We start from the raw sequence: 115,343 nt of genomic DNA, 5'->3' as shown, positions 1-115,343 counted from the left end.
TCGTGTTCCGAACCGATCTGAATCCGGTATATACCCGCAACGTGGAAGCGGCAATGGCATTTTATGATCCCCGCTTTGTAAACAGTGAGGAGGATATGCTTAAATATCTGGTGGCTCACAAGAAAATCCGTATTGATATGGAAAACGGTCCTGTTCCCTATGCAAGATTGTGCAGGGAGCTTCCCGATATAAAGGCCAGATACCGGATGGCTCTGCGGGATGGGAATACCGGACAAATCCGACTGGAGGGATATTATGCTGAAGGAAATTAAAATTGGCGACAGAATTGTCCTGTTTGGAAAACTTTACCGTATTCTGATCAAACACAGGGGACTTATTCTGATGATAGAAATGAACGTGGATAAGATGATTTTCAAATGGGAGCATGAGACGGTCCTTTCCGCTTTTCTCAATAGGGATGAAGCTGTAATTGATACAAGTGAGGAAGCACGATATCCCATTGAACACCTTACCGACGATGAAAAAGCGAGTATTCGGATGAAGCGGGACTATATTGAAGATATGTTGGATAAATTGTACCCGAACTGGGATGACCTGGCAAAGAAAAGGACAAAACCGGAACTGTTAAAACTGATTGATCAATTTATCTGTACTCCTAAGTATGTCCGAAAAAAAGTAAGGGAATATCTTCAGTCAGGAAGAAATGAATACTCCTTGATGGATCGAAGGAAAATGATTGACCATAGCGGTTGTTCAATGGTTAAGCTTCGCGGCGCAAAACCAAAATACTATGATCCCAATCGTATAGAGAACGATGAAAAATTAAAATCAATTTATGATGAGTATTTTGCCCAGTTCCTGAACAGCAGCGAAAAGCTGACGATACAGGCCGTATATGATGAAATGGTAGCGGAGCATTTTGAAAATACGGCACTGGCACCTCCTACATATCGCCGTTTTAATTACTACGTCAATCGGAGACTGGAGGAAAATAACATGACCTTGAAGCAGGCAAAGATGAATGCCAGGGAAAGACGCAATAATCATCGGCTGCTCAAAGGAAACGCTCAGTCCGGAGTCTATTATCCGGGACAGATGCTGGAGATCGATGCAGTGGAGCTGGACAATTACAACGTATCCCTTCGGAACCGCAGCCAGCTTGTTGGGAAGGGCGTTATGTACTGCGCGGTGGATGTGTACAGCTGCTGTTTGGTGGCCTGCTGGATCGGATTTGAAAATAACAGCATTACGGGGATAACGGATCTTCTGTACACCCTGCTGGACGATCACACGGAAGAAGCGGCAAGATATGGAGTGGAGCTGACGCCGGAACTTTTCCCGTCCCGCTTTATCCCGACCTCCATCCGGACGGACCATGGCGCGGAGTATGAATCAAAGGAGTTTTCCCGTATGTGCAAGGAGATGGGAATTAACCATCATTTTGTTGCACCGGCTACCGGAAGCCTTAAAGGTACGGTGGAGCAGTTTTTCCATCAGTTCCAGACCCTGATGAAATCGCAGCTTGTGGATGCGGGAGAGACCTACAGACGGTACAATTCCAATCACAAGCAAAAGGCAGTCCTTACCATTGAGGAAAGCCGCAGCATGATGTACCAGTTCGTGAAATATTTTAACCGCCAGATCCGCCCGAATTATCCCTATACCAGGGAGATGATCGAAAGCGGAATTGTTCAATGCCCCATGGCAATCTGGGAATACGGCATTCGGAATATCCAATCGCCGAGGCAGGTGACGGATAAAAACAGGGACATGCTGTATTTCGCCCTGTTAAGAAATGATATTCCGTTCCGTGCTTCGGGGAAAGGCATTTCCTACAAGGGATTGTATTACTGGGATGAGAGCAGCTGGTTTCTGGAACTGAGCATGAAGATGAACCGGGAAGAAAAGAAGTCGATAAAGATTTCCGGAATCCGCTACGATCCGCGTCTGGTGGACCGGATTTACCGGATGGAAAACGGCAGGCTGATCACGATCCCGCTGAGTTTTCTAAGAGATGAGCAGAAGAGCTTCCTGGGAATGTCGTGGAAAGAATATCTGGAACTGTATGAGATGAAGAAGGAGAATGAGGCGGCCTACCGTCCGATCAATGACCAGTACAGGCGGGAAGCGAAAAAGGAAACCCGGAAAATCGTGGATGCGGCAAAAGCGGCGAAGGCCTTGGGCAGTCCGGAATCCAAAGGGAAAAACAAGACCACGGAGATTCGGGCGGCGCGGAAAGAGGATGGCAGGGAGCTCGTAAGGCGGGATGCGGATGCCAAAGGCAAGCTGCTGCTTCCGGAAACGGAAGTTCCGGAGCCGGCTGCCGTTGAAATCAGGCAGGAGGCACCCATGCAGCCCGCTTCCATGGAAGAATTCCTCAAAATGACGGAAGAACTCTCAAAATTCAATTAACGGAGGTGATATGGATGAAGAAAATCCGGAATTTTAATCTTTCGTATGTTTCGCGTGACGCCGCTCAGTATGATGCAAGGCTCCTGGATGAAAACGATGTTGTGGCGGCACGGTACCGCATGTATGATGGGTATGAAAATAATCCCAATATATGCGCTCTTCCGGAAGAAGAGGATATGCAGGGACTGTACAGAAGCCATGCCGTTCCCCTTCCGGGATATGACAGCCGACTGGTTCCCCAAATGGGGACGGAAGAAAGGCAGAGGATCCTGTTTGGGATCAAGGATGTGAGGCTTCCCCTCCCGTTTCATGCAAGTGTTGAGTCCACGCTCCATAACTGCCTGATCCGCAGCTATGCCAACCGTGAATACAGGCTTGCGGAGACCGGGAAGACTGCAGAGATCGTCCTGGACGGGCATACGGTATCGACGGCCATGTGCTCCCGCCGGAATGACCTGATGAGCACCCCTCCCGCCTTTTCCGTCATCGGGACGGCTGGCTCTGGAAAAACGTCGGCCATCCGGCTGACGCTGCGGAAGTTCCCGAAGGTTATCATTCATGAACTGGATGAGGTTTCCTATATCCAGATTCCAATCGTGCTTCTTACCGCTCCGGCTAACAGCAACCTGAAGGCGCTGTTCATACAGTTCGGCCAGCAGATGGATGACCTCCTGGGCCAGGATTCATATTACAGCGAAATGTTTTCGAAGCAGACAAGCAATGTCGGACGGGCAAGTAATATGATGACGCAGATCATAAAGAAATTTTCCATAGGCATGATTATCATTGACGAGATCCAGCAGATGGACTTCAAGGCAAATTCCGCAAAATCCTTTGAGAACTTTCTGGCCATAACCTCGAACAGCGGGGTTGCCCTGTGCTGTATCGGCACGCCGGACGCCATGGACAAGATCGCCGGGGATCTGAGAATATACCGGCGCATCGCGGGGATCACGGTAAAGGCGGATGAGTACTGCATGGAGAGGGAATATGTGAAGCAGCTGGTGTCCGTACTGTGGCAGTATCAGTTTACGGAGATTCCCGTTCCGTTCTCTGATGGAACGGCGGAGCTGATTGCGGATCTGTCCGGAGGCTCCATTGACGCGATCACCACCATCTGCTTTACCATCCAGAGACACGCCATACTCCGAAACTGCCCGGAAAAGATGGACTGCGAGTATCTGAGGGGGCTGCTTACCACCAGGGAACTGGAAAAGATGGGCGCCATGATCCGTGTGTCCAGGGACAAAAACCTGAAAGGACGTCTGGATTACCGCACTTCCATCCGGGGAGAGGGAGAAAACAGCGAATATCAAAAGAAGGAAGCGGAGTTAAAGGGCATGCTGAATGCAAAATCCTATGGCCGGGTTGCGGACATGGCGGCAGTTCGAAGCAGCATTATGAACGTATTTGACATTTACAGTGAGGCGATGATCAGCGCGGCATACGAAGAGGCGGAAAAAGAAGAGGGCTTTGCGGAGCTGCCGGTATCGGATAAAACAAAGGCCGTGATGGGTGTTTTGAAAAAAATGAGGATCCCAGGCCGGAAGAAGAGGGCCGGAAAGAAAGAGGAAAAGAGTCCCGGACCGGTCTTAAGCGATGAGGAACTGATGGAAGACATGAAGAAAGCGGCGGGAGGAATCTAAATGCTGTCTTATTGTGAAAAGCCATATGAAGGGGAACTGCTTTACGGGTTTGCGCTGCGCATGTACCGGCATAATGAGGAACCGGAATCTTTTCGGCGGTTTGCTTTCCGCAACTTTGGCATCGGGTACGGCACGGGAAGGGGCACCAAAATCCCATACGATTATGTCACGGACGCGGAACGGGCAGCGGCCGAAAACATAAGGCTCCGTTCCTTTCCGGATATACGCCGTCTGGTGTTTGAAATGCTGCCGACGGGGACCATCCTTCCGTTCATGCGTTTTTCCCATCAGGCCAGGTATATGGAAGCCGTCCTGCACGGCGCCCATAATTTCATCCGGCCCGTGAGGACGACAAGAAGCCTTCCCTATCTCAAGCTCTGTCCGGACTGCATGAGGGAGGATATAAAACGGTATGGGGAAGCTTATTACCATGCGGAACACCATATACCCGGAATGAAGATCTGCCCGAAACATTTATGTCCCCTGAAAATGGTTCGCACGGAGAGGGCGGCGGATTTATGGGAACAGGCAGATGTTTTCCGCACCGACGGGGAGGAGGCCGTGGAGGAGATGAGGACGGAAATTCTCCGCAGCGGATTCCTGGCGGGGCTTTACCGGGAACCGGCCTATACCGATTTCACGGAGATTATCCGAAGCGTCCAGAATAAAATCCAAAAAGAAGGCCTTGCGGTGTCGGAGGCATATGAACGGATCAGGGAACGGTACGGCATGCAGTGTGCTTTTAACGGCATGGATCGGTTTGAATTGTTTCTCCAGAGGCAGGTAAAGGATGGGGAGTGTCTGCTCCAGGCCGCCGAAACATATCTTACGGTCCGGGAAATGGGCGCGGACACTGCGGGACAGGAGCGGGCGCTGCGGACGGAGCTGCAGGGGAGATTTGAACTCCTTTCCGATTTTGGGGTGATCGTAAAGCTGAAATGCGGCTGCGGCCGTGAATTTTACACGCATCCCTACGCTTTGCTCATGGGACTTGGCTGTCCGAGCTGCGATGAAAAGCTGTCTCCGGAAGAACTTGCCAACCGTATGCTCTCCAGACTGGGAGACGGAAAATACCATACGGATTATGTCCCCGAAAAGATCAAGGCGTGCAGGGTTATCCATGATACCTGCGGAGCTTACAGGGATGATTTTTATGACATCGTGTTTGGGGAGAAACGCTGCAAATGTGAAGTGGTGCTCAGTCTGGACGAATATCAGGACCTGATTGATAAGAAACGCCGGGAGTTTTTGGCGGAATCCTTCGTGGAAGATCCTTCCGGGAGAAAGATACGGATCAGGCATAAAAAATGCGGCGGGGTTTTTGACGTAAAGCCGGTGTACTTCCTTCCCAATCTCACCTGCCGTATCTGCAGCCCGCGATACGTGCCGTCCTTATCCGTTGACCAGGCCATGGAGGCGCTTACCGGGAAGGAGTACATCAGGATATCGCCCTACGGGGGATACCGGGACAAGATGCTGGTACGCCATGCGTCCTGCGGCACCTGGTTTGCGATAACGCCGGACGGTTTCCGGGAGGGATACCGCTGTCCGCTCTGTACTCCGGTGAATTGGCCGAGGGAATATGTGGAGCAGGCGGTACGTGACTGCACGGACGGCCTGTACAATGTGGAGGAAATCCAAAGAGACCGGGTAACGGTCCGGTGTGCGGACGGTACCGTATTCCATAAATCCAGAAGCTTTATTATCCAGGAATTGATCCGGCCCACACCGTCCGCCGTATTCCGCTTTCGGTCATCCAGGCCGGAAACGCTGATCAACGACCGGTTTGCGGTGTTTGACCGGGCCAGGGAGACATGTGAAAGGGAAGGGCACTGGATCGCGGAGGATCTTCCCGGAATCAGTCATGGAGCAAGAAGGAGTATCTGCCGGTGGCTCAATGACAACGGTTATCTGAAAAGAGTGGAAAAGGGGGTATATGCCCTGGGAGAAAGGGCGTATCCCCCGGAGAACAATAAAAAGTAACATCTGCTTCCGGGTCTCCTGAGAGGGAGGCCCCTTTTTGTGCGGTAATTGCAGGCAGACGGACCATAATATAGGAAACAAAATTTATGGGAGGGAAGCCTATGCTGCTGCCGCGTGTATTAAAAATCCAGGATGATGAACTGCTCTACGGATGGTATGAGCGCATCCTGCAGGAAAACCGGATCGAGGGAAATAAAGGCGAGGAAACACGCTTTTTCCGGACGTTTTTCAACCCCAGGGAGGATGCGGAAATCAGGGGAACGATTCGATACGACTATATACTGAATCTGGAGCGGCTCTGCAGCCTGCACGCTCTTCACAGGAAGTTCCCAAGCGTGGAGGAGTTTCTTCGGTTCCATACGGATTATTACGCCATGCTGCCGCTGCGGACGTTTGGGGAGCAGGTAAAACTGGCGGAGTTCATTTTGCGGCCCCGCACGGACAGGAAGACCTGTATTCCCGCATGTCAGACAGAGATTATAGACCTGCACGCAAGGGAGGGAAGCTGGTACCTTCGTGTGGAGGATCAGCTGCCGGGGGTCCGTGTCCATAACGGAAAGCCGTTGGTTCGGTGTCGGGTAATGGAAGGCAGGATCGTCGGGGAAGAGCCGTTAAGGCTGAAGGCCGGTATGGAGGCTGAGGAACGTCTCAGCCGCTTTGTGAAGGAAATGTATCGGAAGCCGGCGGCAGGAATCAGCCTTGCTCAGACCAAGGAAGCCGTCCGCAGGCAGCTTGTAAAGAAAGGCTTCCGCCCGGAATATCCTTATGGAGGCCTGATATCCGGGCTGGCGGATGCGGGCTTTGCCCCGTTCTTTCGGTCGGATGACATTGCCGTCCGGATTCGGAAGCTGATGGGGCAGGACAGTATTGTAATGGAAGAAATGCTGGCATTGCTGGCTTTTCTGTTTGAGGAGTATGAGGAATTTTATGAAGCGGTTCTTAAATTTCGGGATTCCGGCCTTCCCCTCCTGGAGCCCTATGGGGTGTTGGAAAATTTTGATCCGATTTTGAAGGTGCGCTGTCCGAAATGCGGGAACAAGTTCTACATACACAAATACGGCCCGGAGATCGGCGTGGGCTGCCCGGAATGTGACCAGAGCCTGACGGATGACGCCATTGCAGAGCGCTATCTGTCACATCTGGGAGACGGAAATTATGAAATGCTGGAGCCATTCCAGGGCTTTGGAAAGCAGACCAAAATTCTCCATAAGACCTGCGGCAGTGTCAGGAACATCAATTTTTCCGACATGATCTGGGGAAGACGGGCATGCACCTGCGAGGCCGGCGTGGACTTGGAGGAAATACAGCGGCGGATCGATCCGACAAAAACAAGGTTCCGACTGCTGGAATATAACGGGGCAAAAGGTGAGGGCCAGCTCATCCGGGTTCAGTGCCTGTCGTGCGGTGGGGAATTTATGATTCACTTGAAAGGTTTCCTGGACCATCCTTTCTGCCGTATCTGTAACAGCGACAACCGTTACCGGGATACATTTGAGGAAAAAATAAGGATCCTGGGAAATGGGGAATATGACCTGATTGTTCCTTATGTGAACGAGAAAACAAAGGTAAAGATTCGGCATCACCGCTGCGGAACCGATACGGAGCTTTATCCGCCTAATTTTCTTGCCGGTCAGAGATGTATCCTTTGCACGCCCGCGATCCGAAGTCGGAGTGAGTACAGCGTCCGCTCCAATGTTTACGTGGCCGTAAAAAGGGCCTGCGAGATCAACGGAGGAATCTGCTTCATTGAAGACATTCGAGAGGGTCTGGACATGAAATCAGATAATTTAAACTCGGTCATGAATGGGCTGATAAAAAACGGGTATCTCAGAAAGCTGTCCTGGAATACCTATTCCCTGGAGGAATATACAGCGGACGAGATTGCGTACCGAAAATATATCAAGAGAAATGGGAATGTGGAGGGCGTGTATGCTTACGAGTCGGCGGCTTATCATGCAGGGATCATTGAAGAACAGCCGGAGATGGAATATATATTTACAAACATGGTGCAGTCGGAGGATTCGGTCAGGGTAAAGATTGCAGATCGGACTTTCCGGGTCAGAAAATCTAAGTTCCCAGTGACTCAGGAGAATCAGAAGATACATACCGCATTGAACCTGCTGATGTATGCGGCGGAAAACCCGGAGAAGGTGGAGGCCGTGCAGGAGTGGATGGAAGAGAATGGGATGACGAGGCAGAGCCTTCAGTTGTTTGTGAAGGCGTATCCTTTGGGGGCAGCGAAGGGGATGGAGATGGTGTTTGGGTAGAGAAGGTGTGAGGGGCAGCAGGGAGGCTGCCTCTATATATTTGCAAATTGTCATTGTAATTGTTGAGAAATATAAAGTATAATACAGTCAGAGTAATATTACTGGATAGCGAGGATTTGTGAATATGGATATAGATTTGGATTTAGAGCAACAAAAAAAGAAATGGATGTCACGTTTTGCTATTTTGAATAACCGTGGACTTGTTTTTAACGCACTTAAAGGTAAGTCTATTGATAATCTCCTAGATCCATATAAAAAACTATTTAAGCTGTTGCCGGTCTTTGAGACTGAGAATATTGAATATTATCGTGCGAGAACGGTGAACTTTGAGAAAGATGTGAATACAGGAAAAGGTATTATAGAGATAAATGGACATTTAGTGGGAGCATTTAATGAAAAAGAATCTGGAAAGGCTCCTGCTGCCATTTGTAAAGCTGGGCGTTTGAATGATGCTGGAGAATCCGTGTTTTATATAGCCGAAGATTTGAAAACTGTAATTGCGGAAATGAAACCTATAAGTGGAAGTTATATTTCCGTAGGAAAATTTAGTCAAAAGAAAGAGTTTAAAATATTTGATTTTGCAACATGGCTAAGAACAAATATAAATGATGATTTCATCATAGAACAATTCAAACGATATAATGAGGATGAGGAATTAGATGCGGAGACGCTTTTTCGTGGCGCAGAATTATATTTGACTATGCCTGACTATACAGAACAAGATTATAAAGTATCTCATGTTATAGCAAAAGCGTTAAAAGAACTGCCAATAGACGGTGTGAAATATATGTCATATTTTACACATAAAAACAATATAGCTATTTGGAAGTGCGATGATATAGATTATGAATTCGAAGGAAGTAGATTATTTTATATTGATGAGCAATATAATATCGTGGGAAATGATGACAAGATAACATATGAAAAACTAAAATAAAACGAGGTGATAAAATGAGTAAGCAATGTAAATGTCCTATGTGTAATTCGAATGCTTTGAAAGATACAGATATGTCGGTTCCATCGACATTCTATACATGCCCTGTCTGTGGAAGAATAGAACTGCAGTTGCCTCTGGACATTAATATTGATGAGATTCCGTTTAATAGGAATCATTTGGCAGCATTTCTTGTTTATAATGGTTATAAAAATGAACTGGCATTTTATACAAACAGATCAAAAGAATGGGTTGATAAAGTAAAAGAGGAATTTCACAAGGGAAATAGAGAACACGGATTACCAATATATCTTGATAATGAAACTGTAGAAAATTGGTATCCAAAGACATTTGCTGAAAAGATAGATCGGATCCTTCTTTATTTTGGTAATCATATTAAACATATAGGAGAATGTCTTACATTAAAGAAAGAAGAACTTTACAGTGTTCTTTTTGTGGACAGATTTGATTATGATCAATTTGGTAGGCCTATAGAAAGAAGCAATGATGCATTAAAAAATCAAGTAGGCTTTATGTTAAACTACCTTAAGGATCAATCATATATAAAAAGTCTGACATCTACAAATTGGTGGAATGATTCGGGTGACAAAATAAATTTGCAGATTTTACCTGAATGCTATGCAAGAATTGATATACTACAAAAGAACAATACTCATGGAAAAGATGTTTTAGTAGCTATGAAATTTGGCGATGACACCAAAGTGTTAAGAGAAGCTATTAGGAAAGGTGTAAAAAATGCAGGGTATCATGCTGTATTGATCGATGAGGTTGAACATAATGAGTTTATTACACCTGAATTGTTAAAATATATTAAGGACAGTAAATTTGTAGTAGTGGATCTTACCCATCAAAATAATGGGGCATATTTTGAAGAAGGATATGCCATGGGACTTGGAAAACCAGTCATTCAACTCTGCAAATCGACTACAAAACTGCATTTTGATATTGCTCAGAAGAATACTATTATGTGGGAAACTGAAGAAGATATTCCTGAAAGACTTGAAAAACGTATAAAGGCCACTATAGATTAAAAATTTCTAAAAGTCGATGCACAGCAGAATGACATTGCGAATATGATTCGGGCTTTAAAGATCAGAGGTTGGACAAGGCCCCATTAACTATACTTGGAGAGGGATTATGAATCAATTGATTGACTTAGAGTTTTACAACCACATCAAAGAAATCCTGGCGACCGCTCGCAATAGGGTATATCATACAGCCAATTCTGCGATGGTCAAGGCGTACTGGGAGATTGGAAAAAGTATTATTGAGAAGCAGGGCGGTGAAACAAAGGCAGAATATGGAACAAAGTTATTAAGAGAATTATCGAAACAGATGACGGCCGACTTTGGAAGAGGGTTTACGGTAACCAATCTTAGTTATATGAGGCAGTTTTATTTGACCTTTCCAAATTATCACGCACTGCGTGATGAATTGAGTTGGACACATTATCGCTTGCTTATAAAAGTAGAAAATGAAAAAGCTCGACAATTTTATCTGGAAGAATGTGTAAAATCAGCTTGGAGTACAAGGCAGCTGGAGCGTCAGATCAACAGCTTTTTCTATGAACGCCTGCTGTCCAGTCAGGATAAAAAAGGGGTAGCTGCAGAAATCAATAAGCTGGAGCCGGGTAAAAAGCCGGAAGATATTATCCGCGACCCTTATGTCCTGGAGTTTCTGGGACTGGAACAGAATGCCAGTTTCTATGAAAGTGAATTGGAACAGGCGCTTATTGATCATTTGCAGAAATTCCTTCTGGAATTGGGAAGAGGTTTTTCCTTTGTGGCCAGACAAAAGCGATTTACCTTCGATGGAGAGCATTTTTTCATTGACCTCGTGTTTTACAATTACATTTTAAAATGCTTTGTCTTGATTGATCTTAAAACGGGAAAATTGACGCATCAGGATCTAGGACAAATGCAGATGTATGTAAACTATTATACGAGAGAGATGATGAATGAGGGGGATAATCTTCCCATTGGGATTGTCCTTTGTGCGGATAAAAGTGAATCGGTAGTGCGTTATACGCTGCCAGAAGACAATCATCAGGTTTTTACTTCCAAATATAAGCTTTACCTGCCGTCAGAGGAAGAACTGCGCCAGGAACTGCAGCGGGAATATCATGTGTTGGATGATGTTATGCAGAATGAAACAGGAGACAAGTGAAGCCAAGCGAAAGTAGCTCAGGATTCTATAATTCGGATAAATGTAAAAAATTTGCCCTTGCCAGTTTCCTATATTTCGGATATAAATGTAAAAAACAAAATGACAAATTGGAAAGCCATAATTCGTTTCTTAATGTAAAAAACAGTACTAAAACAGGGGTAATATGATTCTGATATAAATGTCAAAAAACAGGATGTTGATTGACATTTATAAGGGAATTTAAGACATTTAAAGGGAATGATGCGAGTCGGAAAGCTGAATTTTTTTACATTTATATTGGAACTACTGATTTTTGAAGGCCTTATAAAATAAGGATTCCCGGAGGAAAATGTACATTTGTAAAGAAATTATGAGAGTCTGGTTCTGACCGTATGTGCAGGCTGAGATGTTTTATATAGGACTATGGTCGGGAAAAGATACCGGATCTGGTGAATTACCGCAAGGAACGGGAACTGTCAGTTATAAGAGAAACAGGAACAGACGGTATACCCAGAAGCAGAAAGAAGTTCAGAGATATGCGAAAATCACCTAAAGACGGGGGATTATGAAACATCCGAAAAAACAAGTAGCAATGAGCACGCAGGTAAAGATAATATATGCATGGCTGCTTATTATGTTTGTGATATGTGGCATTGGCGTATGGATTTTTACTATTAATTTTCTTTTAGGATTTATTATAGTTGTATGTGTTGCTATTAGTTTACTTTTTTGGCTTATCTATGTTGTTAAAAACTGGAGATGCCCTTATTGTGGTCATGATATGCCAGGATTGCATTATTGTAAATACTGTGGTAAAAGCTTAAATGAAGAAAAAACGGAGTAATGGAAACACATTCCTTGATGTAGCTGGTTATATAGGGATATAATGGGCTATATTTATTTGACCTTTCCAAATTATCACGCACTGCGTGATGAATTGAGTTGGACACATTATCGCTTGCTTATAACGTCTGCTGTCCAGCCAGGATAAGAAAGGGGTAGCAGCAGAAATCCAAAGATTGTGTCAATAGTTTTTCGCAAAATTAAAATCTTGCCGTTTGGCAGCCGGTAGTCAGCCGGCTATGATATCAGACAGCTGATCCTCTTCTGGATTGAAAAGATGATCCATATTCATGTAACGTCTGGCTCCCCAGCTTGTTGCTGCTACATGACGCAGTCTGGCACATACGAGCATCAAGGCGCTCTGCCCGTCAGGAAAAGCGCCGATCGCTTTTGTACGGCGTTTAATCTCACGGTTGAGACGCTCAATCGCGTTATTGGTCCGGAGCCGGGTCCAATGCTGCGTAGGAAAATCCATATAGGTCAAGGTTTCCTCGATTCCGTCCTCCACCTTTTTGGCAGCTTTGGCAAGCTTCATAGACCGGAGTTTTTCCGATACCTGGAGCGCTTTTTCACGAGCAGCATCCTTGCTCTCCTGTGCATGGATCGCCTTGAGCATAAGCGCTACCGTTTTCATCTTGTTACGGGGCGTAACAGAAAATATATTTCTGTAAAAATGAACTGTACAACGCTGATATCTGGCATCCGGAAAGACTTCTGGAATCGTTTCAAGCATGCCGAGGTTCTTGTCGCCAATGATCAATCGAACACCAGTAAGCCCGCGTTCCTTCAGCCATACGAAGAAAGAACGCCAGCTTTCACGATCTTCCTTCATCCCTTCAGCGGCACCAAGGATCTCCCGGCAGCCATCCTGGCTGACGCCAATGGCAACAAGAACAGAAACATTCTGGATTTCGCCGCCCCAGCTGCGTTTCAGGTAAACGCCATCTACGTAAACATAAGGATAGCTTCCAGAAAGCGGACGGGTACGCCAGGTTTCGATATGTTCATAAGCCTTTTTGTTCAGGTTACTGATGGTTCCAGGAGATACTTTTGTTCCCCATAAAGCCTCGGTGATATCCTCAACGCGGCGTACAGAAACACCGGCCAGATACATCTCAATCAGAGCTTCTTCCACGGAAGATTCTCTGCGGCGATATCTTTCAATAATGGCCGTCTCGAAAGGAATGCCCTTGAGTTTTGGAACTTTCAGCTCCACTTCGCCTGCAGCTGTATGGAGATTCCGTTTATAATGGCCGGAACGATATCCCTGGCGATCAGAAGAACGCTCATACTTTTCAGCGTTAACTAATTCGTCGGCTTCCTTATCAAGCAGGGCATTTAAAGTCTCCTCAACACTGCTGCGGACAAGATCCTTTAAATCGTGCTTTATTAAATCCTCATTTAGCTGTATAATCTTATCAGACATGGTTTTATAGCCTCCTTTGATAGATTTGGTTGTGGTGACTTAATTTTACCAAACGGCTATAGACCATGTCTATTTTTATGAAATTAATTTTGCGAAATTAGTTATACGTCATCAATCCAAAAGCTGGAATCTGGTAAAAAGCCGGAAGATATTATCCGTGACCCTTATGTTCTGGAATTCCTGGGCCTGGAATAGAATGCCAGTTCCTATGAAAGCGAATTAGAACAGGCGCTTATTGATCATTTGCAGAAATTCCTTTTGGAATTGGGAAGAGGTTTTTCCTTTGTGTCCAGGCAAAAGCGATTTACATTTGATGGGGAGCACTTCTTCATTGAATTTGTATTTTACAATTACATTTTAAAATGCTTTGTCTTGATTGACCTTAAAACTGGAAAATTGACGCAGCAGGATTTGGCAGACGTATGTAAATTATTATCGAGAGAGATGATGAATGAGGGTGATAATCTTCCTATTGGAATTGTCCTTTGCGCAGATAAAAGTGAATCAATAGTGCGCTTTACACTGCCAGAGGATAATCGCCAGATTTTTACTTCCAAATATAAACTTTACCTGCCATCAGAGGAAGAACTGCAGCGGGAATATCATGTATTAGATGATGTTATCCAGAATAAAGCAGAAAACAAGCAAAGCTAAGCGAAAATAGCCTATGACTCTATAATTCGGATAAATGTAAAAAATTTACCTTTACCAGTTTCCTATATTTCGGATATAAATGTAAAAAAAATAAACTGGCAAATTGGAAAGCTATAATTTGTTTCTTAATGTAAAAAACAGCACCAAAACAGGGATAATATGATTCCGATATAAATGTCGAAAAAAAGGAGCGTTGATTGACATTTAATTCTGAAACATATTTTTGGATGGATGCCGGCTTGTTCCACGGAGACTTTTGTGGAATTAGTCGGCTTTTTGATGACGTATAATTAATTTCGCAAAATTAATTTCATAAAAATAGACATGGTCTATAGCCGTTTGGTAAAATTAAGTCACCACAACCAAATCTATCAAAGGAGGCTATAAAACCATGTCTGATAAGATTATACAGCTAAATGAGGATTTAATAAAGCACGATTTAAAGGATCTTGTCCGCAGCAGTGTTGAGGAGACTTTAAATGCCCTGCTTGATAAGGAAGCCGACGAATTAGTTAACGCTGAAAAGTATGAGCGTTCTTCTGATCGCCAGGGATATCGTTCCGGCCATTATAAACGGAATCTCCATACAGCTGCAGGCGAAGTGGAGCTGAAAGTTCCAAAACTCAAGGGCATTCCTTTCGAGACGGCCATTATTGAAAGATATCGCCGCAGAGAATCTTCCGTGGAAGAAGCTCTGATTGAGATGTATCTGGCCGGTGTTTCTGTACGCCGCGTTGAGGATATCACCGAGGCTTTATGGGGAACAAAAGTATCTCCTGGAACCATCAGTAACCTGAACAAAAAGGCTTATGAACATATCGAAACCTGGCGTACCCGTCCGCTTTCTGGAAGCTATCCTTATGTTTACGTAGATGGCGTTTACCTGAAACGCAGCTGGGGCGGCGAAATCCAGAATGTTTCTGTTCTTGTTGCCATTGGCGTCAGCCAGGATGGCTGCCGGGAGATCCTTGGTGCCGCTGAAGGGATGAAGGAAGATCGTGAAAGCTGGCGTTCTTTCTTCGTATGGCTGAAGGAACGCGGGCTTACTGGTGTTCGATTGATCATTGGCGACAAGAACCTCGGCATGCTTGAAACGATTCCAGAAGTCTTTCCGGATGCCAGATATCAGCGTTGTACAGTTCATTTTTACAGAAATATATTTTCTGTTACGCCCCGTAACAAGATGAAAACGGTAGCGCTTATGCTCAAGGCGATCCATGCACAGGAGAGCAAGGATGCTGCTCGTGAAAAAGCGCTCCAGGTATCGGAAAAACTCCGGTCTATGAAGCTTGCCAAAGCTGCCAAAAAGGTGGAGGACGGAATCGAGGAAACCTTGACCTATATGGATTTTCCTACGCAGCATTGGACCCGGCTCCGGACCAATAACGCGATTGAGCGTCTCAACCGTGAGATTAAACGCCGTACAAAAGCGATCGGCGCTTTTCCTGACGGGCAGAGCGCCTTGATGCTCGTATGTGCCAGACTGCGTCATGTAGCAGCAACAAGCTGGGGAGCCAGACGTTACATGAATATGGATCATCTTTTCAATCCAGAAGAGGATCAGCTGTCTGATATCATAGCCGGCTGACTACCGGCTGCCAAACGGCAAGATTTTAATTTTGCGAAAAACTATTGACACAATCGGCTTTTTATATGGGTATTTAGATGACAGTAATTAAACTGCTGATTCAATATAAATGTGGATTTGAGAGGTATAAAAGAAAAGATAAAAAAGACACCATGTCTATTTACCTGCGTACTGAAGCAGAGATACGGAGCTGTCGGGCTCCGCATCCCTTATCGGTTTTATCCAGTCCACAGCTGCTTCGAGGAACTTCCGTATGCTCGGATCGGAAAGCTGCCAAAGGGTTCCAAAAAGCAAACGCAGGATGACGGGATACTGGAAGTTTAAGTACCGTATCTTGGGATATCGCCATGCTATCGGAGATTTTAATAAAATGTAAGGCATAAGTAATACACGGAGCGCCGGAATATGATATAGTTTTATTAAAGAAACCAAATGTTGAAGATTGCATTACCGGGGGTGAGCATTATGGGCCATGGATTAAAAAAGGGATTCATCGGAATGATATGGATGGTTTACGCGGCAGTAATGTCAGCCTGCAGTCCATCTCCCGCATCGGAGCCTGCCGTGCTGCCGCCAGAGGAAAGTGTGCAGACCGTTTCCATTGAACGGGACGGGAAGACGACAGACTGTGGAAATAAAGAACAAATCGGTGAACTGCTTTTCATTCTGGCGGATATGGAACCCACGGGTCAGCAGTCCGTGCAGGATGTCCCACAGGAGGATGAATATACCTCCATTCATTTCAAAGATACAGAAGACCATGTTTACACGCTTTTTTATTACGAGAAGGACAGTACGGATTATGTAGAACAGCCTTATCAGGGAATCTATGAGCCTGCCCCTGCCCTTGGCGTGCTGCTGGATGAACTTCTGGAATCTGGGGAACCAGTGTTGAATGACCGGATCCCCATGGTTATGGCAGACGGGGCAATGTATTATGATACCGGAAGGGAAAGCACGGTTACAGGCCGCTGCGGTGTCATGGACGGCGAGATCACGGCCGCGGTGGAGCGGACGGAAGTACCGTCTGAAAACAATCAGTCTAATTTCGGCGCCGGGTATGGATATCAGTGGGGGACGGAGGAAGGAACCCTGGAAGTATGCATTGACGGAAAATGGATGGTATTTAAGCGGCGATACGTGGATGAAAGCCAGGTTTATTTTGCAGGAAGATGGTGGGATAAAAGCGGACTGTCGGAGGATACCCTTCGGTGGCTTGCGTGGTACAACGGATTAACCGGGGAAGAGCAGGCAAGTATCAGTTCTGTCCCGGCGGATTTACTGGATGAAAGTGGGATTTCCAGGACAGAGGAAACGGACGCGCAGGAGAATTGATTGTTTTTATCTGCACGAATACCATGATGGGGAAAGTAAAAACGGGGCGTACATGATGAATGGAAAAATAGCGGTGCGACATGCCGCGGCAGCCAGTTATGAGACAGAGACGTTCTATGCGGCTATTACTGACATTTCTGACAGTTCCATAACGGTTCAGGGCATGGAGATCAATGATATTAATTTCAGGGGCAGATTTACATTTCCCGTAATGGAAGAGACCTCTTATCTGTGGCGAGGGACGAGGATCAGCCCCAAAGACCTGGAGAAGGGGATAATATTTCGATTACCTTTACGGGACTGGTACGGGAATCATCTCCCGCCGGGATCCAGGAAGTCTTGAAGGTGCAGCTGCTGGATGATGACTTTGAGGGCTGATGTTTGTTTAAAGGAGCGGGACTTTATGTGGAATAAACTCAATACATTTTTAAACTGTCTGATCGGGGCTTTTATCGGAGTGTTTTTAGCAAGAAGCGTTTATACATACTGGGACTATAAGACTCATCCAGAGATTTATGAGGTGTCATCAGCGCCATGGTACACGGTTATTTTGCTGTTTGGCATCGTATCAGGCGCGATTATTTTAGCGGCGCTTATTGTGAAAGCAATAATCAGGAAAAAAGTGAAAAAGGACGAATTAGAAGACGATAAATCGGAAGTTGGATAAAGAGAAGGGATTTGTGTGTTAAATAAGAAAAATGTTGTGATTCATTTACTGTCTTTGGGTGTGCTTTGTATTGGTTTTGTTTTGTGCAGATATGTATTTTTTGATATTCATGGAATGAAGCAATGGCCTGTTATATTGTTTGCTATCGGGATAATTGCTGTGACAATATCGTTTATCCTTGAAGGAAAAACAATGCCTATATGTACTGCCTTTTCATACATTGCCGGATTTGTTGTCGGAGTTATTTTTCAAACCGATGGTACAGATGCGGGAGGCGCAACAACAAATAATCTTTGGATCATTTGGACCGTGGTGTTTATTTGCCTTACATTATCCGGTACTATTTACGATAAGTTTCTTAGTCCCTCTAAAAAGACAATCCGTTAATCGGATTCCAATCTGATCAGCTAAAAAGGATTATAAAAATTTATGAAAAAACGGAGGGAAGCAGGGATAAAAAGAATTGTGGCAATGATGGCAGGTCTTGCCGGAGCGGTGCTTTTGGCTGCGGGGATTATGATGAAAGTTAAGAGCCAGAGGGAGTTTTCTGTAGTCGGCGAGACTATGGTGATCGGAGGGGCGGACGGGCCCATGTCAGTCTTTATTGCTGCTAAGGTAAACCATGACGCTCTTGCTCTGCTGCTGATTGCAGGAGCATTGCTGCTGATTTTGCTTGGCATATGGCTTACAAGATTGCCGTGTAAATTAGAATTGGATTTCTGCCTATAAAAAACAGGAGGTGGATAAGGTGTTTTCAGCAATCTGCATCGCAGTGTTTGTGCTTTTAATGGCGATTGTTTATTTGGGGGCTAAAAGTGGGAAACTTCAGTATCTTTTTGAAGTTTCCCCTCTGATCCCCAAAATTCTGGTATGGGGGTATATCATCTTCGCCGGATGATTTGTGTTTCCGATTCGCAGTGAACCATTTCCACTGGACTTTCAGGGGGTGTATATGCTGGCGGCAAGCTATGGAGTGATTGCCTTAGCTTTTGCTGGGATTTGGGGACCGAACAGGGAACGGATGGTTTACATGGTGACGTTTGTACTTACTTCAATCGGAATGGTCTGCCGGTATTTGCTGGAGTTTGGTGAGGTATCAAATACTTACAATTTTACGCTGTTTAATATTATCAGTTACCTGTTAATTATTCCAATAGGGACAACAATTGCATATCGGCTAATGGCAGGGAAATTAAAGCGGCGATAACCTTCTATCTACTTTTGGGGGAAAGAAGCCGGAAATCAGACTTGAAGGGCGTAGGAGTGTATGAACAGAGAAAAGATTAGAAAACTGAATTTATTCCTATATGGCATTGCAATTCCCATAAGTATTTTTGCGTTATGATGAAAAAGCTACGAAAGAATGGTACGACGCAGCTTCCGAATGGGGCTGCAGTTGCGGATTCTGCCGCAATTTCATGACACTGGCGCATAAACGGGAACTTCCCGCACCTGTTTTGGCAATCCTGGACAACCTGCATATCCCGCCGGAAAAGGTGACCTATGAGAAATAAGGAGCCGGTAATTTCGGAAAAGAACCACAGAACATATAATGAAGCGTGTGCGGACGGTACCGTATTTCATAAATCCAGAAGCTTTGTTGTCCAGGAATTGATTCGATGTCCCACGCAGTCATATTTTGACACATAAAATAAAAAAGCCGCCTAATTTTAACAAAACTGAAACAATCCTATGTTATGATACTTTCGGAAAAGCTGCAGGAGGATGAGATAAATGGGAAACAATCCGCTCAGGACGGGGATTCACAGCCTGAAAGCCGGCAGCAGAAAAATGCGGAAGGATTACAATGCCTCTGTAAGCCGTGCACTTCATCTGGCCGGGGTATTCATGCGCTGGCGGATCAGACGTATTGAGGCAGAAAACAACAGGAAAGAGGAGGAAGAAACGAGTGATTCAAATTCTTGTAGTGGATGATGATATAAAATTAACCCAGAGTGTATGTACCTGCTTAAATGACAGCGGATACGAAGCAAAGGGCTGTCTCAGCGCTGAGGCAGCTTATGAGGCAATGTACAGCAAGATGTATAATCTGATTATTTCTGATATTATGATGCCCGGGACAGATGGATTTGAGTTTGCAGAAACGGTGCGCGGGCTGAATAAGACGATCCCGATCCTGTTTATATCAGCAAGAGATGATTTGCCGTCAAAAAAGAAGGGCTTTGACCTGGGAATTGACGACTATATGGTTAAACCCATTGATTTCAGCGAGCTTCTGATGCGTGTCCGCGCATTGCTCCGCCTTGCCAATATCGAGGAGAGCAGGAAAATTGTGATTTGTGATACAGCTTTAGATGCCGATGCCCGGACTATTATCGTCGGTGGAGATGAGATTCCGGTGACAACACGGGAGTTCAATATTCTGCATAAACTGCTGTCCTATCCGAACCATACATTTTCCCGCTCTCAGCTTATGGATGAATTCTGGGGAGTGGAGAGCGATACAGGGCTGAGGGCGGTGGATGTCTATATTACGAAACTGCGCGATAAATTCTCAGCCTGCCATGATTTTGAGATCAAGACGGTCAGAGGTCTGGGATACAAGGCGGTGTTAAAATGACAAGACGAGAAAAGAAACGGTTGGAAAATCGGTTTCCGCCGTCACTGTTTGCCGCTTATCTGGGCACCCTGCTGCTGATGTCAGGAATCCATATCGGACTGGTAACTCTGGTCAATGAGTGTCAATGGAATACGCTTATTCAAATCATGATTCCCGTGGTTTACTGGACTCTCGTGGCTGTAGGGCTGACTGTATTTACACGGAATAAAATCATAAAAACGTATGATCAGCCTATGAAGGAGCTGGCGAAGGCTGCTGACAAATTCGCCCACGGGGACTTTTCTGTCTATATTCCGCCTCTCCATACCACCAACAGGCATGACTATCTGGATCTGATGTTTCTGGATTTTAATAAAATGGTGGCAGAGCTGGGAAGCATTGAAACCATGCGGACTGATTTTATTGCCAATGTGTCCCATGAGATAAAAACACTCATTGCAGCGATTCAGAACTACGCCCAGCTTCTGGGAAAGCCCAATTTGACAAAGGAGGAGCAGGAAAATTATACCGCTGCCATTTTGAGCAGTACCTACCGTCTGTCCGCCTGATCACCAATATTCTGCGGTTAAATAAATTGGAGAGCCAGCAGATTACGCCGAAGTACGAGGCCTATGATCTGTGCCGCCAGTTATGTGACTGTGCTTTGGGATTCGAGACCATATGGGAAGAAAAAGAAATTGATTTTGAAGCGGACCTGGAGGACAGGGCGGTGATTTATGCGGACGAAAGCCTCATGGAATTAGTCTGGAACAATCTGCTCTCCAACGCGTTTAAATTTACGGAGCCGGGCGGCAGCGTCCTGCTAAGACAGACATCGGATTTAGACGGTGTTACGGTAAAGGTATCGGACACAGGCTGCGGAATCTCAAAAGAAACGAAAAAGCACATCTTTGAAAAATTTTATCAGGGAGATACCTCCCATGCCACAGAAGGGAATGGCCTTGGCCTTGCCCTGGCGCTGCGGGTCCTTCAAATGATGGGAGCCGCCATTGAGGTTGAGAGTGAAGAAGGGAAAGGAACTTCATTTACTGTACAGATTCCTGTGAAAGAGATTAGGGAGGATAAAGTGCATTCATGACTGGAGAAGCAAAGAAGAATGACTCAGGATATATGGGGTTTGAGTATCGGGAGATTACAGTCTCGAAAAAATATATTTCTTTATATATGGACAGTTATCCGTGTTTCGGGTGGGAGCCGGATCCAAATAGGAGGACAGCGCCAGGGGACAGCCCATCAGCCCCTTTAAAAGGAACCAGGGCAGAAAATGGGGACAGAAAAACCCTGTATTTTCGCCGGAAACGAAGTATTTCTAATAAAGTTGAGCTTACCAGGCTGCAGCGAAATTTTGACAGCTGCATTAAGGAGATCGAAGAATTGAACCGCTCCAAAACAGCGGCGGCGCTTATGATTTCTCTGCTTGTGGGGATAGTGGGAACGGTATTTATGGCAGGCTCTGTATTTGCCGTGACTGCAGAACCGCCTGTCCTCTGGCTGACAATTCTGTTGGCCGTGCCTGGATTTGCCGGCTGGATTCTTCCGTATTTTCTGTACCGCTGGGTGACCAGAAAAAAGGAAGCAGAGATAAATCCGCTGCAGGGTTCGGCAGGATATTCGCAGATGGCTCCTCTGTTTTTGAAGTTCTCAGTTGTAGTCTGAGGACGGAATGATTATAATAAAAGAAAAAGGAGAAATCAGCTGTCTCAATTATCAGTATATCAGATGGAGGCAGCAAAAACCTGGAAATACAACAGGCGATGAAAAATTTGAGGGATACTGAAAGTCCTGTTTTAAGAATCACAGGTCCCGAACGCCTGCAGAAATCCAGGATGAGCCATGCACATATTTTAATATGAAGCGAAAATCGTGTTACAGGAGGCGAAGGGATTTTATGAGAAAACATTTCAGCGGCAGAAAGACAGAGAGGGTATTGCTCACAGTGATGTTATTACTTTCAATGACACTCACAGCCTGCGGGACAGGAGATAATAAGGACTCTGCGCAAATACAGACGGCTCAGGCCGGATCGGAGGCAGGGACTTCTGATGGGGCGTCAGAGGGAGAGGCTCAGGCAGTACAGGCTTCGGAGAAAGATGATTATTACGAGGCGATCAACAGAGAACTCATCGACAGCTGGGAGATAGAGCCTGATGAGAGTGCGAAGAACTGGTTTGGCATTCTGCAGGACCGTGTGGATGAGCGCATGACGGAGATTATAAGGAAGACCTCTGAGGAGCCTGCCCTTGAAAAGGGCAGTGATGAGAGCAATATACGCGCTATGTATCTGACAGGAATGGATAAGGATGCACGAAATGAGGGCGGATTTGGAAAAACAGTTTCTGCGTTTTTTGACGAGGTGGATGCCGCAGGCAGCGTTGATGAACTTATGCGTGCGTGCATGCAGTTTAACAGAGACTATGGTTTATACTCAGTTTTCGGGCTCTACGTCGGTACCGATTTTGAGGATTCATCTGCAAAGATCCTCAGCGTCGATGCGGGAGACTGCGGGCTTAATAAGGAAATCTGGTTTTCCGACGATGAATCCAACCAAAAAATGGCTTCCGCCTTTGAAAAGCTGCTGGAAAAACTCTGTGTGATCGAAGGATATTCCGAGGAGGAGTCAGGAGAGGTCTCAAAAAACACAGCCGAACTTATGAAAACTCTTGCCAAAAAGGCTCTCGCACAGTCAGAGCTCTATGATCCTGAAAAGACTTATAATGTCTGCACGGTGTCGGAGCTTGAGAACCTCTTCTCGGGCAATATTTCCGCGGAAATGATAGAGGAGATATACGGAGTCAATGGAGATGACAGGGTAATTGTGTCGGAGCTTGAGAAGACGAAGCTGATGGGCTCCCTTCTCACAGAGGATAATCTTCCTCTGCTGAAGGAATACGTCAAACTCTGTGCCCAAAAGGATCTCTGCTCTTATATGGATATGGACAGCTGGAATGCTGCTGCAGAGTATGATCTGGCAGCCTCCGGCATGGAGGAGAGCCGTCCGTTTGAGGAGATGCTTATCACAGATATTCAGGGACTGCTGGGATTTGAGTGCGGAAGGATATACTGCGAGAACTACTATTCTGAGGAGACCACAGAGGATGTGGGCAGGATAATTGAACAGGTCATCGAAACCTTTAACAGGCGCATCGATGCGCTTGACTGGATGAGTGATGCCACAAAAAAAGAGGCAAAGAACAAGCTTGCAGAGCTTGACGTGCGCGTCGGACATCCTGACAGCTGGCCGCAGGACAGATATGAATTAATCCTGGAAGCTCCCGAGGATGGAGGTCTTTATATAGATAATTATCTGAGGGCTGCAAAGGCTGCATCAGACTACAGCTTTGAAACGAAGGATGAACCTGCGGATCGGTCCTTGTGGCCTGATACTCCCCAGACTGTGAATGCATACTATGACTCGCAGAATAACAGCATAAATATACTCGCTGGCATCCTGCAGGCACCGTTCTATGATCCAGATGCCTCCGCTGAGGAAAATCTGGGAGGAATTGGAACCGTGATCGGTCATGAAATCACGCACGCCTTTGACACAAGCGGAGCGCAATTTGATGAAAACGGAAACCTGCGGGACTGGTGGACAGCTGAGGATAAGGAGAAATTCCGGGCACTGGCAGACGAGGTTATTTCCTACTATGACGGCATGGAGGTGGACGGAAAGAGCGTAAGCGGCGAACAGACAGTGACGGAAAACATAGCTGACCTTGGAGGAGTTTCCTGCATAACGGAGATAGCAGAGTCGGAGGGCTATGATCTGAAAAAGATCTATGAGGCTTATGCAAACATCTGGGCCTCGAAGGAGCGGGAGGAATATTTAGCCATGCTGATGGCAGTGGACGTACATTCTCCTTCAAAGATACGTGTAAATGCGGTGCTCTCAGCGCAGCAGGAGTTCCGGGATCTCTATGATATTGAGGAGGGAGACGGGATGTATCAGGAGAAAATGCCTGAAATATGGTAAATATTTGCCGGAGATAGATAGAGCCAGCTCCTTTGGCCAGGTGTAATTGAACAGTCAGTAAGGAGACGGTGACCGTCAGAAATAAGCGCACAGAAGAATGGGAGGTATACATGAAAAAGATAAAAGTAAGACCTGGGAAGGCCCAGTCGGCGGCTGGTTTTTTCGCCGGGCTCGTGTTTTGCCTGATCGGAATTTTTATCGTGATACCGACGGCAGGACTGTTTGGTATATTCTGGACGGCTATGGCAGGTGTCATTACAGTGATGAACGGAATGAATGCATTTACGGATAAGGGAGTTGCATCTCATGAGATTGTGATAGATGATACAGTGCAAAATTCAGAGGGGAGCAGCAGCCAAGCGGAGGACTGCAGCCAGACTGCTGAGTGTAAGACCTCAGTATCAGAGCTGAAAGACAGTATAGAACTGAGACTGAAGGCAGCCAGAGAGCTTTATGAAGCCGGGATGATTACAGAAGAAGAATACGAGGATAAGAGAAGGGAAATACTGCGGGAACTCTGATCCGGGGATAAATAGAAGCGGGAAGCGAATTAGCAATTGCACAGACGGCCCAATTCGGATATAATGTACAGCGGGACAGCGTTTCAGTCCCGAGAAGAGAGACAGCAGAAGCGCTCTGCAGGCCTGATTTAAACAGGCCTGTATTATAAATATCCGGTGGAGGATGGCAGTGCAGGAACAGTCGGAAACCGGGAATCAGGAGGAATCAAAATGCCGATCAATATAGCGATTGACGGTCCGGCAGGGGCTGGAAAAAGCACAGTGGCGAAGGCTCTTGCAAAGGAAATGGGATATATTTACGTAGATACAGGAGCTATGTACAGAGCCATGGCGCTCTCTGTGCTCCGTGCAGGGATAGACCCTCAGGATGAGGCAGCCGTCACAGAGGCCTGCGGACAGGTTTCTGTTTCACTGGAATACAGGGACGGGGTGCAGCAGATCCTGCTAAACGGAGAAAATGTCACAGGGCTGATCCGCACGGAGGAAGTGGGGAATATGGCCTCTGCTATTTCTGGGTATAAGACTGTGCGGGAAAAGCTGGTGGAGCTTCAGCGGGAGCTGGCGGCCAGAAAGGATGTTGTCATGGACGGGCGTGACATAGGAACCTGTGTGCTGCCCTACGCGGATCTCAAGGTTTATCTGACGGCTTCCAGCCGCGTGAGAGCAAAGAGACGCTACAGGGAGCTTGTGGAGAAGGGTGAGGAGTGCAGCCTGGATGCCATCGAAAAGGATATTATTGACCGCGACAACAGGGATATGACGAGGGAGGTTTCCCCTCTGAGACAGGCAGAGGATGCGGTGCTTTTAGACTCTTCAAACATGACCCTTAAAGAGGTTCTGGACGAGCTTTTAAGTCTTGCGGAGGATGCGGGCACCAGGGGCTGCTGCGGCTGCTGACAGAGGCAGGACAAGGAGCCGAAAAAAGAGTGCTCTCTTGCTTTTGCCGGAGTGAAGTGAGAGCTGATGACATCGGAAAAAGCACAGATTGAGACAGCAGACTGTCCTGGGCGGGCCAGCGTTAAAATACAGGCGTTTCGGAATTTCGGAAGGGAAAGCCCTCCGGGGAGGAGGAATGCCGGAAATGCGAGAAGAGAGATGGAAGAGAAAGAAGAGATGAAAGACAGCCTGAATGGAGGCGGGGCAGCAGGCGAAAGCCAGACTTCCCCTATAGAGGTTCGGGTGGCGAAAACGGCCGGCTTCTGCTTTGGCGTGAAGCGGGCGGTGGAGCAGGTCTACGAGCAGATAGAAAAGGGAAACGGCCCGATCTACACCTATGGTCCAATTATCCACAACGAGGAGGTTGTGAGAGATCTGGAGGAAAAAGGCGTCCGCGTGATTGACACAAAGGAGGAGCTTTCCGCTCTCAGTAAGGGAGTCGTCATCATCCGTTCCCACGGCGTCGGAAGGGAGATTTATGAGATTCTCGAACATAATGGAATCACCGTTGTGGATGCAACCTGCCCCTTTGTGAAGAAAATTCACAGGATTGTGAAGGAGCAGGGAGAGGAGGGACGGCGCGTGATCATCGTAGGCGACGAGTCCCATCCGGAGGTTCAGGGAATAAAAGGCTGGGGAAATGACGATACTCTAGTCATAAAGACAGCCGAGGAGCTGGAGAGACTCCCTCTTAGGGACGGAGAGCGGCTGTGCGTGGTAGCTCAGACGACATTTAATTACAATAAATTTAAAGATATAGTTGAAAAAATTTCTAAAACGCGTTATGATATACTTGTTTTAAATACGATTTGCAATGCAACACAGGAAAGACAGGTGGAAGCAAAACAGATAGCTTCAGAGGTTGACGCCATGATTGTCATTGGCGGAAAGAACAGTTCCAATACCCAGAAGCTGTTTGAGATTTGCCGGCGGGAGTGTAAGAATACTTACTATATCCAGACACTGAGTGATTTAAAACCTGAAAAGGCAGGTTCTGTGCGCAGCGTAGGTATTACAGCAGGGGCCTCAACCCCAAATAATATTATCGAGGAGGTTCATACTAATGTCAGAATTAAGTTTTGAACAGATGTTTGAAGAATCATCAATTAAACGATTACGTGCAGGAGAGACAGTTACCGGTCAGGTTATCAGCGTTAATGATGATGAGATCATTCTCAGCATCGCTGGAAGCAAGTCTGAAGGCATTATCCCGAAGAACGAGTACTCCAATGATCCGTCTGTTGTACTGACACAGAAGGTTCAGGTAGGCGACGAGATGGAAGCGAAGGTTCTCAAAGTAAACGACGGCGAGGGAATGGCTGCATTATCCTACAAGAAGCTGGCCGCTGACAAGGGCGTTAAGCGCTTAAAGGAGGCATTTGAGAACAAGGAAGTATTAAAGGAGAAGGTAACACAGGTCGTTGACAAGGGACTTGTTGTTGAGGTTGAGGGAACCAGAGTGTTCATTCCAGCGAGCATGGTTTCCGACACATACGATAAAGACTTATCCAAGTATGCCGGACAGGAGATTGAGTTCGTTATTACAGAGTTCAATCCAAGCGGCAGAAGAAGCAGAATTATCGGTGACCGCAGACAGCTTCTCATGGAGAAGAAGGCTGCGATGCAGAAAGAGCTCTTCGAGAGAATCGAAGTTGGCCAGACAGTAGAGGGCGTTGTCAAGAACGTGACAGATTTCGGTGCATTCATCGATCTGGGCGGCGCAGACGGACTCCTTCACATTTCCGAGATGTCCTGGGGACGCGTTGAAAACCCGAAGAAGGTATTCAAGGTAGGCGAGACAGTAAAGGCTCTGATCAAGGACATCAACGGTGAGAAGATTGCCCTGAGCCTCAAGTTCCCGGAGACCAATCCGTGGGCTAACGCTGCTGAGAAGTATGCAGTAGGAAGCGTTGTAGAGGGAAAGGTTGCCCGTATGACAGATTTCGGTGCGTTTGTTGAGTTAGAGCCGGGAGTAGACGCTCTGCTTCACGTATCCCAGATCTCCAGAGAGCATGTTGAGAAGCCATCCGACGTATTAAGCGTAGGACAGGTAATCAAGGCTAAGGTTGTTGACTTTAACGAGGCAGACAGAAAGATCAGCTTAAGCATCAAGGCTCTTGAGAACGCAGCTCCGGCAAATGAGGACGTTGCCGATGTTGATATCGAGGCTGTTGCAGCTGAGGAGAACTAAATCAAATACAGAGAAAAGCAGCAGAAGGCTGTGCGGAATGAGAGTTTCGCACAGCCTTTTTATGTACCAGGAAGCTTTGGTCCTTGCTGCATAAAAACGCTCCGCGGGGATCGCACTGCGGCGGAAACGAAACTGTCGCTTTTGCGGCCCGACCCAGACGGAGAATTCCGCGAAGCAGGATTCTTTTTTACAGAAAATATGTCTGGATTTCTGTAAAAAAGCTCTGCGGGACAGGAATGCCTGCTGAAAAGCAGGAATTCAGAAATCTGTAAACAAAAAGAAAAACAGCTTTAAAAAAAATATGGTATATTTTATAATAAGAAACGGAGAGAGATAAAAAACAGAGGAGACCCGGTTGTTTGAAGGGAAAAAGATAGAAAAGAGCCGGGGATAAACCATAGAGATAAAGGTGAAAACTGAGAGCAGGAAATAACAGTAAAAGGAGAGGAATGCTATGAAGAAAAAAATTTTTGCACTGTTTTGTGCGGCGGTTCTGGCAGCGGCCGGTTCCGTGAACGCATTTGCGGCGGAGGATTCAGGGACAGAGCAGAGACAGCAGGTTTCAAAGACGATTAAATATTATGGAACACTGCAGAAAACAGGAGAAGCGGGAAGTGGGAAGTTCCTTTTAAACGGGCAGCCTGCAGGAGCTGCAGAGAAGCAGGATGTAATTTTAAACCTTTCTGATGAAACTCTGATTCTGAATGCAGTGGATGGGCTTCCGGTGGCTGCGGAAGATATTCAGGACGGAGAGATGGCCTATGTGTATGTGAGTCCTGCCATGGCTCTGAGCTATCCGCCCCAGTTTTCCGCATATGTGATCCTGACAAAGATTCCGGCTGACTACCGGGTTCCATCGCTGGAGGAGGTTAAGAACCTGACTATGAATGAGGACGGGAGCGCAGTGGTAGAGACAGTTTCAGGCGTCACATACCAGGTTCCCGCTGACTGCACCATGGTTCCGTATCTGACCAGGAATATGGTCTATGTAAGCAGCCTGACGGAGGGGACGAATTTCCTCGTCTGGTCTGAACCGTCCCAGGATGGCCAGACAGAGAGGGCCTCTAAAATTACCGTCTTTTTGAAGGGGCAGCTGGGATTTGACGAGCCGTCGGGTCCTGCCGAGGAGGCAGAAATGCAGGCCGGCCTGATTAGTCTGAACTAGGGACAGAGCTTGGGACAAAATACAGGTGAGAGCAGAGAAGAAAACACAGGAAAGCAGACTGCGCAGACAGAATAGAACCGGCGCTGTGGCCTTAGAGCCCCAGCGCCGGTTCTGTTTTGAAGGATTATTCTGAGTGATTATATCTGATTGACATATAATATTATATGCCGTATAATATTGATATACTATACAGCATATAATATATGCTGTTCTGTAATAGGAACTGCCCATAAGGATACCGGATAGAAAAGCAGAAAATGAAGTGTTTTCTGCTCCTGAACCGTTTTAGATTAGGGAGGGATTTCAGGGGCAGGCAGAAGGGATGGTGATGATGAATGGTATTTAATACAGGCGCGGCTCTTCTTGACGCAGTGGTGCTGGCGGTTGTGTCCAGAGAACCGGGAGGAACCTATGGCTATAAAATTACACAGGACGTCAGGAGGGCGATTGACATATCAGAGTCCACACTTTACCCGGTTCTGCGCAGGCTCCAGAAAGAGGACTGCCTGGAAGTGTATGATATGGCGATAGATGGAAGAAACAGGAGATACTACAGGATTACGGAGTCCGGAAGGGCGCAGCTGAATCTGTACAGAGGAGAGTGGAGCGTGTATTCCGGGAGGATTTCGGAAATTCTGATGGAGGCATAGAGTATGGACAGAAAAGAATTTTTAGAGAGGCTGGAGGCTTTGCTGACAGACCTTCCAGAGGATGACAGACGGGATGCCCTGGACTATTATCAGGGGTATCTGGACGAGGCAGGCGAGAATACGGCGAAGGTGCTTGAGGAGCTGGGAAGCCCGGAAGAGCTGGCAGATTTTATCCGCTCCGGTCTGGGAGACGGGCCGGCGGCTGGCGGAGCTTTTACCGACAGCGGATATATGGAGCACGGTCCTGTGAAAAAAAGATATGAGCTGGCAGAGAAAAGTGACGGTTTGAAAGGTAAGGAAGATGCCGGCAGCAGAGGGCAGGAGTCAGACAGCCGCGGCGAAAGAGCAGCTTCCCGGGTCAGTTATCAGGCGTATTCTGAAAGAGGGAAGGCTATGAAGAAGGACACCGGGGAAGAGAAGAGAACCAGAGACAGCCAGGGCCGGGAAGAGTACGTGAAGGGAAGCTATGCAAGAGAGAGGGAAAAGAAGGGGCGAATGGCCGGGTGGCAGATAGCCCTCTGCATTGTGGGGGTGATCCTTCTGTGGCCTTTAGTCCTGGCTCTCTTCGGTCTTGGGATAGCCGGTGTGGGGGTCGTTGCCGGAGGCATCTTTTCCGTCATTGTGACGCTTGCAGGACTTCTTCTGACTGTGGGAGTGATTGCGGGGGGCCTTTTGATAGGCGGAGTTGTGATCTCTGTTTTGGCTCTGATTGGGACTGCCGCACAGCCTGCTGCAGGATTTCTGTTTTTCGGAATCGGATTAATCATGACAGGCTGCGGCCTTGTGGCCCTGGTTCTTGCAATTTTGTTTTACGGAACCTTTCTGCCGTGGGTGTTCAGGAACCTTGGAAGCTGTTTCAGAGGCCGGCGTAAGGAAGAAAACGGGAACAGCAGTAAAAGAGGGGAGGCGGACAGATGAAGCGCTGGATGAGAAACCTGCTGCTGGCCGGTGGGATTTTGATTGTGATTGGAATCGTGACAGCGGGAGCTGCCGGAGTGGCCGGAGGCATGAGACTGTCCCACAGAACGATCGATCACTTCCTTGACAGGGTGGAAGATGCGGTGGAGGACGAACTTTTCCATGACGAGGATGAATGGTGGGATTTTGACCACGGAGGTCACAGAGAAGGCGGCTGCGCGGTATTTCTGGATTAGCCGGGCCATTGACAGTCAGAGAGAAAATGTGCGGCGGTCTTTGTGAATTTACAGGGATCGAACCGACTGCCATCGGGTTCCTTCGGGCAATCTGGTGTGCGACCGGGATCGGGGGGAGGATTGCCTGCCCTGCGGCATGCATGATAATCCCCCGGGAAAATGAGAGAGCTGAGAGACAGCCGAAACAGAGCAGGCCGTTTCTGCCGTTTGCAGTGAGTGCGTCGGGCAGGAACGGTCTTTTATTATAAGAAATTCCTCCGAATTTCCTATAATACAGAAAGTCCTGACGGGCGGGATGCGCACGCTGCGCAGAGGAAAAGGCTGCTTAAGGCAGCCCCGCGGCGGCGCAAAAAAGCAGGCAAACCCCTCATGATTAGGGGGGAGCTGAGGCGGGCCTGCCCGCTTTTTTTGCAGGAGATGGGATGTCTGCAGAAGAAAAACAGGGATGCAAAAATCAGCCTCTGGTGTATAGGCGCCCCGGGAAGGGGTATACTCCTATTGAATCTTGAAGAACAGAAGGAGGCATGACCTGTGACACAGAAAAAAAAGGACAAGAAAAATGAAATATTTGATCCGGCTAACCTGAGCCCGGAGGAGAAGCTGAAGTTTGAAATTGCAGAAGAACTGGGGCTTGGAGATAAGGTGATAAACGGAGGCTGGAAATGTCTGACCTCAAAAGAAAGCGGCCGGATCGGAGGGCTGATCACAAAACGCAAGCGGGAAATGAAAAAGGAACTATTGAAAGAAAACATTTGATCGAATATAATGATAAAGCATTTAAACGGTGAAGTACGTAAAAATGGAACATACTGCTTATGAAACGGAGAAAAAACGGGAAAGCTGCGCCGGAAGGCTGGAAAAGTCCCGATGGAGGAAAAAGGATGAAAGCGGTTCTTGCAGTCAGCTTCGGAACGACTGTGGATGAGACGAGAGAAAAGACGATAGGAGCCGTTGAGCGGGAGCTGGCAGAGGCCTTTCCGGAGCATCAGCTCTTTCGGGCCTTTACCAGCCAGAAAATTGTGAAAGCGCTGAAAAAGACGGGGAAAGGTTCTTTCTGCACGGTGTGGGAAGCCCTTGATGAGATCGCAGAGAGAGGGGCAGATGAGCTGACAGTTCAGCCCACTTTTCTGACGGCAGGCGGGGAGTATGGACGGCTGAGAAGCACGCTGTCTGAGTGGCTTCTGGCCCATCCGTCTGTCTGCAAAAAGGCATATCTGGGAAAACCTCTGCTGGATACAGCAGAGGACAGAATACAGGCAGTCCGCGCTGTGCGGGAAGAGCTGCCTGCACTACATAATGGGGAAATTTGTCTTCTGGCAGGGCATGGAACGGTCGGTGCATCCAATGATGAGAGAGAGGGCAGTGGGAGTGGGAGAGAAGATCCTGCTTCCGGGGCAGAGAAAAAAATGGAAAATCTCTCTGACGCAATGGAAGCTTTGGCCTGTGAGATGAGCAGGGGAGCGATGCATTTTGCGACTCTCGAGGAGGCAGAGAGGGATTTTGAAACGGTCATCCGGCGGTTAAAAGTCTCCCCCGGGGCTCATATCCTTCTGGTTCCGTTTATGCTCTCAGCCGGCCTTCATATCCTCCGTGATATAGGAGGAGAGGGGGAGAATACCTGGAAAAGCCGCCTGAAGGAGAGGGGCTTTCAGGTTTCCCTGCTGGAGAGGGGCCTTGGGGAATACCGGGGAATCCGGGAAATCTATGTAAGCCATGCCCGGAGGGCAGAGTCCTTTAAAGCAGAAGCGCTCCGGTGAAGGTGGTGCGCAGGCAGAGCCGGGAAAATGACGGGACAAATGGTGAGAGCGTGCCGGGAAGCATCAGGCGGCGATTAACGTAGGATGCAGGACCAGGTGAGAGGGCAGGAACAGAGCAGGGAGACGTGATGCCGAAAAACGATGAGCAGAAGAAAGACACAGGAAAAAGGCCAGAGAAAAAAGAGCTGAGGAAGGGATTCACCACAGGGACCTGCGCCGCAGCTGCAGCCAAGGCAGCAGTCCGGTCGCTTTTAGGCGGAGCTAGAGAAAAAGCGGTTTCTCTGATGACTCCTGGAGGGCTTGAAGCCGTATTTGAGGTATGGTGGCCCGGGGAAGAGCCGGGAGAGACAGCAAAGCAGAGCGTGAGCGGAAACGGGCTGACAGGAGGACCCGGCCGGGAAAGACCGGGGCACAGAAGGGAGAGACCGGGGCGCAGAAGGGAAATCTGCGCAGTGAGAAAGGATGCCGGGGACGATCCCGATGTGACCGACGGGGCTCTGGTATATGCAGCCGTCTGGATGCCAGGAGAAAAATCTGTGCTTAGGAAAAACGGGACGGATGTATCGGAGGAGACAGAGTCCGGAGAACACCCCGGGATATACTGTGACTGCCGGGAGCCGGTGACCGTGTACATAGGCGGCGGAAGAGGAATCGGCAGGGTGACAAAGAGAGGACTCAAGTGCCCGCCGGGGTATCCGGCCATAAACCCGGTGCCCCGCAGAATGATTGCCGACGCTGTGAGAGAAGTTCTGAGGGAATACGCCGAGAGCCGGCCCATCTGTGTGGAGATCTCCATCCCCGACGGGGAGAGGCTGGCGGAAAAGACCTTCAACCCCCATTTGGGCATTATGGGGGGGATTTCCGTGCTGGGAACTACGGGGATTGTCAATCCCATGAGCGAGGAAGCGCTGCTGGAAACGATTAGACTCGATATACAGGTGCATGCGGCGGAGGGCAGAAGGCTCCTGGCTGTGGCGCCCGGAAATTACGGGGCGGCGTTTCTTCTGGAGAGTCTGGGCCTCTCCATGGAATCCTTCGTCAAATGCAGCAACTTTGTGGGGGAGACCTTCCAGATGCTTAAGGAGGCAGGAATCAGAGAGGTGCTGTTTGCCGGACATCTGGGAAAGCTGGTGAAGGTAGCAGGGGGAGTGATGAACACCCACTCAAAGTACGGCGACAGGAGAATGGAAATTCTGGCAGACTGCGTGGAGGAGGCCGCGCGGCAGGCGCAGGAAAAAGGAAAAGGATTTGAAAGCTTTGAGCGGGAAGGAAAAGTGGAGTACAAAGCCCTGGCAGAGACGGTGCTCTCCATGAATACCACCGATGAGGCAGCAGAGCTTCTCAAGGCCAGAGGGTTCCTTGCCCCGGTAATGGAGATCGTCACGGGGCGGATAAAAAAGGTTTTAGAGGAGCGGTTTGGACTCAGGACAGAGGTGATCGTGTTTTCCGGAGCCTCGGGAATTCTGGGGATGACAGGCGGCGCAGAGGATATGGCTGAAAGGCTCAGGGAGCTATCAGGAGATCCGGATGCCGGGAACCGGTAAGCCGATGAAACATGATATAAATTTGACAGAAGAACGCAGACAGAAGAATGCAGATTTGAGAAAAAGACAGGAAGGACAGGATACAGATGAAACAGGGACGTTTATACGGTGTGGGAGTCGGGCCGGGAGATCCGGAGCTTATGACTCTGAAAGCCGTGCGGATAATAAGGGAATGCCAGGTGATTGCGATTCCTCACAGGGAAAAGGAAAAGTGCACAGCATACCAGATAGCCAGACAGGCAGTTCCGGAAATAGAGGAAAAGCCCTGCCTGTTTCTGCCGATGCCGATGACAAAGGACAGGGAAATCCTGGAGAAAAGTCACCGGGAGGCCGCAGATAAACTGGCAGAGCGGCTGAAGGCGGGAGAACAGGTGGCATTTCTTACCCTCGGCGATGCGACCATTTACTCCACCTATCTCTATGTTCACGAGAGAATCAGAAAGATGGGCTTTGAGGCAGAGATTGTCAATGGAGTTCCCTCCTTTTGTGCAGCGGCTGCAAGACTCGGGGAGCCCCTGGTCAATGGAGCCGAAGAGCTCCATGTGATCCCGGCTTCCTATCAGATTGAGGAGGCGCTGGCCCTGCCGGGAGTGAAGGTGTTAATGAAGGCCGGGCGGCAGATGGGAAGCGTAAAGGAGCTTCTCGTGAAGCGTGGTCTCGAGGCCAGAATGGTAGAAAACTGCGGAATGGCCGGGGAGAGAGTATTCGGCTCGCTGGAAGAGATTCCGGAGCAGGCAGGCTACTATTCCCTGATCCTTGCTGCAGACAGGGCAGAGGAAGGAAAGAGATAAAAGGCGGCGGCGAGAAAGCCGGCGCAAGATGCTGGAAGGAGAGCAGAATGGTATACTTTGTCGGAGCAGGTTCCGGTGCTGTGGACCTGATTACAGTGAGGGGAGCCAGACTTCTGGAGCAGGCAGATGTGATCATCTATGCCGGTTCCCTGGTGAACCCGGAGCTTCTGAACTATGGAAGAAAAGACTGCAGGATTTTAAACAGCGCAGAAATGACCCTTGAGGAGGTCATGGAGGCGGTGATGCAGGCAGAGAGGGAAGGAAAAATGACCGTCCGCCTGCATACAGGCGATCCCTGCCTTTACGGCGCCGTCAGAGAGCAGATGGACTGGATGGACCGGGAGGGGATCTCCTATGAGGTGTGCCCGGGAGTCAGCTCCTTCTGCGGAGCAGCTGCTGCCCTGAATCTGGAATACACCCTCCCGGGTGTCTCTCAGAGCGTTGTGATCACGAGAATGGAGGGCAGGACGCCTGTCCCTGAAAAGGAAAAGATCGCGTCATTTGCAGCCCATCAGTCTACCATGGTTATTTTCCTGAGTACAGGGTTATTAAAGGAGCTCTCCGCAGAGCTTATCAGAGGGGGCTACAGGCAGGACACGCCTGCCGCCATTGTGTACAAGGCCACATGGCCCGATGAGAAGGCGGTAACCTGCACCGTGGGGACCCTCTGGGAGACGGCCAGAAAAGAGAAGATAACAAAGACAGCCCTGATTCTCGTGGGAGAGGCGGTGGCTCACCGAAGCTTTGAGCGCTCAAAGCTCTATGATCCGGGATTTACCACAGAGTTTCGCAGGGGAACGAAAGAAAGCGGGGCCTCATTGCCCGGCCGTGGAGAGGAAGACAGATGAAGACGGCAGGAATCGCCTTTACAGGGCGGGGAGCCAGACTCCTGTCCGAGCTTATAAGAAAACTGAGGGCAGAGGGAGAGGAAGCCGAAGGGGCAGTCCTGTCTTCCGCCTTTCAGAACATGTCTGAAAAGCGCAGGCAGGAGGAATTGCCGGAAGGTCTGTCGGTTCTCACAGAGTCCCTGGGGAGCTGGACGAAAAGACAGTTTCAAAAGGCAGATGGAATCTTTTTCATAGGAGCCGCCGGGATCGCCGTCCGCGCCTGCGCCCCCTTTCTGAGAGGAAAGACAGAAGATCCGGCGGTGGTTGTCATCGATGAGACAGGAAAGTTTTCCATCTCCCTCCTGTCCGGCCATCTGGGCGGAGCCAACGAGCTGGCAGAGCGGGCCGCCGTTCTTCTCGGGGCTTTGCCGGTCATCACCACGGCCACAGACAGGAATGGCCTGTTTGCTCCTGATGTGTTTGCCCGGAAAAATGATCTGCGCGTTGAGGACATGGGGCTGGCCAGGGAGGCTGCCGCCGCCCTTCTCGCAGGCGAGAGACTGGGATTTTTCTGCGAATTTCCCACGGAAGGGACCTGCTGCCCTGAACTTCATCCGGGGACCCTTCACCGGCTCAATCTCTGGGTGGGGGAAGCGGGGAGAAGGAGGGATTCTTCTCTTTCCCTGAAGATGCCGGAGCATACAGAAGGAGACTGCCGTTTCCTGCGGCTTACGGGACAGGATGCAGTTCTTGGCATCGGGTGCAGGAAAGGCGCCGGAAAAGAGGAGATAGAGGCCCTGGCCAGACGGATTCTTGAAATGGCCGGGCTGGGGATGGAGAGCGTGTTTCGGATTGCCACCATTGATTTAAAAAAAGAGGAGCAGGGGCTTCTTGATTTTGCGTCGGAGCATGGAAAGGAGATCTGCTTTTTTTCTGCTGAGGAGTTAGGCAAGGTGTCTGGCAGCTTCCGGGAGTCGGACTTTGTCAGACGCACCACAGGAGTCGGGAATGTCTGTGAGCGGGCGGCAGTTCTGGCTGCCGGCCCTTACGAGGCTTTTCTTGCCGTGGAAAAGCAGGCGGAGGGAGGCGTGACTGGGGCTCTCGCCCTCAGGAAGCGGATTATCCGGATGGAATGGGGGCAGGAAGCTGAAACCGGCAGGAACCTGGATAGGTACAGTGCGGAAGGATAATAGAATGGAAGGATAACAGAATGGAAAAGAAAATTTACGTGGTCGGAATCGGCCCGGGAGCCCTGGAGAATATGACAATCCGGGCAAAAAAAACACTGGAGTCGTGCCAGGTCATCGCAGGTTATACGGTATATGTGGATCTGATTCAGGAGGCGTTTCCGGGGAAGGAATATCTCACAACCCCTATGAGACAGGAAACGGCGCGCTGCCGGATGGCCCTTGCGGAGGCCGCCGGGGGGAAGAAAACTGCCATGATCTGCAGCGGGGATGCCGGCGTCTATGGGATGGCAGGACTCATACTGGAGCTTCTGCCGGAATTCCCGGGAGTGGAAGCAGAGATTGTGCCGGGAGTGACGGCGGCCCTGAGCGGCGCAGCCCTCTTAGGAGCTCCTCTCGGCCATGATTTTGCCGTAATCAGCTTAAGCGATCTTCTGACACCTGCAAAGGTGATTGAAAAGCGGCTGCGTGCTGCGGCCCAGGGTGATTTTTCCATCTGCATCTATAACCCGTCCAGCAAAAAGCGTGCAGGATATCTGAAATGGGCCTGCCGGATCCTGATGGAATATAAAAGGCCGGAAACGGTCTGCGGCCTTGTGAGAAACATCGGCCGGGAGGGGGAGGCGGTGGAGCTGATGACACTGTCACAGCTGATGGACGCCGGCGCAGACATGTTTACCACGGTGTTTGTGGGAAATGAGGCAACCAGGGAGATTCTGGGGCGCATGGTGACGCCGAGAGGGTACCGGAATGTGTAGGCTGCTGATTTTTGGGGGAACCACGGAGGGCAGACTTCTGGCAGAATTTTGTGCCGAACACAGAATCCCCGCCTTTATCAGCGTGGTGTCAGACTATGGAAGCAGGCTGCTCCCGCAGGCCTCCTGCCTCCATATTATGAAACGGCCCATGGATCAGGAAGAGATGGCGGACTTTATCCGGGAAAAGAAAATTGAGCTGGTGGTGGATGCGACCCATCCCTATGCGCTCCTGGCGACGGAGAATATCAAAAAGGCCTGCCGGAAGGAAAATGCCGTCCTCCTTCGCTGCCTGAGGAGAGAAGAGGAGGAAGGCCGCCGGAGGCCGACAGACGGAAAAGGGCAGCCGGCAGACGGAAAAGAGCAGCCAGTAAATGAAAAAGAGCAGCCTGAATCCGATGAGAATTCTGTGGTTTATGTGTCCGATGTGGAGGAGGCCGTCCGCTTCCTTCAGGGGACGGAGGGAAATATTTTCGTGACCACAGGGAGTAAGGAGCTTTCCACCTTCAGGAAACTTCCCGACTTTGAAAGCCGTGTATTTGCCAGAGTCCTTCCCTCGATAGAGTCAGTACAGCAGTGCAGTCTTCTCGGTATTTCCGGCAAACACCTGATCTGTATGCAGGGTCCCTTCTCGGAGGAGCTGAATGCGGCCATGATGGCGCAGACGGATGCCAGGTGGATGGTGACAAAGGAAACTGGAAAAAACGGAGGCTTTGAGGAGAAGCTGGCGGCGGCCGGGAGGGTTGGAGCCTCTGCAGTGGTGATCAGACGAAGGCACGAGCCGGACGGCATGGGAGTCGGGGAGGTTAAGGAGGAAATCCTTCGCTGGTATTCAGGCAGAAGAGACGATCCGGGACAGAAAAGAGAAGAACGAGCAGAAAGAGTAGAAAGAGAAGAAAGAGAAGAAAGAGAAGAAAGAGAGAACCGGCAGCCTCTTCGGGCAGCACTTGTGGGAATCGGGCCCGGAGGGCTGGAACAGATGACCGTAAACTGCGTCAGAACCATTCTGGAAAGCAGCGTCTTGCTGGGAGCCCCCAGAATGCTGGAGGCTGCGAAGATGGTGTGGGAGAGGCTGGGAGATAAATCTTCTGAGAACAGCCGGAAAATGACGGGAAGGGCAGAAGAAAGAGAGAGAGTAAAACCCAGGATGGAGCCCCTCTATCTTCCGGAGGATGTGATCCGATTTTTAGACGACTATGAAGGCGGAGGGACAGTGACAGTTCTGTTTTCAGGAGATACAGGCTTTTACAGCGGCACAAAAAAGCTGGCGCTGGCCCTCTCAGAGAGAAATATTCCATTCGAGACAGAGCCAGGTGTCTCCTCAGCGGCCTATCTGGCCTCCAGGCTGGGCATCTCATGGGAGAATGCTCTGTTTTTGACTGCGCACGGAAGAACGCTTGATCTGGAGAATGCGCTCTCCCGTCTGGAGCAGGACAGAAGCTCAGGAGGAAAACAGGCAGAAGGCCGGTGGATGTTCATTCTGCTGTCCGGAAGCGAGACGGCGGGAAAGCTGTGCAGGCAGCTTTCAGAAGCTGGATATTCCCGCTGCCGGGCCGCCGTCGGGGAACGGCTCTCCTATCCGGAAGAGAGGATACGAAGGGGAACTGTCGGGGAATTTACCCTTATTTCCACCGATTCCCTGGCGGTTCTGGCAGTGAAAACGGCAGGGGGATGATGAGAGGCTTCAGGCAGCCGGATAAGCGAAAGAGAGAAAGAGAGAAAGGGAGGAATGACATGAGAGATGAATGGTTTATCAGAGGAGAGGTTCCCATGACAAAAAGCGAGGTAAGAGCCGTTTCCCTCTCGAAGCTGGAGCTTGACTCCCATTCCGTTCTTCTGGACATCGGGGCAGGGACAGGGTCTGTTTCTGTGGAGGCCGCCCTTGTCTGGGGCGTAAAGCGTGTCTTTGCCTTTGAGAAAAAAGCGGAGGCTGCCAGGCTGTTTGAGGAAAACAGAAAAAAGGCGGGAACTGAGAAAATTGTGCTGAAAGAAGGGGAAGCTCTCTCCCTCTTAAGAGATCCGGCCGTCCGCAGGGAGCTGGAAGCAGGACAGGAGGGAAGAGCAACTCACGCTTTTATCGGGGGAAGCTCCGGGAATATGAAGGAGATCGTAGAGGAACTGCTGTCGCTGAACCCCTGCATGCGGGTGGTGATTAATGTCATTGCGCTGGAGACTCTGGCCTCTGTCATTTCCATGCTGGATGAGCTTTCCATCGATGGGGAGATCGTTTCCGTGCAGGTTTCCAGAGCCAGAAAGGCGGGAGGCTACCACCTGATGCAGGGGCAGAATCCTGTTTATGTGATCAGCTTTGGAGGGGAGGAGAAGGAAGCATGAGAGGGATTCTTTTTGCCGCGCCCAAAAGCGGAAGCGGAAAAACTCTGATCACCTGCGGCTTTCTGGAAGCTCTGAAGCGGCGGGGACTTCATCCTGCAGCCTTTAAATGCGGACCCGACTATATTGACCCCATGTTCCATCAGTATGTGCTGGGAATTCCCGGCGGAAACCTGGACAGCTTTTTTCTCGGCAAAGAAGGGGTCAGACAGATGTTTGCCGGAAGAATGAGGGAAACAGGGGCTGATTTTGCCGTGATAGAGGGAGTGATGGGCTACTATGACGGAATCGGTGCGGTCTCGTCAGAGGGCAGCGCCTGGGATATCTCCACCATCACCGGCACCCCCACCGTTCTGGTGGTAGACTGTCGGGGAGCAAGCGTTTCTCTGGCAGCCCTTATCAGGGGCTTTGTCTCATTTGCGGAGGACAGCGGGATAGAGGGAGTGATTTTAAACAGAATCTCTCCTATGCTTTACGGCAGGCTGAGGCCTGTACTTGAGAAGGCAGGTGTTCCTGTTTACGGGTATCTTCCCGAAATGAGGGACTGTGTGATTGAAAGCCGCCATCTGGGCCTGATGCTTCCGGGAGAGATTGAGGGACTCAGGGAACGGATCGGGAGGTTAGCTGAGCAGATGGAGGAGAGCCTCGATATGGAGGGGTTAATTGCCCTGGCCCGGAGGGGGAGAAGAGACAGAAAGCCAGCCGGGACGCCGTCCGTTCTCAGGGCTGTTTCCAGTGCTGTCTGCAGGGTTCGTATCGGAGTGGCAAGAGATCAGGCATTCTGCTTTTACTACCAGGAAAATCTGAGACTCATGGAAGAGCTGGGGGCAGAGCTTGTATTTTTCAGCCCTCTTTCGGATCGGGAGCTTCCCGAGGCCGACGGTTACCTGTTCGGGGGCGGATATCCGGAAAATTTTGCAAAGGAGCTCTCGGAAAACAGGCAGATGTTAAACTCCGTCAGGCAGGCCTACAGGAGAGGAAAACAGATTCTTGCAGAGTGCGGAGGATTTCTTTATCTCCACCGTCTTTTAGAGGGGGCAGACGGAAAGGAGTATGAGCTGGCAGGGCTTGTGGATGCCAGTGCATACCGGACGAATCGGCTTTCACGGTTCGGATACATCGAACTGGAAGGGCCGGATGGAGAGACGATAAAGGGACACGAATTTCATTACTGGGAAACACAGCTGGAGGGCGGCGACTGGATTGCCAGAAAGCCCCTGTCCGACAGGAGCTGGCGCTGTATGGTGCAGACGGACACGCTGCTGTGCGGATTTCCCCACCTGTATTACCCGTCCAATGAAGGATGGCTGAAAAAATGGCTGCTTCAGGCAGCAGAGAGGAAGATTTTGCGGTGACAGAGGAACAGGAGAAGCTGGAAGAGAGAGAACTGACGAATTGGCTTCTGGGCCGGCTTGCAAAAATCAGTGAGCCGGACAGGGAGGCAGGGCTTAAGGCCCAAAAACGCTTTGACAGCGTGGCAAAGCCCCTGAGAAGCCTGGGAGTCCTGGAGGATGACATTGTCCGCATAGCGGAGATTACGGGGACGCCGCAGGTGGACTTTGGGAAAAGGGCGTTAATCATCATGTGCGCAGACAACGGGATTGTGGAGGAAGGAATCAGCCAGACCGGAAAAGAGGTGACAGCTGTGGTGACCGCCAACTTCACCAGAGGGGAGAGCTGTGCCTGTCTGATGGCACAGCAGGCAGGAGCAGATGTGTTTCCGGTGGACATCGGCGTGGAGATGGATTTGGGCCCTCTGGGAGAATGTTTCCCCCTCCTTGACAGAAAAATCAGGAGAGGGACCAGGAATTTCCTGAAGGAGCCGGCTCTGACCAGGCGCGAGGTGCTCCTGGCCCTCAAAACGGGAATTGAGCTTACAGAGGAGCTGAAAAAAAGAGGCTACGGGCTGATTGCCACCGGAGAGATGGGAATCGGGAATACAACTACCAGCAGTGCGGCAGTGGCTGCTGCCCTGGAAGTGGATCCCTTCCTGGTAACGGGGAGAGGGGCAGGGCTTGACAGCAACGGCCTTCTGAAAAAGATATCTGTAATCCGAAGAGGAATTATGCTCCGCCGCCCTGACCCAAAGGACGGGATTGATATTCTTTCAAAGGTGGGAGGCCTTGATCTGGCAGGACTTGCCGGCGTTTTCCTGGGCGGCGCTCTGTGCCGCGTGCCGGTGCTGATTGACGGCTTTATTTCCGGAGCGGCCGCCCTGATGGCCCAGAGGATCTGCAGCTTATCTTCCGGCTATATGCTGGCCTCCCATGTCTCCTCGGAGCCGGCCGGTGAGCTGATTTTGAGGGAGCTTGGCTGCCGCCCGGCTATCGCTGCCGGCATGTGCCTGGGAGAAGGGACGGGAGCGGTAGCAGTGATGCCCCTTCTCGACATGGCTCTTCGCATTTACCGGGAAATGAGTACCTTCCATGAGATTGAAATTGAGGAGTATAGGCCCCTCTCCTAGGAGGAGCTTCTGAGACTTAAAAGCCCCGGGCAGATGGATGGCCGGCAGAAAAAGAGAAGGCGTACGCAGAAGAGAAAGATGTACACAGAAGAGAAATCCGGAGAGACAGCGGTTTCTTAGAGAGGAGAGAGGGCTGTGCTTGCAGTTGTAACGGGAGGAAGCGGAAGCGGAAAGTCGGAATATGCGGAAGGGCTGGCCCTTCAGGCGGAGCCGGGGAGAAAGCTGTACCTGGCCACTATGATGGTCTGGGATGAGGAGGGAAGAGAGAGAGTCAGACGCCACCGCCGGATGCGGGAGGGAAAGCAGTTCAGAACGGAAGAGGTATTCTCGGATCTGGAACAGTTTGAGCTTCCTGACGGATGGGAGAAGGGGGAGGCGACGATTCTTTTAGAGTGCATGTCCAACCTGGTCTGCAACGAGTTTTACAGGCAGGAGGAGGGGGCTTTTGTGAGGATCACAAGAGGGCTCGAACATCTGCTGGATCTTTCCCGGAATCTCATTGTGGTGACAAATGAAATCTGCTCGGACGGGCGTTTTTACGGAGAGGAGACGGAGCGGTACAGGCGGCTTCTGGGAGAGGTGAACTGCTTTCTGGCCGGGCAGGCGCAGACAGTGACAGAGGTGGTGTACGGACTCCCCATTCTGTGGAAGCAGGAAAATGGCGGCAGGAAAGGGCAGAGCGAAGGACAGAGGACAGGGCAGAAGGGAGGTGCGCCGGAATGAAAAATGAGAGGGGCAGAAGGCCGGCAGGAGGGCTTAAAGACCTGCTGGGAAGTTTCATAATTGCCTGGTCCATGTATTCGAGGGTTCCCATGCCTCAGATTCAGTGGACAAAGGAGCGGATGCGGTATACCATGTGCTTTTTTCCCCTGATCGGCGTTCTGATCGGAGGCTTAATCGGGGCGTTTTTTTATCTGTCAGAGGGGCTGGGAGCGGGAACCTTGTGGACAGCCCTGACCGGTACGGCGCTGCCGCTTTTTATGACAGGGGGAATCCATATGGATGGATTTCTGGATACGACGGATGCCAGAAGATCCTTTCTGCCGAAGGAAAAAAAGCTGGAAATTTTAAAGGATCCCAGGGCAGGAGCCTTCGCCGTTATCGGCTGCGGCACCTACCTGCTCTTTTACGCGGCCCTGTTTTCAGAGCTGGATCAGAGAAGCGTTCTCTTATTTTCCGGTGCATTTCTGACGGAGCGGGCGCTGAGCGGAATGTCAGTTGTGTCCTTTCCCATGGCGAAGAAGGACGGGCTGGCGGCCTCCTTTTCCCAGGTGGCTCTGAAACGGACGGTCAGGCTGCTGATGGCACTTTACCTGATGGCGGGGGCCGCCTATTTTCTCGCCATGGGAAAAGTGCTCTTTGGAAGCATTCTGCCGGGCTGGCTGTGTATTCTGGCAGCAGGGGCCGTGTTCGCCTGGTATTACAGGATGGCCTGCAGGGAATTTGGCGGAATCACCGGGGATCTGGCGGGATATTTCCTGCAGGTCTGCGAGCTTTTTCTGCTGGCCGTGTGCGTCCTGTGCGGGTGGCTTTATCCTGCGTAGGACAGATGGAAAGGAAGGAGAGGAGGATGAGCAGTGATTTTGATTGTCGGCGGAAGCCATCAGGGAAAAAGCAGGGCGGCCCTCAGACATTTTAACCGGGTAAACGGGATGGAGAGCAGTTCTGTGCTGGATGGAAGGATGATGGAGGAGAGAGGCTTCGGCGGCGTGGAGGAGCTTTATGAGGCCCTCCTCTCTGCCGATGTGATTCTGCATTTGGAAAAGCTGTTTGAGTATCTCATGAGAGAAACTGAAAATCCGGAGGATTTCGGCAGCGCCTTTCTTTTGCAGATGGAAGCGCGGGAGAAGGCAGAGGGAAGGGATAGGGTTCTGACGGCTGATGAAATTGGCTGCGGGATTGTGCCTCTGGACCCGTTTGAGAGGGATTACAGAGAGCGGGAGGGGCGCTTCTGCCAGAGGGCTGCGGCCCAGGCCAGGGAGGTTTACCGGATTCTCTGCGGGCTGGAGATGCGGCTGAAATAAGTAAGGGAAGCACCAGCCGGGAAGATGACAGACGGGAGGACAAAAGAATTGACACAAGAAATGACAAGTTACGCTGCGGCCGCTTTGGCTGGTTTTCTGCTGGATTTTCTCTTCGGAGATCCCCATTCGATGCCTCATCCGGTCAGGGCGCTGGGCTCTCTCATCGGATGGATGGAGGGATGGCTTCGCAGAATCTTTCCGGAGGGAAAGAGAGGAGAGCTCATAGGCGGAAGTATTCTTGCCGGAGGGGTTGTCCTGGTGACCGGGGGAGTGAGTCTGACCCTTCTTCGGGCGGCCCGCTTTCTTTTTGGGCCGGGGGGAGAGTTCCTCTGCGGGGCCGTCATGTGCTACTACCTTCTCGCTGCCAGATCCCTGCGTGACGAGAGTATGAAGGTCTGCGATTCTCTGAGGAAGGGAGATATACAGGAGGCCCGGCGGAATGTGTCCATGATCGTCGGGCGTGATACAGCCGGCCTTGACGGGGAGGGAATTGCGAAGGCGGCAGTGGAAACTGTGGCTGAGAATACCTCGGACGGGGTAATCGCGCCTCTGTTCTATCTGTTTCTGGGAGGCCCGGTCCTTGGATGGATGTACAAGGCCGTCAATACCATGGATTCTATGGTGGGATACAGAAATGAGAGGTATCTGTATTTCGGCAGGGCTGCGGCAAGGCTCGACGATCTGGCAAACCTGATCCCGGCGAGACTTTCGGCGCTTCTGATGATTGGCGCCTCCTTTCTTCTCGGGATGGACGGGAAGGGGGCGGCGAGGATCTGGCTCCGTGATCGGAGAAACCACAAAAGCCCCAATTCCGCCCAGACAGAGGCCGTCTGCGCCGGCGCCCTGGGGGTGCGTCTGGCAGGACCTGCCTGGTACTTTGGGAGACGTTTCGAAAAACCCTTTATCGGGGATGAGAAGAGGAAGGTAGAGTGGGAGGATATCAAAAGGGCAAACAGGCTGATGTATGGAACTGCAGTTATGATGGCAGCAGCAGGGGCTGCGGCCGCATTCTGGCTTGGGAGATAGGAAAAGAGGGGAAAGGCGCGAAGGGGCGAAACAGACAGAAAAAGACTGGAAGAAAAAGACTGATAGAAACAGGCTGAAAGAAACAGGAGGAATCATACATGGTTTATTCTCACGGCGGTGACATTTACGGCTCAGAGCACATCCGAATCGATTTTTCTGTAAACACCAATCCGCTGGGCACACCGCGGGAGGTCATAGAGGCGGTGGCGTCCAGCAGGGAGGAAATTCTTCTCTATCCGGACAGCCAGTGCAGAGGCCTCAGGAAAGCTCTGGCGGCCTTCCACGGCCTTCCCGAGGACTGGATTCTCTGCGGAAACGGGGCGGCCGATTTGATTTTCGGCCTTGCCGAGGCTCTAAGGCCCCGCCGGGCCGTTCTGTTTGCCCCCTGCTTTTCCGAGTATGAGGCTGCTCTTTCCCTGAAGGGCTGTGAGATCATCCAGATTCCCCTGCGGCCTGAGGAAAACTGGCTTCCTGATGCCCGCTGCCTTGAGAGGAAACTGGAGAGAGTCGGCGGCGCCGACCTGGTTTTTCTGGGAAATCCCAACAATCCTACGGGAATGGCCCTCTCGTCAGAGGAGCTGGAAGTCTTTGCCGGAATCTGCCGGAACCATCATGCTCTCCTTGCAGTGGATGAGTGCTTTAACGGCTTTCTGGAAAGGCCGGAAGGATTTACCATGGCGGGAAAGCTTGGCCGGTACAGAAACCTGTTTCTTCTGAACGCTTTTACAAAGACGTACGGGATGGCCGGGCTCAGGCTGGGCTATGCCATGTGCGCAGATACGGGATTGCTGGAACGCCTTGCAGCTGTCAGACAGCCCTGGAGCGTGTCGGGAATTGCCCAGAAAGCCGGAATTGCCGCCCTCTCCCGTAGGGACTTTCTGGAACAGGCCAGAGAGCTGATCGCTCGGGAGCGGAAATTTTTAAGTGACGGGCTTTCACGTCTCGGCTTTCGTGTCTGGCCTTCCATGGCCAACTATCTTCTGTTCTCTGTGGGGCAGAAGGGAAAGGAACTATCCGGCCAGGAGGATTTAAAGAAATTCCTCTCCGGGAGAGGCATCCTGATCCGCTCCTGCGCCAGCTACCGGGGGCTGGATGACTCCTTTTTCCGGGTGGCAGTGAAGCGCCGTGAGGAAAATAAGGAGCTTCTCAGTCAGATGGAAGAGTGGGCGAGAAAAAACTTCAGCTCCGGCAGCGAGGTTTAAGAGAGTGCCGGTGAAGGAGAGGATGAGACAGCAGCAAAAACCCGATCTGGCTGCATACTGTATACAGGAAAGGAGAACGAAATGGCAAAACCAATCATGATCCAGGGGACCATGTCAAACGCTGGAAAAAGCCTGATTGCCGCCGGCCTCTGCCGCATATTCCGGCAGGACGGCTACCGTGTGGCTCCCTTTAAATCCCAGAATATGGCTCTCAATTCTTTTATCACAGAGGAGGGTTTAGAGATCGGACGGGCCCAGGCAGTGCAGGCCCAGGCAGCGGGAATCTCCCCCCGCGCGGCCATGAACCCGATCCTCTTAAAACCCTCCAGCGACACCGGCTCCCAGGTGATCGTCATGGGGGAGCCGGTGGGAACCATGCCGGCCAGAGAGTATTTCAGATACAAAAAAACACTTCTTCCGGTGATCCGAAATGCCTATGAATCTCTCTCGAAGGACTACGATATTATTGTGATCGAGGGGGCCGGAAGTCCTGCGGAGATTAACCTGAAGCAGGATGACATCGTCAATATGGGGATTGCCAGGATGGCGAAGGCTCCTGTCCTTCTGGCCGGCGATATAGACAGGGGAGGCGTGTTCGCCCAGCTCTACGGCACCGTGATGCTCCTGGAAGAGGAGGAGAGAAGGTACATAAAGGGACTTCTGATCAATAAATTCCGCGGAGATCGGACGATCCTGGAGCCGGGGGCAGAGATGATTGAGAAACTCTGCGGGATTCCGGTGACAGGGATTATCCCTTATATTCAGGCAGATATTGAGGACGAGGACAGTCTGAGCGCCCGCCTGAATGCCCGGGAAAAGGATGAGGGAGCCGCCCTGGACATTGCCGTGATCCGGTTCCCCCGTCTTTCCAACTTCACGGATTTTCAGGCGTTTTCCTGCCTGCCCGGCGTATCTGTCCGGTACGTGGAGAAAATGTCAGAGCTGTCTGCTCCGGATCTGATTATCCTTCCGGGAACGAAAAATACCATAGAGGATCTGCTGTGGATGCGCCAGAACGGTCTGGAGGCCGCCGTGCTGAAAGCTGCCTCGTCAGGGGTTCCTGTGTTTGGGATCTGCGGAGGCTACCAGATGATGGGGCGCAGTCTGACAGATGAGAAGGGCACAGAGGCAGGGGCCCCGGGAGTGTCTGTGCGGGGAATGGGGCTCCTTGAGACAGCCACAGAATTTGAGAAGGAGAAGATGAGAACCCGGGTGACAGGCCGTTTCGGCGCCCTTCCCGGCATCTTTTCCGCCCTCTCGGGAAGAGAGTTTTCCGGCTATGAGATCCATATGGGAAGGACCAGGCTCCTTGAGGGAGGACGCCCCCTCTCTGTCCTCCGGGAAAACCAGGAGGGAGGAGAGACGGGAGAGAAGCCCGACGGCTGCGTCCTGACAGATGAAGGAGGTTCCCTGCAGGCCTGCGGCACATACGTCCACGGCATCTTCGACGAGCCCGGCACGGCCGCTGTTCTGGCAGAAGCCCTTCTTTCTGAAAAGGGAATAAGCCTTAAGGATGCAGCAGACTTTGATTACAGAGCCTACCGGGAAAAGCAGTTTGACCTGCTGGCCGACGGGCTGAGAAAAAGCCTTGATATGGACGAGATTTACAGGATTCTCAGACAGGGAATCTGAGAGGAGGATCTGAAAAAGAGTTTGGAAGAAGGATCTGAAAAAGGAATCTGGGAGAGAAATCTGAAAAGGAACCTGAGAGGAGAATCTAAAAAGGAATCTGAGCAGAAACTCCAGGCAGAAAGAGACGGAGTATAAGACAAAAACAGGAACGAAAACAAAGCAGGAAGAAAAACTAAATAGGAAGAAAAACTAAATCAGGAACAAAAAAACAGAGGGATGCGGTGAGAAGGATGGAAAGAAGGATACAGTTAGAGCAGGTGCTGCCTGAAAAGATAGAGGACAGGAGCTTTGAGATTATCTCCGAGGAGCTTATGGAACGGTTCCCGGGCAGGACGTTCAGGCCCGAGGAAGAGCCGGTGATCAAGCGGGTGATCCACACAACCGCAGATTTTGACTATGCGGACAATCTGGTATTTTCAGAAGGGGCGGTGAAAAAGGCTCTGGAGGCTTTGAGAGAGGGGGCTGTCATTGTGACAGACACCAATATGGGACGGGCCGGGATCAATAAAAGGAGCCTGGAGCGCCTTGGTTCTGAGGTACTCTGCTTTATGGCAGATGAGGACGTGGCAGAGACAGCGAAACAGCAGGGCACCACCCGGGCGGCAGCCAGTATGGATAAGGCGGCCTCTCTCGGAAGAGACTGCATCTTTGCAGTGGGAAATGCCCCCACAGCCCTGGTGCGCCTCTATGAGCTGATCCGGGAAGGGAGACTTGCGCCCAGACTCATCATCGGAGTACCGGTGGGCTTTGTCAATGTGGTTTCGTCCAAGGAGCTGATTTTATCCCTTCAGGATACCCCCTATATTGTGGCTAGGGGAAGAAAAGGCGGAAGCAACGTGGCAGCTGCCATCTGCAATGCGCTGATCTACCAGCTTGCGAGAGAGCGGTAGAAAGGCAGCTTCCGCAAATCTTCAAGGGGAAAGAACATAAGATCTGACAGAGGCTCCCGCCCCGGGACAGTCCGGGAAGCGGGAGCCTCTGTCTGCGCCAGGCGGCAGAAGAGCCGCCTGGCTGCCGCCCTGCAGGACGGCGTCAGAAAAACGGAAACTAGCAGCAGAAGCCGCCGCCGTTGTTTCCGCCGCCGCAGCAGCAGCACAGCAGGATGATCCAGATCAGCCATTCACATCCGCCGCCGCCAAATCCGCAGGAGCATCCGCCGCCGCAGCCATTATGTTCACAAAAGCCTCCGCCGAAGCCGCAGCCGCCGCAGCAAATCAGAATGAGAATCAGGAAAATGAGGTTGCTTCCTCCTCCTGTAGTCTCACATCCGCATCCGCAGTTAGTTGCTGATAAATCGCTCATATTTAAGTTCCTCCGACATTTTCTTTACACTCCATCTTATGCCGCCCTGCTTGCCACAGTTTCCATCAAAACGAAAAATTAATGGCAAATTGATTGAACCGCCGGAAAATCTGTGTATAATTATAATAATCGGAACCGCACAGGTTCATGGACAGGAGGAAGGACAGAAGAGATGGAGAAATTATTTTACGAGGAGCCGTACCGAAGGGAATTTACAGCCAGGGTGACGGCCTGCGTCTCCGGGAAAAAGGGATTTGAGGTAGAGCTTGACAGAACCTGCTTTTATCCGGAGGGAGGCGGGCAGCCGGCTGACACGGGAGTGCTGGGAACAGCCAGGGTTTTGGATGTCCACGAAAAGGACGGGACTGTGATTCACTATACAGACAGGGAGCTTTCGGTGGGGGAAGAGGTTACAGGGAGGATCGACTGGGAGGCGCGCTTTTCCAATATGCAGCAGCATTCCGGCGAGCATATCGTTTCCGGGCTGATTCACAGCGTCTATGGATATGACAATGTGGGCTTTCACATGGGCAGGGAGGAGATGACCATTGATCTGAACGGCCCCATGAGCTGGGAGGAGCTGATGGAAATTGAGGAGAAGGCCAACCGGGCAATCTGGGCCAATATTCCTCTCAAAATTACATATCCTTCCGAGGAGGAGCTTGAAAAGCTTGATTACAGGAGCAAGAAGGAGCTCTCAGGCCAGGTGCGCATTGTGGAGGTTCCCGGCGTGGACACCTGTGCCTGCTGCGGTACCCATGTGGCGTATACCGGGGAAATCGGAGTTATCAAGTTTCTCTCTCTGATGAACTATAAAGGAGGAGTCCGCATTTCCATGCTCTGCGGTCAGAAGGCGCTGAAGGCCTGCGACAGAAAAACGGAGCAGGTTTCCGCTGTTTCTGTCCTGCTTTCTGCAAAGCCGGAGGAAATTGTGGAGGCGGTGAAGCGGCAGAGGGACGAGCTCTCAGAGGAGAAGGCGAGAACGGTGGCCCTGACCAGACAGCTGATGGAGCTTAAGACTGCTTCCTATCCGGAGTCAGATGGGATTCTCCTGGTCTTTGAGAAGGATTATACACCTGTAGAAGTGAGACAGTTCTGCAACCTGCTCATGGAAGCGAAAAGGGGACAGGTGACAGCTGTGTTCGGAGGACAGAGTGGAAGCTTTTCCTACACTCTTGCAAGCCCTGTCCATGATATGAGAACCCTTGGCCGGGAACTGAATCAGTCCCTGAACGGCAGGGGAGGCGGAAGCGAGCGCATGGTTCAGGGCAGTGTGAGCGCTTCCGGAGAAGAAGTGAGAAACTGGTTTGCAGCCCTGAGGGAGAGAGGAATATAAGACAGATATGGAATTGAACAAAGATAACATGAAAAAGATCATGCTTCTGATTCTGTACACCATCGTGATTCTGGCTCTGGCCTTTCGCATGGAATATGTGTTCGGCTTTCTGCGGGGAGGCCTGAGGCTTATGTTTCCCTTCCTTCTGGGGGCGGCTATTGCGTTTATTCTCAATGTGCCCATGCGCTTTATCGAGAAAAATATTCTGGGCGGCTTGCTGAGAATGAAGGAGACAAGCAGGGCAAAAAGGCCGCTCAGCCTTCTGTTAGCCATCCTGTTTGTGCTGGTGATTGTGGCAGTTGTGAGCCTTGTGGTGATACCGGAGCTGACAGGGACGCTGCTTGGCTTAAAACGCCTGGTGCCGGCCTTCTTTGAGAATATGCAGATCCAGGCGGAGGCCATGTTTGCCAGATATCCGGAGATCGTGGAGTTTATCAACAGCATCGAGATTGACTGGAAAACTCTGATGGAGGAGACAGCCTCCTTCATCACTTCAGGAGCGGGGAACCTCCTATCGTCCACTGTGACGGCTGCCGTGTCCATCGCCAGCGGACTTACCACCTTCAGTATTTCCTTTATCTTTTCTCTGTACATTCTGCTTCAGAAGGAAACCCTGTCCCGCCAGTTTAAACAGCTGTGCTATGCCTACTTCCCCGAGTCTGCTGTGGATAAGGGACTTGGCGTCCTCAGAATGACGGAACGGATCTTTTCGAAATTTCTGACAGGTCAGTGTACAGAGGCGGTGATTCTGGGAACCATGTTTTTTGTGACGCTGACCATTCTGCGTCTGCCGTTTGCACTGCTTATTGGAGTTCTGATTGCCTTCACGGCCCTGATTCCGATTTTTGGAGCCTTTATCGGCTGCGCTGTGGGAATTTTCCTGATGCTGATGGTCAGCCCCGTGCAGGCAATCTGGTTTACGATTATCTTTCTGGTGCTTCAGCAGATTGAAGGCAACCTGATCTATCCCCATGTGGTGGGAAGCTCTGTGGGCCTTCCGTCCATCTGGGTGCTGGTAGCCGTTTCCCTGGGCGGAAGTATGATGGGAATTGTCGGAATGCTGATCTTTATTCCGCTCTGTTCCGTAGGCTATACACTGTTAAAGGAAGATGTGGGAATTCAGCTTGCCGGGCGGAATGTGAAGGCGGATAAATATTTGAAGCGTTTTTCAGAGCGCGAAGCGGGAGCGAAAATGAGCGGCTCCGGAAAAAAAGCAGAAAAGACGGAAAATAAGAAAGAAAAGGAAACGGAAAAAGACTGAGAAAGGTATGGAACAAAAAAAGCCACTGAAGAGGATATGACTTGGAATCCTCTTCAGTGGCTTTTCCCGCTGCAGCCGTCCTGTCAGCCTACTCTCCCTGATACATGAACTTGAGCAGCCGGTCGACGTCCTCCCTCTCATAGGCGATCAGATCCAGCTCCTTGATATAGCCGTTGGAGAACACGCTGGCCAGTGAGAGGTACTGTGCCAGCTTGGATTTCAGATTGATGCGGTCACCTTCCGGAGATACAAGCTCCACGCGGCCCCTGCATTCGTCGATAACACTGAAAAATTTCTCTACATTGTCAATATTCTGAAGCTTCATAAAAGAATCCTCCTGAAAAATCTGTCTGATTTGTCTGTTTCATTTTATCAGACAGTATTATACAGGAAAAAGCAGGGAACTGCAATTATGAGAACTGCCGAAAGAAGCGAAAAAAACGGCATGGTCTCTGTTCAGACTGCAGCGTGCTGGCTTCTACTGATCGAAATCTGCGTGAAAAACGCCGTCCCCGGCGGTGATGTGGACATAGGAGAGATTAAATTCCTCGTCCATCACATCCACCTTGTACTCAAAAATGTCTCCGTTGTCCTTTTTCGACAGAAAAAGATAGGAGCCATTTTCCTTATCCTCAATCTCATCGCAGATCTCATCGTAAAGCGCTTCTCCGTCCAGCGGGCCTTGGTATCCGGCGGCTCTGATTTTATCCTCGATCGCTTTGAAAAATTCTTCCATGGGATTCTCCCTTCTGTGTTTTGTAAATGCTGCCTTTGCGGCTGTATACCTGCGCCAGCCGTCTTTTTCAGTATAGCGTGACTTTCAGATGCCGTCAATCACAGGACGAATGTATTTGAAAGTTTTCCGGTTTTGTGTATAATAGGATAAATGTGCAGAGTCAGAAGGACAGGCTGGGAAGGAGAGAAATCGTGGCATATTTTCCGCTTTTTTTTGAACTGGAAGAAAAATGGGTACTTGTGGTTGGCGCAGGCTCTGTGGCATCCAGGAGAATTCGCGTGCTTCTGGAATTCGGAGCCAGGGTGGCGGCTGTGGCACCGGAGAGCAGCTTTCTGGAAGGGGCGGCCGGGGAGAAGGACAAAAGGCTGCTGGTACTGGATTCAGTGCCGGAGGAAGGGTTCCAGACGCCGCCGGGAGCTGATTCTGTCCGTCTGTACTGGCTTAGGGGAACGTATGAGATGTTTCGGGAAAGGCTGTTCTCTCCATCCTCCCCCTCATTTTTTCTGGTAATCGCCGCTTCGGGCGCAGAGAAAACGGATAGCCTGGCAGCCTGCGACGGGAGAACGAAAGGAGCATTTGTCAATGTGGCCTCTGACCGTCTCCAGTCAGACTTCTACTTCCCGGGAATAGCACAGGCAGGCTCGGTGACGGCAGGCATTACGGCCGGAGGAAGGGATCACCGCCTGGCCAGACAGGCCTCGGAGGCGGTGAGGGAGCTGTTTGCTCAAAAGGAGAAGGACTGGGAAAGAGAGAACTCTGGTCAGAAGAATGCAGGGAGGGAAAACTGTCTCGGAAATCTCAAAGCAGAGCGGAGGAAGGATCAGGACAGAGGAAAAACGAGAAAAGGAGAGCGCTTGGATGAATAAAAAGGTGAGAGTCGGAAGCCGTGACAGCCTTCTGGCAGTCAGGCAGGCGGAGCTTGTGATGGAGGCGGTCAGAAAGGCCTCTCCTGAGACAGAGCTTACGCTGGTTACGATGAAAACAACGGGGGACAGGATTCTGAACCAGTCTCTGGACAAGATAGGCGGAAAGGGGCTGTTTGTGAAGGAGCTTGATCTGGCGCTTATGGAAGGACGCAGCGATCTCTCCGTGCACAGTCTTAAGGATATGCCCATGGAGATTCCCGAAGAACTGCCGATTCTGGCCTACTCTCCCAGAGAGGACAACAGGGATGTACTGGTCTTGAGAGAGGGACTGTCAGAGCTTCCCGCTCATCCGGTGATAGGTACGGGAAGCGCCAGAAGGAAAATCCAGGCAGCCAGAATTTACCCGGATGCAGAGTTTAAAGGGATTCGCGGAAATATTCACACACGGCTTCGCAAACTGGACTCAGGGGAATATGACGCCTTGATACTGGCGGCGGCCGGGATGATCCGGATGGGACTTCAGGACAGAATCAGCCGGTATTTTTCCGTGGAGGAGATCATCCCGCCGGCAGGGCAGGGAATCATGGCTGTCCAGGGGAGAAAAGATGACAGTTATCCCTTCCTTATTAAAATAAATTCACCAAAGTCCCAGGCCATGGCCGAGGCAGAGCGCAGCTTCGTGAAAACCCTTGACGGAGGATGCAGTTCGCCTATAGCGGCCTGTGCCCTCATAGAAGGGGACAGACTGAAGCTGAGAGGTCTTTACTTTGAAGAAAAAAGCGGCCGCTGGGTTGTGGGAAGTCTGGAAGGCAGCGTTCAGGGGCCGGCAGAGCTGGGCCGCAGCCTGGCGCTCAGGCTCAAATCTGAAATAGAACAGGAAAAAGTGTGAACTGTGTGAGCTAAAAGTGTGAGCGGAAGAAAAATACAGATGAAGGAAAGTTCAAAAAGAGAGAGGACAGAGAGGAACAGGGATAGATGAATATGCAGGAAAAAGGACAGGACGAAAGGCAGTCCGAGAGAACGGTAAACCGTGGAAAGGTATGGCTGGTAGGAGCCGGGCCAGGCGACGCAGGACTCCTGACCCTCAGAGGCAGGGAGGTTCTGGAAAAGGCCCAGTCGGTTGTCTATGACGCCCTGGTAGGGGACGGGATTCTCGGATGGATTCCCGAGGGGGCAGAACAGATTTATGTGGGAAAGCGGGGAGGCTCTCACACGAAATCTCAGGAGGAGATCAACCAAATTCTGGTGGAGGAAGCTGAAAAAGGGCGCAGAGTCGTCCGGCTGAAGGGGGGAGATCCCTTTGTGTTCGGCAGAGGAAGCGAGGAGGCGCTGGTTCTGCAGGAACACGGAATTCCCTTTGAGGTGGTCTGCGGGGTCACCTCCGCCGTTGCCGTGCCGGCCGCCTGCGGTATCCCGGTAACCCACCGGGGGATGGCTCCTTCCTTTCACGTGATAACAGGCCACAGAAAAAATGGAGAGCCGGCCCATATGGATTACAGTGCCCTGGCCCGCGAAGGGGGAACTCTCATTTTTCTTATGGGAGTCACCTCAGCGGAGACGATCTGCCGGGGACTCATCGAGGGAGGAATGGACAGACACACCCCTGCCGCTCTTCTGGAAAAAGGCACCACGGCCGGGCAGAGGAGGGTGCTCTCGACTCTGGAAAGGCTGTGGGAGGATGGAAAAAGCCAGAATATCAAGCCGCCTGCCATTATTGTGGTGGGAGAAGTGTGCAGCCTCTCCGAGAGCCTGCAGTGGATGGAGGAAAAACCTCTGTTTGGCGCGAAGATACTGGTGACGCGCCCGAAAAGACGTTCCGCCGGGATGGCCGGCAGGCTGAGGGAGGCAGGGGCGGAGGTTGTGGAGCTTCCGGCGGCAGAGCCGAGGCTTCTGGAGGATACCTCTTTCCTTGACCGTACTCTGGAAAGACTGGCGGACTTTAAATGGGCAGTTTTTACAAGTCCCAGCGGAGTGGAACTGTTTTTTGAGTATCTGAGAAGAGAGAAAAAGGACATCCGCCTCCTGATGGGGCTTAAATTTGCCGTAATCGGAGCGGGAACGGCAAAGGCCCTCTGCAGGTACGGATTTTATGCAGACTACATGCCGGAGAACTTTTATGCGAAGGAACTGGGCAGAGGGCTTGCAGAAACTATCCTCCATGAGATGAAAGAGGAGGAGAAAAGGGGAGAAAATGGCAGAGGAGGGGCCGGATGCGGAAAACCTGTGAAGGTTCTTCTGTTGCGGGCCCAGAAAGCGTCGCCTGCTCTCTGTGAGGAGCTTGCCAGGGCAGAAATTCCATTTGAGGACGCGGTGCTTTACCGCACGGAATTTCCAGCCCCGTCTATGCAGGCGGAGAGGGTAAAGATCCTGCTGGAGAAAAAAGCCTTTGACTACGTTACCTTCACAAGTGAGTCCACTGTGAAGGGCTTTCTTGAACTTCTCTCCCCCACCGATGAGGAGCTCTGCGGCTTTACTGCTGTCTGCATCGGAGAGATGACTGAGAAAGCGGCGAGGGAGGCCGGAATGAGGACAGTGACCTCAGAGGTCCCGTCTATGGACAGCATGGCGGAGTGCATGATAAGCCTGCAAAGCGTCAGGGCATAGGCGTCCCGGGAGTCTGCTGCAGCCCGTCACAGCCCTGTGAGCTGCTTCGTATCTGCACAAGAGCGCTTTTGATGTCGTCGAGAAGAGCTTTTGAGACTCTCAGCCCGCCGTAACCGGTTCCCATATGAATGTCCGGCTTTTTTGCTCCGTGAAAGTCAGAGCCGCCGGTGGGGAGGAGACGGAATCTGCGGCACAGTTCCCTGAGGCGCTGGCTCTGCTCCCTGGTGTGGGAAGAATAGTATACCTCCAGTCCGGCCAGACCTGCCTCTGTCAGCTGCCCTGCCAGAAGTTCGATTTCCTTCCAGGAGAGATGGTAGCGCATGGGATGGGCCAGAACAGGAAAGCCTCCTGACTGGAGAATGAGCTGCACCGCCTTTTCAGGGGAAACGGTCTCTTTTGGGGGACAGTATTTTCCGCCGGCTGCCAGATACCTTCGGAACGCCTGATCCGTGGTAGATACAATCCCCTTGGCAATGAGGGCGGAGGCGAAGTGAGCTCTGGTGATGACGGCGTCAGGATTTCCTCCTGTCAGCTCCTGGCGGGAGAGGTAAATATGGTCAGCTGCCAGCCTTTGCAGGATCTCGTCGTTTCTGCGCTCTCTGGCTGCCAGTACATCATTTAAAAACGCGCAGAGCGCGCCGCTTTTACAGTCTACGAACAGCCCCAGCATGTGAAGCTCCGTCTTTTTCTGTTCGTGTTCCCAGATACAGGAAAGCTCAGTTCCGGGAATAACCTCAGGAGAATAGAGGCCTTTGTCTGCGCGGATTCTGGCAGCCTCAAGAGCCGTAGCGACTCCGGCCACCGTGTCATGGTCGGTCAGCGCAACAGCAGAAAGACCGGCTTTGGCCGCGCAGTCCACCACTTCAGCCGGTGTCATAGTGCCGTCCGACGCACTGGAGTGTACATGAAGATCAATATATTCCTCAATATATTTCATAAAACAGATACCTCCGAAGAAATTTTTAACTGTATCAGGCAGAAATAAAAAGAATGTAATCCAGATGTAATGCTTCTGTAACATTCCTTAGTGAAATAGTACAATCTATCATATCACAAATCTGGCTCCAGGTAAAATTTCGACGGAAATAAAATTTTAAGAAAATATGTTCTTTCATTTTCTACAAATTGTGTTATACTTGTGCGTAGAATACAATATTATGAATTTTAGGTGAGAAAAATGAGCGAATTAAACAGAAGTTCTTCCAGAAGAAGGACATCGAATTCAGGAGGCAGAAGGGAGGCTTCTTCCCGCTCTGGAAGGGCAGGTTCTTCACATTCCGCCGCATCCAGAAACCGAGCTGGTCATGGTACGCCGAATTATTCCTACAGCGCCAGAAACATGCACAACAGAAGACGGCGCAGAAACCGAGATTTTACTCAGTGGATAGTATATGGAGTGGCCCTGATCGTAATCATTCTGGCTGTGGTTCTCCTTGTGAGAGGGTGCAGCGGAGGAACAGACGCTCTTGAGAGTACGGAAGGATCTTCGGCGGCCGGGGAGGCGGCAGAGGGCGGAATCACTGTGGACGGTATTTCCATTGACGGGATGACCCAGGAGGAAGCAAGAGAGAAGATCCTTGATCAGTACGGCTGGGATATGAAGGTGACATACAATGACAAGGAAGCTTCTGTGGGAAATCTGCTGGAGGGCAGAGTGGACGAGCTGCTCGAGGAAATCTACGGGGGAAGCACAGAAACGACCTTTGAAGTCAACACGGATAACCTGCTGGATGCAGCCAAGGCTGAGGCGTCCCTGATTGCAGGGAACTGGAACATGGTCGCCAAAAACGGCGGTATTTCAGGATACAATAAAGAAACTGGAAAGTTTGAGTTTGAAGAGGGAACAAAGGGAGCTGTCATCGACCAGGACAGGCTGGCCGAGGACATTGTGAAAGCTGTCGGGAACAAAGATTATAAGGCTGTGATTGAGGCCCAGGTAAAGGAAGTGGAGCCGGAACTGACCGCGGCTCAGCTCGAGGAGAAATATACCACGATTGGAACCTACACCACCACAGCCACAAATAATAAAAACAGGAATCAGAATCTGAAGCTCTGCACGGAGGCGATTAATGGAACGATCGTGAACCCGGGCCAGGAGTTCTCATTTAATGAGACTACAGGACCGCGTTCCACAGAGAAGGGCTATCAGCCGGCTACGGCATATCTGAACGGTGAGGTAATTCAGGAACCGGGCGGCGGCGTGTGTCAGGTTTCTTCCACTCTCTACAATGCAGTCATCTTTGCAGGACTGAAAAGTACAGAGCGCCATGCGCACAGCTACGAGCCTTCCTATGTGACTCCGGGCGAGGACGCGGCAGTCAGCTACGGCGGGCCGGATTTCCGGTTTGTAAATAATTCGGACTATCCTGTGGCCATCAGAGCCAGCTTTTCCGACCAGAAGGTGACCTGCTCCATTTACGGAATACCGGTTCTGGAGAGCGGTGTGAAGGTACGTATGGAATCTGAGAAAACAGCGGAGCTGGATCCGCCCGCGCCGACCTATGAGGAGGATCAGACACTTCAGCCTGATCAGGAAAAGGTTGTAAAGCAGCCAACACCGGGAAGCAGGTGGAGTACAGACCTTGTAACCTACAAGGACGGTGAGGAGATCAGCAGAATTGATTTCCACAACAGCGTTTACAGAGGAAAGGCCGCGATTATCAAAAGAAATACTTCAGGTGTTGTGCTGACAACAGAAGCTCCTACAGAGTCTGCAGCAGCAGACAGTACAGAGGCATCTGCAGGGTCTGCAGACAGCACAGCGGCATCTACAGAGGCGGCGGAGAATCCAGCAGGTCCAGGAAGCCCGGCGGGAGAAGGTCCGGCAGTGGGAGAGACAGTTCCGGCTAATCCCGAAAGCCAGGTACCGGAGGGAGGGCAGACACCGTCCCCTGGTCCGACAGTGCCGGCTGGTCCGGATTCACCGGCAGAAGGACCGGCGGGAAATTAAAATTGCAGGCAGGTTTTAAACATCAGCCAAAAAAGGAGGAGAAGCAGTGCTGCGTACACGGCTTCTCCTCCTTTTTTGGATTGTTTCTAATTAAGTACGCGGGAATCGTCCTTTTTCGTTTGCATTTTAACAAAAACTTGGTATAATATTTAGCAGGAAATATTCCCGAGAGGGAAGTATCTCATAAATATTTCACATTTAATAGGAGGAATATTCACATGGCAAGAAAAATGAAGACCATGGATGGTAACCATGCAGCAGCTCATGCTTCCTATGCATATACAGATGTTGCAGCCATCTATCCGATTACCCCTTCTTCTCCTATGGCAGAAGCCACAGACGAGTGGGCAACAGACGGAAGGACAAATATCTTCGGACAGAAGGTACAGATCACTGAGATGCAGTCTGAAGCCGGTGCAGCAGGTGCTGTACATGGTTCTCTGGTAGCAGGCGCTCTGACCACTACCTACACAGCTTCCCAGGGACTTTTACTGATGATCCCGAACCTGTACAAGATTGCAGGAGAGCAGCTTCCGGGTGTATTTAATGTTTCTGCGCGTGCCGTTGCCACTCATGCATTAAATATTTTCGGCGATCATTCTGATATCTACGCCTGTCGTCAGACTGGATGCGCTATGCTGTGCGAGTCCAGCGTGCAGGAGGTTATGGACTTAACACCGGTTGCACATCTGGCAGCTATCAAGGGCAAGGTTCCGTTTATCAACTTCTTCGACGGATTCCGTACATCCCACGAGATCCAGAAGATCGAGACATGGGATTATGAGGATCTGAAGGATATGGCTGATATGGATGCTATCGACGAGTTCAGAAAGAACGCGTTAAATCCAAACCATCCATGCCAGAAAGGCTCTGCTCAGAACCCGGATATCTTCTTCCAGGTAAGAGAGGCCTGCAACCCGTACTATGAGGCTCTTCCGGCTATTGTTCAGGAGTACATGGACAAGGTTAACGAGAAGATCGGAACAGACTACAAGCTGTTCAACTACTACGGAGCACCGGATGCAGAGCACATCATCGTTGCCATGGGTTCCGTAAACGATACAATCGAGGAGACCATCGACTACCTGTTAAAGCAGGGACAGAAGGTGGGTGTTGTGAAGGTTCGTCTGTACAGACCATTCTGCACAGAGGCATTCATCAATGCAATTCCTGATACAGTTAAAAAGATCTCCGTTCTCGACAGAACAAAGGAGCCAGGTTCTCTCGGCGAACCGCTGTACCTGGATGTAGTTGCTGCCTTAAGAGGAAGCAAGTTCGGCGATGTGGAGATCTTCACAGGACGCTACGGCTTAGGTTCCAAAGATACAACTCCGGCTCAGATCGTAGCTGTATACAATAACACAGAGAAGCCGAAATTCACAATCGGTATTGTGGATGACGTTACAAACCTTTCTCTGGAACTGGGTGAGCCCCTTGTTACAACTCCAGAGGGAACCATCAACTGCAAGTTCTGGGGACTTGGAGCAGACGGTACTGTAGGCGCTAACAAGAACTCCATCAAGATCATCGGCGACAACACAGACATGTACGCTCAGGCTTACTTTGACTATGATTCCAAGAAGTCCGGCGGTATCACCATGTCCCACCTGCGCTTCGGCCATTCTCCGATTAAGTCTACCTATCTGATCCGCCGTGCGAACTTCGTAGCATGCCACAACCCGGCATACGTGCGCAAGTACAACATGGTTCAGGAGCTGGTTGACGGCGGTACATTCCTGTTAAACTGCCCATGGGATATGGAAGGCCTTGAGAAGCACCTTCCGGGACAGGTTAAGAGATACATTGCCGAGCACCATATCAAGTTCTACACCATCGACGGTGTGAAGCTGGGTATCGAGACAGGCATGGGCCCGACACGTATCAATACAATCCTTCAGTCTGCATTCTTCAAGCTGGCTGACATCATCCCGGCTGACAAGGCAAACGAGCTGATGAAGGCTGCTGCAAAGGCAACCTACGGCCGCAAGGGTGAGGACGTTGTTATGAAGAACTGGGCAGCTATCGACGCAGGCGCTCAGCACGTGGTAGAGGTTCAGGTTCCGGAGAGCTGGAAAAACTGCGAGGACGAGGGACTGGATATGACACACGCTACATCCGGACGCGAGGATGTTGTGAAGTTCGTCAACACCGTTCAGGCAGCTGTAAACGCTCAGGAAGGAAACAACCTGCCTGTATCCGCATTCGTAGACTATGTAGACGGTTCCACACCATCCGGTTCCTCTGCATATGAGAAGCGCGGTATCGCTGTAAATGTTCCGACATGGAATCCGGACAACTGTATCCAGTGTAACTTCTGTTCCTATGTCTGCCCGCACGCTGTTATCCGTCCAATCGCCATGACAGACGCTGAGCTTGCAGCAGCTCCGGAGGGAACAAAGGCTCTTCCGATGACAGGTATGCCGGAGTACAAGTTCGCCATGACAATCTCCGCTCTTGACTGTACAGGATGCGGTTCCTGTGCAAATGTCTGCCCAGGAAAGAAGGGTGAGAAGGCCCTCACCATGAGCGCTCTGGACGCTAACCTCGGCGAGCAGAAGGTATTCGATTACGGCCAGACTCTGGACATCAAGGAAGATGTTATCGCCAAGTTCAAGGAGACAACAGTAAAGGGAAGCCAGTTCAAGCAGCCTCTCTTAGAGTTCTCCGGCGCATGTGCAGGATGTGGAGAGACACCGTACGCGAAGTTAATCACACAGCTCTTCGGTGACAGAATGTATATCTCCAACGCGACAGGATGTTCCTCTATCTGGGGTAACTCTTCACCGTCCACACCATACACAGTAAACAAGCAGGGACGCGGTCCGGCCTGGGACAACTCTCTGTTCGAGGACAACGCTGAGTTTGGTTACGGTATGTTATTAGCTCAGAACGCAATCCGTGACGGATTAAAGACAAAGGTTGAGGGCATCGTTGCAGGCGCTGAGGCTTCCGAGGAAGTGAAGGCTGCATGCAGGGAGTGGCTTGACACATACAACGTAGGCGCATTAAACGGCGCTGCTACAGATAAGATGGTAGCCGCTTTAGAGGGAATTGACTGCCCGGTTTGCAAGGAGATCGTAAAGAACAAAGATTTCCTCGGCAAGAAGTCCCAGTGGGTATTCGGCGGTGACGGATGGGCTTACGATATCGGATTCGGCGGTGTTGACCACGTTCTCGCTTCCGGCAAGGACATCAACATCATGGTATTCGATACAGAGGTTTACTCCAACACAGGCGGACAGTCCTCCAAGGCTACACCAACAGGTGCTGTGGCACAGTTCGCAGCAGGCGGAAAGGATGTTAAGAAGAAGGATCTGGCTTCTATCGCTATGAGCTACGGCTATGTATACGTAGCACAGATCTCCATGGGTGCTGACTACAACCAGACTGTAAAGGCTCTGGCTGAGGCTGAGGCATATCCGGGACCATCCTTAATTATCGCTTACGCTCCATGTATCAACCATGGTATCAAGAAGGGTATGAGCAAGGCTCAGACAGAGGAGAAGCTGGCTGTAGAGTGCGGTTACTGGCACAACTTCCGCTTCAACCCGGCTGCTGAGAAGAAGTTCTCCTTAGACAGCAAGGCTCCGACAGGAGACTACCAGGAGTTCTTAAAGGGCGAGGTTCGTTACGCATCTCTGGCTCTGAAGAATCCGGAGAGAGCAAAAGAGCTGTCTGCAAAGAACGAGGAAGAGGCAAAGGCAAGATACTCTTACCTGACCAAGCTCGTTACACTGTACGGAAACGACTAATTAAAAGGGTACGTTCAATCAATATCAGATTTAAGCTGCCGGCGGGGGATTTTTCCTCCGCCGGTTTGCATACAGAATCCTTATCCATACAGCTTAGCCTTGCAGAATCCTGCAAAAGATTCTGCAAAAAAACTTTGCAAAATCCTGTTATCTGTGAGACAATGAAAATGCCAGGACGAGAGCAGGATTTTCTGTTTCGAGTCTGTGCATTGCTGCTGCCAGCCCGGTCTGCATTTTTTCTGAATTTTTTTCTGTTCCTGAACCTCTTTTCTTCAGCATTCAGCAATTTTTCAACAGTTTTTTATCTCTGGCAATTTCTTATTTTACGAATCTTATCATTTTCACTGATTTCTTAATTTTTCATTGATTTCTTTTTATGACGTTCCATTCTATTATCTATAACAGAAGTTTCCATACCGGGAAGCCTCCAGACCGAGAAGGTTTCGAATGGATTGTCTGGCAAATCGATCATTCAGTTTCAGAGGCCCGCATCACATCACGGCGGGGGAAGGGAGTATGTATTTTGTTCAGCAAGACAGTGAGCTGCGGCATACGCGGCGTAGAGGGGTATCTGGTTGCCATTGAGACGGATATGAGCAGCGGGATTCCGTCGTTCAACATGGTGGGTTACCTGTCAGAGGAGGTGAGAGAGGCGCAGGAGAGGGTGAGAACTGCCCTGAGAAATTCCGGTGTGCTTCTGCCGCCCAGGAGAATTACGGTGAATCTGTCACCGGCAGGAGTCAGAAAGGAGGGAACAGCCTTTGATCTGGCCATAGCGGCCTCAGTGCTGTGCTGCCTGGAGGAGGAACTTGAAAAGACGGCCTCAGGAGCCGTATTTCTGGGTGAGCTCGGCCTGAACGGGGAGGTGAAGCCGGTCAATGGGATTCTCCCGCGGGTCTACTGTGCCAGGCAGGCGGGGTTCTCCCGCTGCTTTGTGCCGGAGAGGAATGTGAGAGAGGGAACTGTGGTGGAGGGAATAGAGATCGTGGGAGTTTCCAGTCTCGGCGGCCTTGCAAAGCTTCTGCGCAGGCCGGAGAACATCCGCGGGCAGTGGTTCTCCAGGGAAGTGTTTGAAAAGGAGGAAGAGACGGGGGAGGAGGCCTTCCCTGATTATGCAGATATATGCGGGCAGATTACGGTAAAGCGCGCCATGGAGATGGCTGCGGCGGGAAAGCACAGCTGCCTGCTCATCGGCCCTGCCGGAACAGGAAAGACCATGGCGGCCAAACGGCTCCCCTCAATTCTTCCTGCTGTAACCTTTGAGGAGGCCATAGAGGTATCGAAGGTGTACAGTATCTGCGGCCTGCTGCCGGAGGAGCTTCCTCTTATGACCCGCAGGCCGTTTCGGGCGCCTCACCACAGCATCACGGCCCAGTCCCTAGCCGGAGGCGGGAGAAATCCCAGGCCCGGGGAGATCTCTCTGGCTTCGGGAGGTGTCCTGTTTCTCGATGAGCTGACGGAATTTCCGGCAAGGATTCTGGATCTGCTGAGGCAGCCTCTGGAGGAGAGACGGATTACCGTGTCGAGGCTGAATGGAAGCGTGGAGTTTCCGGCGGATTTTATGCTGATCTGCGCCATGAACCCATGCCGCTGCGGCCATTATCCGGACAAGAGCCGCTGTACCTGCACGGAAGCGCAGATCAGAAGGTATCTGAGCAGGGTGTCCGGGCCGTTTCTCGATCGGATTGATCTGGGAGTGGAGGTGCCTGCCGTGTCCTACAGCGATCTGCGGGGGCAGGACGGCGCGAAACAGAAGGAGGCGGAGGAATGTTCAGCCTCAATGAAAAAACGCGTGGAAAGAGCCAGAAACATGCAGAAGGAGCGCTTCAAGGGCATGGCCATCCGGTTTAACAGTGAGATGGGGCCTGCGGAAACAGAAGAATTCTGCCGGCTCAGGCCGGAGGACGAAAAATTCCTTCAGGCTGTATACAGAAGCTACGGCTTCAGCGCGAGAGGGCTTGAGAAGATACTCAAGGCGGCCCGCACAGCCGCTGATCTGGACGGAGAGAGGCAGATTGGACGCGTGCATCTGAGCGAGGCTGTGTCCTACAGGAGCTTTGAAAAAAGATATTGGGGGTTTCGGAAATGACAGAAAAGGAATATCTCTACTGGCTGTGCCATGTGCCAGGGCTGAGGGCCGAAAAAATGGAGCGCCTCCTGAATGAGACGGGAGGATTCAGAAGCATATATTATATGAAGGAACAGGAGCTTAAGGCCTGTCACTTCCTGACGGCCAGAGAGAGGGGAGCGATCCTTTCAGAAAAAAGGAATCTGGAGTCCTGCACAGAAGAATATCATAGGCTCAGGGAGAGGGGAATAGACTTTATCACAATCTACGACAGCGGCTATCCTGAGCGGCTCAGAGAGCTTCCGGGCATGCCTCTGGGGCTGTTCGTAAAGGGAAGGCTGCCGGAGGATCAGAGGCCTTCGGCAGCTGTCATAGGAGCGAGGGGATGCAGCTACTATGGAAGGGAGGAGGCCAGGTACCTGTCCAGAGAGCTGGCCAGAGCGGGAGTTCAGGTGGTGAGCGGACTGGCTCTGGGAATCGACGGGGCAGGGCATGGGGGAGCGCTGGAGGCAGGCGGGGACACTTACGGGATTCTCGGCTGCGGGATCGACATCTGCTATCCGAGAGAGCATACGGAGCTGGCTGAGCGGATAGGGCTGCAGGGTGGGCTGATCACGGAGTTTGTGCCGAAAACACCGCCGTACCCCGCCAATTTTCCCATGAGAAACAGGATTATCAGCGGCCTTTCCGATCTGGTGATCGTGGTGGAGGCCAGGAAAAGGAGCGGTTCCCTGATTACGGCAGGTCTGGCTCTGGAGCAGGGAAGGGATGTGTTTGCAGTTCCAGGACGCGTTACCGATCCCTTAAGCGCCGGCTGCAATGAGCTAATACAGTCCGGCGCCGGGCTTCTCATGACGCCGGAGGATGTGCTGAACCTTCTGGGCATGAAAAGTGAAAAAAACGGGAAGATTATGAAAAAAACTGAAAATGGTCTTGTCAAGAACGAGAAAATGGTGTATAGTTGCCTAGATTTACAACCGAAGCATCTGGAACAGATTGTGACGGAGAGCGGGCTGCCTGCCGGGGAATGTACGGCAGTCCTTTTAAAACTGGAACTGGACGGATTCGCCGTCCAGACATCAAACCAGTATTACGTTAGGAAATTCAGGTAGGAGTTGGCTATGGCTAAAAATTTGGTAATTGTGGAGTCACCGGCAAAGGTGAAGACGATCAAGAAATTTCTCGGTTCAAATTATGAGGTGGACGCTTCCAACGGGCATGTGAGGGATATGCCCAAAAGCCAGATGGGGATTGACATTGAACATGGCTATGAACCGAAATATATTACCATCCGGGGCAAGGGGGACATTCTGGCAAAGCTCAGAAAAGAAGTAAAAAAGGCAGACAAGATTTATCTGGCTACTGACCCTGATCGGGAGGGAGAGGCGATTTCCTGGCATCTTTCCAAGGCTCTGAAGCTGGAGGACTGCAAAGATAAGAAGGTATACAGGATTACATTCAATGAGATCACGAAAAATGCCGTAAAGGCGGCTTTAAAGACGCCGAGGGCGATTGATATGAACCTGGTGGACGCCCAGCAGGCAAGACGCGTTCTGGACCGCATGATCGGCTATCGGATCAGCCCGCTTCTCTGGGCGAAGGTAAAGAGAGGGCTGAGTGCGGGCCGCGTGCAGTCAGTGGCGCTGCGCATGATCTGCGACAGGGAGGAAGAGATCAGCTCCTTTATCCCGGAGGAATACTGGAATCTGGAAGCAAAACTCAAGGCAAAAGGCTCAAAGAAAAAGCTGACAGCCAAATTTTACGGAACCAGGGAGGGCCGTATGGCCATCCACAAAAAAGAGGAGCTGGAAGCTGTCACAGCAGCTCTTGAGGGAGCCCAGTATACGGTGGATGAAGTAAAGACAGGGGAGAGAGTGAAGAAGGCTCCGATCCCGTTTACCACCAGCACGCTTCAGCAGGAGGCGTCCAAGACCCTTAATTTCTCCACCCAGAAAACCATGAGGCTTGCCCAGCAGCTTTACGAGGGCGTGGATATTGAGGGAAAGGGAACCATAGGACTTATCACCTATCTGCGTACAGACTCCACCCGTGTCGCCGAGGAGGCCGACAAGACAGCCAGGGAGTTTATCGAAGAGAAATATGGAAAACAGTATGTATCCACAGAGGAAGCGGTGAAAAAGGGAGGAGCCAAGATTCAGGACGCCCACGAGGCTATCCGTCCCACAGACATCTCCCTGACTCCTGCCGTGGTGAAGGAATCTCTGGCGAGGGATCTGTTCCGCCTGTACCAGCTGATCTGGAAGCGGTTTGCGGCCAGCCGGATGCAGGCTGCCGTGTATGAGACCACATCCGTCCGCGTGGCAGCCGGGTATGCAGGCGGAGAATACCTTTTTACTCTGTCTGCCTCCAAGCTGAAATTTGACGGCTTTATGTCTGTCTACGTGCAGGAGGATGAGAAGGAGGAGAGCACAGTCCTCTCAGAAAAGCTGGAGAAAGGCGATGTGCTTGCATGCGAGGCTCTTGAGAGCAGTCAGCATTTTACTCAGCCGCCGGCCCACTACACAGAGGCATCTCTGGTAAAGGCTCTTGAGGAGCAGGGGATTGGCCGCCCCAGTACCTATGCGCCGACGATCACAACCATCCTTGCAAGGCGGTATGTGGTGAAGGAGAATAAAAACCTCTATGTGACAGAGTTAGGCGAAGTAGTCAACCGCATGATGAAGAAGGCGTTTCCGAGCATTGTGGACACTGCCTTTACCGCCAATATGGAGTACCTGCTGGATCGGATCGGGGACGGCACGGTACAGTGGAAAACGGTTATTGAGAACTTCTATCCCGATTTGGAGGAGGCGGTGAAGGAGGCGGAAAAGAAGCTGGAGGCAGTGAAGATCGCTGATGAGGTCAGCGATGTGCCCTGTGACCTGTGCGGCCGGATGATGGTCATCAAATACGGTCCTCATGGGAAATTTCTGGCTTGCCCGGGCTTCCCGGAGTGCCGGAATACCAAGCCTTACCTGGAAAAGATTGGGGTCGCCTGTCCAAAGTGCGGAAAGGAGATTGTGATCCGCAAGACAAAGAAGGGCAGAAAGTATTACGGATGTGAGAATAACCCGGAGTGCGACTTCATGTCATGGCAGAAGCCCTCTGCTGAGCGCTGCCCGGAGTGCGGCGGTCTGATGGTGGAGAAGGGCAACAAACTCCTGTGCACCAATAAGGAGTGCGGCTATGTAAAGACGAAGGAAAACAGACAGCAGCAGGAATAGATGATCGGCAGGCAGGTTCCCTGAACGGTACCTGCCTGTTTTGTGCCGAAGAAGCCAATGCGCTGCAGCAGACAGCCCTGGTATGGAGGAGCCGCCAGGGGAGGGCGGAGATGCTTTAAACTGAGAGTTGAAAGCCAGCTCGGTGATTGTTCAGAATGCTGTCAGGAAGAAAATGACCTGTGAAACATCTGCAGCTATACCAGCTACTAAAAAAAACTATTAAGAAAGTTGAAAAAACCAGAAAAACTCTTGTTATTAAAACAAAATCGTGTTACAATTTATTTGAGCAAGCAATAATTTTAAAATACTATGATTAAGAAAAGGAGGTAACTGGTAATGAGCGTTCAGTTGTTGGACAAAACAAGGAAAATTAACAAATTATTGCATAACAATCATTCACACAAGGTGGTATTCAACGACATCTGTGAAGTTCTCAGTGAGATTCTTCACTCGAATATTCTTGTCATCAGCAAGAAGGGAAAGGTTCTCGGAGTGGCTATCTGCCCGGGGATTGATGAGATCGAGGAGCTGATTGAGGATCAGGTAGGCGGCTTTGTTGACCATATGTTAAACGAGCGTCTTTTGAATGTATTGTCGACAAAAGAAAATGTGAATCTGGCAACTCTAGGCTTTGCAGAGGAAAACGTAAAGAAATATCAGGCGATTATCACGCCAATCGACATGTCGGGAGAGCGTCTGGGAACCCTGTTCATCTATAAGTCAGATGAGCAGTATGATATCGACGACATTATCCTGAGCGAGTACGGCACCACCGTAGTGGGCCTGGAGATGATGCGTTCCGTAAACGAGGAGAATGCTGAGGAGACAAGGAAGATTCAGATTGTTAAATCCGCCATCAGCACCTTATCCTTCTCTGAGCTTGAGGCAATCACACACATTTTCGATGAACTGGAAGGCAACGAGGGAATCCTGGTTGCAAGCAAGATTGCAGACAGAGTGGGAATTACAAGATCCGTAATCGTAAACGCGCTGCGCAAGTTTGAGAGCGCCGGCGTCATTGAGTCTCGTTCTTCCGGAATGAAGGGAACCTACATCAAGGTGCTTAACGATGTTGTATTTGATGAGCTGAAAGCCCTGAAGGCTGAGAACAAGTAAAACCAGTTATTCGTCAGTATTTATTTTTGAGAAACAGTTTCAGTATAAAGGCCCCGGATGGAGGCCGGACGATTTGCCGGCCGGATGCATCAGGGGCCTTTATCTGTTCTGAAACCCGGCTGCAGCTAGGAAAGAGTCCTCACAGAGTATCAGGAAAGCTTACTCTACAGTCACGGATTTTGCCAGATTTCTCGGCTTATCCACATCAAGGCCTCTGCCGAGAGACACATAGTAGGCAAAGAGCTGCAGAGGGATAATTGCCAGGGAGTTGGTGAAATATCGGTTCGTATTTGGAATATGGATGGTATAGTCGGCGACCTGATCGATCGCTGTATTATCCTCATTGGCCAGAGCCATGACGAAAGCTCCCCTTGTCTTGACTTCCACGATATTGCTTACAGTCTTCGGATAGAGGTGTGCCTGGGTCGCCAGAGCAACCACCAGGGTACCGTCCTCGATCAGCGAAATGGTTCCGTGCTTCAGCTCCCCGGCGGCGTAGGCCTCAGAGTGGATGTAGGAGATCTCCTTCAGTTTCAGCGACCCCTCCAGAGAGATGGCATAGTCGATTCCGCGTCCGATAAAGAAAATGTGATCCGCAGCCAGGTAACGGTTTGCAAAGCGCTGAACCAGCTCCCTGTCCTTCAGAATCTCCTCCATCTGTTCCGGCAGCTTCAGGAGAGCAGCGATGTACTCTGTGTATTCTTCGGGGGAGATGGTCTTTCTGACTTCTGCAAAGCGGAGAGCCAGGAGATAGAAGGCGGCCAGCTGGGCGCTGTAGGCCTTGGTGGTGGCTACAGAGATTTCCGGGCCTGCCCAGGTGTACATGACATTGTCAGCCTCTCTGGCAATGGAGCTTCCCACCACATTGACGATTCCCAGGACCCGCTGCCCGTTTTCATGGGCCTCCCTGAGGGCGGCCAGAGAGTCGGCAGTTTCGCCGGACTGGCTGACAACGACGACAAGGGTGCCCTCCTCGAAGATGGGGTTGCGGTAGCGGAACTCGGAAGCCAGATCTACCTCTACCGGGATGCGGGAAATACCCTCAAACACGTATTTCGCTGTGACGCCTGTGTGATAGGCGGAGCCGCAGGCCACGATCATAATTTTCCGGATGCGGGCGATCTCTTCGTCCGTCATGCCAAGCTCCTCTATGACTACCCTGCCGTCTCTGATGCGGGGAGTCAGGGTGTCGCGGACTGCTTTTGGCTGCTCATAGATCTCCTTCAGCATGAAATGCTCATAGCCGCCCTTTTCAGCTGCGTCAATATCCCACTCGATGGTCACAGGCTCCTTGGAGAGCTCCTCCTCGTCCATGTTAAAAAACCGGATTCCCTCCCTGGAGAGAACGGCGATCTCCTCGTTTTCCATATAGTAGACGCTTCTGGTATACTGGAGGATGGCCGGCACATCGGAGGCGATGAAATTTCCCTCTTCACTGCCTCCTACAATCAGAGGGCTGTCTTTTCTGGCGGCAAATATCTGCTCCGGGAAATCTCTGAACAGAATGCCCAGGGCATAGGAGCCTTCTACCTTCTGCATGACTTTTGTCAGGGCGGCCAGAGGGTTTCCTGCACACTTCCCTTTATAATAATAGTCGAGAAGGTGGGCCAGCACCTCTGTATCCGTCTCAGACAGGAACTCATAGCCGCGGCCGATGAGAGTCTGTTTCAGCTTGGCATAATTTTCGATAATTCCATTGTGTACCACCACAATGGAGCCATCCCTGTTGAAATGGGGATGGGCATTTACATCGGAGGGGCTTCCGTGTGTGGCCCAGCGCGTGTGACCGATGCCTGAAAGGCCGGGAAGGGTTTCGCCGTCGCGGGTCAGCTCCCTCAAGCGGTTTAAACGCCCGGTCACTTTTTCCATGACAATCTGTTTTCCGTTGTAGACGGCAATGCCTGCCGAATCATATCCCCTGTATTCCAGCTTGGAAAGTCCGTTCAGTAAAATGGGAGCGGCAGGCCTGCTGCCGATATAGCCAACGATTCCGCACATAATTTCAATACTCCTTTATTATTTAAAGTCTTATAAATCCGCAGTCTGCCGGGCCGGTGCCTGGGCGAAAGGGAAACAGGCAGCGCCATTTGCGAAAGCTCAGACAGAGCAGCCTGGACTGCCGGACTGTTTATCGTCGGGCTGGTAAGCCTCTCTGGTAACAGATTATAGGAGAATCACTTTTAGTGTCAATGAATTTCAGAAAATATTAAGAAAATAAAACGAATTTTTTTTCGGCGCCTGTCTGAAAGATGAGAAATCAGCCGCGTCCCACAGATAAAATGCTATAATCTTTCAAAGTCACCCGGAAATTGTTGCTTTACTTCTTGACAAATTCTGGAAACCAGTGTAAGATAAAAACAGTAATAATTACTAAAATAAAATATTTTAAACGGAGGGATTACCATGGAATTAAAGGGAAGCAAGACAGAACAGAACTTACAGACTGCATTTGCAGGAGAGTCACAGGCAAGAAACAAATATACATATTTCGCAAGTGTTGCAAAGAAGGAAGGCTATGAGCAGATTGCAGCCATCTTTGAGCAGACAGCCAACAATGAGAAGGAACATGCGAAGATGTGGTTTAAGGAACTCCACGGAATCGGCTCCACACCGGAGAACTTAAAGTCAGCTGCAGAGGGCGAGAACTATGAGTGGACAGACATGTACGCAACCTTTGCCAAGGAGGCAGAGGAGGAGGGCTTTACAGCTCTGGCAGCCAAGTTCAGAATGGTGGCTGAGATTGAGAAGACCCATGAGGAGAGATACTTAAAGCTCTTAAACAATGTTGAGATGCAGAAAGTATTTGAGAAGTCCGAGGAGACCATGTGGGAGTGCAGAAACTGCGGTCATCTTGTCATCGGAAAGAAGGCTCCGGAGGTATGTCCTGTATGTGCTCATCCACAGAGCTTCTTTGAAGTACGCAAGGAGAATTACTAAATAAGAACTGTCGATAAGAACTGCCGATGAAGGCGCCGGGTATGATGCAGGTTCTTATCTGTTCCGTCTGCTGAGGCTGTACAGAAATTGCAGGAGTTCAGCCATGTATCTTCTTGTCCGCTTGCAGCGGACAAGAGGCGCTGAGCGTTTGTTCTATGAAGATTCGGGCAGGAAAATTTTATGAAAGCACGCTTTCAACGCATTTTCCTGCCCGAATCCTCGCATGGCTGAATTGTTACCAGGAATTGTCTGAAAATAAAAAAACAGTTGACAAATCGGACAGAAAGGATTAAGATAATCACAACTTAAGCAGGAAACTGCATTCGAAAAAAGGAAAATTCAAAAGAGAATCCTAGAAAAGGCAGTGAAGAGAAGAGTAACAGGCTGATGCTTTCACAGAGAGTTCCCGTTTGGTGTGAGGGAATAAAGACAGGCATGTGAAGATGGTCTTAGAGCCGCACGGTCGAAGATTTTAGACCGCGACGGGAGCGCCCGTTACAGCGACAGAGTATAATCCGTTACGGCGGACGTACTTGATAAGGCCTGGCTGTGTGAGCAGCAGGTGAAATTAGGTGGTACCACGGGAGCAGTTGCCCTCGTCCTGATAGCAATATCAGGGCGGGGGTTTTTTTGGTTTTCTGAGAGGCAAAAAGCCTGAAGGGCAGGAGACCAATGAGGCAAAACAGAAGCTGTTTCCCAAGCGGCCTGTGCAGAGATTTGTTTGAGAGAGGAAAGGATGAGAGTCAATGATTCAGTTAGAGCATGTCAGCAAGACCTTTACCGCGTCTGCGGGAGACGTTCATGCGGTAAAGGACGTGAATCTTCAGATAGAGGAGGGGGAAATCTTCGGCATTATCGGTTTTTCGGGAGCGGGAAAATCGACGCTGGTGCGGTGCATCAATCTCCTTGAGCGCCCCACTCAGGGAAGGGTATTTGTGGACGGCGAGGAGCTGACGGCCATGGACTTAAAGCGCCTGCGCCAGGTGAGAAGAAAAATCGGAATGATTTTCCAGCACTTTAATCTCCTGCGCTCCAGAACCGTCTACCAGAATATTGCATTCCCCCTGAAAAAGAGCAGTCTTTCCAGGGAGGAGAAGGAAAAGAAGATTTCAGAGCTTCTGGAGCTGGTGGGACTTTCCGACAAGCGCGACGCCTATCCGTCTCAGCTTTCCGGAGGCCAGAAGCAGAGGGTGGCCATCGCCAGAGCCCTTGCAAACGATCCGAAGGTGCTTTTGTGTGACGAGGCCACCAGCGCCCTGGATCCGCAGACGACCCAGTCGATTTTAAAGCTGCTTAAGCAGGTCAATGAAAAGCTTGGAATCACCATCGTCCTTATCACCCATGAGATGGCTGTGGTGAAGGACATCTGTGACAGGGTGGCTGTGATGGAGAGAGGCTCTGTGGTGGAGGAAGGAGACACGGTTTCCGTGTTCAGCCATCCCAAGGAGGAGATGACGAAAAACTTCATCGACACGGCAAACAGTCTCTCAAAGATCCATGAGCTGATTGCGGAGGGACACAGCCTGACGGAGCTTAACCCGGGAGACAAGATGGTGCTTCTTACATACTCCGGCGGGAATGCAGGGGAACCGCTTATCTCGGCGATTTCCAGTAAGTTCGGGGTGAGCGCCAACATTATTTACGGAAACATTGACTATCTGAAGGGAAAGCCTCTCGGAAAACTGGTTGTCACCCTGTCAGGCGAAGAAGCGTCCATGAAGGATGCCATTGCATATATCCGCTCCCTGGGAGTAGAAATGGAGGTAATTAAGGAATGAGTTTTATTTACACCATAGCGCCGCACCTGGAAACGCTGGGCGGGGAGCTGATTACGAGTCTGTTTCAGACATTTCAGATGATTCTTGTATCGGGAGTGTTCGCCTTTTTCCTGGGAATTTTCTTCGGCGTGCTGCTGATCGCGACGAAAAGAGGAGGAATCATGCAGAATGTCGTGCTGTACCGGATTATTGACAAGGCCATTGACGTGATCCGCTCCATCCCCTTTATCATCCTGATGGTACTCTTGATTCCGGTGAGCCGGGCGATCGTGGGAACCGGCTCGGGAGTGAAGGGCGCCTATGTGGCTCTGATTGTGGGAACTGTCCCCTTCTTTGCAAGGCAGATCGAGTCAGTTCTGGCTGATGTGGATCGCGGGCTTATTGAGGCTAGCGAGGCCATGGGATTTTCACCGGTGGAGATGATTTTCAGCGTTTACTTAAAGGAGAGTATTCCCGGCATCACCCGCGTGACTATGATTACTTTTGTCAGTCTGGTGGGAATCACGGCCATGGCCGGAGCCATCGGAGCCGGAGGCCTCGGAGACTTCGCCATCCGCTACGGCTATCAGATGGGGTACACGGATATGAGCTGGGTGACGGTGATCATTATTCTCATTATTATCAGTGTGATCCAGTTTGTGGGAAATGTGATAATCAGGAAAACTACCCACTGATGCAGGACGATTCAAGATTTTTCCTTCCGCTTTTTTAGAAAAGTTCTATAGGCGGGGAAGAGATAAAGAAATTCAGAAGAGAGAAAAGGAGAATGATTATGAAAAAGACTTGGAAAAAGACAGCAGCAGTATTGACAGCGGCAGCAGCTGCATTTGCCCTCTACGGATGCTCCGGAAGCGGAAGCGCGGACACGGCGAACAAGGGCTCAGAGAGCGCAGGGGCAGAAAAAAGCGCCGAAGAGCCTACTGTAGTGGAGATCGGTGTGGTTGGAGAGTATAACGCTCAGTGGGATACGGTCAACGAGCTTCTGGCTCCGGAGAACATCCAGGTAAAGCTGGTGAAGTTCACAGACTACGCAGCCCCGAACAGAGCCCTCTCTGACGGAGAGATCGACCTGAATGCCTTCCAGACCAAGACCTATCTGGAAACAGATATGGCTCAGAAGGGGTATGACCTGACGGCAATCGGAGATACCATCATCGCTCCGTTAGCCATCTATAATAATAAGGATAAGGTTTCCTCCATTGAGGACATCAAGGACGGAGATACCATTGCCATTCCAAATGATCTGACAAACGGAGGAAGAGCCTTAAAGCTCTTAGAGCAGGCCGGACTCATCGAGTGCGATCCGGAGAAGGGCTTTGTTCCAACAAAGGCCGATATCACAAAGTACAACGTGCAGATCGAGATCATGGAGGCTGAGTCCGCTACCCTGGCAAATATTCTTCCGGACTGCGCAGCAGCCATCATCAACGGCGGAAATGCTTACACGGCAGGACTAAATCCGACTACAGACTCTATCTTCACAGAGGACGTAAATCCAGATACAAATACACAGGTTCCGGAGCTGGTCAATGTCATTGCAGCCCGCACAGAGGACAAGGATAACGAGGTGTACAAAAAGATCGTGGAGGCTTACCAGTCTCCTGAGGTAGAAAAGACCATCGAGGAGGCCTACCAGGGAGCTTTCCTGTGCGCATGGGAAGGCGCCGGAGAGGCTGACGCTCCTGAGTCAGAGGGAGCAGAGAGCCCGGAGACAGAGGCAGAAGCAGAGTAATTATTGTAAAAAGTAAGAAAAAAGATTTTTAGAAGAAAGATTTTTAACAGGAGGCAGATGAGAGCAGTTTCATCTGCCTCTCTCTGAAAAGAAAAGGCGAAGCAGGCTGATAAAGAGAAAAAGAGCAAAGCTGAAAAAGGCAAAGGAAGCCAAAAAGAGCAGGCAAACTGCAGAAGAAAAACTGCAGGCCAGCCGGAAAACAGCCTGAAATGGAGGGAAAGACAGTGGCAGTTAAGGAATATGTATCACGGGAGAGAGAGTATCTCATCGGAATGAGGCGGTATTTTCACGCCCACCCGGAGGTCAGCTTAAAAGAGTACAATACCTGCCGGAAAATCGAGGAGGAGCTTGACAAGATGGCGGTTCCCCATGAGAGGGTGGGAGAGACGGGAGTTTATGCCTGGATTGACGGGAAAAAGGCAGAAGATGATTTCACAGGAGAAGCTTCAGGCAGGGGAAAGAGAATCGTGGCCCTGAGGGCTGACATTGACGCCCTGGCCATGGAGGATCTGAAGGATGTGGCCTACCGCTCGGTGAACGAGGGCGTCTGCCATGCCTGCGGCCACGACGGACATACGGCCACTCTGCTGACTGCCGCCAAAATTCTGAAGGAAAAGGAAGCAGAATTTTCCGGGCAGGTACGTCTGTTTTTCCAGCAGGCGGAGGAGATCGGCGCCGGCGCCCGCCAGTTTGTAAACGCGGGGCTGTTGGAGGGCGTTTCAAGAGTCTTTGGCGCCCATGTGGCGAGCGGGCTGGACAGCGGAAAAGTTGCCCTGACAGCAGGCCCTCAGAACGCCAGCTGCGACTATTTTAAGATCAGCGTAACAGGAAAGGGCGCCCATGTCTCCACTCCTCAGCTGGGAATTGACGCAGCCTACATCGCCTCCCAGATTGTGGTAAACCTTCAGAGCATTGTTGCCAGAAGCACGAATCCGCTGGAGACAGTGGTGGTAGGCGTCGGCGTGGTGAGGGCCGGAACTCAGTACAACATCGTAGCGGAACATGCTGAGATCGAGGGAACAACCAGAAGCTTCCTCCCAGAGGTGAGAGAGTTTACGAACAGAAGGGTGAGGGAGATTGCAGAGCAGACCGCCAGGATGTATGGGGCCCAGGTTCAGGTGGAATTTAAAGATTTTGCAGCTCCCCTGGTCAATGATGAGGAGGCAGTCAGAGAGGTGACAGAGGTCGCCGGGAAACTGACAGACGGAGAAAATATAGTGGCAAACTATCCGAAGGCGCTGCAGGCAGACGATTTTGCAGACTATCTGGCCGCTGCCAGGGGAATGTACGCCTTCATCGGAACGAGAAACAGCGAAAAGCCCGGAAGCGGGGTAGCCCACCATCACGGGCTGTTTGACATGGATGAGGAAGCACTGCTCCTGTCCTGCAACCTGTATGTGGACTATGCGCTGTGGGTACTTGGAGCACACGGCAGTCAGGAAGAGATATAATCCGGTCCGAAGCGCTGTCACGATTTGCTGTGGTGCTGCAGCCGGCTCCTGATACAGAACAAAACGGTATCAAACGGTGTATTGTGAAACAGAAGCTCAGGCATTTAAAATGAAAGTCAGGGGAACTGAAAATCAAATGGATTTTGAATGATTGTGAAAATTCATTCTGCAGCGTCCCCGAGTAAAAGAGACAGGAGGACAAAATGCCTGACAGAGAAAAACTGTATCCCAGAACCGGGGATACACAGACCATTTATCTGAAAAATGCCATTACCCATCCGAACATCACAGTGGGCAGCTATACCATGTATCATGATTTCGTCGCGATCGCTGTCATCCTATCCGTTTCCGCTCTTTTTTGAGGAGTGGGAGCTGGAAAAAACAAGGGTTTCCGAGGCGTGGGACAATAAGGGAGATATTGTAATCGGAAATGATGTCTGGATTGGGTATGAGGCGGTAATCCTGGCTGGTGTCACCATTGGAGACGGAGCTGTAATCGGAGCCCGTGCTGTTGTGACAAAAGATGTGGCGCCCTACACAGTGGTGGGAGGAGTGCCGGCAAGGCCTATTAAGAAAAGATTCTCAGACGGGACGATCCAGAGGCTGCTGGAGCTTAGATGGTGGGACTGGCCGGAAGAACGGATCAGAGAAAACCTGGAGGCGATTCAGCGGGGATGGGTCTGGAAGCTGTAACAGGCAGAGGGTTTGCGGAGTATAAGGCGTCTGTCCCTCAGAGAACATTCAGGACTGCTTCGCCTTTTCTGCCAGCTCCAGCACATCACCGATGGTGACAATCGTTTCAAACTCTGACTCGTCTATCTGAAAGCCCAGGCGCTCCTCTGCCTGTGTGAGAAAGTAGACGATCAGAAAAGAGTCCAGCCCCAGATCCTCAATGAGGGAGGCGGAGGGGGTGACAGCGGCGTCGGTGTATTCGCTCAGGATTTCCTGAAGCAGTCTGAGTGGTTCCATAGATACATGCTCCTTTCCGGTTCCCCTGCGCAGGCAGGAGAGTATTTTTCCGAGAGTATTTTTTCTTTTCGGCTTTTGGTTCAATGATAGCGTGACATGCCGGAAAAAGCAAGGAAAAAGGTGAAAAAAGAACAATACAAAAAAGTGTCGCTTAACTAACAGTTAAGCGACACTTTTCGATTTCTTCATGTACGCAGGAACAGCTGATTCTTAAAAAAATTTATTTCAGGAATTTTTATAACAAGATGTCGATCATAAAAATGAATATTCAGGATTAGGATTAAAAGAAAACTAAGAAAATTTTAGAAAAAAATGAAAAATGTCCTTGTTTCCAGCGATTGACTCCCCTATAAAAGGATGCTATAATCTACAGGAGTATAAAAAGAATAGATTAATTTTGTGATGTTTTTTCAAAAATAGACAAAAAAGTGTCGCTTAACTGTTAGTTAAGCGACGAAAAGAGGGGAACGCTTATGAGCTGGTATGTACTGTACTGCCGTCCGGGACAGGAGACAGAGATCATAGAGTCCCTGAAACAGCGCCTGCCAAAAGATGCGCTGTCGGAAGCCTTTCTGTTTCAGTGTGAGAGACTGTGGAGGGCCGGCGGCGGGAACTGGAAACTGATCAGAAAAGAAATGTTTCCCGGGTATGTGTTTCTTGAGAGTGAGGATTCTGAATATTTGTCTGAGAAGCTGGAGGCATATCGGGGAATTGTGCGGGTGATGGAGGAGCCGGGATATCTGATTCCTGTATACAGGGAGGAGGAGGAACGGCTCCGCCGCCTGTGCGGCCCCGAACATATTCTTCGCCTTTCCTACGGATACAGGGAAAACGGAGTCAACCATGTGGTGGAAGGCCCGCTGAAAGGAATGGAAAGGCAGATTGTGAAAGCCGACTGGCACAGACGCTTCGCGCAGATCGAGACTGCGGTGGGAGGAAAACGGACTGTGATCTGGGCAGGGCTGGGGCTTCCGGGAGAGATGGAGCGATGGAAGGCCGGATAAAGGCCGGGAAGCTGTATCTGATAAGAGGAAGTTGACCCGGCCGTAAACAGGAAGGAAACAGTGGGATGGATAAGGGAAAAGTCAGCCGGGCAAAAATAGATAAGAGGAGGGAAATGCAGATGGAGAAGCAGGAGGAGAGCAGGTACGAAACCTGCATTTTCTGCAGAAAGGCAACAGATGTACCTAAAGAAAAAGACATATCAGAGCGAAATTACTATATCGAGGGAGCGGGACAGCTCTGCCGGGAATGTTATTTTGAGATTTACGGAAGCCGTCGGTCTCAAAACGGAAATACAGGTCTGTTTTAAGGCAAAGAAAAGGGCCTGAAGGGGTCTGAGGCAAAAGATAGAAAAGAAATAAACGTCAGGATGGAAGATTCAATGAAGAATTACGAACAGTATAAGCGGCTGATGAGGAGCTTCTTCTGTATCATGCTGCTTGCGGCTCAGGTTATCATGTTCTGGTATGTGTGGAGGGAAACCTACAGTCCGCTGATGGAAAGCCCCTATTGGAGGAAAGGACACTGGCTGATCGCTGCGGTGTATCTGTTCCTCGTCTTTATATTTCCGAGAATTTACGGAGGCTGGCAGGTGGGTTATCTGAGAGTGTTTAATATTGTCTACTCCCAGTTCCTTGGGACACTCCTTGCCAATGTGACCATGTATTTCATTATCACACTCCTCACGAAGCATTTTGAAAATCCCGGTATGCTGATCCTGATGACGATATGCCAGACAGTGGTAATTGTCCTGTGGGCAGTGATCACGAACAGGATTTACCAGAGGGCCTATCCACCCAGAAAGGTTCTTCTGGTGTACGGTGACCGGCCGGCAGCAGGGCTGATGAAAAAGCTCCATACCAGGGAGGACCGGTTTGAGATCGGAGAGATGGTACATATCTCAGAGGGTGTTGAAAGAATAGAAGCCAGGATAGTGGACGAGGAGAAGGGTTACGGAGGAGTCGTCATCTGCGATATTCCAAGCGGAGAGAGAAACCGGATTTTAAAATACTGTTACGGAAGGGGAATCCGGACCTACACAACGCCGAAGATTTCAGATGTACTTATAAGGAGTGCTGAGAGCCAGCACATGTTTGATACACCCCTTTTAATGTCGAGAAATACGGGACTTACTATTGAACAGAGAGCCATCAAACGGGCAGTGGACATTGTGATCTCCCTGGCGGCCTGCATACCGGCTGTGCCCATTATGGCAATCGTGGCCCTGTGCATCAAGTTAGATGACGGGGGAAGGGTGTTCTACAAGCAGAAGCGGCTGACGGAAGGCGGAAGAGAGTTCTTTGTATATAAGTTTCGGAGTATGAGAGAGGATGCGGAGAAGGACGGTGTGGCAAGGCTTGCCGGAGAGAATGATGACCGGATTACGAGAGTGGGCCATGTCATACGGGCTATCCGGTTCGACGAGATCCCGCAGCTTATCAATATATTGAAAGGCGATATGAGCATTGTGGGTCCCAGACCGGAGCGGCCGGAGATAGCGAAGGACTATGCGAAAGAGATTCCAGAGTTTGCCTACCGGCTGAAAGCGAAAGCCGGGCTTACAGGGTACGCACAGGTGTATGGAAAGTATAATACGACGGCCTATGACAAGCTGAAGCTGGACCTGATGTATGTGCAGAATTACAGTCTCAGGCTGGATTTTGAGATTATATTCAAAACAGTACAGATTCTGTTTATGAAGGAGAGTACAGAAGGGGTGGAGGATGGACAGGTGACGGCGGTAACTAAACGGGAGAACAGATAATGAAAAAAGTTTTGTTTGTAGCTACTGTAGTAAAAACCCATATCAATGTGTTTCATATTCCTTTTTTAAAATTATTTAAAGATAAAGGGTATGAAACTTATGTGTGTGCTAGAAATGATTTTGTTAATAAAAATGAATGCATAATTCCATATTGCGATTATTACCATGATATTCCTTTTTCTAGACAACCGTTCCATTTAGATAATATTAAAGCATATTATCGATTGAAAAAAGTTATTGAAGATAACCATTTTGATATAATACATTGCCATACTCCTGTCGGAGGTGCTATAACGCGGCTTATTAAGAAAAATATGCCAGATTTAAACGCTAAATTAATTTATACAGCTCATGGATTTCATTTTTTTAAAGGAGCTAAACTGACAAACTGGATTATTTATTATCCAATAGAAAAATGGCTTGCCCAATATACGGATATTCTAATTACCATTAATCAGGAAGATTATGAAAGGGCAAAAAGTTTTAAGTGTGGGGAGCTGAGGCTAGTAAATGGAATCGGAATTAAATTTCCGGAATACGGGCTGAGCAACGCTGAAATAGAAGAAAAAAGAGAGCAGCTTTCACTGGAAAAAAAGGATATAGTTCTAGTTTCAGTTGGTGAACTAATTCAGAGGAAAAACCATGCTTTGGTGATAAAAGCACTCGGACAATTAAAAAAACCACATATTAAATATCTTATATGCGGAAACGGTAGACTAGAGAAAAAATTAACAGAGCTAATAGAAAAAAATGGGTTGAGAAAACAAGTTTATTTACTGGGCTTTCGGAATGATATTAATGCAATATGCCAAGTATCAGATATATTTCTCTTTCCTTCTTTGCAGGAGGGACTTCCTGTTGCCTTGATGGAAGCTATGGCGAATAAGATGCCCGTAATAGCTACAGATATAAGAGGAAATCACGATCTGATACAGAACAATGAAGGAGGAATTTTGATATCACCCAATTCGACAGAAGATATGAAAAATGCAATTTTATATCTAACAGCTAATTCTCATCTATGGCCCAAAATGGGAGAGAAAAATTTCCAGGCGGTTCAAAACTATGCTTTAGATAAAATCGTAAAGGAAATGCAGGAAATATACTTTGGAAATAATACATAGAAGGTTTCAGAAATTATGCTTATTAGTATTGTTATTCCGGTTTTTAATGTGGAAAAGTATCTTGAAGAGTGCATAAATAGCGTGTTAAAACAAAGCTTTCAAGATTATGAAATTATTCTGGTGGACGATGGCTCACAGGATAAAAGTGGAGAAATGTGTGATTATTATGCAGGTATCTGCGAGAAAATTACTGTGATTCATAAAAAAAATGGAGGACTTTCAGATGCGCGAAATGTAGGAGTTAAAGCAGCAAAAGGAGAGTATATATTATTTTTAGACTCGGATGACTATATAGCCAGTGAAAGCCTAGAAGAAGTTGCCCAAAAAGCTGTTAACAGCAGGAATAAGATAGACGTTTTCTTTTTAGAGGCTGTTAAATTTTATCCAGATGGAAGAGAGGAACCACTGGGAGATGGTTATGAAAAGAGGCTGATCGAGGGGCAGAGTAAGAATACTGTAATGCAGCATTTAGCGTATCTTCCCAAGTTTCCAGGAAGTGCTTGTTCAAAGATGGTTTCCCGAGAACTGATAGAACGTCATAATCTGTATTTCCAAGAAGGACTGCTGTCAGAAGACATTGAATGGACGGTCCGTTTATTAAAAGCAGCCCAGACCTTCGGATACACAGAAACACCATTTTATTATTATAGGCAGCAGAGAGAAGGCTCAATAACCAATACTTTTGGAATAAAAAATATTGAGAGCTTATTGTACATAGTAGAAAAGTTCAGCAGCCATTCTCTGCTAGAAAACAGCTTTCAAAATAGTATTAATTCTTTTATGGCATATGAATTTGTGATAATTCTATATCATTATGCTTTATTAGATAAAAAGGAAAGGAGAATGGTAAAAGAATCTTTAAGGAGAAATCGTTGGATTTTAAGATATGGCCTGTCGAGGAAAACGAAAATCATTAATTTAGCTGTATCAGTATTTGGAATGAGTGTTACCTCGTACCTGTTAAAAATTTATAAAAACAGAAAATAGGTGAAGATAAATGAATATACCGCACAAAACATATATCAGGTACAACAGTGTTATTGGAGTAGGGGTGCTGCTGTTTTTCGGAATGAATGTTTTTACGAATGCAGTCAGTCTGATACCATCTGAACTATATTACCGTGTTCTGCTTCTAGTAGAATTGATTCTTGCAGGAGGAACAATTTTGGTAAGTCGACGACTGACGAAGAAATCTTTTCAGACAGCAGTTTTAATTATATCAGTACAGATACTTTCCTACACTTTCACGACTCTGATGTCAGGATATGTATGTCTGGATCTGCATAGACTTTTGAGTATGGTATTAATGATATTGGCTATGTATTATATACCATTTCATTCATACATAACAAGAAGATTTTTTGAAAGATTTCTGAACGGCATACTTTTGGGAGGCCTTCTATCAATTGTTTATAATATGATTTTAAACTGGCAGGTCATAGGCAGCTTTAATATGTCCTTGATTATGGTAAATACCTTTAAATTTAAGGCTATTTTTCTGACGCGATCGAATTTCTGTCTGTTGCTTTGCATTTCGTCCGCTATCTGTATTTATCGGAGAAAGAAGAATACATTATTTTATAGTATATTATTGTTAATATTTACAGGGAATATTCTTCTGACCAATGCCAGGACATCAATTTTAGCAGTTTTGGCTATGTTTCTGTATGAAATTTGGAATGGAAAACGAGGAAAGCGAAGGAAGATACTTTTGATTCTAATAGGGGGGGTAATTTTATGTTTTATGCCATGGAACGCAATTATTGAGAAGATCAGTACCTTTGTGAAAGAATATCCGCTTCTATTTGTAAGAAATAACAGTGATATTACGAATGGGAGACTTGGACTATGGAAAGATGCTCTGGAAGGAACAAATTTTCTCAGTGTTTTTATTGGACATGGAATTGGAGCAAAGGATGCCTATTTAAGCAGTCTGGGATCAGAATACGGTTCCTTTCATAGCATGTATGTAGATTTGTTTTTTGAAGGCGGTTTTTTCCTTTTAAGCTTATTTTTCTTTTTTATAATGACAGTTATTAGGAGTATAAAAAAAAGTAATTTGAATTTTAATAATAAGAAGTTATTTTTTGAACTGTTTATTGTAATTGGGGTGTCAGGCTTTGGTGATGCCATTGCTACTCCGTTTTTACTGGATACGTCCAGTTTATTAGCAACATTATTACTGTTTACCTGCCCCATCACTTTGATTAATGGTATAAAAGAAAATCCTCAAATAGATAAAATTTATAGAAAGGAATACTTAACAAGAGCAAAAGATGGTGAAAAGGCTGTTTGTATGTAATACTCCATATCAGCTAATTGTAGCATTTATGCTTTTCAGGCAGCTGAGCAGAGAGGGTGATATAAATGATATTATTTTAACGAATAATTTCCGTAATTCAGAAAAAGTCAGCAAAAGATTATCAGAGATAAAATTTTTCCACAGGGTGTATTATGCTACAATCAACAGCGTACTATTTCCCAAAGAATGGAAAAGCAGAGTGAGAAAAATTTTACTGTTTTTGTTCCCGGAGAGGGGAGTAAAAAAGTGTTTAGGAGAAATGCTTTTAGGAGATTATGATGAGATATATTATAATAACGACGATTTGTTTTTATATAATATTTCCTATCTCTGTATGAAAAAGAAAAAAGATGTAAAGATTTTCAGATTTGAAGAGGGTTATTCTACATATATTACTCCATTCTGTTCGGTGCGTGCAAAAAAACTCTGTGATATAAGAAATAGATGGTATCGTGTAGGGAAATTTTCAGACGGTTTTTCGGGCTCTTATTTTTACGAACCATCCCTTGTTCTATATTCCTCATCCACTCCGTTCTTTACTCTGAACAGAGACAGAAGCGAGGAATTTAAACAAATGGTTTCCCAATTATTTGAAATACCTGCTCAATACCGAGGGATAAAAGAAGAGTGGATTGTGTTTGAGGAAAGTTTTTATGAAGATACAGGTTTTTCGGCAGATTTGGATTTGTATAAAAGAATAAATGGTATTTTAAAAGAGGATATGATTGTTAAGATGCATCCCAGAAGTAAAAAAGACAGATTTACTCCCGAAATGATCAAAACACTACAAAATGACGGGATACCATGGGAAGCTGTTCTGCTGTCTGGAGCGGTAGGAAGTAAAAAATTTATTTCTCTGGCTAGCGGAAGTATTATTAATTCCCAACTGCTATTAGGTAAGTTAGGGGAGTCGTGGTTGTTATACAGATGTACTTCTCAACAGATTCCTAACCTCAATACTGAATTTGAATATTTTCTAAAAAAATTGATAGATAAGGGAATTTTGACGAATCTCCATGTTCCAGATTCTTTTGAGGACTTAGAAAGAAAACTTGAAGAGAGGGTAATATGAAAATTAAGCAATAAGGAATGATCAAATGAATAATCAGTACAAATATTTAATGAAAAACACAGGCATATTAACGCTCAGTAATTTTTCATCAAAAATATTAGTCTTTTTGCTCGTCCCTCTATATACAAGTACCCTGACTACTTCTGAATATGGTATATACGATTTGGTGTTATCAACAATACAGCTATTGTTTCCCCTTCTGACGTTAAATATTGCAGACGGAGTTATGCGGTTTTCTATGGAAAAGTCGCATGAGAAAAATGAGATCATCAGTATAGCTACAATATATGTTGCTGGTGGTATTTTGGGGGGAAGTTTGCTGCTGGTAGTTAATCGGCTATTTGGGATTTGGAAAGACATTGAGGGAATGGAGATATTAATACTTCTGTATTATATCTTTTATATGTTGAACCAGTTATTGCTTCAGTTTGCTAAAGGACAGGAGCGGATCAAGGATCTGGGAATTGCCGGTATTGTAGGAACAGTATCCATGCTCTTGTTCAATCTCTTTTTTCTGTGTGTGACAAAAAGCGGTTTGAAGGGCTTTTTTGCTGCCAATATACTCGGACAGGCCATCCCTACCATATACTATTTTTTTCGTCTTCGCATATGGGAATATATCGGAGCATCGTTTAACAGACAGTTGCACATGGAACTGATAGCCTATTCTTTTCCGCTGTTATTCTCAACATTAGGATGGTGGATTAATAATACAGCAGATAAGTATGTGGTTTTCTTCCTATGTGGAGCTGCAGCTAATGGACTCCTTTCAATTGCATACAAAATTCCTAGTATTTTGAATACATTTCAAAGTATTTTTATCCAGGCGTGGCAGGTATCGGCAATCAGGGAGTATGGGACAGCGGAGGCAAAGATATTTTATAAAAGCGCTTTTCTGTACTCCAATGCATGTATGTGCGTTATGTGTTCAGGATTGATTGCAATGTCAAAAATAATAGCAAAAATTTTATTTGCCAATGAATTTTATAGTGCATGGGTGTATGTACCTTTTTTACTGGTTAGTAGTGCAGTGAATGCTGCGTCAGGATTTTTGGGACCGATTTTGTCAGCGGAAAAAAAATCTAAGGAAATGGCTAAATCTGCGGTATATGGAGTGTTGGCTAATATCATCCTAAATCTATGTCTTGTGATTGGAATAGGGGTTCAGGGGGCAGCCCTTGCCACAGCTATATCAAGTCTTGTAATTTTTTATGTCAGAAAAAAAGCAGTAGGAACCATTTTATCAGCAGGGGACTACAGACTTATTTACTGTGCATGGTCAGTTCTTTTCATAGAATCTGCATTGGAGATTTGGCTCCCCTGTTCTTTTACTACATGGTTTTGTGTTCTTGTAATTCTTATATTGTACAGAAAAGTTATTTTTTATGGATTAAAAATTATTAGAGGAAGGTTTAAGAAAATATGAAAATTGTATCGTTTGTTCCAATTAAATTAAATAATCAGAGACTGCCGGGAAAAAATTTGCTCCCACTTAATGGGCACCCTTTGTGTGAATACATCTTTAATTCAATAAACAAAATAGAAGAGATCGATGAAAAATATGTTTATTGTAGCGATGAATCGATTAGAAAATACATGCCAGAAGGGCTAAAGTTTTTAAAAAGAGATAAATATCTGGATGGATTTCAGGTAAAAGGGTTGGAAATCATCGACTATTTTGTTAGGGATGTGGATGCAGATATTTATGTGCTTACCCATGTCACTCAACCATTCACAAGGTCTGAATCAATCAAAAAAGCACTGGCTAAAGTTGTCTCTGGAGAATATGATTCCGCTTTTTCTGCTGTAGCTCTCCAGGACTATTTATGGATGGATGGGAAACCTTTAAACTATGACATGAAGAATATTATCCGAACACAGGATTTGAAACCTATTTACATGGAAACAGGAGCATTTTTTATCTTTAAAAAGGAAGTGTTCACAAAGCTTGGACAGAGAATAGGACAAAAACCATATATATGTGAAATTGACCAGTTCGAGGCGGTAGATATTGATACAGCGGAGGACTTTGATTTTGCAGAAACTGTAGCGAAATATCTTGAAAAGAAAGAGAGATAAGAGTATATGAAAAATATACACGTTTTAGACTGCACTTTAAGGGATGGAGGGCGCATTATAAATTGTGCTTTTCCAGATACTGAGATTAAGGATATTTCAGTTAGATTGGCAAGAGCCAAAATAGACATTGTGGAAGTTGGTTTTCTGAGAGATTGGCGGAAAGTAAAATATGAAGGAAATAGTACGTTTTTTACTAATGTTGATCAAATTCGTCCATTTATTGATAAAAGACAGAAGGGTACAATGTTTGTAGCATTTATTGATTATGGTATGTTTGATTTTGAATCGCTGACACCATACGATGGAACTTCCATAGATGGAATTCGTTTTGGATTCACTAAAAAGGATTATACAGAGCACTGTGATGATATTTTGAAATGTATTGAACGGATCAAAAATTTAGGCTATAAACTGTTTATTCAGGGGGTTAATTCTCTGAATTACAGCGATAAAGAACTCTTGGAGCTAGTTGAACTGGTTAATAGAGCAAAACCATATAGCTTTGGTATAGTAGATACGTATGGAGCGATGTATGCAGATGATGTAGAAAGAATTTACAGGCTGATCGATCATAATATGGATCCAGATATATGTATTAATTTCCATTCACATAATAATTATCAACTTTCATTCAGCTTTGCACAGGAAGTAATAAAACTGAGTAGGGGAATCAGAAATGTCATTATAGACAGTACACTAAGCGGAATGGGAAAAGTTGCTGGGAATCTTAACACAGAGTTGCTTGTTGATTATCTGGTTAGAAAAAAGAATTATGATTATGAGTTTGATGAGATTCTGGATTTAATTGATGATTACATTGTTCCGTACAGTTTAAATTACCGGTGGGGCTATTCTATACCCGCAATGATGGCCGGGATTTATCAGTCTCATCCTAATAATATCATCTATCTAACAGAGAAGTTCAGGTTGGAAACAAAAGACATAAGCAGTCTTTTGTCAATGCTCAGCCCAGACCTGCGGCAAAGATATGATTATGATTTGATTGAAAAATTGTATATGGAGTATATATCAGATAAAGTGGACGATACAGATACGGTAAAGCAATTGCAGGAGATAATAGAGGGAAGAGAAGTTTTTATAATGGCTCCAGGAAATACTTTAAATACCTGTAGAAGAAAAATAGAGAATTATTTAAAAAAGCATCATCCAATCGTTATCAGTGTCAATTTTGTTTCGGAATATAAAGATTCTATCTGCTTTTTTGGAAACCAAAAACGGTATAATAAAACGCTTGAGCAGCATAAGGGGCATAAAGTTATAATATCTTCTAATGTAAAATGCAAAGAAGAGAATACAGTGATTGTAAATTACCACTCTTTAATTAATAGAGGATATAAATATTTTGAGAATTCTACAATTATGCTTCTTTATCTTTTAAAACGGCTTAATCCAAGAAAAATAACTATTGCAGGATTCGATGGTTTTAGAACTGATGCTGACAAAAACTATACAGATATTACCTTTCAAAATGAACGCCATATTTCTGAGTTTGGGCAGCTGAACGAAGAAATTACAGAAATGTTTGAGAAATTTGTAGAAACAATGAGCGGAAAATGTGAAGTTAATTTGATTACACCGAGTATTTACAATAAAACGGCATAAGGGAATAGACATATTTGGAACGAGATATCTGCTATTATGCTGGCGATTATCAGAGGTATTAGTATGAGTGAATTGAAATATTTAATCATAGATGTCGATGGAACCTTAACAGATGGAAAGATATATATGGGAGCTATGGGAGAAATATGTAAAGCTTTTCATGTTAAAGATGGATGCGGTATACATGATTTATTGATTCCTGCTGGAATTATTCCGATTATTATTACGGGAAGAGAATCAGATATATTAAAGTTAAGATGCGAGGAGCTTGGCATTCACCATTTATATCAAAATGTAGGAAATAAGTTAAAAAAACTAGAAGAAATTATGAATGATACGGAATATAAGCATACAGCGTATATTGGAGATGATATAAATGATTTAGAATGTATGAAAGCGGTTAAAGAGACAGGAGGGCTCATAGGATGTCCGCTTGATGCTGTTCAAGAGGTGAGAGAGGCTGCAGATTTTATCAGTACAAAAAAGGGGGGAGAAGGAGCAGTCAGAGAATTTATTGACTGGATTTTAAGGGAAGATTCAAAAGCAGAGTAAAATTTTTGATTTTTACAAGGACATAAAATTGTAGAGGAGAAGGGAAAAGCAGAAGTTGGATAGAATACTATCTAGGGAGGATGTGTATATTGTTGTGCGGAAGAACCCCATACTCCGGAATTGCGGTGTAAAACCGCCCAGAATACTCAACGGAAAACCACGATCAAAACCATATATGGGGAAGTAACCTATTCCCGAAGGGTCTGTCAGACAGGCTTGGAGGATGGAAGGCGTGCGCATATTTATCTTTTGGATCAGGTGATGCAGATGGAAAAGAGCGGGCAGATTTCCACAAACCTTGCTGAAAAGATTACCCCGACCGTAACGGAAGCCTCTTATCGTGTTAGTGCAGATGTGATAAGTGATACCTGTGGGCAGACAATCAGCCATGGTGGTGTATGGAACCTGATCCAGCAGCTGGGAGAGAGGATCAGCGAAGAGGAGGACTATGCGGTAAAGCAGATGGAAGCAGAGCAGAAGGAAGAAAAAAAGAAGGTGGGGATTCTTTTTGAGAAGATGGATGATATATGGCTGCGGATGCAGGATTCATACCATAAGAGGGTTCCTAAGCAGGAAATGAAGGTTTTTACGATGCATGAGGGATGGGATGCGAACAGCATCAAGGAGGGCCTTTGGAAGAGCATTCTGCTAAAAAAGGAATAAAAAGTGAGTATTCCGGTCAGTTTTACACCGTAATTCCGGAAGTTGGAAACCGGCGTTCCGATGTAAAGGAAACCGTGATTCCAGAGCCATGGAAACCGTGGTTTCTTCCCTTATAATGTATTTATGCGTCTCTTAGCGTAAATACATTATAAGGAGGTCGTCTGTTATGACCAAATACCGCGAGATTATCAGATTTGCCAGTCTGAGTCTCAGTCAGACGAACATCGCGCTTAGCTGCGGTGTATCCAAGAAAACGGTCAATAAGGTTTTAAAAGCTGCCAGAGAAAAAGGCATCTCATGGCCGCTTGATCCAAACCAGACCGATTCAGTAATTGAGCAGCTGCTGTTCCCGAAGAAGAACAGCCCTGAGTCTCAATCAAACAGGCGGATGCCGGATTATGCGCATATCCGCAAGGAGCTTCTCCGTAATGGAGTAAATAAGAAACTCCTCTGGACAGAATACCTTGAGGAATGCCGCCTTTCCGGGGATGAGCCGCTTATGTACTCACAGTTCTGCTATTACATCCAGAAGGATGAACAGAAGCGCCGCGCCACCATGCATATCAACCGCAAACCTGCGGAACAGGTTGAGGTTGACTGGGCCGGAGATCCGGCACATATCATCGATCCGGATACCGGCGAAATCCTGGATGCCCACATTTTCGTAGGAGTGATGACTTACAGCCAGTATCCATACGTAGAAGCGTTCATGGATGAAAAGCAGCCTTCGTGGATTGCTGCGCATGTCCACATGTATGAATATTTTGGCGGTGTTGCCAGGATCCTCGTGCCGGATAACTGCCGTACTGCTGTGGATCACAACAAGGGTTGGAAAGATCAGCGGATCAATGCCGTCTATCAGGAGATGGCAGAGCACTATGGCACTGCGATTATTCCAGCCCGCGTCCGGGCTCCAAAGGACAAACCCAATGCCGAGGGCAGTGTAGGGAATATTCCCACCTGGATCACCGCAGCCCTGCGCAATGAGCAGTTCTTCTCCCTCAGTGAGTTAAACCGAGCAATCCGACAGAAACTGGAAGAGTTCAGCCATCGCCCTTTTCAAAAGAAAGAGGGCAGCCGGTATGAGATCTTCCGCAACGAAGAACTGCCACTCCTGGCACCTTTACCTGCCACCCCATATGAACTGGCGGAATGGAAACAAGCCACCGTTCAGTTCAATTATCACATATCCTTTGCCGGAATGCTATACTCAGTTCCTTATGAATATATAAAACGCAAAGTTGATGTGAGGGTTACAGATAAGACAATTGAGATTTTTTACAATCACAACCGGATTGCATCCCACCGCCGGCTTTATGGACGTAAGGGACAATACAGCACCGTCACAGAGCATATGCCGGCATCTCACCAGCAGTATCTGGAATGGAACGGCGACCGTTTCCGCAAATGGGCGGAGCGGATCGGCTCCAGTACTTATCAGGTAATTGATGCAATCCTTACCTCCAAACGCGTAGAACAACAGTCCTACCGCAGCTGTATGGGGCTTTTAAAACTGGCCGACAAATATTCCGTTGACCGTTTGGAAGCCGCCTGCCGGAAAGCACTCTCCTTTACGGCTGCTCCCAGTTATAAGAGTATCAAGAACATCCTTGATACCGGAAGCGACCAGATGGAGATGCCGGACAAAGGAGCAGCAAGCAGCCATACTGAACCAGCAAAGAGCAGCCATGCGCTTACAAGGGGCGCTGATTACTACAGGAGGTAAGGAACCATGACTACACAAAGCACGATAGATAAACTCATTGAAATGCGCCTGACATCTATGTCTGATGCATTCCGCATCCAGATGGATGATCCCAAGATGAAGGAGATATCTTTTGAGGATCGTTTTGGAATGCTGGTGGATATCGAATACAGCAACCGCAAGAGCAACAGCCTGAAACGCCTGATCCGCAATGCCGGATTTGACCAGCCAGACGCATACATTGGCAATATCAACTATACTTCCGGGCGCAAGCTGAACCGTTCTTTGATTGAGCGGCTCGCAACCTGTGAATATATCACAGAACACAGGAATCTCTTTATTACCGGAGCTACTGGGAGTGGAAAGACCTACCTGGCATGCGCATTCGGGATGGAAGCCTGCAAACAGCGTTACAAGACGAAATATGTCCGCCTGCCGGATCTGCTTCTGGAACTGGAGATGGCACGCAATGACGGTACATACAAAAAGGTCCAAGGGAAATACGCTAACCCTGTTCTGCTGATCATTGATGAATGGCTTCTGCTGAAGCCCACAGAATCCGAACAGCATGACATTCTGGAGCTTCTTCACAGGAGACGCAGGAAGTCATCTACCATCTTCTGTTCCCAGTACGACCCCAGTGGCTGGTATGACCAGCTTGGTGGTGATGACAGTCCTCTGTCGGAAGCGATATTGGACCGCATCAAGCATGATGCATACAAGATCAATATCGTCCCAACGGATCCGGCGAATTACAGATCCATGCGGGAGGTATATGGATTAGATCCGGCCTTAAGCGAGTGAACTCGCAGGTAACAATCAATTAAGTGTGGTATCCCTGTTCCGGATTAGCGGTTTCCTGCCGCTGGATTGGCGGTATCCGTTCCTCCGGAACAGCGGTACTCCCGCACAAGAATATTCAAAAAGCAAATGGAAGAAGTTCAGCAATAATTGTCTAAAAATAGAAGAAATAAACTGACATCATAAATATAAGAAAAGTGCTAACGATTATTTGACCCATCCCTCAATCGATTAGCTCTTGCGGACGAAAGCTTAACTGTGGTATACTAAAAACATAAAAGCATACATTCATTTCGGGCCTTTTCTGTGGGTCTGGCGGCTGATTTCTCACTTCTTTGGAATGTCAGAAAATCTATGCTTTTTCCTAATTCATTATCATACAAAGGCGGAAGGTTTTCTGACAGGACGGGAAGTTGATGGAATGTCGGAAAGTCTGTCAGCTAACAGCAGCAGGACGCAGAGTTCCTGAAATGCTCCGGAAACCTTCTGCAAAAGGAGGTTCTATGGGTAAAAATAAAAAGAAATGGACGGTTCGCAGGAATGGGGCTTACAAACAGCTTCTTCCACCCAGACGTGATTACAAGGACGCCTTGTTTCGGATGATTTTCAACGACAAAGAGGCATTGCTTTCTCTTTATAATGCAGTGGGGAATACAAGCTACACGGATGCATCTCAGCTTCAGATCGTGACGTTGGAAAACGCTGTCTACATGAATATCAAAAACGATCTGGCGTTTCTATTAAATATGGAGCTGAATCTCTACGAACATCAGTCCACCTGGAACCCGAACATGCCGCTCAGGGATCTGTTTTATGTGTCCAGGGAATATGAGATGCTTTTGGCGAATCAGTCCATCTACTCGTCCAGCCTGTTAAAGCTGCCCGCGCCCCGGTTTGTTGTCTTTTTCAATGGAAGCTATGACATGGGGGAACAGTGCGTATTAAAGCTTTCCGACGCCTACGAGAAAAAGGTGGAAGACCCGGATCTGGAGCTGAAAGTAACGGTGCTGAACATTAACGCAGGGTGGAATGACGAGCTTATGAACACATGCCGGCTATTGAAGGAATACTCCCTCTACGTTGCCCGCGTGCGGGCTTATGCGAAGGAGATGGAGCTGGCGGAGGCGGTAAGCCGGGCCGTGGATGAATGTATCAAGGAAGGGATTCTCAGAGATTTCCTGATGAAATATCGGGCGGAGGCGATTAGTGTGAGTATTTTTGAGTATGACGAGGAGAGGGAGAAGGAACTGCTCAGGAAGACGGAGTATGAGTTTGGGCGGCAGGAAGGGCTATCTCAAGGACGAGAAGAAGGGCTATCTCAGGGAATAAAAGAGGGAATGGCTCAGGGAGTCTCAGCTATGATTCGTCATTGCCGCAAGGCGGGAGCTTCCAGGGAGGATACCCTGAGTATTCTTATGGAGGAGTTTTCGATTTCGAAGGGAGACGCAGAGGAGTATCTGCAGAAATACTGGAAATAGCATCAGCGAACAAAAGGCAGAGATTTTTGTGACCTCCAGCGGAACGGAAATCTCTGCCGCTGTTCCAAAAGATACAGAATTGGAGGTCGGACGCCAGACACTTCTTGTCCGCTTTAAGCGGGCAAGAAGATATATGGCTGAACTGTTATATTTTTCTGCAAAAGAATAAAAAATCTTCTCGCCTAACCCCACATTCTGTGGTACAATAGCCCTAAGTGGGCAGATATACAAAAAACTGCACGCCGGATTTTCTTTCGCAGGCCTTTGCCTTCGTCAGAACTCCGGCTTTGCGTTTGGTCTTATGCTGCCCTCACAAACAAGAGAAAACAGGGAGAACAGACTTATGGAAATGAAACGCGTATTACTCAAGTTAAGCGGTGAAGCCCTGGCAGGTGAGAAAAAGACAGGCTTTGACGAGGACACGGTCAAGGAAGTGGCCAGGCAGGTAAAACTGGCTGTGGATGCCGGTACAGAGGTGGGCGTTGTCATCGGAGGAGGAAACTTCTGGAGAGGACGCCAGAGCAATGCCATCGACCGCACCAAGGCAGATCAGATCGGTATGCTTGCCACTGTGATGAACTGTATTTACGTTTCCGAAATTTTCAGAAGCACGGGTATGGAAACGGAGATTCTCACGCCTTTCGCCTGTGGCTCTATGACAAAGCTCTTCTCCAAGGACAGAGCGAATAAATATTTCAGGCAGGGCAAGGTAGTGTTCTTTGCAGGCGGAACAGGCCATCCGTATTTCTCCACTGACACAGGAGTGGCTCTGAGAGCCATCGAGATGGAGGCGGACTGCATTCTTCTTGCGAAGGCCATCGACGGCGTATATGACAGCGATCCGAAGATCAACCCGAATGCGAAAAAGTATGATACAATCACCATCCAGGAGGTGATTGACAAGCAGCTGGCTGTAGTGGATCTGACGGCTTCCATCATGTGCATGGAGAACCATGTTCCCATGGCAGTGTTCAGCTTAAATGAAAAGGACGGCATTGCAAATGCGATGCAGGGGAAAATAAACGGTACAGTAGTTACCGCATAACAGGAGGATTTTTTTATGCAGGAGAAAATGAAGATATTTGAGGAAAAGATGGACAAGTCCTATGACGCGCTGCTGAATGAATTCAGCTCTATCCGCGCCGGACGTGCAAACCCCCACGTTTTGGATAAGCTGAGAGTCGACTACTACGGAGCCCCGACACCTCTTCAGCAGGTGGCTAATATCTCTGTTCCGGAGCCGAGGATGATTCAGATTCAGCCATGGGAGAAAAGCCTGGTGAAGGCCATTGAGAAGGCGATTCTCACCTCTGACCTGGGTATCAACCCCACCAACGACGGCTCTGTGATCCGCCTGATTTTCCCGGAGCTTACCGAGGAGCGCAGAAAAGAGCTGGCCAAGGATGTAAAGAAGAAGGGTGAGGGCGCAAAGGTGGCAGTCAGAAATATCCGCCGCGATGCCAACGACACCTTCAAGAAGATGGAGAAGGCCAACGAGATTTCCGAGGACGACTTATCTGATGCAGAGGAGAAGATCCAGAAGATGACAGATAAGATGATCGATAAGATTGATAAGGCTGTTGAGACTAAGACAAAAGAGATTATGACAGTTTAATATGGGGGGCAGGTTCGCCTGCCCCTTATTTGTGCTGACAGAAGAATGGATTCAGAACGAGTGAAACCTTCTGCCGGCAGATGCTTCGGGGATAAGACAGCCATCTATCTGGTGTTTTGCCCCGTTTTTGCTGGAGGTTATATATGGAAACTGATATTTCAAAACTGGTAATACCGAGACATGTTGCCCTGATCCTGGATGGAAACGGCCGATGGGCCAAAAAGAGAGGGCTTCCGCGGACTGCCGGACATAAACAGGGATGTGTGACAGTGGAGAAAACGGTTGAGGATGCAGCCAGACTAGGCATTGACTATCTGACTGTATACGGTTTTTCCACGGAAAACTGGAAGCGCTCTGTAGAAGAGGTGGGCGCCCTGATGCAGCTGTTCCGCTACTACCTGAAGCGGCTTCTGAAGATTGCCAGGGTCAACAATGTCCGGGTAAAGATGATCGGAGACAGAACAAGGTTTGATCAGGATATTATCGAAGGCATAGACAGGCTGGAAAGAGAGACAGCGGACAATACGGGCATGACCTTTGTGATTGCCGTAAATTATGGCGGCCGCGATGAGATCAGAAGAGCAGTGAAGCAGATGATGAGGGATGCTAAGAGCGGTATTCTTGATCCGGATGCGGTGACAGAGGATACGGTTGCTTCCTATTTAGATACAGCAGGAATTCCCGATCCGGATCTGTTAATCCGAACCAGCGGGGAGATCCGGCTTTCCAACTATCTGCTCTGGCAGCTGGCATACAGCGAGATTTACATTACTGACTGCCTGTGGCCGGATTTTAACCGGGAGGAATTAGTAAAAGCTATTGCCCAGTATAATACGAGAGAGAGGCGGTTTGGCGGCGCCAAATAGCGAGGGGGGAATTTGTCATGTTTACAACCAGACTTGTGAGCGGAATTGTGCTGGTGATTCTGGCAGTCCTGATCGTGGGAACTGGCGGCGCGCTTCTGTTTGCTGTGACGGCGGCGCTCTCCCTGATTGGTATGTTTGAGCTTTACCGTGTGGTGGAGATCGAGAAAAAGGCGCCGGGTATTGCGGGCTATGCAGCCGGAATTTTTTACTATGCCCTTCTTTGGTTTCACCGGGAAAACTATGTGGTGCTGATGGCGATTGCAGCTCTGATGATTTTAATGGCCATCTATGTGATTACGTTTCCCCACTACAGAACGGAGCAGGTGACAGTGGCATTTTTCGGTATTTTCTATCTGGCTGTAATGCTGTCCTACCTGTATCAGGTGCGGGCAATGACAGACGGAAAGTATCTGGTATGGCTGATCGTGCTGAGTTCCTGGGGCTGCGATACCTGCGCCTACTGTGTGGGCATGCTGTTTGGAAAACACAAGCTGACGCCTCTTTTAAGCCCGAAAAAGACGGTGGAGGGAGCTGTCGGCGGCGTCCTGGGAGCTGCCCTGCTGGGACTGATTTTCGGAGCGGTGTTTGGCTCCAGGATGGCGGAGATTGTCAATCCGCCTGCAGCCTGCGCCATCGCCTGCGCCATCTCGGCTGTGATCTCACAGATCGGAGATCTGGCTGCCTCTGCCATCAAGAGGAACCACAATGTAAAGGACTACGGCCATCTGATTCCGGGACACGGAGGCGTGCTCGACCGGTTTGACAGTATGATCTTTACCGCCCCGGCCATTTTCTTCGCCCTGACCTTTCTGGGCTGATGTCTCTGAGCGGGGCGTTCAGGACGGCGGCCCGGTCAGAAGAGAAGCAGCGGAGGGAAGCAGGAGAAAGAAAGCAGGAAAAGAAAGCAGGCGGAAGAGAACAGGCAGGATAAGACCGGAGAATGCAGCCTGAGACGTATGTGGAATGAAGAAACCAGGGAAGATGAAATATACGGAGGAAGACATGAAAAAAATTGCAGTTCTGGGTTCCACCGGCTCTATTGGAACACAGACATTAGAAGTGGTGCGCACGAATAAGGATATAGAGATAACTGCCCTGGCGGCAGGGAGAAATGTGGAGCTTCTGGAACAGCAGATCAGGGAGTTCCGGCCCAAACTGGCCGCCGTATGGGAGGAGGAGGCAGCGGGAAGGCTGCGTGAGTCTGTGAGGGACCTGGATGTGAAGATTGTGTCCGGGATGGACGGTCTGATCGAGGTATGCACAGAACCGTCGGCTGAGATTGTGGTGACAGCCATTGTGGGAATGCTCGGAATCCGGCCCACTATCGCTGCCATGGAGGCAGGGAAGGACATTGCCCTGGCCAACAAGGAAACACTTGTGACGGCCGGACATCTGATTATGCCTCTTGCGGAAAAAATGGGAGTCAGGATCCTGCCGGTGGACAGTGAGCACAGCGCTGTGTTCCAGTGCCTGAACGGAGAGGGAGGCAGCCGGATTCACAAGATTCTTCTGACTGCATCCGGCGGTCCTTTCAGAGGCAGAACCAGGGAGCAGATGAGACAGATTCAGGTGGAGGACGCGCTGAAGCATCCCAACTGGACCATGGGCAGAAAGATTACTATTGACAGCTCCACCATGGTAAATAAGGGACTTGAGGTGATGGAGGCGAAATGGCTGTTTGGCGTGACAATGGATCAGGTACAGGTGGTCGTTCAGCCCCAGAGCATCATCCACTCGATGGTAGAATTTGAGGACGGCGCAGTAATTGCCCAGCTTGGAACTCCGGACATGAAGCTGCCCATTCAGTATGCGCTCTACTATCCTGAGCGAAGATTCCTGCCTGGCGAAAGGTTAGATTTCACAAAATTTGGGCAGATTACCTTTGAGGCTCCCGACTATGAAAACTTCAGAGGGCTTGCCCTGGCAAGAGAGGCCGGCGTGAGGGGCGGTTCCCTTCCCACTGTGTTTAATGCTGCCAATGAGCTGGCAGTTGCCAGGTTTTTAGACAGAAAAATCAGTTATCTTGCCATCACTGACATGATAGAGGCTGCCATGAGACAGCATAAGGTGATTGACAACCCCTCCGTGGATGAAATCCTTGCGGCGGAGCAGGAAACTTACGATTATCTGAACAGCTGTAACTTTTAGGAGAAGCGGATAAGAAAATAGAATTTGAGAGAGCAGGTGATAGATTGTTGAGTTTGCTTGCAGCAATTCTGGTATTTGGCATAATTATACTTTTCCACGAGTTTGGACATTTCCTGTTTGCAAAGCTTGGCGGCATCTGTGTCCTGGAATTTTCCCTGGGCATGGGGCCGAGGCTTTTGAGCTTCAAACGGGGCGATACCAGATATTCGCTGAAACTGCTGCCCTTTGGCGGCTCCTGCATGATGCTGGGGGAGGATGAGGATCCCGAGAGCATGAGCATGGATGAAAAGGCCCAAAAAGACATCAGGAAAAAGAGTGAGGCCCTGGCTTCTTCCGGGGAGGAACCTTCCGAGCCCCTTCAGGCTGTCCTGGAGAGCCGCAGGAATCCGTCAGAGCCGCCTGTCCGCTATGGGCCGGACGGCACACCTGTCAGAGGGCTGGCCTTTCACGAGGCGTCTGTGCTGGCGCGTTTTCTGACGATTGCGGCGGGACCTGTGTTTAATTTCATCCTCGCTCTGGCCTGCGGTATCGCTGTGGTGGCCTATGCAGGCTGTCAGCCTCCGGAGATCGGAGCGGTGCAGGAGGGATCCCCTGCCGCCGAGGCGGGCCTTCAGCCAGGTGACGTAATCACGAGAATTAACGGAAAGCGGATAAACCTGTACCAGGAAGTTGCAATGCAGAACACCTTCCATCCGGGAGAGCCCATGGAACTGGAGTACAAAAGAGAGGGAGAGCTTTACCGGACAAATGTGACCCCTGCCTATTCAGAGGAGGCGGGCGGCTATCTGATGGGAATTGTAAGCGCCTATCCCAGAGCGCCTGAGTCTGTGTTTGAGGCGCTGCAGTACAGTTTCTACGAGTTTCGCTACATTATAGACTTAACCTTCAAGAGCCTGCAGATGCTGGTAACCGGCCAGGTATCCAGAGAAGATGTGGCCGGCCCGGTGGGAATCGTGGTTATGATCGATAAGACGGTGGAGGCAAGCAGCAGCTATGGCCTTCTGAATGTTCTGATGAACCTGATCAACATGAGCCTGCTGCTGAGCGCCAACCTGGGAATCATGAATCTGCTTCCCATCCCGGCCCTGGACGGAGGCCGTCTGGTGTTCATCCTGATAGAAGCTCTCCGCGGCCGCCCTGTAGATCCCGAAAAAGAAGGCATGATCCACATGGCTGGAATGGCCGTTCTGATGGTTCTGATGGTCGTGATCCTGTTTAATGATATCATAAACGTACTTTAACTGACACCTGAGCAGCCTCTGACTCCCCATTCGGGGAGCCGGCTTGCCGGGAGGAGAGGCCGGGGCTGTTCAGGTATGCGGCCAATGCCCCACACACTTACACACACCTACACAAATCAAATGATCGGAGGAAGCCTCATATGGCATACAGAGATTCAACGAAAACAGTTCAGATCGGGAACCGCGTCATTGGCGGTGGAAATCCGATTCTGATTCAGTCCATGTGCAATACGAAAACAGAGGACGCGGCGTCCACTATCGCCCAGATTCTGGAGCTGGAGCGTGCAGGCTGCGATATTATCCGCGTGGCGGTTCCCACCATGGAGGCAGCAGAGAGCTTAAAGACTATAAAGCGCTCCATCCATATCCCCCTTGTGGCGGATATTCACTTTGACTATCGCCTGGCCATAGCGGCCATTGAGTGCGGGGCGGACAAGATCCGCATCAACCCGGGAAACATCGGTTCCGAGGAGCGGGTGCAGGCAGTGGTGGACAAGGCGAAGGAGTATGGAATTCCCATCCGCGTCGGCGTCAACAGCGGTTCCCTGGAAAAGCATCTGATAGAGAAGTACGGCGGCGTGACGGCAGAGGGAATTGTGGAGAGCGCCCTGGACAAGGTTTCCATGATTGAGCGCATGGGATATGACAATCTGGTCATCAGCATCAAGTCATCAGACGTTCTGATGTGTGTGAAGGCTCATGAGCTGATCGCGAAAAAAACCATGTACCCCCTCCATGTGGGAATCACCGAGGCCGGAACGGTGCTGTCCGGCAATATCAAGTCAGCCATCGGGCTGGGACTCATCCTGAATCAGGGGATCGGAGATACGATCCGCGTGTCTCTGACGGGAAATCCGGTGGAGGAGATCAAGTCAGCAAAGCTGATCCTGCGCACACTGGGGCTCAGAAAGGGCGGAGTGGAGGTAGTGTCATGTCCTACCTGCGGCCGCACCCAGATCGACCTCATCGGCCTGGCAAACCAGGTGGAAAATATGGTGCAGGAATATCCCCTTGATATTAAGGTAGCTGTCATGGGCTGTGTAGTCAACGGCCCCGGAGAGGCCAGGGAGGCAGACATCGGAATTGCCGGAGGAATCGGAGAGGGACTTCTCATCAAAAAGGGAGAGGTGATCCGCAAGGTTCCGGAGGAGGAGCTGCTTGGCGCCCTGAAGGGAGAGCTGGACGCCATGATGCAGAATGCAAAGAAAACAGGTGATGGGGAATGAAACCTTTTTTAGAAGTATTTCCTGACTTACATATCACGGACAATCTGCGGGAGCTTTTAGACCTGGTGGAGGTGGAGAGAGTCACCACCACCAGGGACAGAAGCTCTATTCGCATTTATATTGTAAGTCCGAGGCTGATTCACAAACAGAATATTTACGGGCTGGAAAAGGGGATCCGGGAGCAGCTGTTCCCCGGCAAGCGGGTAGCCATCAAGATTCAGGAAAAATACCGTCTTTCCGGACAGTACACGCCGGAAAAGCTCCTGATGGTCTACAGGGACAGCATCCTTATGGAGCTTAAAAATTACAGCATCCTTCTCTACAGCATGTTCCGTAAGGCGGAATGTACCTTTGAGCGGGAGGACGTGATGCGCCTGACTCTGGAGGATACGATGATAGCCAGGGACAGGACGCCGGAGCTGAAGCGGATCCTGGAGAAAATTTTCGTGGAGCGCTGCGGCCTGCCCATGGAGATTGACGAGGAGTACCGGGAGCCTGCAAAGCGGGCTGTGGACCCGGTGATTGTGCCCTGCCAGATGCGCCGGCAAGACGAGGCGCCCTCAGAGCCTCTTCCCTTTGATCCGGGCTACAGCGCCTACCTGGACAGCATGGCTGCGGCCTCAGCGGACGGTCTGGATCTCTTCGGAGCAGACGGCCCGGAGGGCGGGCTGCCTTCCGGTGAAGACGGCAGAGCAAAGCTGCAGCCGGTGGAAGTTAATGCAGCCGGCGGCTCAGACAGGACAGCCGGAGGAGCTTCCGGAAAGGACGCTTCCGCTTCCAGAGGAGTTTCCGGCAGCGGGAAAAAGGAGAAGAATACAGCCAAAGGCTCTTCGGGGACCTACGGAAAGAAGGAATTCAAAAAGAAGGAGTTTGCCCGCTCCGGCTACAGGAGGGCGGAGGATCCCGACGTACTCTACGGGCGCAGCTTCGACGATGATGAGCTGACAGAGATCAGCCAGATTGAGGGAGAGGTAGGAGAGGTCTGCATCCGCGGAAAGATCCTGACCACGGAGATTCGGGAGCTCAGAAGCGGCAAACAGCTCTTTATCTTTACCATTACAGACTTCACAGATACCATCGGCGTAAAGATCTTTGCAAAGGAGGAGGCTGTGGAGGATCTGAAAAAGGCTACCGCAGCCGGGCAGTTTGTGCGGCTCAAGGGAGTGGCCACCATTGACCGGTTTGACGGGGAGCTGACTCTGGGCTCCATTGTGGGCATCAAGAAGTGCGAGGATTTCACCGGAAAGCGCATGGACAACAGCCCTGTCAAGCGTGTGGAGCTTCACTGCCACACGAAGATGAGCGATATGGACGGAGTCTCAGAGGTGAAGGACATTATAAAGAGGGCCAAAAAGTGGGGGATGGATGCGATTGCCGTGACGGATCACGGCTGTGTCCAGGCCTTCCCGGACGCCAACCATGCAGTGGAAAAGGGGGACGGCTTCAAGGTCCTTTACGGCGTAGAGGGCTATCTGGTAGATGATTTAAAGCAGCTGGCAGAGGATTCCAGGGGACAGTCCTTAGACCACACCTGCGTGGTGTTCGATATCGAGACAACGGGCTTCAGCCCTCTGAAGAACAAGATTATCGAGATCGGCGCGGTAAAGGTGGAAAACGGAAAAATCGTGGACCGGTTTTCCACCTTCGTCAACCCGGAGGTGCCCATCCCCTTTGAGATCGAAAAACTCACCAGCATCAGCGACAACATGGTTCTGGGGGCGCCGAAAATCGAGGAAGTGCTTCCGAAGTTTCTGGAATTCTGCAGCGATGCGGTGATGGTGGCCCACAATGCTTCCTTTGATATGAGCTTTATCAGGCACAATGCCATGATACAGGGAAAGAGCTTCGAGCCCACGGTGTTAGATACGGTTTCCATGGCGCGGTTTTTGCTTCCGAACCTGAACCGCTTTAAGCTGGACACGGTGGCCAAGGAGCTGCGGATTTCCCTGGAAAACCACCACAGGGCCGTGGACGACGCCGGGGCGACGGCGGAGATCTTTGTCAAATTTGTGGAAATGTTAAAAAGCCGCGGCATTGAAAACCTGGATGAGCTGAATGAGCAGAGCCGGATGAGCGTGGAGACGATTCGGAAAATGCCCACCAACCACATCATTATTCTGGCCAAGAACGATGTGGGGCGGATCAACCTGTACCGCCTGGTTTCCGACTCGAATCTGGTATACTATGCAAAGCGGCCGCGGATTCCAAAGAGCCAGATCCTCAAATACAGGGAAGGCCTGATTATCGGCTCAGCCTGCGAGGCCGGCGAGCTCTACCAGGCCCTGCTGCGGGGAGTGCCGGAGGCGGAGATCAATAAGATTGTCAGCTTCTACGACTATCTGGAGATCCAGCCTCTGGGAAATAATGCCTTCATGCTCAGAGACGAGAAGAGCACGGTGAAGACAGAGGAGGATTTAAAGGATCTGAACCGGAAGATCGTGGAGCTGGGAGAGCGGTTTAACAAGCCGGTCTGCGCCACCTGCGACGTACACTTTCTCGACCCGGAGGATGAGGTCTACCGCCGGATTATCATGGCGGGAAAAGGCTTCAAGGACTGCGATGACCAGGCGCCTCTCTATCTTCGCACCACCGAGGAGATGCTGAGGGAATTTGAATATCTGGGAAGCGACAAGGCCGAGGAGGTAGTGATCACCAATACGAGAAAAATCGCCGCCATGTGCGAGCGGATCTCGCCGGTCAGGCCGGACAAATGCCCGCCGGTTATCCCGAACTCCGACGAAATGCTCCGGAACATCTGCTATAACAGGGCCCATGAGATGTACGGGGAGGATCTCCCGAAGATCGTGGTGGAGCGTCTGGAGCGGGAGCTGAACTCCATTATCTCCAACGGCTTTGCGGTGATGTATATCATCGCCCAGAAGCTGGTGTGGAAGTCCAATGAGGACGGCTATCTGGTGGGGTCGCGAGGTTCTGTGGGCTCCTCCTTCGTGGCTACCATGTCGGGTATCACAGAGGTAAACCCTCTGAGCCCCCACTACTACTGTACAAACTGCCATTTCTACGACTTTGACTCCGAGGAGGTGAAGAAGTTTTCCGGAATGGCAGGGTGCGATATGCCGGACAGGCTCTGCCCTGTCTGCGGAAAGCCTTTAAAGAAGGACGGGTTTGATATTCCCTTCGAGACCTTCCTGGGATTTAAGGGGGACAAGGAGCCGGATATCGACCTGAACTTTTCAGGAGAATACCAGAGCCGCGCCCACGATTACACGGAGGTAATCTTCGGAAAAGGGCAGACCTTCCGGGCGGGAACCATCGGAACCCTGGCGGACAAAACGGCCTTCGGCTATGTGAAAAAGTACTACGAGGAGAGAGGACAGCGAAAGAGGGCCTGCGAGATCAACCGTATTGTCACCGGCTGCGTGGGAGTCAGGAGAACTACGGGACAGCACCCGGGAGGAATCATCGTGCTTCCCCACGGGGAGGAGATCTACTCCTTCACCCCTGTACAGCACCCGGCGGATGACATGACCTCAAAGACGATCACCACCCACTTTGACTACCATTCCATTGACCACAACCTGCTGAAGCTGGATATTCTCGGACACGATGATCCCACCATGATCCGTATGCTTCAGGATCTGACAGGCCTGGATCCGGTTAAGGACATTCCTCTTGACTGTAAGGAGGTCATGAGCCTCTTCCAGAGCACGGAGGCCCTGGGAATCACGCCGGACGACATCGGCGGCTGCCCTCTGGGGGCCCTCGGCGTGCCGGAGTTCGGAACGGACTTTGCCATGCAGATGCTTCTGGACACAAAGCCCAAATATTTTTCCGATCTGGTTCGGATCGCCGGTCTGGCCCACGGAACCGATGTGTGGCTGGGCAATGCCCAGACTCTGATCCAGGAGGGAAAGGCGACTATTCAGACTGCCATCTGCACCAGAGATGACATCATGGTTTACCTGATCAGCAGGGGGCTGGAGGAGGGACTGTCCTTCACCATCATGGAGAGCGTCAGGAAAGGCAAGGGCCTGAAGCCTGAGTGGGAGGAGGAAATGACAGCCCACGGCGTGCCGGACTGGTATATCTGGTCCTGCAAAAAGATCAAATACATGTTCCCGAAGGCCCACGCGGCGGCCTACGTTATGATGGCATGGCGCATTGCCTACTGTAAGGTGTTTTATCCTCTTGCCTACTATGCGGCCTTCTTCAGCATCCGCGCCAGCGGCTTTTCCTATGAGCTGATGTGTCAGGGAAGGGAGAAGCTGGAGTACCACCTGGCTGACTACAAAAAGCGGCTGGATACTCTGTCGAAAAAGGAGCAGGACACCCTGCGGGATATGAGGATTGTCCAGGAGATGTATGCCAGGGGCTTTGAGTTTATGCCCATCGATATTTACAGGGCCAGCGCCAGAAACTTCCAGATCATTGACGGAAAGCTGATGCCGTCCCTGAGCAGCATTGACGGGCTGGGGGAGAAGGCGGCGGACGGAATTGTGTTCGCGGCGGAGGACGGTCCGTTCCTGTCCAAGGAGGACTTTATCAACCGCTCGAAGGTGACGAAGACAGTGGCCGATCTGATGGCCGATCTGGGGCTTCTTAAGGGGCTTCCGGAGAGCAATCAGCTCTCTCTGTTTGATCTGGCTTTATAGAGATTACAGACAGCAGGCGAAACTATAATTGAGAAGATAAAGGGGAGGATTTACCGTGAAATACGATTTTGAAACAGTGTTGGACCGCTACGACAATGGCTCCGTCAAGTGGAACCTGATGAAAAAGAAAAAACCTCAGGTGGAAAGGGGGATTGTCCCCTTTTCCATAGCAGATATGGAGTTCAAAAATCCGCCGGAGATTGTGGAGGCGCTAAAGGACTGTCTCGACCAGGGAGTACTTGGCTACCAGACAGCGGAGCCTTCCTGGTACGAGGCGGTTACGGGATGGACCAGGAGAAGGTACGGCTGGGAGACAAGGCCGGAGTGGTTCTACACGACTCCGGGGATCGTCAACGCCCTCTATCACGGGGTAGCTGCTTTTACGGAGGAGGGGGACGGGGTTATCGTCATGCCTCCGGTCTACTATCCGTTCTATAAGGCAGTGGAGGAAAACGGGCGCAGGCTGGTCAGATGTCCGCTGATTGAGGGGGAAAACCTCCTCTACTCCATTGACTGCGAAAAGCTGGAGGAGCTGGCGTCAAAGCCGGAAAACCGCCTCCTGATCCTGTGCAATCCCCACAATCCGGTGGGACGGGTGTGGACAAGGGAGGAGCTTATGGAGGTGAGCCGCATCTGCCTCAAACACCAGGTGTTTGTCATCTCCGATGAGATCCACTGCGATCTGATCATGCCCGGAAATACCTTTACCTCCTTTGCCTCTCTCTCAGAGGAGACAGAAAAAAATACCATGACCTGCATGGCCCCCAGCAAGACCTTTAACCTGGCAGGCCTGCAGGCCTCCTGCGTGATCATCCCGGATCAGGAGAGGAGAAGAAGGCTGAAGGCACAGATGGCAAAGGTTTCCTTTGAGGGCAGGGTGAATGCCCTGGGCTACAAGGCCATGGAGGCAGCCTACACGAAGTGTGATGCCTGGCTCGACGAGGCTATCCAGGTGATCTGGGAGAACCACCGGACCTTAAAGCAGTTTATGGAGGAGCGCCTGCCTGAAATCCGCACAGCCAAGCTTCAGGGAACCTATCTTCAGTGGATGGATCTTCGGGCTTTCGGATGGACGCCGGAAAGACAGGAGGAGATTATGACAGAGGCGGACCTGTTTTTTGACGAGGGGATCCTGTTCGGACCTGAGGGAAAGGGCTTTGAGCGCATGAATCTGGCCTGCCCCAAATCTGTACTGCTTGACGCCCTGTCCCGCCTGGAAAAAGCAGTCCGCCAAAATGCCTGACGGACTGCCTACGGAAGGCTGGTCTGCTCTGTATGTTTCTGCCTCTCTGCCTCCCGCGGTTGAATTTTTTTCGATAGTTCAGTAAAATGTATCTAAATAAGGAGGGAATACCAATGAAAAATGCAGACATAAGCTCTCCAAATACGGCAGATACGCTTCTGATTATAGATGATGTGGAGATGAACCGGGCCATTCTGGCGGAAATTTTCAGAGACTCCTACCGGATTGAGGAGGCGGAGAACGGAAGAGAGGCTCTTGCGATATTAGCGGATCACGCAGAGCGCATCTGCGCTGTCCTTCTGGATGTGATTATGCCGGAGCTGGACGGCATCGGGCTTTTAAGGATTATGAAGGAAATGAATCTTTTAGAGCATATGCCTGTTTTTCTGGTGACGGCAGAAACCGGCGACGAGGTGACGCGGGAGGCCTACGCCCTGGGAGTCATGGATGTGATCGGAAAGCCTGTAGTGCCCCACATCGTCACACGGCGTGTCAATTCCATCATCGAGCTGTTTCAGGCCAGAAAGCGTCTTGGAAATGTGGTGGAGCGCCAGCGGGAGGAACTTTTTGAGCAGACAAAGAAGATGTACCGGATGAGCGTGGGAATGGTGGAGTCCCTTTCGACGGCTATCGAGTTCAGAAGTGATGAGTCCGGGGAACATGTGCGCAGAATCCATGACATTACGGACTTTCTTCTGCGGAATACCAGATTCGGGGACGGGCTTTCAGAGAATGAGATAGAGCTGATTGCCCTGGCGGCCATTATGCACGATGTGGGAAAGATTGCCATTCCCGATGCCATATTAAAAAAGCCTGGCCGCTTTACGCCAGAGGAGTTTGAGATAATGAAGACTCATACCATTCAGGGAGGCCGTCTGCTTGCCAAGATTCCGCAGATGAAGGAGCACGAATCCTATTCCTACGCCTACGATATTGCACTTCATCATCACGAGCGGTGGGACGGACGAGGATATCCGGACGGTCTGAAGGGGGATGAGATCTCCGTCTGGTCTCAGGTGGTCTCCCTGGCAGATGTCTATGACGCGCTGATCAGCAAACGGTGCTATAAGGATGCCTGCAGCTGTGATGAGGCGGTCAGGATGATTGTAAACGGAGAGTGCGGGGTGTTCAATCCGGAGCTGATAGACAGCTTCCTTCAGGTGGAGGGAGAGCTGCGCAGGATGTATCAGGAGAAAATAAACCAGAATGTCTGAAGGGAGGTGTACCGATGGAAAAAGACAGGTATGACAGACTGACGGCAGCCGGAATCCAGGTGGAAGAGGCGCTGGGCCGTTTTATGAATAACGAGATGCTTTTCAACCGCTTTCTGGAAAAATTTGCAGACGATGCCAATTACAGCCTGCTGAAGACTGCTATGGCAGAGGGAGACGCCAAAGGCGCTTTCGAGGCCGCTCACACTTTAAAGGGGGTGGCTGGGAATCTCTCCCTTGAGCGCCTGTACCGTGCAGTGGAGAAGCAGACAGAGTTCCTCAGAGATGGCAGGATGGACCAGGCTTCGGCGGTGATGCCCGAGGTGGATGCTGCCTACGCTGAAGTGACAGCTGCGCTGAAAAAATAGCATGAAAAGCGGGAAGGCAGGATCAGGACATACCCCGTGGACGAAAGGGAAGTTTGTTCGCGCGGGAGGAAGCCTGATCCTGCCGTTTTTATGCAAAATCTCTTGACCTTGCAGTTGGTATATCCTTTATAATTTCTGTAAGAAAAGAGAAGCATGCACGGCAGAAGAGAGAAAAGAACCAGGAGGGAAGCGAACCAGGAGAGGAGTGAGGATATGGGCGGCAGAAACGAGATGGGGATAAAAGAGATGGAAAAACAGACGGGTATCAGCAGTCAGAATATCCGGTACTATGAAAAGCAGGGACTTCTTTCGCCAAAGCGAAATCCGGAAAACGGCTACCGGATATATGGGGAGGAGGAGGCAGAACAGCTAAAAAGGATCAAACTGTTTCGGAAGCTGGATATGCCTATTGAAGATATCAGAAGAATGCTCAGCAGGGAACAGAGCCTACAGGAGGCCCTGACAGCCCAGAAAAAGAGGCAGGAGAAGGAGAAGAAGCATCTGGAGGCTGTGCTGAAATTTTATGGTAGGATCCGGGAGACTGAGCTGGATGAGCTTCAGGCGGAGAAATATCTGAACGAGATGGAGGAACTGGAGAGGGGAGGATCTGTTTTCGTGGATTTTGCAGAGGATTTCATTGCCGTGGCCAGGGCACAGGCCAAGCGGGAATTTTCCTTCAGGCCTGACACGATGTGCATGAACAGCCGGGAGTTTATGGATGCCCTGTGCCAGTATGCCAGAAAAAATGACGAGGATCTGGTCATTACGAAAGAAGGGATGTACCCGGAGTTTACACTAAACGGGATCGAGTACACCGCCTATCGCCGTTTCAGCCGGTGGGGAGCGGTCATATGCTGTACCATGAAGCATCCAGAGGAGGCTGGCGACGGGGCAGTGCCGGCAAAAAGGAGAGGGCTTATGCGGCTTGCGGTGAAGTGGATGGTTCCGCTGCTCATACTGGCGGCGGTTATTCTGCCCAGAATGAAAAAGATAGAGGATCTGCTGTTTCTGCTTCCGTTTGGAGCTGTTTTTCTGGTGCTGCTGTGGTTTTCCTATGGGAATTTCAGGGAGAGGAAGGGATGAGGGAGAGATACTCCTTCCTCTCCAGATAAGACTCTGATGCAGAGTAAAAAGCAGGACAAAATCCACAGAAGGATGGGATAATGACAGATTTTAAGGACAATTTATCCGATAATCATTAAAAAAATATAAACAAAAAATAAAATATCTATTGACTAATCGTCTGATTTTTGGTAAAATTTAGGAAAGTTAATAAGCTATGGATTGTTACTGGTAAGCAGGCAAAACCAATTTTGATGAGGAAGGGAGCGGTGCAGTGTTCCGCAGGGAACTTCATTTTCAAGGTTGGTTTTTTATTTTGCCTGAAGAGGAAGCATGATTTATGAAAATCGACAAAATCATTAACAATAATATTGTCAGCGCTCTGGATGCAGACGGGAAGGAAGTCATAGTCATGGGAAGGGGCCTGGGCTTTGGAATGAAAGCCGGAAGGGAGATTCCCCAGGCAAAGATAGAAAAGATATTCCGCCTGGACAGCCAGAACAGCATGGATCGGTTTAAGGAGCTTCTCTCCAACCTGCCTTTAGAGCATATCCAGGTTTCCAGTGAGATTATAAGCTATGCAAAGACTGTGCTGAACAGAAGCCTGAATCAGAATATTTACATTACCCTGACGGATCACATCAATTTTGCTGTTGAGAGATTTCGGCAGAAGATCCGGTTTTCCAATCCGCTTCTTAACGAGATCAGAGCCTTTTACAAGGAAGAGTATCTGATAGGAGAGTATGCAGTTGCTCTTATTGAGCGCCGGGTGGGAGTCAGGCTTCCTGTAGATGAGGCTGGGTTTATCGCTCTCCATGTGGTAACAGCAGAGTATAACACAGCCATGAGAGAGACGATTGACATTACGAACCTGATACAGAAGGTGGTGAAAATCGTCACAGAGTATTTTGGGATGAGCCTGGATGAAACCTCTCTGAACTACCAGCGGTTTGTCACTCACCTGAGATTTCTGGCTCAGAGGATTGTGGCAGGAGAGCTGTTAGACAGCGGAAATCCTGAATTTAACCGCCTCATTTCAGAGATGTACCCGGAAGAATATGAATGCAGCTTAAAGCTCAGAGAATATATAAAGGATGCATACAGCCATGATGTGACGGAGGAAGAGACCGCATATCTGGCTGTCCATATCAGAAGAATCAGAACCTAGAGTCAGCTGAAGAAAGAGAGGTAGTTTGATGTTTTCACTGAAAAAGATGTTTGGAGGCAAAGACGATAAGAAAGTGATTTTAGCGCCGGTGGAGGGAAAGGCAGTTTCCCTGAAAGAGGTAAATGATCCCACCTTCAGTCAGGAAATTCTCGGAAAGGGAGTTGCTGTCATCCCCTCCAAGGGACGGGTGGTTGCCCCGGCGGACGGAGTGGTAAGCGTATTTTTTGAGACAAAACATGCGGTCAGCATCACGGCGGACAACGGTGCCGAGATTATTGTTCATGTGGGTCTTGACACAGTAAATTTAAAGGGAGAGCACTATACGGCCCACAAGAAACAGGGAGATAAGGTGAAGGCAGGAGAGCTGCTTTTAGAGTTTGACATGGAGGCCATTAAGGCGGCAGGATACGATGTGATCACTCCCGTGATTATCTGCAACACGCCGGATTATCCGAACATGGTATGCCATACGGGAATGGATGTGAAGGAGCTGGATCCGATCATCGAGCTGTAGGCAGAGGCTGCCGGAAGCGGACAGGAGAGCAGATGAGATGAAAACACTGACTGCCAGGATAAAAGTTCCCGAGGGACTTCACGTAAAACCGGCCTCGAAGATATTCATGGAAGCGAGAAAGTATGGCTGCCGGATTACAGCCTTTGGGTCTGAACGGCAGGCAGACTGCAAAAACATCATGGAACTTCTGAGTCTGGAAGCCGCTTTCGGGGAAGAGCTCCGGTTTGAATTTGACGGAGCCGGTGAAGAAAAAGCAAGAGAAGCCTTTAAGCTTCTCCTGAGAGAAACATGATTTGTTCCTGCCAAGGGGGCAGGTTCAGATAAAAACATCGCCGGAAGGCGAAATAAAGGAAAGGGGTTCATTATTTATGGTAATGAAGTTTTTACAGAAACTGGGAAAATCCCTGATGCTCCCGGTTGCATGTCTTCCTGTCTGTGGTATTCTGATGGGAATCGGCTATGCTCTGTGTCCGGCAGTAATGCAGGGCGGAGAAATTTCAGGTACGCTTCCAATTATCGGTTTCTTCCTGGTGAAGGCCGGAGGCGCCCTGATCGACAACATGTCCTGGCTGTTCGCAGTAGGCGTTGCAGTGGGCATGTCTGATGACAACGACGGTACGGCAGGTCTGTCAGGTCTGGTATCCTGGCTGATGATGACCAAGCTCTTAAATCCGGCAGTTGTCGCAACCTTAACAGGCGTTGCAGCCGATGCGGTAGACTTATCCTACAGCAAGATCGAGACACAGTTTATCGGTATTCTGGCAGGTATTATCGGTGCAATGTGCTACAACCGCTTTAAGTCCACAAAGCTTCCGGACTGGCTGTCCTTCTTCTCCGGAAAGCGCAGCGTTGCCATTGTAACAGCGCTTGTTTCCATTATCGTGGCAGCAGTTCTGTTCTTTGTATGGCCAGTTGTATTCGGTGCCCTGGTAGCTCTCGGTGAGGGAATCATGAGCCTGGACGCAGTAGGTGCAGGTATCTACGCATTCTTCAACCGTCTGCTGATCCCATTTGGTCTGCACCACGCCCTGAACAATGTATTCTGGTTCGATACCATCGGTATCGGTGACCTGACTCACTTCTGGGCAGGCGAGACATCTGCAGATGTGACATGGAGCCTTGGTATGTACATGGCAGGATTCTTCCCATGTATGATGTTTGGTATCCCTGGTGCAGCTCTGGCCATGGTTCACTGCGCAAAGAAGGAAAAGAAGAAACTGGCTATCGGTCTTGTAGGTTCTGCAGCTATCGCAGCCTTTGTCTGCGGTGTTACTGAGCCGTTCGAGTTCGCATTCATGTTCTTAGCTCCAGGCCTTTACCTGGTATATGCTCTGTTATACGGTATTTTCGCAGGCGTTACGGTTGCTCTGGGATTCCGCGCAGGATTTTCTTTCTCCGCAGGCCTTACAGACCTTATTTTCTCCGCACAGCTTCCGGCTGCAGCGAAGACATGGCTGATTCTTCCGCTGGGAATCGCAGCGTTCATCGTGTTCTATGTGGTGTTCCGCATCGTAATCACGAAGTTTGACTTAAAGACTCCGGGACGCGAGGATGACGATACAGAGAGCGAGAAGAGCGTAAGCCTTGCCAATAACAACTACACAGAGGTAGCTTCTATCATCCTTGAGGGACTTGGAGGGGCTTCCAACGTGACTTCCGTTGACAACTGCATCACACGTCTTCGTCTCGAAGTAAAGGATCAGGCTCTTGTCAATGAGAAGAAGATCAAATCTGCAGGTGTTGCAGGTGTAATCCGTCCTGGAAAGAACAGTGTTCAGGTTATTGTCGGAACACAGGTTCAGTTCGTTGCAGATGAGTTTAAGAAGATCTGCAAATAGGAAATATGCAGCTGAAAATTCGTAAACAGTGGAGATAGTGTCTATCGGGAAAGAAGACGTACGACGGTACATAGTGAAATCCTGAGGCTGTTTAAAGGCCAGTGACACCGCCTCTTAAAGCGCCGTACTCTGCCGGAATAATCCGGGAGAGTGCGGCGCTTTTATCATCAGGGAGGGAAAGAAAAGCGATATAATTTTATATCCCAATGGTTTCAGATTGCATTTTCCCTCATCTCCATCTATAATGATAAAAGCACCCGCAGGATGGATAGGGAGAAAATGGAGGAAATTACAGATGATATTAGCTATTGACGTGGGAAATACAAATATTGTTGTCGGATGCATTGACAGGGAAAAATGCCATTTTATTGAGCGGCTTTCCACTGTGAGGACGAAGACGGAGCTGGAATATGCCATTGATATAAAGAGCGTTCTGGACATCTATCATGTCCACCCGGCTGAGATAGAGGGGGGAATTATCTCCTCCGTAGTTCCGCAGATTACGGTAAATATTAAGCGGGCTGCCGAGAAAATTCTGAAAAAAGAGACTCTCGTGATCGGGTCCGGCATCAAGACAGGACTGAATATCCGGATTGACGATCCGGCCCAGCTGGGAGCAGATTTGGTGGCAGATTCTGTTGCCGGAATAGCAGAGTATCCCCTTCCTCTTGCAATTTTTGATATGGGCACAGCAAATACGGTCTGCGTGATCGATGGGCAGAAACGGTATCTGGGAGGGATGATCTATCCGGGACTCGGCGTTTCTCTTGACTCATTGACCTCTCATGCGTCACAGCTTGGAGGAATCAGCCTGGAAGCGCCGCCTGAGCGGGTGATCGGAAGAAATACCATCGACTGTATGAAGAGCGGGGTGATCTACAGCGCAGCGGCGGCCATGGATGGGATTATAGACCGGATAGAGGAGGAACTGGGAGAGAAGGTGACGGTTGTAGCTACCGGCGGCCTGGCAAGGAGAATTGTTCCCCACTGCAGGAGGGAGATTATCCTGGATGATGATCTGCTCCTGAAGGGCCTTCAGATTCTCTATGAAAAGAATAAACGCTAGTCTCATAAACTTAGGCGATGAACATTTGATGACCAGAAGGAGAGAAGGAATGCCTGATATTATAGAAATAAAGGACTTGGAGGCACCTGAGCTGGATGTATATGCGAGAATTCCTGAGGGACAGCTGCTTCACCTTTATGAACCGGAACCGGGAATCTTTATTGCAGAAAGCCCAAAGGTAATCGAGCGGGCGCTGGATGCCGGATATGAGCCGATTTCCCTTCTGATGGAAACAAAGCATGTGGAAGGACAGGGGAGGGAGGTGATTGCCCGCTGCGGTCATATCCCTGTTTATACGGCACAGTTTGATGTGCTGACCAGAC

Annotated in this window: 106 protein-coding genes, 2 pseudogenes and 1 other annotated feature (2 of these 109 cut by a window edge); of the genes and pseudogenes, 101 read left to right on the top strand and 7 right to left on the bottom strand. The window is 49.5% G+C overall.

Going from position 1 to position 115,343, the window contains the following annotated elements; all coding sequences use genetic code 11:
• From LK436_RS11595 to LK436_RS11555, 9 genes are all read left to right on the top strand, one after another.
• Window positions 1-272, top strand: partial view of a TnsA endonuclease N-terminal domain-containing protein gene (locus LK436_RS11595; protein ID WP_008395871.1) — the end only. It extends 463 nt beyond the left edge of the window; 272 of the gene's 735 nt are visible here — the last part of the coding sequence; its start codon lies off the left edge, out of view; its stop codon occupies window positions 270-272.
• On the top strand, window positions 256-2,373 hold the full coding sequence (locus tag LK436_RS11590; RefSeq protein ID WP_008395869.1) for an integrase catalytic domain-containing protein: 2,118 nt from the start codon (window positions 256-258) through the stop codon (window positions 2,371-2,373). Before LK436_RS11595 ends, LK436_RS11590 begins: the two co-directional genes overlap by 17 nt.
• 14 nt (window positions 2,374-2,387) lie before the next feature.
• Complete coding sequence (locus tag LK436_RS11585) at window positions 2,388-4,019, top strand: ATP-binding protein (protein WP_008395867.1); 1,632 nt, start codon at window positions 2,388-2,390, stop codon at window positions 4,017-4,019.
• Entirely contained in the window at window positions 4,020-6,002 is a 1,983-nt protein-coding gene (locus LK436_RS11580; protein WP_008395866.1) for a TniQ family protein, read from the top strand.
• Window positions 6,003-6,103: 101 nt separating this feature from the next.
• Window positions 6,104-8,269 (top strand): hypothetical protein, encoded by a 2,166-nt coding sequence (locus tag LK436_RS11575; RefSeq protein ID WP_044930649.1) that lies wholly within the window; start codon window positions 6,104-6,106, stop codon window positions 8,267-8,269.
• 124 nt (window positions 8,270-8,393) lie between these two features.
• Window positions 8,394-9,206: an RES family NAD+ phosphorylase gene (locus LK436_RS11570; RefSeq protein WP_008395862.1), complete on the top strand. Its 813-nt coding sequence runs from the start codon at window positions 8,394-8,396 to the stop codon at window positions 9,204-9,206.
• A gap of 14 nt (window positions 9,207-9,220) precedes the next feature.
• A complete protein-coding gene (locus LK436_RS11565; protein WP_147594778.1) occupies window positions 9,221-10,255 on the top strand; it encodes a hypothetical protein in 1,035 nt (344 codons plus the stop codon).
• A gap of 106 nt (window positions 10,256-10,361) precedes the next feature.
• Entirely contained in the window at window positions 10,362-11,390 is a 1,029-nt protein-coding gene (locus LK436_RS11560; protein ID WP_008395858.1) for a PDDEXK nuclease domain-containing protein, read from the top strand.
• Window positions 11,391-11,934: 544 nt separating this feature from the next.
• On the top strand, window positions 11,935-12,213 hold the full coding sequence (locus LK436_RS11555; RefSeq protein WP_147594777.1) for a hypothetical protein: 279 nt from the start codon (window positions 11,935-11,937) through the stop codon (window positions 12,211-12,213).
• Between the two features lie 228 nt (window positions 12,214-12,441).
• Here LK436_RS11555 and LK436_RS11550 read toward each other — a convergent pair whose 3' ends face one another.
• Window positions 12,442-13,638, bottom strand: a complete 1,197-nt coding sequence (locus LK436_RS11550) for an IS256 family transposase (protein WP_008399502.1) — start codon at window positions 13,636-13,638, stop codon at window positions 12,442-12,444.
• A 216-nt stretch (window positions 13,639-13,854) separates the two neighbouring features.
• Between LK436_RS11550 and LK436_RS11545 the strand changes: the two are divergent.
• The 42 genes and pseudogenes from LK436_RS11545 to LK436_RS11345 form a co-directional block, all read left to right on the top strand.
• Window positions 13,855-14,292, top strand: a pseudogene (locus LK436_RS11545) (PDDEXK nuclease domain-containing protein); the annotation flags it as partial.
• A 391-nt stretch (window positions 14,293-14,683) separates the two neighbouring features.
• Window positions 14,684-15,880 (top strand): IS256 family transposase, encoded by a 1,197-nt coding sequence (locus LK436_RS11540; RefSeq protein ID WP_008399502.1) that lies wholly within the window; start codon window positions 14,684-14,686, stop codon window positions 15,878-15,880.
• 465 nt (window positions 15,881-16,345) lie between these two features.
• Window positions 16,346-17,215, top strand: coding sequence for a DUF5301 domain-containing protein (locus LK436_RS11535; protein ID WP_044931563.1), 870 nt, complete (start codon window positions 16,346-16,348; stop codon window positions 17,213-17,215).
• Window positions 17,166-17,558 (top strand): hypothetical protein, encoded by a 393-nt coding sequence (locus LK436_RS11530; protein WP_227910231.1) that lies wholly within the window; start codon window positions 17,166-17,168, stop codon window positions 17,556-17,558. The genes LK436_RS11535 and LK436_RS11530 overlap by 50 nt, the downstream gene beginning before the upstream one ends.
• A 60-nt stretch (window positions 17,559-17,618) precedes the next feature.
• Entirely contained in the window at window positions 17,619-17,882 is a 264-nt protein-coding gene (locus LK436_RS11525; protein ID WP_227910044.1) for a hypothetical protein, read from the top strand.
• A 15-nt stretch (window positions 17,883-17,897) separates the two neighbouring features.
• Window positions 17,898-18,269: a hypothetical protein gene (locus tag LK436_RS11520; protein WP_044931560.1), complete on the top strand. Its 372-nt coding sequence runs from the start codon at window positions 17,898-17,900 to the stop codon at window positions 18,267-18,269.
• 42 nt (window positions 18,270-18,311) lie between these two features.
• Entirely contained in the window at window positions 18,312-18,611 is a 300-nt protein-coding gene (locus tag LK436_RS11515) for a hypothetical protein (protein WP_008398545.1), read from the top strand.
• Window positions 18,612-18,630: 19 nt separating this feature from the next.
• Entirely contained in the window at window positions 18,631-18,780 is a 150-nt protein-coding gene (locus LK436_RS11510; RefSeq protein WP_156796989.1) for a hypothetical protein, read from the top strand.
• A gap of 54 nt (window positions 18,781-18,834) precedes the next feature.
• Window positions 18,835-19,089, top strand: coding sequence for a hypothetical protein (locus tag LK436_RS11505; RefSeq protein ID WP_008398541.1), 255 nt, complete (start codon window positions 18,835-18,837; stop codon window positions 19,087-19,089).
• 527 nt (window positions 19,090-19,616) lie between these two features.
• A complete protein-coding gene (locus LK436_RS11500) occupies window positions 19,617-19,817 on the top strand; it encodes a hypothetical protein (protein ID WP_044931557.1) in 201 nt (66 codons plus the stop codon).
• Window positions 19,792-20,463 carry a response regulator transcription factor gene (locus LK436_RS11495; RefSeq protein ID WP_044931554.1) on the top strand — a complete coding sequence of 224 codons (672 nt, stop codon included), beginning with the start codon at window positions 19,792-19,794 and terminating at the stop codon, window positions 20,461-20,463. Before LK436_RS11500 ends, LK436_RS11495 begins: the two co-directional genes overlap by 26 nt.
• Window positions 20,460-21,011, top strand: a complete 552-nt coding sequence (locus LK436_RS18560; RefSeq protein ID WP_008398533.1) for a histidine kinase dimerization/phospho-acceptor domain-containing protein — start codon at window positions 20,460-20,462, stop codon at window positions 21,009-21,011. The genes LK436_RS11495 and LK436_RS18560 overlap by 4 nt, the downstream gene beginning before the upstream one ends.
• A gap of 26 nt (window positions 21,012-21,037) precedes the next feature.
• Window positions 21,038-21,541, top strand: coding sequence for a sensor histidine kinase (locus LK436_RS18555; protein ID WP_008398531.1), 504 nt, complete (start codon window positions 21,038-21,040; stop codon window positions 21,539-21,541).
• Window positions 21,542-21,837: 296 nt separating this feature from the next.
• Entirely contained in the window at window positions 21,838-22,119 is a 282-nt protein-coding gene (locus LK436_RS11485; protein ID WP_227910043.1) for a hypothetical protein, read from the top strand.
• Window positions 22,120-22,351: 232 nt separating this feature from the next.
• Window positions 22,352-24,436 (top strand): M13 family metallopeptidase, encoded by a 2,085-nt coding sequence (locus tag LK436_RS11480; protein ID WP_008398527.1) that lies wholly within the window; start codon window positions 22,352-22,354, stop codon window positions 24,434-24,436.
• A 110-nt stretch (window positions 24,437-24,546) separates the two neighbouring features.
• Window positions 24,547-24,957: an SHOCT domain-containing protein gene (locus LK436_RS11475; RefSeq protein WP_008398525.1), complete on the top strand. Its 411-nt coding sequence runs from the start codon at window positions 24,547-24,549 to the stop codon at window positions 24,955-24,957.
• A 210-nt stretch (window positions 24,958-25,167) separates the two neighbouring features.
• Window positions 25,168-25,854: a (d)CMP kinase gene (cmk, locus tag LK436_RS11470; protein ID WP_008398524.1), complete on the top strand. Its 687-nt coding sequence runs from the start codon at window positions 25,168-25,170 to the stop codon at window positions 25,852-25,854.
• 66 nt (window positions 25,855-25,920) lie between these two features.
• Window positions 25,921-26,976 carry a 4-hydroxy-3-methylbut-2-enyl diphosphate reductase gene (gene ispH / locus LK436_RS11465; protein WP_008398523.1) on the top strand — a complete coding sequence of 352 codons (1,056 nt, stop codon included), beginning with the start codon at window positions 25,921-25,923 and terminating at the stop codon, window positions 26,974-26,976.
• Entirely contained in the window at window positions 26,957-28,084 is a 1,128-nt protein-coding gene (gene rpsA, locus LK436_RS11460; protein ID WP_008398521.1) for a 30S ribosomal protein S1, read from the top strand. The genes ispH and rpsA overlap by 20 nt, the downstream gene beginning before the upstream one ends.
• Window positions 28,085-28,538: 454 nt before the next feature.
• Window positions 28,539-29,249: a hypothetical protein gene (locus LK436_RS11455; RefSeq protein WP_008398517.1), complete on the top strand. Its 711-nt coding sequence runs from the start codon at window positions 28,539-28,541 to the stop codon at window positions 29,247-29,249.
• A gap of 335 nt (window positions 29,250-29,584) precedes the next feature.
• Window positions 29,585-29,899 carry a PadR family transcriptional regulator gene (locus LK436_RS11450; RefSeq protein WP_008398515.1) on the top strand — a complete coding sequence of 105 codons (315 nt, stop codon included), beginning with the start codon at window positions 29,585-29,587 and terminating at the stop codon, window positions 29,897-29,899.
• Window positions 29,900-29,902: 3 nt separating this feature from the next.
• Window positions 29,903-30,817, top strand: coding sequence for a DUF1700 domain-containing protein (locus LK436_RS11445; protein ID WP_008398514.1), 915 nt, complete (start codon window positions 29,903-29,905; stop codon window positions 30,815-30,817).
• Entirely contained in the window at window positions 30,814-31,053 is a 240-nt protein-coding gene (locus LK436_RS11440; protein WP_008398512.1) for a hypothetical protein, read from the top strand. Before LK436_RS11445 ends, LK436_RS11440 begins: the two co-directional genes overlap by 4 nt.
• Window positions 31,054-31,422: 369 nt before the next feature.
• The gene (locus LK436_RS11435) at window positions 31,423-31,581 is read left to right on the top strand and encodes a hypothetical protein (protein WP_156796988.1); all 159 of its coding nucleotides are present in this window, start codon (window positions 31,423-31,425) and stop codon (window positions 31,579-31,581) included.
• Window positions 31,582-31,584: 3 nt separating this feature from the next.
• Window positions 31,585-31,809: a small, acid-soluble spore protein, alpha/beta type gene (locus LK436_RS11430; protein ID WP_008398508.1), complete on the top strand. Its 225-nt coding sequence runs from the start codon at window positions 31,585-31,587 to the stop codon at window positions 31,807-31,809.
• 125 nt (window positions 31,810-31,934) lie between these two features.
• Window positions 31,935-32,810, top strand: a complete 876-nt coding sequence (locus tag LK436_RS11425) for a sirohydrochlorin cobaltochelatase (RefSeq protein WP_166460496.1) — start codon at window positions 31,935-31,937, stop codon at window positions 32,808-32,810.
• Window positions 32,811-32,938: 128 nt separating this feature from the next.
• Window positions 32,939-34,354 (top strand): cobalt-precorrin-5B (C(1))-methyltransferase CbiD, encoded by a 1,416-nt coding sequence (cbiD, locus tag LK436_RS11420; RefSeq protein ID WP_008398505.1) that lies wholly within the window; start codon window positions 32,939-32,941, stop codon window positions 34,352-34,354.
• 86 nt (window positions 34,355-34,440) lie between these two features.
• Window positions 34,441-35,145 (top strand): precorrin-2 C(20)-methyltransferase, encoded by a 705-nt coding sequence (gene cobI / locus LK436_RS11415; RefSeq protein WP_008398504.1) that lies wholly within the window; start codon window positions 34,441-34,443, stop codon window positions 35,143-35,145.
• A gap of 47 nt (window positions 35,146-35,192) precedes the next feature.
• On the top strand, window positions 35,193-35,993 hold the full coding sequence (cobM, locus tag LK436_RS11410) for a precorrin-4 C(11)-methyltransferase (RefSeq protein WP_008398502.1): 801 nt from the start codon (window positions 35,193-35,195) through the stop codon (window positions 35,991-35,993).
• A complete protein-coding gene (locus LK436_RS11405) occupies window positions 35,990-37,162 on the top strand; it encodes a cobalt-precorrin 5A hydrolase (RefSeq protein WP_008398501.1) in 1,173 nt (390 codons plus the stop codon). Before cobM ends, LK436_RS11405 begins: the two co-directional genes overlap by 4 nt.
• Before the next feature lie 20 nt (window positions 37,163-37,182).
• Window positions 37,183-37,917, top strand: a complete 735-nt coding sequence (gene cobJ, locus LK436_RS11400; protein ID WP_008398499.1) for a precorrin-3B C(17)-methyltransferase — start codon at window positions 37,183-37,185, stop codon at window positions 37,915-37,917.
• The gene (gene cbiE, locus LK436_RS11395) at window positions 37,910-39,589 is read left to right on the top strand and encodes a precorrin-6y C5,15-methyltransferase (decarboxylating) subunit CbiE (RefSeq protein ID WP_008398497.1); all 1,680 of its coding nucleotides are present in this window, start codon (window positions 37,910-37,912) and stop codon (window positions 39,587-39,589) included. The genes cobJ and cbiE overlap by 8 nt, the downstream gene beginning before the upstream one ends.
• Window positions 39,590-39,648: 59 nt before the next feature.
• Window positions 39,649-40,248 carry a precorrin-6Y C5,15-methyltransferase (decarboxylating) subunit CbiT gene (gene cbiT / locus LK436_RS11390; protein ID WP_021965780.1) on the top strand — a complete coding sequence of 200 codons (600 nt, stop codon included), beginning with the start codon at window positions 39,649-39,651 and terminating at the stop codon, window positions 40,246-40,248.
• A complete protein-coding gene (locus tag LK436_RS11385) occupies window positions 40,245-41,600 on the top strand; it encodes a cobyrinate a,c-diamide synthase (RefSeq protein WP_008398492.1) in 1,356 nt (451 codons plus the stop codon). Before cbiT ends, LK436_RS11385 begins: the two co-directional genes overlap by 4 nt.
• The gene (gene cobT, locus LK436_RS11380; RefSeq protein WP_191445398.1) at window positions 41,561-42,709 is read left to right on the top strand and encodes a nicotinate-nucleotide--dimethylbenzimidazole phosphoribosyltransferase; all 1,149 of its coding nucleotides are present in this window, start codon (window positions 41,561-41,563) and stop codon (window positions 42,707-42,709) included. The genes LK436_RS11385 and cobT overlap by 40 nt, the downstream gene beginning before the upstream one ends.
• A 135-nt stretch (window positions 42,710-42,844) precedes the next feature.
• On the top strand, window positions 42,845-43,432 hold the full coding sequence (locus LK436_RS11375; RefSeq protein WP_008398489.1) for a bifunctional adenosylcobinamide kinase/adenosylcobinamide-phosphate guanylyltransferase: 588 nt from the start codon (window positions 42,845-42,847) through the stop codon (window positions 43,430-43,432).
• Entirely contained in the window at window positions 43,429-44,253 is an 825-nt protein-coding gene (locus tag LK436_RS11370; RefSeq protein ID WP_008398488.1) for an adenosylcobinamide-GDP ribazoletransferase, read from the top strand. Before LK436_RS11375 ends, LK436_RS11370 begins: the two co-directional genes overlap by 4 nt.
• A gap of 33 nt (window positions 44,254-44,286) precedes the next feature.
• Window positions 44,287-44,733 (top strand): bifunctional adenosylcobinamide kinase/adenosylcobinamide-phosphate guanylyltransferase, encoded by a 447-nt coding sequence (locus LK436_RS11365; RefSeq protein WP_008398486.1) that lies wholly within the window; start codon window positions 44,287-44,289, stop codon window positions 44,731-44,733.
• 60 nt (window positions 44,734-44,793) lie between these two features.
• Entirely contained in the window at window positions 44,794-45,759 is a 966-nt protein-coding gene (gene cbiB / locus LK436_RS11360) for an adenosylcobinamide-phosphate synthase CbiB (RefSeq protein ID WP_044931549.1), read from the top strand.
• 98 nt (window positions 45,760-45,857) lie between these two features.
• Window positions 45,858-46,961, top strand: coding sequence for a pyridoxal phosphate-dependent aminotransferase (locus LK436_RS11355; protein WP_008398482.1), 1,104 nt, complete (start codon window positions 45,858-45,860; stop codon window positions 46,959-46,961).
• An 81-nt stretch (window positions 46,962-47,042) separates the two neighbouring features.
• Entirely contained in the window at window positions 47,043-48,593 is a 1,551-nt protein-coding gene (locus tag LK436_RS11350; protein WP_008398480.1) for a cobyric acid synthase, read from the top strand.
• Between the two features lie 230 nt (window positions 48,594-48,823).
• The gene (locus tag LK436_RS11345; protein WP_008398479.1) at window positions 48,824-49,483 is read left to right on the top strand and encodes a precorrin-8X methylmutase; all 660 of its coding nucleotides are present in this window, start codon (window positions 48,824-48,826) and stop codon (window positions 49,481-49,483) included.
• 157 nt (window positions 49,484-49,640) lie between these two features.
• Here the strand turns inward: LK436_RS11345 and LK436_RS11340 are convergent, their stop codons facing one another.
• On the bottom strand, window positions 49,641-49,895 hold the full coding sequence (locus LK436_RS11340; protein ID WP_008398477.1) for a hypothetical protein: 255 nt from the start codon (window positions 49,893-49,895) through the stop codon (window positions 49,641-49,643).
• A 172-nt stretch (window positions 49,896-50,067) separates the two neighbouring features.
• On the opposite strand from LK436_RS11340, the gene LK436_RS11335 reads away from it, so the two are divergent.
• Together LK436_RS11335 and LK436_RS11330 are read left to right on the top strand one after the other, a co-directional pair.
• The gene (locus LK436_RS11335) at window positions 50,068-51,231 is read left to right on the top strand and encodes an alanyl-tRNA editing protein (RefSeq protein ID WP_008398475.1); all 1,164 of its coding nucleotides are present in this window, start codon (window positions 50,068-50,070) and stop codon (window positions 51,229-51,231) included.
• Between the two features lie 7 nt (window positions 51,232-51,238).
• Window positions 51,239-52,492, top strand: a complete 1,254-nt coding sequence (locus LK436_RS11330; RefSeq protein WP_008398474.1) for an AI-2E family transporter — start codon at window positions 51,239-51,241, stop codon at window positions 52,490-52,492.
• Window positions 52,493-52,580: 88 nt separating this feature from the next.
• Here LK436_RS11330 and LK436_RS11325 read toward each other — a convergent pair whose 3' ends face one another.
• Together LK436_RS11325 and LK436_RS11320 are read right to left on the bottom strand one after the other, a co-directional pair.
• The gene (locus LK436_RS11325; protein WP_008398473.1) at window positions 52,581-52,817 is read right to left on the bottom strand and encodes a hypothetical protein; all 237 of its coding nucleotides are present in this window, start codon (window positions 52,815-52,817) and stop codon (window positions 52,581-52,583) included.
• A gap of 153 nt (window positions 52,818-52,970) precedes the next feature.
• A complete protein-coding gene (locus LK436_RS11320; protein WP_008398472.1) occupies window positions 52,971-53,228 on the bottom strand; it encodes a hypothetical protein in 258 nt (85 codons plus the stop codon).
• Between the two features lie 191 nt (window positions 53,229-53,419).
• Here LK436_RS11320 and LK436_RS11315 point away from each other — a divergent pair, with 191 nt between their 5' ends.
• The 3 genes from LK436_RS11315 (at window position 53,420) to cobA (ending at window position 56,698) form a co-directional block, all read left to right on the top strand.
• Window positions 53,420-54,094 (top strand): precorrin-2 dehydrogenase/sirohydrochlorin ferrochelatase family protein, encoded by a 675-nt coding sequence (locus LK436_RS11315; protein ID WP_049932302.1) that lies wholly within the window; start codon window positions 53,420-53,422, stop codon window positions 54,092-54,094.
• Window positions 54,087-54,983 carry a hydroxymethylbilane synthase gene (hemC, locus tag LK436_RS11310; protein ID WP_008398469.1) on the top strand — a complete coding sequence of 299 codons (897 nt, stop codon included), beginning with the start codon at window positions 54,087-54,089 and terminating at the stop codon, window positions 54,981-54,983. Before LK436_RS11315 ends, hemC begins: the two co-directional genes overlap by 8 nt.
• 86 nt (window positions 54,984-55,069) lie before the next feature.
• Complete coding sequence (gene cobA / locus LK436_RS11305; protein ID WP_008398468.1) at window positions 55,070-56,698, top strand: uroporphyrinogen-III C-methyltransferase; 1,629 nt, start codon at window positions 55,070-55,072, stop codon at window positions 56,696-56,698.
• Here the strand turns inward: cobA and LK436_RS11300 are convergent.
• Window positions 56,688-57,635: a PHP domain-containing protein gene (locus LK436_RS11300; RefSeq protein WP_044931546.1), complete on the bottom strand. Its 948-nt coding sequence runs from the start codon at window positions 57,633-57,635 to the stop codon at window positions 56,688-56,690. The genes cobA and LK436_RS11300 overlap by 11 nt on opposite strands.
• Window positions 57,636-57,875: 240 nt before the next feature.
• Here LK436_RS11300 and LK436_RS11295 point away from each other — a divergent pair, with 240 nt between their 5' ends.
• From LK436_RS11295 to codY, 6 genes are all read left to right on the top strand, one after another.
• Window positions 57,876-59,648: a VanW family protein gene (locus LK436_RS11295; protein ID WP_015574101.1), complete on the top strand. Its 1,773-nt coding sequence runs from the start codon at window positions 57,876-57,878 to the stop codon at window positions 59,646-59,648.
• 218 nt (window positions 59,649-59,866) lie between these two features.
• Window positions 59,867-63,400 (top strand): pyruvate:ferredoxin (flavodoxin) oxidoreductase, encoded by a 3,534-nt coding sequence (gene nifJ, locus LK436_RS11290; RefSeq protein ID WP_008398464.1) that lies wholly within the window; start codon window positions 59,867-59,869, stop codon window positions 63,398-63,400.
• A 523-nt stretch (window positions 63,401-63,923) separates the two neighbouring features.
• Window positions 63,924-65,489: a YifB family Mg chelatase-like AAA ATPase gene (locus tag LK436_RS11285; RefSeq protein ID WP_044931543.1), complete on the top strand. Its 1,566-nt coding sequence runs from the start codon at window positions 63,924-63,926 to the stop codon at window positions 65,487-65,489.
• Window positions 65,486-66,580 carry a DNA-processing protein DprA gene (gene dprA, locus LK436_RS11280; protein ID WP_008398461.1) on the top strand — a complete coding sequence of 365 codons (1,095 nt, stop codon included), beginning with the start codon at window positions 65,486-65,488 and terminating at the stop codon, window positions 66,578-66,580. Before LK436_RS11285 ends, dprA begins: the two co-directional genes overlap by 4 nt.
• A gap of 9 nt (window positions 66,581-66,589) precedes the next feature.
• Window positions 66,590-68,692 carry a type I DNA topoisomerase gene (gene topA, locus LK436_RS11275; protein ID WP_008398460.1) on the top strand — a complete coding sequence of 701 codons (2,103 nt, stop codon included), beginning with the start codon at window positions 66,590-66,592 and terminating at the stop codon, window positions 68,690-68,692.
• A 336-nt stretch (window positions 68,693-69,028) separates the two neighbouring features.
• The gene (gene codY / locus LK436_RS11270) at window positions 69,029-69,808 is read left to right on the top strand and encodes a GTP-sensing pleiotropic transcriptional regulator CodY (RefSeq protein WP_008398458.1); all 780 of its coding nucleotides are present in this window, start codon (window positions 69,029-69,031) and stop codon (window positions 69,806-69,808) included.
• A gap of 159 nt (window positions 69,809-69,967) precedes the next feature.
• Here codY and glmS read toward each other — a convergent pair whose 3' ends face one another.
• Window positions 69,968-71,806: a glutamine--fructose-6-phosphate transaminase (isomerizing) gene (gene glmS / locus LK436_RS11265; protein WP_008398456.1), complete on the bottom strand. Its 1,839-nt coding sequence runs from the start codon at window positions 71,804-71,806 to the stop codon at window positions 69,968-69,970.
• Between the two features lie 405 nt (window positions 71,807-72,211).
• Here glmS and rbr point away from each other — a divergent pair, with 405 nt between their 5' ends.
• From rbr to LK436_RS11235, 6 genes and pseudogenes are all read left to right on the top strand, one after another.
• Window positions 72,212-72,745, top strand: a complete 534-nt coding sequence (rbr, locus tag LK436_RS11260) for a rubrerythrin (protein WP_008398455.1) — start codon at window positions 72,212-72,214, stop codon at window positions 72,743-72,745.
• Between the two features lie 355 nt (window positions 72,746-73,100).
• Window positions 73,101-73,352, top strand: a binding site (T-box leader).
• Between the two features lie 139 nt (window positions 73,353-73,491).
• Window positions 73,492-74,523 (top strand): methionine ABC transporter ATP-binding protein, encoded by a 1,032-nt coding sequence (locus LK436_RS11255; protein WP_008398451.1) that lies wholly within the window; start codon window positions 73,492-73,494, stop codon window positions 74,521-74,523.
• Complete coding sequence (locus LK436_RS11250; protein WP_008398449.1) at window positions 74,520-75,197, top strand: methionine ABC transporter permease; 678 nt, start codon at window positions 74,520-74,522, stop codon at window positions 75,195-75,197. Before LK436_RS11255 ends, LK436_RS11250 begins: the two co-directional genes overlap by 4 nt.
• 98 nt (window positions 75,198-75,295) lie before the next feature.
• Window positions 75,296-76,255 (top strand): MetQ/NlpA family ABC transporter substrate-binding protein, encoded by a 960-nt coding sequence (locus LK436_RS11245; protein WP_021966469.1) that lies wholly within the window; start codon window positions 75,296-75,298, stop codon window positions 76,253-76,255.
• A gap of 224 nt (window positions 76,256-76,479) precedes the next feature.
• A complete protein-coding gene (locus LK436_RS11240) occupies window positions 76,480-77,706 on the top strand; it encodes an amidohydrolase (RefSeq protein WP_021966470.1) in 1,227 nt (408 codons plus the stop codon).
• A 203-nt stretch (window positions 77,707-77,909) separates the two neighbouring features.
• A pseudogene (locus LK436_RS11235) lies at window positions 77,910-78,399 on the top strand (CatB-related O-acetyltransferase).
• 48 nt (window positions 78,400-78,447) lie between these two features.
• On the opposite strand, the gene LK436_RS11230 reads toward LK436_RS11235, so the two are convergent.
• The gene (locus LK436_RS11230; RefSeq protein WP_008398444.1) at window positions 78,448-78,675 is read right to left on the bottom strand and encodes an acyl carrier protein; all 228 of its coding nucleotides are present in this window, start codon (window positions 78,673-78,675) and stop codon (window positions 78,448-78,450) included.
• Window positions 78,676-79,148: 473 nt separating this feature from the next.
• Here LK436_RS11230 and LK436_RS11225 point away from each other — a divergent pair, with 473 nt between their 5' ends.
• From LK436_RS11225 to LK436_RS11065, 33 genes are all read left to right on the top strand, one after another.
• Window positions 79,149-79,679: a transcription termination/antitermination NusG family protein gene (locus LK436_RS11225; RefSeq protein WP_008398443.1), complete on the top strand. Its 531-nt coding sequence runs from the start codon at window positions 79,149-79,151 to the stop codon at window positions 79,677-79,679.
• Window positions 79,680-79,744: 65 nt separating this feature from the next.
• The gene (locus LK436_RS11220) at window positions 79,745-79,987 is read left to right on the top strand and encodes a hypothetical protein (RefSeq protein WP_008398442.1); all 243 of its coding nucleotides are present in this window, start codon (window positions 79,745-79,747) and stop codon (window positions 79,985-79,987) included.
• Between the two features lie 72 nt (window positions 79,988-80,059).
• Window positions 80,060-81,442, top strand: a complete 1,383-nt coding sequence (locus tag LK436_RS11215) for a sugar transferase (protein WP_044931539.1) — start codon at window positions 80,060-80,062, stop codon at window positions 81,440-81,442.
• Entirely contained in the window at window positions 81,442-82,566 is a 1,125-nt protein-coding gene (locus tag LK436_RS11210) for a glycosyltransferase family 4 protein (RefSeq protein WP_008398440.1), read from the top strand. The genes LK436_RS11215 and LK436_RS11210 overlap by 1 nt, the downstream gene beginning before the upstream one ends.
• A 15-nt stretch (window positions 82,567-82,581) precedes the next feature.
• Window positions 82,582-83,553, top strand: a complete 972-nt coding sequence (locus LK436_RS11205; protein ID WP_008398439.1) for a glycosyltransferase family 2 protein — start codon at window positions 82,582-82,584, stop codon at window positions 83,551-83,553.
• A gap of 10 nt (window positions 83,554-83,563) precedes the next feature.
• Window positions 83,564-84,868: an O-antigen ligase family protein gene (locus LK436_RS18445; protein ID WP_008398438.1), complete on the top strand. Its 1,305-nt coding sequence runs from the start codon at window positions 83,564-83,566 to the stop codon at window positions 84,866-84,868.
• On the top strand, window positions 84,843-85,940 hold the full coding sequence (locus LK436_RS11195; RefSeq protein ID WP_008398437.1) for a polysialyltransferase family glycosyltransferase: 1,098 nt from the start codon (window positions 84,843-84,845) through the stop codon (window positions 85,938-85,940). Before LK436_RS18445 ends, LK436_RS11195 begins: the two co-directional genes overlap by 26 nt.
• Before the next feature lie 25 nt (window positions 85,941-85,965).
• Window positions 85,966-87,366 (top strand): oligosaccharide flippase family protein, encoded by a 1,401-nt coding sequence (locus LK436_RS11190; RefSeq protein WP_008398436.1) that lies wholly within the window; start codon window positions 85,966-85,968, stop codon window positions 87,364-87,366.
• Window positions 87,363-88,019 carry a cytidylyltransferase domain-containing protein gene (locus LK436_RS11185; RefSeq protein WP_008398434.1) on the top strand — a complete coding sequence of 219 codons (657 nt, stop codon included), beginning with the start codon at window positions 87,363-87,365 and terminating at the stop codon, window positions 88,017-88,019. Before LK436_RS11190 ends, LK436_RS11185 begins: the two co-directional genes overlap by 4 nt.
• A gap of 6 nt (window positions 88,020-88,025) precedes the next feature.
• Complete coding sequence (locus LK436_RS11180) at window positions 88,026-89,642, top strand: aldolase catalytic domain-containing protein (RefSeq protein WP_008398433.1); 1,617 nt, start codon at window positions 88,026-88,028, stop codon at window positions 89,640-89,642.
• A 63-nt stretch (window positions 89,643-89,705) separates the two neighbouring features.
• Window positions 89,706-90,194, top strand: coding sequence for a KdsC family phosphatase (locus LK436_RS11175; protein WP_044931537.1), 489 nt, complete (start codon window positions 89,706-89,708; stop codon window positions 90,192-90,194).
• Window positions 90,195-90,314: 120 nt separating this feature from the next.
• Window positions 90,315-90,857: a UPF0236 family transposase-like protein gene (locus LK436_RS11170; RefSeq protein ID WP_083794778.1), complete on the top strand. Its 543-nt coding sequence runs from the start codon at window positions 90,315-90,317 to the stop codon at window positions 90,855-90,857.
• Between the two features lie 166 nt (window positions 90,858-91,023).
• Window positions 91,024-92,583, top strand: a complete 1,560-nt coding sequence (gene istA / locus LK436_RS11165) for an IS21 family transposase (RefSeq protein WP_227910041.1) — start codon at window positions 91,024-91,026, stop codon at window positions 92,581-92,583.
• A gap of 6 nt (window positions 92,584-92,589) precedes the next feature.
• Window positions 92,590-93,366: an ATP-binding protein gene (locus LK436_RS11160; RefSeq protein WP_015574778.1), complete on the top strand. Its 777-nt coding sequence runs from the start codon at window positions 92,590-92,592 to the stop codon at window positions 93,364-93,366.
• A 500-nt stretch (window positions 93,367-93,866) separates the two neighbouring features.
• Entirely contained in the window at window positions 93,867-94,841 is a 975-nt protein-coding gene (locus LK436_RS11155; RefSeq protein ID WP_044931522.1) for a hypothetical protein, read from the top strand.
• Window positions 94,842-95,184: 343 nt separating this feature from the next.
• A complete protein-coding gene (gene pyrH, locus LK436_RS11150; RefSeq protein ID WP_015574112.1) occupies window positions 95,185-95,886 on the top strand; it encodes a UMP kinase in 702 nt (233 codons plus the stop codon).
• Between the two features lie 15 nt (window positions 95,887-95,901).
• On the top strand, window positions 95,902-96,456 hold the full coding sequence (gene frr / locus LK436_RS11145) for a ribosome recycling factor (protein WP_008398406.1): 555 nt from the start codon (window positions 95,902-95,904) through the stop codon (window positions 96,454-96,456).
• A 143-nt stretch (window positions 96,457-96,599) separates the two neighbouring features.
• Entirely contained in the window at window positions 96,600-97,322 is a 723-nt protein-coding gene (locus LK436_RS11140) for an isoprenyl transferase (protein WP_008398403.1), read from the top strand.
• Window positions 97,323-97,339: 17 nt separating this feature from the next.
• The gene (locus LK436_RS11135) at window positions 97,340-98,140 is read left to right on the top strand and encodes a phosphatidate cytidylyltransferase (RefSeq protein WP_008398401.1); all 801 of its coding nucleotides are present in this window, start codon (window positions 97,340-97,342) and stop codon (window positions 98,138-98,140) included.
• A 184-nt stretch (window positions 98,141-98,324) separates the two neighbouring features.
• A complete protein-coding gene (locus LK436_RS11130; RefSeq protein ID WP_044931590.1) occupies window positions 98,325-99,470 on the top strand; it encodes a 1-deoxy-D-xylulose-5-phosphate reductoisomerase in 1,146 nt (381 codons plus the stop codon).
• 47 nt (window positions 99,471-99,517) lie between these two features.
• Complete coding sequence (rseP, locus tag LK436_RS11125) at window positions 99,518-100,711, top strand: RIP metalloprotease RseP (RefSeq protein WP_044931519.1); 1,194 nt, start codon at window positions 99,518-99,520, stop codon at window positions 100,709-100,711.
• Between the two features lie 65 nt (window positions 100,712-100,776).
• A complete protein-coding gene (gene ispG, locus LK436_RS11120) occupies window positions 100,777-101,937 on the top strand; it encodes a flavodoxin-dependent (E)-4-hydroxy-3-methylbut-2-enyl-diphosphate synthase (protein ID WP_265586103.1) in 1,161 nt (386 codons plus the stop codon).
• Window positions 101,934-106,550: a PolC-type DNA polymerase III gene (locus LK436_RS11115; RefSeq protein ID WP_008398394.1), complete on the top strand. Its 4,617-nt coding sequence runs from the start codon at window positions 101,934-101,936 to the stop codon at window positions 106,548-106,550. Before ispG ends, LK436_RS11115 begins: the two co-directional genes overlap by 4 nt.
• A gap of 55 nt (window positions 106,551-106,605) precedes the next feature.
• On the top strand, window positions 106,606-107,793 hold the full coding sequence (locus LK436_RS11110) for a MalY/PatB family protein (protein WP_008398392.1): 1,188 nt from the start codon (window positions 106,606-106,608) through the stop codon (window positions 107,791-107,793).
• A 113-nt stretch (window positions 107,794-107,906) separates the two neighbouring features.
• Window positions 107,907-109,007, top strand: coding sequence for an HD-GYP domain-containing protein (locus LK436_RS11105; RefSeq protein WP_015574120.1), 1,101 nt, complete (start codon window positions 107,907-107,909; stop codon window positions 109,005-109,007).
• A 14-nt stretch (window positions 109,008-109,021) separates the two neighbouring features.
• Window positions 109,022-109,372, top strand: a complete 351-nt coding sequence (locus tag LK436_RS11100; protein ID WP_008398390.1) for an Hpt domain-containing protein — start codon at window positions 109,022-109,024, stop codon at window positions 109,370-109,372.
• A gap of 213 nt (window positions 109,373-109,585) precedes the next feature.
• Window positions 109,586-110,455 (top strand): MerR family transcriptional regulator, encoded by an 870-nt coding sequence (locus LK436_RS11095; RefSeq protein ID WP_044931587.1) that lies wholly within the window; start codon window positions 109,586-109,588, stop codon window positions 110,453-110,455.
• A gap of 319 nt (window positions 110,456-110,774) precedes the next feature.
• A complete protein-coding gene (licT, locus tag LK436_RS11090; protein ID WP_008398385.1) occupies window positions 110,775-111,602 on the top strand; it encodes a BglG family transcription antiterminator LicT in 828 nt (275 codons plus the stop codon).
• 28 nt (window positions 111,603-111,630) lie between these two features.
• Window positions 111,631-112,116, top strand: a complete 486-nt coding sequence (locus tag LK436_RS11085; RefSeq protein ID WP_008398383.1) for a PTS sugar transporter subunit IIA — start codon at window positions 111,631-111,633, stop codon at window positions 112,114-112,116.
• A gap of 37 nt (window positions 112,117-112,153) precedes the next feature.
• Window positions 112,154-112,408 (top strand): HPr family phosphocarrier protein, encoded by a 255-nt coding sequence (locus LK436_RS11080; RefSeq protein ID WP_008398382.1) that lies wholly within the window; start codon window positions 112,154-112,156, stop codon window positions 112,406-112,408.
• An 82-nt stretch (window positions 112,409-112,490) separates the two neighbouring features.
• A complete protein-coding gene (gene nagE, locus LK436_RS11075; protein ID WP_044931584.1) occupies window positions 112,491-113,954 on the top strand; it encodes an N-acetylglucosamine-specific PTS transporter subunit IIBC in 1,464 nt (487 codons plus the stop codon).
• Window positions 113,955-114,249: 295 nt separating this feature from the next.
• Window positions 114,250-115,020, top strand: a complete 771-nt coding sequence (locus LK436_RS11070; protein ID WP_015574125.1) for a type III pantothenate kinase — start codon at window positions 114,250-114,252, stop codon at window positions 115,018-115,020.
• Window positions 115,021-115,069: 49 nt separating this feature from the next.
• Window positions 115,070-115,343, top strand: partial view of a TrmH family RNA methyltransferase gene (locus tag LK436_RS11065; protein ID WP_015574126.1) — the beginning only. The gene runs 551 nt beyond the window's last position; the window shows 274 of its 825 coding nt (coding positions 1-274); the start codon lies at window positions 115,070-115,072; its stop codon lies beyond the right edge, outside the window.

This window comes from Clostridium sp. M62/1 (assembly GCF_020736365.1).
Lineage (GTDB): Bacteria > Bacillota > Clostridia > Lachnospirales > Lachnospiraceae > Otoolea > Otoolea saccharolyticum_A.
The sequence above is the reverse complement of the archived record's forward strand: the minus strand, read 5'-3'. Positions and strand labels throughout refer to the sequence as shown.

Coding starts and splice junctions, on each gene's coding strand:
- LK436_RS11225 (WP_008398443.1), top strand. CDS start 79,149: ATGAGCTGGTATGTACTGTACTGCCGTCCGGGACAGGAGACAGAGATC.
- LK436_RS11320 (WP_008398472.1), bottom strand. CDS start 53,228: ATGGAAGAATTTTTCAAAGCGATCGAGGATAAAATCAGAGCCGCCGGA.
- glmS (WP_008398456.1), bottom strand. CDS start 71,806: ATGTGCGGAATCGTTGGCTATATCGGCAGCAGGCCTGCCGCTCCCATT.
- LK436_RS11370 (WP_008398488.1), top strand. CDS start 43,429: ATGAAAAATGAGAGGGGCAGAAGGCCGGCAGGAGGGCTTAAAGACCTG.
- istA (WP_227910041.1), top strand. CDS start 91,024: ATGACCAAATACCGCGAGATTATCAGATTTGCCAGTCTGAGTCTCAGT.
- cobJ (WP_008398499.1), top strand. CDS start 37,183: ATGGAAAAGAAAATTTACGTGGTCGGAATCGGCCCGGGAGCCCTGGAG.
- LK436_RS11525 (WP_227910044.1), top strand. CDS start 17,619: ATGTGGAATAAACTCAATACATTTTTAAACTGTCTGATCGGGGCTTTT.
- LK436_RS11355 (WP_008398482.1), top strand. CDS start 45,858: ATGGTTTATTCTCACGGCGGTGACATTTACGGCTCAGAGCACATCCGA.
- rpsA (WP_008398521.1), top strand. CDS start 26,957: ATGTCAGAATTAAGTTTTGAACAGATGTTTGAAGAATCATCAATTAAA.
- LK436_RS11085 (WP_008398383.1), top strand. CDS start 111,631: ATGTTTTCACTGAAAAAGATGTTTGGAGGCAAAGACGATAAGAAAGTG.
- cbiB (WP_044931549.1), top strand. CDS start 44,794: ATGACAAGTTACGCTGCGGCCGCTTTGGCTGGTTTTCTGCTGGATTTT.
- LK436_RS11130 (WP_044931590.1), top strand. CDS start 98,325: ATGAAAAAAATTGCAGTTCTGGGTTCCACCGGCTCTATTGGAACACAG.
- ispH (WP_008398523.1), top strand. CDS start 25,921: ATGACATCGGAAAAAGCACAGATTGAGACAGCAGACTGTCCTGGGCGG.
- LK436_RS11255 (WP_008398451.1), top strand. CDS start 73,492: ATGATTCAGTTAGAGCATGTCAGCAAGACCTTTACCGCGTCTGCGGGA.
- LK436_RS11295 (WP_015574101.1), top strand. CDS start 57,876: ATGAGCGAATTAAACAGAAGTTCTTCCAGAAGAAGGACATCGAATTCA.
- topA (WP_008398460.1), top strand. CDS start 66,590: ATGGCTAAAAATTTGGTAATTGTGGAGTCACCGGCAAAGGTGAAGACG.
- cobA (WP_008398468.1), top strand. CDS start 55,070: ATGAATATGCAGGAAAAAGGACAGGACGAAAGGCAGTCCGAGAGAACG.
- LK436_RS11190 (WP_008398436.1), top strand. CDS start 85,966: ATGAATAATCAGTACAAATATTTAATGAAAAACACAGGCATATTAACG.
- LK436_RS11115 (WP_008398394.1), top strand. CDS start 101,934: ATGAAACCTTTTTTAGAAGTATTTCCTGACTTACATATCACGGACAAT.
- LK436_RS11210 (WP_008398440.1), top strand. CDS start 81,442: ATGAAAAAAGTTTTGTTTGTAGCTACTGTAGTAAAAACCCATATCAAT.
- LK436_RS11535 (WP_044931563.1), top strand. CDS start 16,346: ATGGGCCATGGATTAAAAAAGGGATTCATCGGAATGATATGGATGGTT.
- LK436_RS11540 (WP_008399502.1), top strand. CDS start 14,684: ATGTCTGATAAGATTATACAGCTAAATGAGGATTTAATAAAGCACGAT.
- LK436_RS11185 (WP_008398434.1), top strand. CDS start 87,363: ATGAAAATTGTATCGTTTGTTCCAATTAAATTAAATAATCAGAGACTG.
- LK436_RS11530 (WP_227910231.1), top strand. CDS start 17,166: ATGAAAGTGGGATTTCCAGGACAGAGGAAACGGACGCGCAGGAGAATT.
- LK436_RS11195 (WP_008398437.1), top strand. CDS start 84,843: ATGGTGAAAAGGCTGTTTGTATGTAATACTCCATATCAGCTAATTGTA.
- LK436_RS11180 (WP_008398433.1), top strand. CDS start 88,026: ATGAAAAATATACACGTTTTAGACTGCACTTTAAGGGATGGAGGGCGC.
- LK436_RS11570 (WP_008395862.1), top strand. CDS start 8,394: ATGGATATAGATTTGGATTTAGAGCAACAAAAAAAGAAATGGATGTCA.
- LK436_RS11205 (WP_008398439.1), top strand. CDS start 82,582: ATGCTTATTAGTATTGTTATTCCGGTTTTTAATGTGGAAAAGTATCTT.
- pyrH (WP_015574112.1), top strand. CDS start 95,185: ATGGAAATGAAACGCGTATTACTCAAGTTAAGCGGTGAAGCCCTGGCA.
- LK436_RS11340 (WP_008398477.1), bottom strand. CDS start 49,895: ATGAGCGATTTATCAGCAACTAACTGCGGATGCGGATGTGAGACTACA.
- LK436_RS11585 (WP_008395867.1), top strand. CDS start 2,388: ATGAAGAAAATCCGGAATTTTAATCTTTCGTATGTTTCGCGTGACGCC.
- LK436_RS11500 (WP_044931557.1), top strand. CDS start 19,617: ATGGGAAACAATCCGCTCAGGACGGGGATTCACAGCCTGAAAGCCGGC.
- LK436_RS11100 (WP_008398390.1), top strand. CDS start 109,022: ATGGAAAAAGACAGGTATGACAGACTGACGGCAGCCGGAATCCAGGTG.
- LK436_RS11565 (WP_147594778.1), top strand. CDS start 9,221: ATGAGTAAGCAATGTAAATGTCCTATGTGTAATTCGAATGCTTTGAAA.
- cobM (WP_008398502.1), top strand. CDS start 35,193: ATGGTATACTTTGTCGGAGCAGGTTCCGGTGCTGTGGACCTGATTACA.
- LK436_RS11405 (WP_008398501.1), top strand. CDS start 35,990: ATGAAGACGGCAGGAATCGCCTTTACAGGGCGGGGAGCCAGACTCCTG.
- LK436_RS11440 (WP_008398512.1), top strand. CDS start 30,814: ATGAAGCGCTGGATGAGAAACCTGCTGCTGGCCGGTGGGATTTTGATT.
- cobI (WP_008398504.1), top strand. CDS start 34,441: ATGAAACAGGGACGTTTATACGGTGTGGGAGTCGGGCCGGGAGATCCG.
- dprA (WP_008398461.1), top strand. CDS start 65,486: ATGACAGAAAAGGAATATCTCTACTGGCTGTGCCATGTGCCAGGGCTG.
- rbr (WP_008398455.1), top strand. CDS start 72,212: ATGGAATTAAAGGGAAGCAAGACAGAACAGAACTTACAGACTGCATTT.
- LK436_RS11080 (WP_008398382.1), top strand. CDS start 112,154: ATGAAAACACTGACTGCCAGGATAAAAGTTCCCGAGGGACTTCACGTA.
- cbiD (WP_008398505.1), top strand. CDS start 32,939: ATGCCGAAAAACGATGAGCAGAAGAAAGACACAGGAAAAAGGCCAGAG.
- LK436_RS11450 (WP_008398515.1), top strand. CDS start 29,585: ATGGTATTTAATACAGGCGCGGCTCTTCTTGACGCAGTGGTGCTGGCG.
- hemC (WP_008398469.1), top strand. CDS start 54,087: ATGAATAAAAAGGTGAGAGTCGGAAGCCGTGACAGCCTTCTGGCAGTC.
- LK436_RS11220 (WP_008398442.1), top strand. CDS start 79,745: ATGGATAAGGGAAAAGTCAGCCGGGCAAAAATAGATAAGAGGAGGGAA.
- LK436_RS11140 (WP_008398403.1), top strand. CDS start 96,600: ATGGAAACTGATATTTCAAAACTGGTAATACCGAGACATGTTGCCCTG.
- LK436_RS11550 (WP_008399502.1), bottom strand. CDS start 13,638: ATGTCTGATAAGATTATACAGCTAAATGAGGATTTAATAAAGCACGAT.
- LK436_RS18445 (WP_008398438.1), top strand. CDS start 83,564: ATGAATATACCGCACAAAACATATATCAGGTACAACAGTGTTATTGGA.
- codY (WP_008398458.1), top strand. CDS start 69,029: ATGAGCGTTCAGTTGTTGGACAAAACAAGGAAAATTAACAAATTATTG.
- LK436_RS11230 (WP_008398444.1), bottom strand. CDS start 78,675: ATGGAACCACTCAGACTGCTTCAGGAAATCCTGAGCGAATACACCGAC.
- LK436_RS11560 (WP_008395858.1), top strand. CDS start 10,362: ATGAATCAATTGATTGACTTAGAGTTTTACAACCACATCAAAGAAATC.
- LK436_RS11335 (WP_008398475.1), top strand. CDS start 50,068: ATGGAGAAATTATTTTACGAGGAGCCGTACCGAAGGGAATTTACAGCC.
- cobT (WP_191445398.1), top strand. CDS start 41,561: ATGGCTGCTTCAGGCAGCAGAGAGGAAGATTTTGCGGTGACAGAGGAA.
- frr (WP_008398406.1), top strand. CDS start 95,902: ATGCAGGAGAAAATGAAGATATTTGAGGAAAAGATGGACAAGTCCTAT.
- LK436_RS11480 (WP_008398527.1), top strand. CDS start 22,352: ATGAGAAAACATTTCAGCGGCAGAAAGACAGAGAGGGTATTGCTCACA.
- LK436_RS11435 (WP_156796988.1), top strand. CDS start 31,423: ATGATTAGGGGGGAGCTGAGGCGGGCCTGCCCGCTTTTTTTGCAGGAG.
- LK436_RS11155 (WP_044931522.1), top strand. CDS start 93,867: ATGGGTAAAAATAAAAAGAAATGGACGGTTCGCAGGAATGGGGCTTAC.
- LK436_RS11455 (WP_008398517.1), top strand. CDS start 28,539: ATGAAGAAAAAAATTTTTGCACTGTTTTGTGCGGCGGTTCTGGCAGCG.
- LK436_RS11175 (WP_044931537.1), top strand. CDS start 89,706: ATGAGTGAATTGAAATATTTAATCATAGATGTCGATGGAACCTTAACA.
- LK436_RS11425 (WP_166460496.1), top strand. CDS start 31,935: ATGAAAGCGGTTCTTGCAGTCAGCTTCGGAACGACTGTGGATGAGACG.
- LK436_RS11575 (WP_044930649.1), top strand. CDS start 6,104: ATGCTGCTGCCGCGTGTATTAAAAATCCAGGATGATGAACTGCTCTAC.
- nagE (WP_044931584.1), top strand. CDS start 112,491: ATGAAGTTTTTACAGAAACTGGGAAAATCCCTGATGCTCCCGGTTGCA.
- LK436_RS11580 (WP_008395866.1), top strand. CDS start 4,020: ATGCTGTCTTATTGTGAAAAGCCATATGAAGGGGAACTGCTTTACGGG.
- LK436_RS18560 (WP_008398533.1), top strand. CDS start 20,460: ATGACAAGACGAGAAAAGAAACGGTTGGAAAATCGGTTTCCGCCGTCA.
- LK436_RS11475 (WP_008398525.1), top strand. CDS start 24,547: ATGAAAAAGATAAAAGTAAGACCTGGGAAGGCCCAGTCGGCGGCTGGT.
- LK436_RS11215 (WP_044931539.1), top strand. CDS start 80,060: ATGAAGAATTACGAACAGTATAAGCGGCTGATGAGGAGCTTCTTCTGT.
- LK436_RS11095 (WP_044931587.1), top strand. CDS start 109,586: ATGGGCGGCAGAAACGAGATGGGGATAAAAGAGATGGAAAAACAGACG.
- cbiT (WP_021965780.1), top strand. CDS start 39,649: ATGAGAGATGAATGGTTTATCAGAGGAGAGGTTCCCATGACAAAAAGC.
- cbiE (WP_008398497.1), top strand. CDS start 37,910: ATGTGTAGGCTGCTGATTTTTGGGGGAACCACGGAGGGCAGACTTCTG.
- LK436_RS11135 (WP_008398401.1), top strand. CDS start 97,340: ATGTTTACAACCAGACTTGTGAGCGGAATTGTGCTGGTGATTCTGGCA.
- LK436_RS11350 (WP_008398480.1), top strand. CDS start 47,043: ATGGCAAAACCAATCATGATCCAGGGGACCATGTCAAACGCTGGAAAA.
- LK436_RS11160 (WP_015574778.1), top strand. CDS start 92,590: ATGACTACACAAAGCACGATAGATAAACTCATTGAAATGCGCCTGACA.
- LK436_RS11590 (WP_008395869.1), top strand. CDS start 256: ATGCTGAAGGAAATTAAAATTGGCGACAGAATTGTCCTGTTTGGAAAA.
- LK436_RS11070 (WP_015574125.1), top strand. CDS start 114,250: ATGATATTAGCTATTGACGTGGGAAATACAAATATTGTTGTCGGATGC.
- LK436_RS11555 (WP_147594777.1), top strand. CDS start 11,935: ATGAAACATCCGAAAAAACAAGTAGCAATGAGCACGCAGGTAAAGATA.
- nifJ (WP_008398464.1), top strand. CDS start 59,867: ATGGCAAGAAAAATGAAGACCATGGATGGTAACCATGCAGCAGCTCAT.
- LK436_RS11325 (WP_008398473.1), bottom strand. CDS start 52,817: ATGAAGCTTCAGAATATTGACAATGTAGAGAAATTTTTCAGTGTTATC.
- LK436_RS11505 (WP_008398541.1), top strand. CDS start 18,835: ATGCTGGCGGCAAGCTATGGAGTGATTGCCTTAGCTTTTGCTGGGATT.
- LK436_RS11445 (WP_008398514.1), top strand. CDS start 29,903: ATGGACAGAAAAGAATTTTTAGAGAGGCTGGAGGCTTTGCTGACAGAC.
- LK436_RS11105 (WP_015574120.1), top strand. CDS start 107,907: ATGAAAAATGCAGACATAAGCTCTCCAAATACGGCAGATACGCTTCTG.
- licT (WP_008398385.1), top strand. CDS start 110,775: ATGAAAATCGACAAAATCATTAACAATAATATTGTCAGCGCTCTGGAT.
- cmk (WP_008398524.1), top strand. CDS start 25,168: ATGCCGATCAATATAGCGATTGACGGTCCGGCAGGGGCTGGAAAAAGC.
- LK436_RS11250 (WP_008398449.1), top strand. CDS start 74,520: ATGAGTTTTATTTACACCATAGCGCCGCACCTGGAAACGCTGGGCGGG.
- LK436_RS11300 (WP_044931546.1), bottom strand. CDS start 57,635: ATGAAATATATTGAGGAATATATTGATCTTCATGTACACTCCAGTGCG.
- LK436_RS11345 (WP_008398479.1), top strand. CDS start 48,824: ATGGAAAGAAGGATACAGTTAGAGCAGGTGCTGCCTGAAAAGATAGAG.
- LK436_RS11515 (WP_008398545.1), top strand. CDS start 18,312: ATGAAAAAACGGAGGGAAGCAGGGATAAAAAGAATTGTGGCAATGATG.
- LK436_RS11330 (WP_008398474.1), top strand. CDS start 51,239: ATGGAATTGAACAAAGATAACATGAAAAAGATCATGCTTCTGATTCTG.
- LK436_RS11385 (WP_008398492.1), top strand. CDS start 40,245: ATGAGAGGGATTCTTTTTGCCGCGCCCAAAAGCGGAAGCGGAAAAACT.
- LK436_RS11245 (WP_021966469.1), top strand. CDS start 75,296: ATGAAAAAGACTTGGAAAAAGACAGCAGCAGTATTGACAGCGGCAGCA.